The 115343-nt window shown below is 69.4% G+C and carries 102 protein-coding genes (1 of these 102 only partly in view); 53 read left to right on the top strand and 49 right to left on the bottom strand.

Translation table 11 applies throughout. The annotated features are described in order from the left end of the window. The 5 genes from ACZ1DY_RS32860 to eccCa form a co-directional block, all read right to left on the bottom strand. On the bottom strand, window positions 1–830 hold the 5' portion of the coding sequence (locus ACZ1DY_RS32860) for a hypothetical protein (protein WP_465481964.1). The gene continues 385 nt to the left of window position 1, outside the view; the window shows 830 of its 1215 coding nt (coding positions 1–830); the start codon lies at window positions 828–830; its stop codon lies off the left edge, out of view. A gap of 10 nt (window positions 831–840) precedes the next feature. Continuing rightward, a complete protein-coding gene (locus ACZ1DY_RS32855; RefSeq protein ID WP_465481963.1) occupies window positions 841–1257 on the bottom strand; it encodes a hypothetical protein in 417 nt (138 codons plus the stop codon). Window positions 1258–1269: 12 nt separating this feature from the next. Further along, a complete protein-coding gene (locus ACZ1DY_RS32850; protein WP_465481962.1) occupies window positions 1270–2715 on the bottom strand; it encodes a hypothetical protein in 1446 nt (481 codons plus the stop codon). Window positions 2716–2725: 10 nt separating this feature from the next. Beyond that, the gene (locus ACZ1DY_RS32845) at window positions 2726–3103 is read right to left on the bottom strand and encodes a hypothetical protein (RefSeq protein WP_465481961.1); all 378 of its coding nucleotides are present in this window, start codon (window positions 3101–3103) and stop codon (window positions 2726–2728) included. Between the two features lie 84 nt (window positions 3104–3187). After that, window positions 3188–7162, bottom strand: a complete 3975-nt coding sequence (gene eccCa, locus ACZ1DY_RS32840; RefSeq protein ID WP_465481960.1) for a type VII secretion protein EccCa — start codon at window positions 7160–7162, stop codon at window positions 3188–3190. A 124-nt stretch (window positions 7163–7286) separates the two neighbouring features. Between eccCa and ACZ1DY_RS32835 the strand changes: the two genes are divergently transcribed. Together ACZ1DY_RS32835 and ACZ1DY_RS32830 are read left to right on the top strand one after the other, a co-directional pair. Continuing rightward, a complete protein-coding gene (locus tag ACZ1DY_RS32835) occupies window positions 7287–7616 on the top strand; it encodes a hypothetical protein (protein ID WP_465481959.1) in 330 nt (109 codons plus the stop codon). 19 nt (window positions 7617–7635) lie between these two features. Beyond that, entirely contained in the window at window positions 7636–7953 is a 318-nt protein-coding gene (locus ACZ1DY_RS32830) for a hypothetical protein (RefSeq protein ID WP_465481958.1), read from the top strand. Between the two features lie 153 nt (window positions 7954–8106). Here the strand turns inward: ACZ1DY_RS32830 and mycP are convergent, their stop codons facing one another. Then, on the bottom strand, window positions 8107–9372 hold the full coding sequence (mycP, locus tag ACZ1DY_RS32825) for a type VII secretion-associated serine protease mycosin (RefSeq protein ID WP_465485739.1): 1266 nt from the start codon (window positions 9370–9372) through the stop codon (window positions 8107–8109). Window positions 9373–9499: 127 nt separating this feature from the next. On the opposite strand from mycP, the gene ACZ1DY_RS32820 reads away from it, so the two are divergent. The 4 genes from ACZ1DY_RS32820 to ACZ1DY_RS32805 are packed head-to-tail and all read left to right on the top strand — an operon-like array spanning window position 9500 to window position 25433. Then, entirely contained in the window at window positions 9500–9859 is a 360-nt protein-coding gene (locus ACZ1DY_RS32820) for a YbaB/EbfC family nucleoid-associated protein (protein ID WP_465481957.1), read from the top strand. Continuing rightward, window positions 9856–10212 (top strand): hypothetical protein, encoded by a 357-nt coding sequence (locus tag ACZ1DY_RS32815; protein WP_465481956.1) that lies wholly within the window; start codon window positions 9856–9858, stop codon window positions 10210–10212. The genes ACZ1DY_RS32820 and ACZ1DY_RS32815 overlap by 4 nt, the downstream gene beginning before the upstream one ends. 15 nt (window positions 10213–10227) lie before the next feature. Beyond that, the gene (locus tag ACZ1DY_RS32810; protein ID WP_465481955.1) at window positions 10228–23238 is read left to right on the top strand and encodes a toxin glutamine deamidase domain-containing protein; all 13011 of its coding nucleotides are present in this window, start codon (window positions 10228–10230) and stop codon (window positions 23236–23238) included. Continuing rightward, window positions 23235–25433: a YrhB domain-containing protein gene (locus tag ACZ1DY_RS32805; RefSeq protein ID WP_465481954.1), complete on the top strand. Its 2199-nt coding sequence runs from the start codon at window positions 23235–23237 to the stop codon at window positions 25431–25433. Before ACZ1DY_RS32810 ends, ACZ1DY_RS32805 begins: the two co-directional genes overlap by 4 nt. Window positions 25434–25594: 161 nt before the next feature. On the opposite strand, the gene ACZ1DY_RS32800 is transcribed toward ACZ1DY_RS32805, so the two are convergent. From ACZ1DY_RS32800 to ACZ1DY_RS32785, 4 genes are read right to left on the bottom strand one after another with little or no spacing between them, the layout of a single operon-like run. Beyond that, window positions 25595–26515, bottom strand: coding sequence for a DUF6177 family protein (locus ACZ1DY_RS32800; RefSeq protein WP_465481953.1), 921 nt, complete (start codon window positions 26513–26515; stop codon window positions 25595–25597). Then, window positions 26500–26856, bottom strand: coding sequence for a hypothetical protein (locus ACZ1DY_RS32795; RefSeq protein WP_465481952.1), 357 nt, complete (start codon window positions 26854–26856; stop codon window positions 26500–26502). The genes ACZ1DY_RS32800 and ACZ1DY_RS32795 overlap by 16 nt, the downstream gene beginning before the upstream one ends. Window positions 26857–26864: 8 nt before the next feature. After that, window positions 26865–28121, bottom strand: coding sequence for a sensor histidine kinase (locus ACZ1DY_RS32790; RefSeq protein ID WP_465481951.1), 1257 nt, complete (start codon window positions 28119–28121; stop codon window positions 26865–26867). Then, window positions 28118–28783, bottom strand: a complete 666-nt coding sequence (locus ACZ1DY_RS32785; RefSeq protein WP_185927194.1) for a response regulator transcription factor — start codon at window positions 28781–28783, stop codon at window positions 28118–28120. The genes ACZ1DY_RS32790 and ACZ1DY_RS32785 overlap by 4 nt, the downstream gene beginning before the upstream one ends. A gap of 159 nt (window positions 28784–28942) precedes the next feature. Here ACZ1DY_RS32785 and ACZ1DY_RS32780 point away from each other — a divergent pair, with 159 nt between their 5' ends. From ACZ1DY_RS32780 to ACZ1DY_RS32765, 4 genes are all read left to right on the top strand, one after another. Beyond that, window positions 28943–29596 carry a helix-turn-helix transcriptional regulator gene (locus ACZ1DY_RS32780; RefSeq protein ID WP_192742814.1) on the top strand — a complete coding sequence of 218 codons (654 nt, stop codon included), beginning with the start codon at window positions 28943–28945 and terminating at the stop codon, window positions 29594–29596. Then, window positions 29596–31245, top strand: coding sequence for a right-handed parallel beta-helix repeat-containing protein (locus tag ACZ1DY_RS32775; RefSeq protein WP_257485034.1), 1650 nt, complete (start codon window positions 29596–29598; stop codon window positions 31243–31245). The genes ACZ1DY_RS32780 and ACZ1DY_RS32775 overlap by 1 nt, the downstream gene beginning before the upstream one ends. A 9-nt stretch (window positions 31246–31254) precedes the next feature. Further along, window positions 31255–31917: a winged helix-turn-helix domain-containing protein gene (locus tag ACZ1DY_RS32770; protein WP_457951975.1), complete on the top strand. Its 663-nt coding sequence runs from the start codon at window positions 31255–31257 to the stop codon at window positions 31915–31917. Between the two features lie 101 nt (window positions 31918–32018). After that, complete coding sequence (locus ACZ1DY_RS32765; RefSeq protein WP_126733602.1) at window positions 32019–32411, top strand: hypothetical protein; 393 nt, start codon at window positions 32019–32021, stop codon at window positions 32409–32411. A gap of 73 nt (window positions 32412–32484) precedes the next feature. Here ACZ1DY_RS32765 and ACZ1DY_RS32760 read toward each other — a convergent pair whose 3' ends face one another. After that, on the bottom strand, window positions 32485–33186 hold the full coding sequence (locus ACZ1DY_RS32760; RefSeq protein WP_007031477.1) for an IclR family transcriptional regulator: 702 nt from the start codon (window positions 33184–33186) through the stop codon (window positions 32485–32487). Between the two features lie 79 nt (window positions 33187–33265). Here ACZ1DY_RS32760 and leuC point away from each other — a divergent pair, with 79 nt between their 5' ends. The 3 genes from leuC (at window position 33266) to ACZ1DY_RS32745 (ending at window position 36246) form a co-directional block, all read left to right on the top strand. Beyond that, the gene (gene leuC, locus ACZ1DY_RS32755; RefSeq protein ID WP_465481950.1) at window positions 33266–34684 is read left to right on the top strand and encodes a 3-isopropylmalate dehydratase large subunit; all 1419 of its coding nucleotides are present in this window, start codon (window positions 33266–33268) and stop codon (window positions 34682–34684) included. A 40-nt stretch (window positions 34685–34724) separates the two neighbouring features. Further along, window positions 34725–35327 carry a 3-isopropylmalate dehydratase small subunit gene (gene leuD, locus ACZ1DY_RS32750; RefSeq protein ID WP_126733600.1) on the top strand — a complete coding sequence of 201 codons (603 nt, stop codon included), beginning with the start codon at window positions 34725–34727 and terminating at the stop codon, window positions 35325–35327. A gap of 253 nt (window positions 35328–35580) precedes the next feature. Next, complete coding sequence (locus ACZ1DY_RS32745; RefSeq protein ID WP_126733599.1) at window positions 35581–36246, top strand: HU family DNA-binding protein; 666 nt, start codon at window positions 35581–35583, stop codon at window positions 36244–36246. Window positions 36247–37195: 949 nt separating this feature from the next. On the opposite strand, the gene ACZ1DY_RS32740 is transcribed toward ACZ1DY_RS32745, so the two are convergent. The 3 genes from ACZ1DY_RS32740 to cofC all read right to left on the bottom strand — a co-directional run bounded on the left by ACZ1DY_RS32740 (window position 37196) and on the right by cofC (window position 41118). Next, window positions 37196–38131: an NUDIX hydrolase gene (locus tag ACZ1DY_RS32740; protein ID WP_465481949.1), complete on the bottom strand. Its 936-nt coding sequence runs from the start codon at window positions 38129–38131 to the stop codon at window positions 37196–37198. After that, complete coding sequence (locus ACZ1DY_RS32735; protein ID WP_126733597.1) at window positions 38128–40422, bottom strand: RNA degradosome polyphosphate kinase; 2295 nt, start codon at window positions 40420–40422, stop codon at window positions 38128–38130. Before ACZ1DY_RS32735 ends, ACZ1DY_RS32740 begins: the two co-directional genes overlap by 4 nt. Before the next feature lie 66 nt (window positions 40423–40488). Further along, complete coding sequence (gene cofC / locus ACZ1DY_RS32730; RefSeq protein ID WP_465481948.1) at window positions 40489–41118, bottom strand: 2-phospho-L-lactate guanylyltransferase; 630 nt, start codon at window positions 41116–41118, stop codon at window positions 40489–40491. Window positions 41119–41175: 57 nt separating this feature from the next. Between cofC and ACZ1DY_RS32725 the strand changes: the two genes are divergently transcribed. The 3 genes from ACZ1DY_RS32725 (at window position 41176) to ACZ1DY_RS32715 (ending at window position 43673) form a co-directional block, all read left to right on the top strand. Then, window positions 41176–41919: a lysophospholipid acyltransferase family protein gene (locus ACZ1DY_RS32725; protein WP_257485039.1), complete on the top strand. Its 744-nt coding sequence runs from the start codon at window positions 41176–41178 to the stop codon at window positions 41917–41919. Further along, the gene (locus ACZ1DY_RS32720) at window positions 41919–42932 is read left to right on the top strand and encodes an NAD(P)H-dependent glycerol-3-phosphate dehydrogenase (RefSeq protein WP_465481947.1); all 1014 of its coding nucleotides are present in this window, start codon (window positions 41919–41921) and stop codon (window positions 42930–42932) included. Before ACZ1DY_RS32725 ends, ACZ1DY_RS32720 begins: the two co-directional genes overlap by 1 nt. Before the next feature lie 261 nt (window positions 42933–43193). Next, window positions 43194–43673 carry a cysteine dioxygenase gene (locus tag ACZ1DY_RS32715; RefSeq protein ID WP_465481946.1) on the top strand — a complete coding sequence of 160 codons (480 nt, stop codon included), beginning with the start codon at window positions 43194–43196 and terminating at the stop codon, window positions 43671–43673. Window positions 43674–43704: 31 nt separating this feature from the next. On the opposite strand, the gene ACZ1DY_RS32710 is transcribed toward ACZ1DY_RS32715, so the two are convergent. The 6 genes from ACZ1DY_RS32710 to ACZ1DY_RS32685 all read right to left on the bottom strand — a co-directional run bounded on the left by ACZ1DY_RS32710 (window position 43705) and on the right by ACZ1DY_RS32685 (window position 48709). Then, complete coding sequence (locus tag ACZ1DY_RS32710) at window positions 43705–44718, bottom strand: asparaginase (protein ID WP_465481945.1); 1014 nt, start codon at window positions 44716–44718, stop codon at window positions 43705–43707. A gap of 229 nt (window positions 44719–44947) precedes the next feature. Beyond that, window positions 44948–45772 carry a class I SAM-dependent methyltransferase gene (locus ACZ1DY_RS32705; protein WP_465481944.1) on the bottom strand — a complete coding sequence of 275 codons (825 nt, stop codon included), beginning with the start codon at window positions 45770–45772 and terminating at the stop codon, window positions 44948–44950. Then, a complete protein-coding gene (locus ACZ1DY_RS32700) occupies window positions 45769–46149 on the bottom strand; it encodes a VOC family protein (RefSeq protein WP_126733590.1) in 381 nt (126 codons plus the stop codon). The genes ACZ1DY_RS32705 and ACZ1DY_RS32700 overlap by 4 nt, the downstream gene beginning before the upstream one ends. 42 nt (window positions 46150–46191) lie before the next feature. Next, window positions 46192–46929 (bottom strand): FAD:protein FMN transferase, encoded by a 738-nt coding sequence (locus tag ACZ1DY_RS32695; RefSeq protein WP_465481943.1) that lies wholly within the window; start codon window positions 46927–46929, stop codon window positions 46192–46194. After that, on the bottom strand, window positions 46926–47345 hold the full coding sequence (locus tag ACZ1DY_RS32690; protein ID WP_465481942.1) for an FMN-binding protein: 420 nt from the start codon (window positions 47343–47345) through the stop codon (window positions 46926–46928). Before ACZ1DY_RS32690 ends, ACZ1DY_RS32695 begins: the two co-directional genes overlap by 4 nt. A 17-nt stretch (window positions 47346–47362) precedes the next feature. Continuing rightward, complete coding sequence (locus ACZ1DY_RS32685; protein WP_465481941.1) at window positions 47363–48709, bottom strand: ferredoxin reductase family protein; 1347 nt, start codon at window positions 48707–48709, stop codon at window positions 47363–47365. A 136-nt stretch (window positions 48710–48845) separates the two neighbouring features. Between ACZ1DY_RS32685 and ACZ1DY_RS32680 the strand changes: the two genes are divergently transcribed. Beyond that, entirely contained in the window at window positions 48846–49541 is a 696-nt protein-coding gene (locus tag ACZ1DY_RS32680) for a response regulator transcription factor (RefSeq protein ID WP_465481940.1), read from the top strand. Beyond that, complete coding sequence (locus ACZ1DY_RS32675) at window positions 49538–50971, top strand: sensor histidine kinase (RefSeq protein WP_465481939.1); 1434 nt, start codon at window positions 49538–49540, stop codon at window positions 50969–50971. Before ACZ1DY_RS32680 ends, ACZ1DY_RS32675 begins: the two co-directional genes overlap by 4 nt. 149 nt (window positions 50972–51120) lie before the next feature. On the opposite strand, the gene ACZ1DY_RS32670 is transcribed toward ACZ1DY_RS32675, so the two are convergent. After that, window positions 51121–51774, bottom strand: coding sequence for a pyridoxamine 5'-phosphate oxidase family protein (locus ACZ1DY_RS32670; protein WP_465481938.1), 654 nt, complete (start codon window positions 51772–51774; stop codon window positions 51121–51123). Window positions 51775–51865: 91 nt separating this feature from the next. On the opposite strand from ACZ1DY_RS32670, the gene pdxR reads away from it, so the two are divergent. Then, window positions 51866–53224 (top strand): MocR-like pyridoxine biosynthesis transcription factor PdxR, encoded by a 1359-nt coding sequence (gene pdxR, locus ACZ1DY_RS32665; protein ID WP_257485047.1) that lies wholly within the window; start codon window positions 51866–51868, stop codon window positions 53222–53224. 33 nt (window positions 53225–53257) lie between these two features. Continuing rightward, window positions 53258–54226, top strand: a complete 969-nt coding sequence (locus tag ACZ1DY_RS32660; RefSeq protein ID WP_465481937.1) for a zinc-binding dehydrogenase — start codon at window positions 53258–53260, stop codon at window positions 54224–54226. Here the strand turns inward: ACZ1DY_RS32660 and ACZ1DY_RS32655 are convergent, their stop codons facing one another. Next, entirely contained in the window at window positions 54227–54769 is a 543-nt protein-coding gene (locus tag ACZ1DY_RS32655) for a DUF3515 domain-containing protein (protein WP_465481936.1), read from the bottom strand. A 19-nt stretch (window positions 54770–54788) separates the two neighbouring features. Further along, window positions 54789–55022 carry an Lrp/AsnC family transcriptional regulator gene (locus ACZ1DY_RS32650; RefSeq protein ID WP_007031456.1) on the bottom strand — a complete coding sequence of 78 codons (234 nt, stop codon included), beginning with the start codon at window positions 55020–55022 and terminating at the stop codon, window positions 54789–54791. Window positions 55023–55155: 133 nt separating this feature from the next. On the opposite strand from ACZ1DY_RS32650, the gene ACZ1DY_RS32645 reads away from it, so the two are divergent. Next, the gene (locus ACZ1DY_RS32645; protein ID WP_126733582.1) at window positions 55156–56112 is read left to right on the top strand and encodes a thiamine-phosphate kinase; all 957 of its coding nucleotides are present in this window, start codon (window positions 55156–55158) and stop codon (window positions 56110–56112) included. On the opposite strand, the gene ACZ1DY_RS32640 is transcribed toward ACZ1DY_RS32645, so the two are convergent. After that, window positions 56109–56852, bottom strand: coding sequence for a GNAT family N-acetyltransferase (locus tag ACZ1DY_RS32640; protein ID WP_465481935.1), 744 nt, complete (start codon window positions 56850–56852; stop codon window positions 56109–56111). The genes ACZ1DY_RS32645 and ACZ1DY_RS32640 overlap by 4 nt on opposite strands. Window positions 56853–56904: 52 nt before the next feature. Here ACZ1DY_RS32640 and ACZ1DY_RS32635 point away from each other — a divergent pair, with 52 nt between their 5' ends. The 3 genes from ACZ1DY_RS32635 to ACZ1DY_RS32625 are packed head-to-tail and all read left to right on the top strand — an operon-like array spanning window position 56905 to window position 58603. Then, window positions 56905–57375, top strand: a complete 471-nt coding sequence (locus tag ACZ1DY_RS32635; RefSeq protein ID WP_192742791.1) for a GNAT family N-acetyltransferase — start codon at window positions 56905–56907, stop codon at window positions 57373–57375. Window positions 57376–57383: 8 nt separating this feature from the next. Continuing rightward, window positions 57384–57914: a gamma carbonic anhydrase family protein gene (locus ACZ1DY_RS32630; protein WP_257485051.1), complete on the top strand. Its 531-nt coding sequence runs from the start codon at window positions 57384–57386 to the stop codon at window positions 57912–57914. An 11-nt stretch (window positions 57915–57925) separates the two neighbouring features. After that, a complete protein-coding gene (locus ACZ1DY_RS32625; protein WP_192742789.1) occupies window positions 57926–58603 on the top strand; it encodes a uracil-DNA glycosylase in 678 nt (225 codons plus the stop codon). A gap of 491 nt (window positions 58604–59094) precedes the next feature. Here ACZ1DY_RS32625 and rpmB read toward each other — a convergent pair whose 3' ends face one another. Next, entirely contained in the window at window positions 59095–59286 is a 192-nt protein-coding gene (gene rpmB, locus ACZ1DY_RS32620; RefSeq protein ID WP_007031450.1) for a 50S ribosomal protein L28, read from the bottom strand. Window positions 59287–59419: 133 nt separating this feature from the next. Between rpmB and ACZ1DY_RS32615 the strand changes: the two genes are divergently transcribed. From ACZ1DY_RS32615 to ACZ1DY_RS32595, 5 genes are all read left to right on the top strand, one after another. Next, complete coding sequence (locus ACZ1DY_RS32615; protein ID WP_465481934.1) at window positions 59420–61003, top strand: DAK2 domain-containing protein; 1584 nt, start codon at window positions 59420–59422, stop codon at window positions 61001–61003. A gap of 4 nt (window positions 61004–61007) precedes the next feature. Further along, on the top strand, window positions 61008–63161 hold the full coding sequence (gene recG / locus ACZ1DY_RS32610; protein WP_257485053.1) for an ATP-dependent DNA helicase RecG: 2154 nt from the start codon (window positions 61008–61010) through the stop codon (window positions 63159–63161). Window positions 63162–63245: 84 nt separating this feature from the next. Beyond that, window positions 63246–63626 (top strand): hypothetical protein, encoded by a 381-nt coding sequence (locus tag ACZ1DY_RS32605; protein ID WP_465481933.1) that lies wholly within the window; start codon window positions 63246–63248, stop codon window positions 63624–63626. Then, a complete protein-coding gene (locus tag ACZ1DY_RS32600) occupies window positions 63623–65638 on the top strand; it encodes a caspase family protein (RefSeq protein ID WP_465481932.1) in 2016 nt (671 codons plus the stop codon). The genes ACZ1DY_RS32605 and ACZ1DY_RS32600 overlap by 4 nt, the downstream gene beginning before the upstream one ends. After that, the gene (locus ACZ1DY_RS32595) at window positions 65635–66132 is read left to right on the top strand and encodes a GNAT family N-acetyltransferase (protein WP_465481931.1); all 498 of its coding nucleotides are present in this window, start codon (window positions 65635–65637) and stop codon (window positions 66130–66132) included. The genes ACZ1DY_RS32600 and ACZ1DY_RS32595 overlap by 4 nt, the downstream gene beginning before the upstream one ends. Here ACZ1DY_RS32595 and ACZ1DY_RS32590 read toward each other — a convergent pair. After that, window positions 66122–66529, bottom strand: a complete 408-nt coding sequence (locus tag ACZ1DY_RS32590; protein WP_257485057.1) for a hypothetical protein — start codon at window positions 66527–66529, stop codon at window positions 66122–66124. The genes ACZ1DY_RS32595 and ACZ1DY_RS32590 overlap by 11 nt on opposite strands. A 208-nt stretch (window positions 66530–66737) precedes the next feature. On the opposite strand from ACZ1DY_RS32590, the gene ACZ1DY_RS32585 reads away from it, so the two are divergent. After that, a complete protein-coding gene (locus tag ACZ1DY_RS32585) occupies window positions 66738–67991 on the top strand; it encodes an HNH endonuclease signature motif containing protein (protein WP_465481930.1) in 1254 nt (417 codons plus the stop codon). A gap of 594 nt (window positions 67992–68585) precedes the next feature. Here ACZ1DY_RS32585 and ACZ1DY_RS32580 read toward each other — a convergent pair. Beyond that, the gene (locus tag ACZ1DY_RS32580; protein WP_465481929.1) at window positions 68586–69194 is read right to left on the bottom strand and encodes a TetR/AcrR family transcriptional regulator; all 609 of its coding nucleotides are present in this window, start codon (window positions 69192–69194) and stop codon (window positions 68586–68588) included. Window positions 69195–69225: 31 nt separating this feature from the next. Between ACZ1DY_RS32580 and ACZ1DY_RS32575 the strand changes: the two genes are divergently transcribed. From ACZ1DY_RS32575 to ACZ1DY_RS32555, 5 genes are all read left to right on the top strand, one after another. Then, window positions 69226–70383, top strand: coding sequence for an erythromycin esterase family protein (locus ACZ1DY_RS32575; RefSeq protein ID WP_465481928.1), 1158 nt, complete (start codon window positions 69226–69228; stop codon window positions 70381–70383). Between the two features lie 165 nt (window positions 70384–70548). Further along, window positions 70549–71448 carry a S8 family peptidase gene (locus ACZ1DY_RS32570; RefSeq protein ID WP_465485738.1) on the top strand — a complete coding sequence of 300 codons (900 nt, stop codon included), beginning with the start codon at window positions 70549–70551 and terminating at the stop codon, window positions 71446–71448. A gap of 88 nt (window positions 71449–71536) precedes the next feature. Next, the gene (locus ACZ1DY_RS32565) at window positions 71537–74914 is read left to right on the top strand and encodes a pyruvate carboxylase (protein WP_126733569.1); all 3378 of its coding nucleotides are present in this window, start codon (window positions 71537–71539) and stop codon (window positions 74912–74914) included. Between the two features lie 83 nt (window positions 74915–74997). Then, window positions 74998–75792 carry an arginase family protein gene (locus tag ACZ1DY_RS32560; protein ID WP_257485062.1) on the top strand — a complete coding sequence of 265 codons (795 nt, stop codon included), beginning with the start codon at window positions 74998–75000 and terminating at the stop codon, window positions 75790–75792. 220 nt (window positions 75793–76012) lie between these two features. Continuing rightward, window positions 76013–77284 (top strand): PucR family transcriptional regulator, encoded by a 1272-nt coding sequence (locus ACZ1DY_RS32555; RefSeq protein WP_465481927.1) that lies wholly within the window; start codon window positions 76013–76015, stop codon window positions 77282–77284. Window positions 77285–77307: 23 nt separating this feature from the next. Here ACZ1DY_RS32555 and ACZ1DY_RS32550 read toward each other — a convergent pair whose 3' ends face one another. The 4 genes from ACZ1DY_RS32550 to ACZ1DY_RS32535 all read right to left on the bottom strand — a co-directional run bounded on the left by ACZ1DY_RS32550 (window position 77308) and on the right by ACZ1DY_RS32535 (window position 80593). Next, window positions 77308–77820, bottom strand: a complete 513-nt coding sequence (locus tag ACZ1DY_RS32550) for a hypothetical protein (protein WP_465481926.1) — start codon at window positions 77818–77820, stop codon at window positions 77308–77310. A gap of 68 nt (window positions 77821–77888) precedes the next feature. After that, window positions 77889–79265 (bottom strand): DUF6801 domain-containing protein, encoded by a 1377-nt coding sequence (locus ACZ1DY_RS32545; RefSeq protein ID WP_465481925.1) that lies wholly within the window; start codon window positions 79263–79265, stop codon window positions 77889–77891. 31 nt (window positions 79266–79296) lie between these two features. Continuing rightward, complete coding sequence (locus ACZ1DY_RS32540) at window positions 79297–79917, bottom strand: DUF6801 domain-containing protein (RefSeq protein ID WP_465481924.1); 621 nt, start codon at window positions 79915–79917, stop codon at window positions 79297–79299. A gap of 70 nt (window positions 79918–79987) precedes the next feature. Continuing rightward, entirely contained in the window at window positions 79988–80593 is a 606-nt protein-coding gene (locus tag ACZ1DY_RS32535; protein ID WP_255632400.1) for a DUF6801 domain-containing protein, read from the bottom strand. A gap of 366 nt (window positions 80594–80959) precedes the next feature. Between ACZ1DY_RS32535 and ACZ1DY_RS32530 the strand changes: the two genes are divergently transcribed. Further along, window positions 80960–81874 (top strand): RCC1 domain-containing protein, encoded by a 915-nt coding sequence (locus tag ACZ1DY_RS32530; RefSeq protein ID WP_126733563.1) that lies wholly within the window; start codon window positions 80960–80962, stop codon window positions 81872–81874. Between the two features lie 53 nt (window positions 81875–81927). Here ACZ1DY_RS32530 and ACZ1DY_RS32525 read toward each other — a convergent pair whose 3' ends face one another. The 12 genes from ACZ1DY_RS32525 to ACZ1DY_RS32470 form a co-directional block, all read right to left on the bottom strand. Beyond that, a complete protein-coding gene (locus ACZ1DY_RS32525) occupies window positions 81928–82587 on the bottom strand; it encodes a hypothetical protein (RefSeq protein WP_126733562.1) in 660 nt (219 codons plus the stop codon). Between the two features lie 50 nt (window positions 82588–82637). Continuing rightward, window positions 82638–83204: a hypothetical protein gene (locus tag ACZ1DY_RS32520; protein WP_465481923.1), complete on the bottom strand. Its 567-nt coding sequence runs from the start codon at window positions 83202–83204 to the stop codon at window positions 82638–82640. Continuing rightward, the gene (locus ACZ1DY_RS32515; RefSeq protein WP_126733560.1) at window positions 83201–83704 is read right to left on the bottom strand and encodes a hypothetical protein; all 504 of its coding nucleotides are present in this window, start codon (window positions 83702–83704) and stop codon (window positions 83201–83203) included. Before ACZ1DY_RS32515 ends, ACZ1DY_RS32520 begins: the two co-directional genes overlap by 4 nt. Beyond that, entirely contained in the window at window positions 83689–84882 is a 1194-nt protein-coding gene (locus tag ACZ1DY_RS32510) for an MCE family protein (RefSeq protein ID WP_465481922.1), read from the bottom strand. Before ACZ1DY_RS32510 ends, ACZ1DY_RS32515 begins: the two co-directional genes overlap by 16 nt. Continuing rightward, window positions 84882–85937, bottom strand: coding sequence for an MCE family protein (locus tag ACZ1DY_RS32505; protein ID WP_126733558.1), 1056 nt, complete (start codon window positions 85935–85937; stop codon window positions 84882–84884). The genes ACZ1DY_RS32510 and ACZ1DY_RS32505 overlap by 1 nt, the downstream gene beginning before the upstream one ends. Next, entirely contained in the window at window positions 85937–86929 is a 993-nt protein-coding gene (locus tag ACZ1DY_RS32500) for an MCE family protein (protein WP_126733557.1), read from the bottom strand. Before ACZ1DY_RS32500 ends, ACZ1DY_RS32505 begins: the two co-directional genes overlap by 1 nt. Beyond that, window positions 86926–87915: an MCE family protein gene (locus ACZ1DY_RS32495; RefSeq protein ID WP_126733556.1), complete on the bottom strand. Its 990-nt coding sequence runs from the start codon at window positions 87913–87915 to the stop codon at window positions 86926–86928. Before ACZ1DY_RS32495 ends, ACZ1DY_RS32500 begins: the two co-directional genes overlap by 4 nt. Beyond that, window positions 87912–88919 carry an MCE family protein gene (locus tag ACZ1DY_RS32490; protein WP_465481921.1) on the bottom strand — a complete coding sequence of 336 codons (1008 nt, stop codon included), beginning with the start codon at window positions 88917–88919 and terminating at the stop codon, window positions 87912–87914. The genes ACZ1DY_RS32495 and ACZ1DY_RS32490 overlap by 4 nt, the downstream gene beginning before the upstream one ends. Beyond that, entirely contained in the window at window positions 88916–90181 is a 1266-nt protein-coding gene (locus tag ACZ1DY_RS32485) for an MCE family protein (protein WP_465481920.1), read from the bottom strand. The genes ACZ1DY_RS32490 and ACZ1DY_RS32485 overlap by 4 nt, the downstream gene beginning before the upstream one ends. Continuing rightward, window positions 90178–91029, bottom strand: coding sequence for an MlaE family ABC transporter permease (locus ACZ1DY_RS32480; protein WP_126733553.1), 852 nt, complete (start codon window positions 91027–91029; stop codon window positions 90178–90180). The genes ACZ1DY_RS32485 and ACZ1DY_RS32480 overlap by 4 nt, the downstream gene beginning before the upstream one ends. After that, complete coding sequence (locus ACZ1DY_RS32475) at window positions 91029–91823, bottom strand: MlaE family ABC transporter permease (RefSeq protein WP_126733552.1); 795 nt, start codon at window positions 91821–91823, stop codon at window positions 91029–91031. The genes ACZ1DY_RS32480 and ACZ1DY_RS32475 overlap by 1 nt, the downstream gene beginning before the upstream one ends. A 436-nt stretch (window positions 91824–92259) precedes the next feature. After that, window positions 92260–93255, bottom strand: coding sequence for an LLM class flavin-dependent oxidoreductase (locus tag ACZ1DY_RS32470; protein ID WP_257485072.1), 996 nt, complete (start codon window positions 93253–93255; stop codon window positions 92260–92262). A gap of 164 nt (window positions 93256–93419) precedes the next feature. Between ACZ1DY_RS32470 and ACZ1DY_RS32465 the strand changes: the two genes are divergently transcribed. Continuing rightward, complete coding sequence (locus ACZ1DY_RS32465; protein WP_465481919.1) at window positions 93420–97235, top strand: nSTAND1 domain-containing NTPase; 3816 nt, start codon at window positions 93420–93422, stop codon at window positions 97233–97235. A gap of 564 nt (window positions 97236–97799) precedes the next feature. On the opposite strand, the gene ACZ1DY_RS32460 is transcribed toward ACZ1DY_RS32465, so the two are convergent. After that, a complete protein-coding gene (locus tag ACZ1DY_RS32460) occupies window positions 97800–99914 on the bottom strand; it encodes a HelD family protein (protein ID WP_465481918.1) in 2115 nt (704 codons plus the stop codon). A 122-nt stretch (window positions 99915–100036) separates the two neighbouring features. Between ACZ1DY_RS32460 and rsmD the strand changes: the two genes are divergently transcribed. The 14 genes from rsmD (at window position 100037) to ACZ1DY_RS32390 (ending at window position 110506) form a co-directional block, all read left to right on the top strand. Continuing rightward, window positions 100037–100591 (top strand): 16S rRNA (guanine(966)-N(2))-methyltransferase RsmD, encoded by a 555-nt coding sequence (gene rsmD / locus ACZ1DY_RS32455; protein WP_257485074.1) that lies wholly within the window; start codon window positions 100037–100039, stop codon window positions 100589–100591. Window positions 100592–100653: 62 nt separating this feature from the next. Beyond that, window positions 100654–101136 carry a pantetheine-phosphate adenylyltransferase gene (gene coaD / locus ACZ1DY_RS32450; protein WP_126733550.1) on the top strand — a complete coding sequence of 161 codons (483 nt, stop codon included), beginning with the start codon at window positions 100654–100656 and terminating at the stop codon, window positions 101134–101136. Between the two features lie 99 nt (window positions 101137–101235). Next, complete coding sequence (locus tag ACZ1DY_RS32445; RefSeq protein WP_257485075.1) at window positions 101236–101928, top strand: ribonuclease domain-containing protein; 693 nt, start codon at window positions 101236–101238, stop codon at window positions 101926–101928. Between the two features lie 67 nt (window positions 101929–101995). Next, entirely contained in the window at window positions 101996–102511 is a 516-nt protein-coding gene (locus ACZ1DY_RS32440; RefSeq protein WP_465481917.1) for an RNA polymerase sigma factor, read from the top strand. Continuing rightward, on the top strand, window positions 102511–103293 hold the full coding sequence (locus ACZ1DY_RS32435; RefSeq protein ID WP_465481916.1) for a hypothetical protein: 783 nt from the start codon (window positions 102511–102513) through the stop codon (window positions 103291–103293). The genes ACZ1DY_RS32440 and ACZ1DY_RS32435 overlap by 1 nt, the downstream gene beginning before the upstream one ends. A 117-nt stretch (window positions 103294–103410) precedes the next feature. Next, window positions 103411–104136, top strand: coding sequence for a DivIVA domain-containing protein (locus tag ACZ1DY_RS32430; protein ID WP_034323487.1), 726 nt, complete (start codon window positions 103411–103413; stop codon window positions 104134–104136). Window positions 104137–104261: 125 nt separating this feature from the next. Beyond that, entirely contained in the window at window positions 104262–104879 is a 618-nt protein-coding gene (locus ACZ1DY_RS32425) for a YceD family protein (RefSeq protein ID WP_126733546.1), read from the top strand. 72 nt (window positions 104880–104951) lie between these two features. Then, a complete protein-coding gene (gene rpmF, locus ACZ1DY_RS32420; protein ID WP_005160412.1) occupies window positions 104952–105134 on the top strand; it encodes a 50S ribosomal protein L32 in 183 nt (60 codons plus the stop codon). 15 nt (window positions 105135–105149) lie between these two features. Further along, a complete protein-coding gene (gene rnc, locus ACZ1DY_RS32415) occupies window positions 105150–105896 on the top strand; it encodes a ribonuclease III (RefSeq protein WP_185927140.1) in 747 nt (248 codons plus the stop codon). 111 nt (window positions 105897–106007) lie between these two features. Then, complete coding sequence (locus ACZ1DY_RS32410) at window positions 106008–107363, top strand: polysaccharide lyase 6 family protein (RefSeq protein WP_465481915.1); 1356 nt, start codon at window positions 106008–106010, stop codon at window positions 107361–107363. Between the two features lie 35 nt (window positions 107364–107398). Further along, window positions 107399–108259: a bifunctional DNA-formamidopyrimidine glycosylase/DNA-(apurinic or apyrimidinic site) lyase gene (mutM, locus tag ACZ1DY_RS32405; RefSeq protein WP_465481914.1), complete on the top strand. Its 861-nt coding sequence runs from the start codon at window positions 107399–107401 to the stop codon at window positions 108257–108259. A 67-nt stretch (window positions 108260–108326) separates the two neighbouring features. Further along, window positions 108327–108767: a helix-turn-helix domain-containing protein gene (locus tag ACZ1DY_RS32400; RefSeq protein WP_257485079.1), complete on the top strand. Its 441-nt coding sequence runs from the start codon at window positions 108327–108329 to the stop codon at window positions 108765–108767. Then, entirely contained in the window at window positions 108768–109325 is a 558-nt protein-coding gene (locus ACZ1DY_RS32395) for a hypothetical protein (RefSeq protein ID WP_465481913.1), read from the top strand. Further along, window positions 109322–110506 carry an MAB_1171c family putative transporter gene (locus ACZ1DY_RS32390; protein ID WP_465481912.1) on the top strand — a complete coding sequence of 395 codons (1185 nt, stop codon included), beginning with the start codon at window positions 109322–109324 and terminating at the stop codon, window positions 110504–110506. Before ACZ1DY_RS32395 ends, ACZ1DY_RS32390 begins: the two co-directional genes overlap by 4 nt. On the opposite strand, the gene ACZ1DY_RS32385 is transcribed toward ACZ1DY_RS32390, so the two are convergent. From ACZ1DY_RS32385 to ACZ1DY_RS32370, 4 genes are read right to left on the bottom strand one after another with little or no spacing between them, the layout of a single operon-like run. Continuing rightward, window positions 110503–110856 (bottom strand): DoxX family protein, encoded by a 354-nt coding sequence (locus tag ACZ1DY_RS32385; RefSeq protein WP_465481911.1) that lies wholly within the window; start codon window positions 110854–110856, stop codon window positions 110503–110505. The genes ACZ1DY_RS32390 and ACZ1DY_RS32385 overlap by 4 nt on opposite strands. A 26-nt stretch (window positions 110857–110882) precedes the next feature. Next, entirely contained in the window at window positions 110883–111572 is a 690-nt protein-coding gene (locus ACZ1DY_RS32380; protein WP_126733539.1) for an ABC transporter permease, read from the bottom strand. Continuing rightward, the gene (locus ACZ1DY_RS32375) at window positions 111569–112456 is read right to left on the bottom strand and encodes an ABC transporter ATP-binding protein (protein WP_257485083.1); all 888 of its coding nucleotides are present in this window, start codon (window positions 112454–112456) and stop codon (window positions 111569–111571) included. The genes ACZ1DY_RS32380 and ACZ1DY_RS32375 overlap by 4 nt, the downstream gene beginning before the upstream one ends. Continuing rightward, window positions 112453–112830, bottom strand: coding sequence for a GntR family transcriptional regulator (locus ACZ1DY_RS32370; protein WP_126733537.1), 378 nt, complete (start codon window positions 112828–112830; stop codon window positions 112453–112455). The genes ACZ1DY_RS32375 and ACZ1DY_RS32370 overlap by 4 nt, the downstream gene beginning before the upstream one ends. A 162-nt stretch (window positions 112831–112992) precedes the next feature. Between ACZ1DY_RS32370 and ACZ1DY_RS32365 the strand changes: the two genes are divergently transcribed. Together ACZ1DY_RS32365 and ACZ1DY_RS32360 are read left to right on the top strand one after the other, a co-directional pair. Next, window positions 112993–113316, top strand: coding sequence for a PadR family transcriptional regulator (locus ACZ1DY_RS32365; RefSeq protein ID WP_034323457.1), 324 nt, complete (start codon window positions 112993–112995; stop codon window positions 113314–113316). Then, on the top strand, window positions 113313–114557 hold the full coding sequence (locus ACZ1DY_RS32360) for a DUF1700 domain-containing protein (protein WP_465481910.1): 1245 nt from the start codon (window positions 113313–113315) through the stop codon (window positions 114555–114557). The genes ACZ1DY_RS32365 and ACZ1DY_RS32360 overlap by 4 nt, the downstream gene beginning before the upstream one ends. A 153-nt stretch (window positions 114558–114710) precedes the next feature. Here the strand turns inward: ACZ1DY_RS32360 and ACZ1DY_RS32355 are convergent, their stop codons facing one another. After that, entirely contained in the window at window positions 114711–115235 is a 525-nt protein-coding gene (locus tag ACZ1DY_RS32355) for a YflT domain-containing protein (RefSeq protein ID WP_126733535.1), read from the bottom strand. Between the last annotated feature and the right edge of the window lie 108 nt (window positions 115236–115343).

Raw genomic sequence — 115343 nt, 5'->3', positions numbered from 1 at the left:
CCGCCGAGCGCGCCGGCCGCGCCGATCCCGCCGAGCAGCCCCGATGGCATCGGAGGGACACCGGAACCGCCGGGGAGACCGCCGAGCGACGGGAGCGAGCTCGCCGTGGGCGGCAGGGGCGCGAGCCCCGCCAGGGAGATCCCGGACGAGCCGTTCTGCGAGCCCAGCCCGCTCAGGCCTTCGGTTGCCGGAAGCCCGGATCCTGCCCCGCCGCCGAACGATCCCGCAGTCTCCGCGAGGCTCTGCAGTTCGGTGAGCGCGTTCATCCCGGCCTCGGCGGCGGCGAGGAAGTCGGTCGGTGAGTTCCCCTCCGCCGACACGGCTTGCTGCTCGGGCAACAGATCTGCCGGGGACTCGATACCCGCGGCCGCGCAGACACTGAGCATCGAGGCGTCGAAATGCCCCCCGAGCTCGGTCATCTTCATGCCCGATGCCTGCTGAAGTGCGAAAGCCGCGGGCGCGGCGAGCGGGTTGAAAGCGATGAGCCGGTACTCCGCGTAGAGAGCCGCCACCGCCGCCGCGGTCGCCGTGACGTCGGAAGCGAGCGTCGTCAGCGTCTCGGCGGGTTTGGCCAGATCGATCCGGTCGCCCCAGAACTTGAGTTCGGCCAGCGTGCGCTGAGCCTGCTCTTCGTGCAGCCGCCCGGCGTCGTCCGTCCATTCCGGAGAGAGCTCGCCGACCCGGGTGCTGATCTCCGCCGCGGTGGTGTCGATCCAGGCGCGCACTTCGGTCCACATGTTCGCCGCATCGAGCAGGGCCTGGGCCTTGCCGGCTTCGGCACGGGCCATCTCGTCGTGCATTTCGATGGGGAGCAGCTGGTAGGGAATCATCGGTGGCTCCTCAGACACTCGCCTGCGTGCCGTCGGCCGCAGATGCCTCGGTGGATTCGTTCTGGGACTTCGGGGCCTGGCTGATCGAACTCGACGCCTGTTTCAACAGGCTCAAGCCCTTCTCCGCGACTTTGAAGGACGACGCGGCCAGAGTCAGCGCGCTCGCCGCGTCCGCGGCCGAGTAGCCGGCGGCGATGGTCTTGACCTTCGTCGAATCCGTGACGAGTTCCTCGGTGATCTTCGTCAGGAACGCCGTCATTTCGGCGGTCGCGGCCTTGTCCAGCAAGGACATCGCGATGCCCTCGAACAACCCGGACGCGTTCAGGCCGTTTCCCAGCCTGCTCAGTGAACCCGGCAGGTCCGGCGCTTTGAGCTGCCCCGAGTAGGCGGCCATCGCTTCAGGGTCACCATCGACGAAATCGGGCATGAGCCCCCTCCTTTACTGTCCGGTGCGGTATTTCGGTTCGTCGTGCCCGGTCGGGCCGACCTGCCACAGTTCCTCGTCGAGCAATTCGACGGTGTTCTCGCCGTCCCACCGTCGTTCGGCGGCGGGCGGTGGAGTGATGGCGCCGGCCCGGCCGGTCCGGCCCCGCAGCGACACACCCGGTGTGCTGCCGGGCTTCCTCGACCGGACGGCGTTGACCTGTTCGGCGGCTCCGGGACGGACCCCGTTCGATGAGTTCCCACCACCGGCGTACGGCGAGTGCATCGCGGGCATCATGCCCGGGCTCGCCATCCCGCCACTCGCCGAGCGCGACGCTCCCGCGGCCCCCGCCGTCGTTCCGGCATTGGGGAGCGGGGCTGCCGGCATCGACGCTCCGAGACCCGCCGTGCCGGCAGAAGGTACCGAGCCCGCCCCCGGCGACGCGCCACCTCCTCCTCCGCCGACTCCCGCGGAGCCGGCGTCAAGACCTGCCAGGCTGGGCGAGCCGGACGTGCCGCCGAAGGGGTCGATTCCGGGCGGCGGGCTCCAGGGCGCCAGTTCGCCGGGTTCGAGGGGAGTCAGGTCGCCGGTCGGGTCCGTGCCGCCACCACCGAATTGCCCCAGCAGCCCACTGGCCGCGTCCAACGCCTGGGAGCCACTGTCCAGTAGTGACGAAGCGGCGGCCATGATCTCTTGTGGGGAATCCGGATCTCCGGTGTCTTCCGGGGAAGCCGGGGTGGCCGGTTCCGACGGCGCGGCCGGTTCGACGGGCGTCCCGTCCGTCCCGGCGCCATTCGTTCCGTTGCCCGCCCCGCCGGTGTCCCAGTCGGTCGCGGACGCGGTGGGTGAGGAATTCCGAGGTGGTGCCGCCCTGGGCCCGCTCCACGGTGCGCCGAGTGCGTTCATCATCACGTACTTCGCGCTGAAGTAGTTGGTTCCGAGCGCGGTGAGCTGATCGATGATCTTCCGCTGATAGTCCGGCTCGTGCCGTGCTTTCGCATCGGCGTCGGTGTCGTATTTGAGGTGGAAATCGTCGTGCAGGAGTTTCACGTTGTTGTACGTGGTCTGGATGTCACCGGCCAGCTTTCGCAGCGCGTCGGCCACACCGGACCTGGTTATGCCCGCCGTGGAGCTGAGAGAGATACCCACCGGCCCGAGGTTGGTGCTGTTGTTGTACACAGGGATCGGATAGCCGGGAACCTCGGCCGTGGCCTGGGTCCACGAGCGCAACGACTCAAGGTCCTTTTCCGCCTGTGCGGCGAAGAGCTCGCCCGCGGTATCCGTCCACCCGCCTTCGCTTCTGAGGGTTTGCAGTTCGCCGCGGAAACGAGCGAGCTTGTCGTCGATCCATTCCCGTGCCGCGTCCCACATCTTCGCCGCGTCGTCGAGTCTGGTGATATGCGGGAGTTCCGCCTCGATCCGGCGCAGCAGCTGGTCGACCGAGAGCCCTTCGTACGCCATCGGAATCCTCCTACTTCGGCTGGACCGCTGGGACCGGGAACTCCGGCGCGACGGTCGGCAGTCCGGTGTCCTGCCGGGCGTGCAGACCTTGGAGAAGAGCCTTCTTGGCATCGTCGGCGGCCGCGAGGTACTTCACGCCTTCGTCCCGTACGAACAGGGCGTAGGCACTGAACCCGTAGATGACGTCCGTGACGAACTTCTGCAGCTGCTTGGTGACTTCGGCGTCCATGCCGACCAGGTCGCCACACTGCTCCAGACCGTTGGCGCACGCCGGATCCACGACACGGCGGAGTGCTCCGCCGGGAACTTCGGCGACGAGCGCCGAAACCCGTTGGGAGAACACCTCCATGGCCACGGTGTCCCCATCGATCTCATCGCCAAGCCCCATTTTCCACCCCTGAATTCGAGTCTTCACCGAAAGGCAATCACTTCGCCCGCCCCGGCAGGCCGCCGCGACAGGAACCGGCCAGAGCTAGTCCTCCGGCGGCAGCCAGGCCAACTGGACCAGACCCTTGCTCCCGCGCCGGTCGATCAGCCAGCCCCGGCCCGGCGGCAGCACCTGCGCCCGCATCCCGCCGAGCAACGGGCCTTCGTCCCGGTCACCCGACATCATCAGGCCGGGGGCGCCGACCTCCCTGACCCGGCCGAACAGCGGTTCGAAGATCCCTCGTCCCGCGCCACCAGTCCGGCGGGCGAGCACGAGGTGCAGACCTACGTCCGCCCCGTGCGCGACCAGGTTCAGCAGCGGCAGCAACGGATGTTCCTTGTGGGTGGCCACCATGTCGTAGTCGTCGACCAGGACGAAGATCTCCGGGCCCTGCCACCAATTGCGCGCCCGCAGCTCTTCGGGGGTGATGTCCGGGCCCGGTAGCCGTTTCTCGCAGATCCCGGCCAATTCGGTCAGCAGGCCACGGCTGTGCGTGTCGCCGGTGCCATAGGCGAGCAGGTGATCGTCCCCGACCTCGCCGAGCAGGCCGCGGCGGTGGTCGACGAGCACGATCTTGGCCTGTTCGGGGGTATAGGCGCGGGTGATCCGGCGTGCCAGCAGCCGCAGGAACGAGGTCTTGCCCGATTCGGTGTCGGCGAGGAGAAGGAAGTGCGGATCGGCGGTGAAGTCGAGCCGGAATGGGGAGAGATCCTTCTCGTGGATCCCGACGGCGAGGCCCGCCTCGGGACCGCTGATCTCGTCGGACTCGGGAAGTTCCTCATAACGCAGGACACCGGGCAGGAGACGGACCGACGGCGCGGGTTCACCAGGCCATCCTGTACGGACGGTCTCGACCAGTGCGGCGAGTCCGACGGCGAGATCATCCGCTTCCGCGTGGCCGTCGATACGCGGCAGGGCGATCAACATCTGGTGTCCCTGCATGGCGAGCCCCCGGCCCGGTGCACCGGACGGGACGCTCATCGCGGCACGGCGGTCGATGGCCGAGTCGATCGGGTCACCGATCTTGAGTTCGAGCCTGCTGGCGAACAGATCCCGCACGTTCATCCGCAGATCGAAAGAGCGGGTGCACGAAGCCACCACGTGCACGCCGAAGGACAGGCCACGGGCGATGATGTCGTTGACGGTCTCTTCCAGTTCGGGGAAGTCGTTCCGCAGCGTCAGCCAGCCGTCGACCACCAGGAACACGTCGCCGTGCGGGTCTTCGGAGAATCCGCCGCCTGCCCTGAGCCGCCGGTAGGTGGCGATCCCGTCGATCCGGTGCTCGGCGAACATCCGTTCCCGCTGGGCGAGCAGGGCGGCCACCTCGGCGATCGTGCGGCGGACCGCGCCGGTGTCGAGCCGCCCGGACACGCCGGAGACATGGGGCAGGCCACTGATCGAGGCGAGTGTGCCGCCGCCGAAGTCCAGGCAGTAGAACTGCACTTCACGCGGTGTGTGGGTGAGAGCGAGGCTCGTGATCAGCGTGCGCACGGCGGTGCTCTTGCCGGTCTGCGGCGCGCCGAGCACCATCAGATGGCCCGCGGCACCGGACAGATCGAGCGTCAGCAGGTCGCGGCGCTGCTCGAACGGCCGGTCGACGATCCCGAGCACCGGCCGCAATGCTCCGGCGAGCTCGGGTGGTCCGGCGGTCGCGCCCCGTCCCGGGTGGACGGTCAGGCCGGGCAGGAGCGCGTCGAGAGTGGGCGATTCGTCCAGCGGCGGCAGCCATACCTGGTGCGCCGGTGTGCCTCGACCCTCCAGCCGGTCGACGAGGATGTCGAGGAGCGTCTCGCCGACGGCCGTGTCCTGGTCCTCCGCCGGAGTGGCTTCCTCCGCCTCGTCGGAACCGACCTCCGGCGCGACATAGGCCGTCGTGTACTCGTGCAGTTCGAGCTGTTCACGTCCGGCCGACGGCACCGGGATCCCGCTGTCGCGCTGGTAGACGCCGGAGACGTAGGCGGCGCGGAACCGGTCCATCGGCTCGGTGCCGACCTTGAGGAAACCGTGCCCGGGAGCGCGGGGCAGGTGGAACGCGTCGGCCACCCCGAGCACCGCACGACTGTCCATTTCGGAAAAGGTCCGCAGTCCGACACGATAGGACAGATGGGCCTCCAGCCCGCGAAGCCGGCCTTCGTCGAGCCGCTGTGAGGCAAGGAGCAGGTGAACCCCCAGCGAGCGGCCGACTCGGCCGATCTGGACGAACATGTCGATGAAGTCGGGTTTGGCGGACAGCAATTCCGAGAACTCGTCGCAGATCACCAGCAGCGTAGGTACTTCGGGCAGTGGGGCACCCGCTGCCCGTGCCTTCTCGTAATCCCGCAGTGAGGAGAAGTTCCCCGCCGCACGCAACAGTTCCTGGCGGCGGATGAGCTCGCCGTTGATCGCGTCGGTCATCCGGTCCACCAGATGCAGCTCGTCGGCGAGGTTGGTGATCACGGCACTGGTGTGCGGAAGCGCGTCCAACCTGGCGAAAGTGGCGCCACCCTTGAAGTCGACGAGTGCGAAGTTCAACGAGTTCGGCGGGTGGGTGACGGCCAAGGCCAGAACGAGGGTGCGGAGCAGTTCGGACTTGCCGGAACCGGTCGCGCCGATCAGCAGGCCATGTGGGCCCATTCCCTCTTGGGCCGACTCCTTGAGGTCGATCTCGATCGGGGCACCGTCTTCCTGGATCCCGAGTTGAACCCGCAGCCGGTCGCGGTTCGGCCGGGGCAACCAGGTGTCGGCCGGGTCGAATTCGTAGGGGTCACCGAGCTGCAACAGTTCGGCGAGCCCCAGTTCCGACGTCAGCGTCGCCTCGCCACGCAGTCCCGCCGTCAGCCGAAGCGGGGCAAGCTGCCGGGCCAGCCCCTCCGCCGCGGCCGGCCCGAGCGAGTCGGCCTGTCCGAGCGGGGCTTCCCCGTCGATGGTTTCGCTGACCAGTCCGCCCTCGGCATCCACCGCGAGCACCACCGAGGTCCGGTCCAGCGCGCGCGGGGGCATCGTGGAGAGGTCGACCACCGTCACCCCTTCGACACCACCACCGGTCATCAGATGGTCGGAGCCCGCGATCGAACCGCCGTCGAGGACGACCACCACATGCGGGCCGGGAACCCGGACGTCCACCTCGGGGTCGAAGCGCGGACGCTTGACCAATTCCTCTTCAAGCATCGACTCGATCGCCTGGATGCCCGGCGCCACGAGGCGCAGCGGGCCTAGTGCGTCGGTGCGTTCAGGGTGCAATGCGTGCGGCAGCCATTTGACCCAGTCCCAATCGGCGAGCCGATCCTGCCCGGCGCAGACCGCGATGCGGAAGTCGTCCGGAGAGTGCAGGGTGACCAGCTGGGCCAGCATCGCGCGCAGGACGCCGAGTGACTTGGTGCGGTCACCACGGAGGAAGATCCGGCTGAAACCGTTGACCGCGATCGCGATCGGCAGCCTGTGCACCGTGGTGTACGTAGTGATGAACCGGCGCAAGGCCAGCGCCGACAGCGGTTCCAGCTCTTCGAGCGGTTTCGTGTCCGGCGCTACCAGGCCGAGCGAAGGCGTCTGCGGACCTCGGCCGATCCGGGCGACGCCGAAGTCCTGGTCGTTCTTCCTCCGCTCCCATAAGCGGTAACTCGAAGCCAGCGACCACAACGTGGCGGGATCCGGATGCAGGTACTCCATCGCCTCGCGCTGCCGCCGCACCGACCGGCGCAGCCGCAACCGGTGCTGGGACAGGTGGCGCAGGTACTTCCGCCGGGCGTAAGCCATCTCCCGCTTACTCGGCCCGCCACCCTGCAGGAAACCGGTGACGACCATGCCGAGCATGCCGACGCCCATCAGGCCGTAGATGACGAACCGGATCTGCCCGGTCATGCTGCCGGAGTACATCAACAGCATCGCCGCCATCATCGCCACCATCGGCAGCACCATGAAGATCTGCGTCCACTGCCGCGCGGGCGGCGGCGGGATCTCCGGCGGCGGCTGCAGGATCAGCTCGCCGGCAGGCATTTCCGGAGCGGGCCGACGGCTCGGCCGTTTCACCATGATTGTCGCCACGGTCCCGATCGTCCGCGAAAACGTGCTGCATCAGACGGCGTTGGCAGGAACTTGCCGCGGGCCGGGATACGGCGGCCAGGCGGCCTAGATTCCGGAGGACAAGGTACGGAAAGGAGAACCGGGCATGTCATATTGGGATTTGATCGACGACGACGTCACCGCGCTGCGTGCGCAAGCGGTGCGTCACCAAGACTTCGGCCAGGGCATGGCGGATGGTTCGACGCAGGTCGCGAAAGCGGTCGAGAACGGAGCCTCCGCGTGCAGCGGTGTTTTCGTTCCCGCCATGTGTGACGTGGACTCGTCGCGTCACGGGACGACCACTTTCAACGTCGGGGTGGCGACCGACACTTCGGACGCCATGTCGAAGGGTGGCGACGTCATCCTCGACCACGACTCGAGCGCGGCCGGGACGGTACAGAAATCAGTGGACTACAACCTCGCCGGCAGGTTGTGACTCGGAAGGGAGACAGGCAATGGGGATGAGTTCCGAGCGGGTCACCGCACACCGGGAAACCGGCGACATGATGGTGAACGCCATCAACTCCGACGCGACCGCCCAGATCGACAATGTCGCTCAGCAACGACAGGAGGTCGGCTTCCTGTACGACTCGGATGTCAAGTCCGGGTTCGGTCACGACCTGAACGAGCTGGTGCAGAGCAACATGGCGAAGGCGAACGAGACCTTCCAGACCCAGATCGGGCAGGCTCATGGCGTCCGCGGTGCGTTCGAGACCGTGCTGGACGCGCCCCGCGCGGCCGCCCAGTATCTCAGGGGGATCGGAGGGCTTTGACCACTGAGGACGAGAGGCCCCGGCGAGCTCTGCTCGGCGGGGCCTCTCGTCTCGTGGGTGGCAAGTGTCCTTACCTCCACCTGTACCGAACGGCCGGCTTCGCGTGACTGGATGGACGACTTGCGTGCCGCCCATCCAGTCGAACGAAATGGCTCACCGCTTGGTGAGCAGGAACATCTGCTCCGGTGGCTCGACAGTTGCGGGCTCGGCGGGCAGTGGCGCGGCCCGGCCGGGCCGCCAGCGACGTCGCCGGCCGCGCATCACGACGGCCACGCCGGCAGCGGACGCTACGATCGCGGCGATCGCGGCGGCGGTCAGCCATTTCGCGGCCGACCCGGTCTCCCTCAGCCGTTCGGCCCGGTCGAGGGCCGCCTGGTCGACCGGGCCCGGAGCATAGGCAGGCAGAGCCGCGGGTTTCTCCGGGGCGAGCCCGTCGGTCACCGCGCGGTAGGGGTCGGCGAGCCCCGCACCGTATGCGGGGCTCGCCCGGCCGCCCCGTGCCGGGTTCGCGGTCGCCTTCAGCCGCTGGATCACTTGCGCGGCGGACAATTCCGGCCACGCGGACCGCACCAGCGCTGCTGTCGCGGAGACGAACGGCGCGGCGAAACTGGTTCCGTCGACGTAGGCGTGGCCCGCCACGCGGGTTGTCGCGAGCACCTTCGCGCCCGGCGCCATGATCCCGACGTAGGGGCCGATCTGCGAAGCGGGCATCCGGGCACCGTCGATGTCCACCGCGCCCACTCCGAGCACGCCGGGGTAGCCGGCCGGATAGGACGGCAGCGCGGCGTTGGTGTCCCGCTGTGAGTTGCCCGCGGCGGCGACGACCACCGCGTCCTTCCAGACGGCGTACGCGACCGCGTCACGGATGACGGGGAAGTCGCTCAGCCCGGCCAGGGAAAGGTTGATCACCTTCGCGTTCTGGTCCGCCGCATACCGGATCCCGTTCGCCACCACCTGCGGGTCGACCCGCAGTGAGTCGCCTTGGTCGCTCAGGTCGCGGTCGGTGATCCGGACCGGGAGGATCTCCGCGTCCGGGGCGATGCCGTGGAAACCGATGCCCGGAACCGGATCGGCGGCGATGACACCGGCCACCCCGGTGCCGTGCGAGACACAGTCGAACGAACCCGGCAGTCCGCCCGGCAGGTAGAAATCCCTGCCCTGTCGTACCTTCCCCGGCCTGTTGAGCTGAGGGTGGTCGGCGTCGACCCCGGAGTCCACCACCGCCACCAGTACCCCGGCGCCGCGACTGCGCGGCCAGACCCGTTCCGGGGAGAGCAAATGCTGTGCCCAGGGTTCCGCCTGAACCTCCGCGTGCGCCGGCTCCGGATCACGGCAAGCGCCCGCGGGCGGTGCCGCATACGCCGGTGCCGCGACCATGCCGCAGTGAAGCGCGACCAACGCCGTCGCGGCGGCGAGCATCCGATGTCTTTTCACCCTGGCAATAGTCGGACGACGACCAGGGGGTCGGCGTCCGTTGGCCGCAACCTGCCACCCGCCCACGACAGTCGCGTGACGGCCACAGACTGAGCCGGAGACAGGAGGCATCGTGGAGAGGTACGACGACTACCGGCGAATGGCCGGGGAACTCCGTGCGGCCCAGGAGCGGATCGCGGCGCTGCGGGCCACCGCCGAATCCGATGACGGGCTGATCAGCGCGACGGCCGGTGGCTACGGCGAACTGGTCGAGCTGCGCTTGGATCCGCGTATCTACCGCGTTCCCGATTCCGCGGAGCTGGCCCGGGCCATCAAGGACACGATCCACCGCGCCGCCGAACGCGCCCAGGAGCAGTGCGCGGCGGTCGTCGCCGGACACCTGCCGGACAACCCCGAGGCCGGACCGGCCGATCTGCGGTTCGGGCCAGCTTTGCACGTCCTCGACCGGGAGATCGCGGGGGAGCGCCGATGACCTGGCTCAGCCTGAACGGTGGCGACGACGTCGCCGACATGGACCCGGACGCGACCGGTTCCTTCATGGGAAATCTGCGCGGCGCGTCCGCCGATCTCCGCGATGGCTGGACGCGCGACAACAACCGGATGGTCGCCGCCAACCAGGTCGGCCGCGGCCCGCTGGGTGAGGCGTTCACCAGCCTGCTCAAGAACAAAGAGGGGGAATTCGCGCCGGACAAGGCAAGGGCGGCCGCGGCGTCGGTCCCCGGCTTCTACGTCAAGGTCGCGGAACTCGGTGAACTGCTGGTGCCGGTCTATGTGGCCCATGACGCCGAGGCCGCCAGTGCCATCTGGTCGTCGGTCCGCGGCTGATCGGCGCTCGCGGTCATGGAGGACAAAGGCCCGCCGTCGGGTGATTTCTGGAACTTGATCCTTTCCGAAGGCGGCGAGTCCGCGGACTTCTACTACCCGCCGGACAGCGCGGTCCACGCGCACGAGAAGGCTGAGGCGTTCAAATCGGGCGCGAACCACGTGCGGCAGGCCGTGACGGCCACGAACGACATCGTGACCCGGCTGCACGGCACCGCGTGGCGCGACAGGGGCGGCGCGAGCATGCGCGACCTCGTCCAGAACAACAACAACGGCGAGAACGGCATCATTCAGATCGCCACCGGCCTGGATTCGATCGGCGGTGCGTACGAGTCCTACGCGAACCTTCTCGTCGACATCAAGAACAAGATCCACGACACCTACGACCGCAACCACCTGATCTACATCGCGCTGGGCTGCAATCTGCCGGGAGTGAGGGGTTACTATCGGCGGAAGCTGGCGGAGGGGGTGGCCAAGGACCTCGCCGACATGATCCGCGAGACCGCGCACAACATGCTGAATCCGCCGGGCGAGGTGGACACGACACCGCACGACGGGTTCTTCGGCGGCCTCTGGGACTCGGCGGTGGTCCAACTCGAAGCGCTCGCCGGGCTGGCCGGTTTCGGCGAAGACGGCTTTTCCCTCTACACCGCCCAGCAGGCATGGGGAAACCTCGGCATGCTGGTCGGCGGCGCGGTGCTGTACGGCCTCGACCCGAAGCTGGGCGAGTTCGTCGACGACAAGCTGTTCAAGGGCGTGCTCGGTGACACGCTCACGGAATTCGGCAAGAACTTCATCGCCTATGACGAGTGGAAAACCGACTGGAAGCACGCCCTGGGGTACACCACCGGCAACGTCGTCGGTCTGCTCGGAACCCGTGGCGTCGGCGCCGGGATCACTCGTGGCGCACGCGCACTGGGGAAAGGGGCGAGGGCGGCCGATCTCACCGGCTTCCCCAAGGGGCTCCACAAGGTCGGTGACGTGGTCCGCGAGGCCAACCTCACCGGGGTGGCGAAATACGGTCTGGGCAAGGCGGCCGATGTCGTCGACGGTTACCGGAATTCCCGCCGGGGAGACGATGGCGCGCCCGTTGCCCCGCGCGTCAAGGAATCCTCGCCCGCACCGCGGCCGGAGGATCCGGGACCGACCGGGACGCGCCCGGCGGGTGATCCGGGCGGGAACCCGCCGCCCGGTCCCAGACAACCCGCTGATCCGCCGGGCGGAACCCGTGTGGAACCACACGGGCGAGGACCGGACGGCCCTGGGAACCAGCATCCCGGTGGCGAGCGGACTCCGACCGTTCCGGACCGGGAAGGCACTCCTGTGCACCGGCCGGAACAACCGGTCCAGCATCCTTCCGAGCCGGCGACCCGGAAACCGCCCGAGGTGGACACGCCACAGAGGGAAGTGCAGGGAAGCCGGTCCGCGCCTCACGTGCCGGAGGAGTTCCAGCGCTCGCCGGGCGGCACCGTTCCCGAACACGGTCCGGAGCGCGGGGCGCCGGCTGCGGACGTGGCGAAGAACGAAGGTCTGTCCCCCAGCTCGCGAGGTGCGGAGAACACGGCGCCGTCCATGAACGGCCGGGGCGAGGGCGCTCCGGCCCCGATGTCACGCGAGGTGTTCAGCCACACCGATGTCATGAACGCGACGCGAGGATCGGAACCGGTGATGCACCGGGTGGTGGAGCGGGATCTGCTGGATTCCGCCCGTCCCGGCGCACAGCGGGCCGTCGATTCCTGGTTCGGCAAGGAGGGCGGAGCGGGCGGGGCCCCGCATCGTGGGGACACACCTCCGCCGGGACCGCCGCCCGGAGCGGACAAACCGGCCAGGGCCGAACCGTGGGCCGAAGCGGCGAAGCAACGGCAGGACCTGCGGAACATCCGGGAACAGATCGACGCGGCGGGCCGTGAGGAACGGGCAGCCGAGGCGTCGCGTGCCGGTGAGGCCGAGAAGCCGGGCGGCCGGACGACCGAACCGGCGCCCACGCGCGAGATCAGCGCCGTCGAACGGGCTCGCTGGGAGCAGACCTGGGCCCACTTGGACGAGGTGCGCCCTCGGCTCGACGAGTTGCGTGAGCGGCACGGAGGTCTGCCGGGCGAGGCTTCGGAGTCCCTCAAGTTGATGGACAAGCTGCTGATGGGCGGGCTCACCGAGGCCGCGAACAAGGCCGGCTGGGACGCTCTCGGGGCGCGGATGCGAGAAGGAACCGGTCCGGCCGCGGCGGTGCACGGCGCCGAGTCGTTGGGCCGCCGCTTCGACGGGATGTGGCGCGACCTGGAGGGGCTCAAGAAAGAGCTGGACGGGTTGCTGGAGAAGGCGCCCGCACCGGGCGCACGACCCGAGGTACCCATCGGGCCAAGAGAAAGCGTTGCGCCGGAACGTGGACCGTCATCCAGGACTTCCGAGCCGCCGAGCCGAACCGCCGCCGAGCCTGCCGGGCAACCTCGTGGTGGCGGGCCGCCGGTGTTGTCCCCGCCACGGGAGCCTGCCGGGTTGGCGGATGCCCCGGCCAAGGCGGGCGCGCTGGATCTGGCCAGGGCAGAGCGGCTGATGAAGGCGGACATCGAAGCCGCCTTGAAGCATCCGGGTGAGCCGGTGCCCTCACGTCCGGTCAACGCGGCGGAACGTGCCCGGTGGGAGAAAGTGTCGGCCCAGTTCGACGAGGTGCGTCCTCGCCTGGACGAGTTGCGGGACAGGCACGGTGGGCTGCCGAAGGAGGCTTCGGAGTCCGTTCGGCTGCTGGACGACATGATGTTCGGCGGCCCGGGCAAAGAGGCCGAAGCACTCGCGGGCTGGCGGTCACTGGGCGAGTGGGTCAAAGGGGAAACGCGGTCCGCGCACGGCGTCGAATCCTCGGGCAAGCGGTTCGACGAGGTGTGGTCCGACCTGAAGGGGGTCAAAGCCGAACTCGACGGATTACTGGAGAAGGCACCTCCTCCGGGGACACGGGCGGAGGGACCGATCGCTCCGAGGGAAAGCGCCGTAGCGGAACGGAGCCCGGCGCACAGATCCGTCGACGCGCCGGCTCCGGAACCGGCCGGACGGCCTCGTGACGACGGGCCGCCGGTGCTGTCTCCGGCCCGAGAGGTCCGGGATCCGTTCGGAATCGTGGATGCCGTCAACAAGGCCACCGCGCTCGAGCGAGCGGCCGCTGAACGGATCATCAAGGAACAGATAGCCGCCGCCGAGGCTCCGCGTGCCGTCGAGGCGAAGCCTGAAGAGGCTGTTCCTCATCGCCCGCTCAGTGAGGGCGAACGCGTTCGATGGGAGTCCGCGCGGACGACGTTGGACGAGATGAAACCCCGCTTCGGCGAGCTGCGGGAAAAATGGGGCGAGCTGCCGAAAGCGGCGTCGGATTCCCTGCGTTTGCTGGACGAGTGGTCGGGTGGCGGGCTGACGGAGGCTGCGCGCGAGACCGGCCGGCATTCCCTCGTGGACTGGGTTCGAAACGAGGGGAAGCCCGCGGAAGCCGGGTCGCTGCGGAAGCGGTTCGACGAGCTGTGGCCCAACCTGGACGGCCTGAAGGCCGAACTGAACGGCTTGCTGGAAAAGGGTCCCGCGCCGGTCAACGGCCCGCGAGCCGAGGGCGTGTCCCGGCTGAGTGTCGTCGGTCCCGAACACGGTTTGCCGCGCGCCGTCGGCGACGGCGTCGTCCCGCCCGTGGCGCGGGGCCTCCAGGATTCGCCAGGGCTGAGGGGAGAGACCAAACCGGACCGGCCCCTGGTCGGCTTGCCCTCGAACACGGGCGAAGTGAAGGTCAGCCCAGCGGAGAAACTCGATCTCTTGGGATCGATGGTGCACGACTTCCGGGCAGGGCGGATCGACCCGTCGTCGGGCCCTTTCCTCCGGGCCTTGACGGATCAGCTCGGTGCGTGGCTGGACCAGCGGGCCGTGGGACAGCTCGACGTCGGGCCGCCGACCAGAGCCGTGCACGACGAGATCGTGCAGTCACGGAACCGGCTGGTCGCGATGGCGGCCGAACTGCGCGGCGCGCCGCACGTGGAGCCCATACCCGCGAGCCACGGCGGCCGGCCCGGGACGCTGTCCTCCCACCTTCGCGAGGCGCGGGCCGCGCTGGAGGAGCTGAAGACGGGCACGCTGAAGTTCTTGCACGACAACCGTGCCCGGTTCGACACGGACCTGCCCGCGCCTTGGTCGGCGGAGGCGCTGGCTCACCTCATCGACGAGGAGCGCGGACGCTCCTCCGTAACCGAGCCGCGAACGGCGCACCCGTTGCCGGACAAGGCGATCATCACGAAACCCGACGGCACCATCGAGCCGGTACGGGAAAGTCCGGTGCCTCTTTCGCCGCCGGAGCGAGGAGCGCGGCCGGTGCCCGGCTGGACCGAGGTGCCGGCGGTCGGCCGTCCCGTGCCTCCCGACGTCGGCAGGCCGGTGGGGCCGTCACCAGGCGACCCCGAGATATGGGTGCCCGGCGAGCCCGCGCCCCCAGGGCCCGGCTTTCCGGAACCGCCGTCCACGAACCCGGTCCGGCCGGAACCTGAAACCAGCCCGCTGCCAGGCGCTCCGAAAGAACCGGTTCGGCCACCCGAGCGGTCCCCGGAGATGGCCCCGCCCGAAACCGAGACCCCCGTCCGGCCGCTCACTCCGTTCGGTCCCGCGCGCCCGGATCCGGAAGACCCGGCGCGGCCGTTGGAGATCCAGCCGTTGCCCGGTTTCGTCGGCGACCGGCCGGGGGAACCCAGCGACCGGCCACCGGCCCCGGTCCGGCCGCTGACGCCGGGTGGACGCGAACGCCCTGGCCCGGAGATCCGCACCGACGTCCCGATCGAGCTCCGCGATCCCGAAGTCCCGCCGGAATTGTCCGCACCGGACCCGGACGTGAGCGGCCGTCCGCCGTCCGCCGCGCCCGACCCCCGGTGGCCATTCCCGGCGCCGTCACGCGCGGCGTCCGACCCGGACCCCCCGGTCGAGCCCGTCGACGAAGCACGGGAGGCCCATCTCGACAAGGTGGCGCTCGGGCTGGAGCCCGGCCGGGATCTCACCTCCGACGAGGTCGCGAAGCTGGCGGCGCGGGACGTCCAGTCTCCGGAGCTGCCGGTTCTTCGCCGCGCGCTCGGCGACTTCCTGGACAGGCTCCGGAATTCGTTCCCCGACGACTATGCCGCGATCTTCGCGGATCTCGCGAACGACAAGTACCCGATGGAGGAAAGGATCCTCCTCGCGGGCAGGTTCCTGGATCTCGTGGCGCCGAAAAGGCCCGGTTCGCATCCGCCGGACGAGCTTCCGAGACAGGTCGAAGAGGCCGCACCGAAGGCCCTCGCCCGATTGGACCGAGAGGTCGCCGATGGCCTGCTTTCAGGCGAGGAAGCCCAGCGACGGGCGGAATCGTGGGCGGGTTTCGTCACGCGGGCCGCCGAGCTGCGGAAGGCGATCGCCGCTGCGGAAAGCACGGGGGAGGTACGGCCCCTGCTGGACGAGCTCCGTGCCTTCAGCGAGTCTTTACGTGCGTATGCCAGGGAACACGCGGATTCCGCGGTCCCCGCGTGGGTGGAGGTCATCGGCTTCGATCTCCTGGATCCGCACCGCATGCGGTTCCTGCAGCCGTCGGTGACGGCGAGCGGCCGATTCGACGCCGTGACACGTGCGATCGTCCTGCACTGGCTCGAAACGATCTTCGGCAGGCCGGGAGCCGATTTCGTGCAGCGCATGCTGGACAACGTGGTGCCGTGGGACGAGGAGTTCATCGAAAATCACCCTAGGCGACCGGAGATCCTGGACGCGCTCGCGGAGGCGGGTGAACTGCCCCGCCACGGGGTCGCCCTCCCAGAGTTGGGGCTGGGCCTTGTCCTGCCGCGGATCGGCATGGGTGAGTTCCTCACCACCCTGCTGCACGAGTTCGCCGTCCACCTGCTGCAAGAGCCGAAACCCGCCGCGTCGCCCGGAAACGCCGCCGCGGCGTGGCGCGATGCCCTGCTCCATGCCTCCCACGAGTTCCAGGGCCGAAGCGGCGAATTGCTGGCCGTCGAGGCGTTGCGAGCCGCCGCGGAAACCTCTGTCGTTCCTCGGCAGCTTCGTGGCGAGGTCGTTCCCATCGGCCTGAGGATTCCGCCGGGCGACTGGGATTCCCACTGGATGAAGCGTGTCGTCGATCTCGAGTTCGGTGACCTCCCCGAAGCCCGCCGGGCGACCCTGCTGGAGCAGCTGCGATCCATCGGATTCGATCACGAAAGCGACATCGCCCAGATCCGCCAAGCCGTCACCGACGACGGGCATCCGCCGATCCTGACCCCGGCGATCCAGGCGTTCAAAGCCGATCCCGCGGCGTTCACGGCCAAGTATCCGCCGCCGCCGGTCGGAGGGTACGGCGGCCCGGTGCACGTGCCGTGGTCGGACCCCATGATCGACGGACCCGGTCGTGGGCACGGCCTTCCCTTCGAGCAGGACCCTCGGCGGCCGCGACACCCGCAACGGCAGGCACCGCATCCTCCGCGGCGCGGAGCACCTGTCGCGGAACCGTCGACCCCGGCCGGCCTGCCGGCCGAGCTGAAGCCACTGTGGACGGTGCTGGGAGCCGAAGAACAACGGGCTCTGGCGGATCTCACCGCCGAAGTGGGCCCCAAGGCCGGGCTTCCCGTGCTGAAGAACTTCACCACGTTGCTGGCAAGGAAGAACGGCTTTCCGGAGGAAGCCGGCGCGGCCCTCGCCCATTGGCTGGCGCGGGTCGCACCGCCGACCGGCCTGCCCGCCGAATGGGTCCTGGTATGGCACGCGCTTCCGGGTGCCGCACAGGAGGCGTTCTCCACGTTGATCGCGGCCGTCGGGGCCGCCGCGGCGACCGCCGAGCTGGCCGACCGGATCGCGGGCCTGACCACGAGCGAAGGGGGGATCCTCGAACAGATCTTGGACCTGCAGGGACATCCGGAGCGGTTCGCCCTGCTCGGCAGGCAACTGACCGACTCGGTCGTCCCCTTGTCGGCGGGCGTGCCGACGGCGGTTTGGTCGGTGCTGACCGATGTCGAGCGGAGCGCGCTCACCGATATCGGTCGCGTGGACGGTTTGAACGCTGTCGGGACACTGGCCGCTTTGACCGCGGCCGTGGCACGGCACGACAAACCTCCGGCCGTCGGCGAACTGCCCGCGATGCTGACGTCGTTCCCGCCGCGGACGCGCCGGGAACTCACGGGCCTGTTGACCGGCTTCCTCGCCCCTGGCGCGGCGGAACCTCGGCCGGTCGCGCCGGCTCCACCGCCCGCGATCTCCGCTCCGGTACCCATCGAGGCGGGCAAGCCGGTCACCGGGAAGACGATCCCCGCGGCGGCCGAACAAGCGTTGTGGCGTGTGCTCCCCGAAGCGGTGAAGGCCGCCGGAATGACCATCGTCGGCCAGTACCCCAGGTCGGTCCTGCTCGCGGATCCGGACGGCCGCAGGTTCAGCGTCGTCCTCGACGGTGCCGCCGACCTCGGTGACGCGACCGGCCAGTGGTCGATTCCCCTGCGCTACTCGGGGAACGACCCGATGGGCACCATCAGGATCACGGCGTCGAGCCGGATGCCGCCCGACCTCGCGCTCCGCGTGGTGGTGCACGGTCTCGTCGCCGGGTACGAGAGCTTGAGGGGCGACCGCGCCGCCGACCCCGGTGCGCGGTTCCTGAGCCCGGACGGGAATCTGGACGCGTCACCGGAACCGACCCCCGCGGACCGGGGTTATCTGGCCCAGCTCGCCGTTCTGGACCGCGCGCTCGATGGCGCCAGGTGGAATCCGCCGAAGCGTCTCCGCCTGCGCAACGAAATCCGTGAAGTGCTGGCGAAGCTCGGACTCGAGCCGAAGCAGGCGAACAGCGGGTACCGCCAGGCGGCGCTGGAGAACGATCCGGTCAGGTCGGTGGTCACGCGCCATCTCCCCTCGACGGTGAGGAGCGACTATCCGCTGACCGGGACCCATGTCGCCACTGGTCTCGTCACCGGATTCCTGCCCTCCGGCAGCGCGGCGGCGGTGTTCGCGGCGTCGGGCTCGCCGGCCAGCGGTATCGCCTGGGGCGTCTTCGGCCTGGTCAACGCCGTCTACAACGGGTTCCTCGCCCGTGAGTGGGAGATCAAGAAGGACGAGCAGATCGCCGAGGCGCGCAAATACGACGCCAAGGCGCGCGAGATCGACGCCGCCGCGGCACCCGCCGAACGGGTGCGTTCGTTGCTGGAGATCCTGGGCTGGGCACCCGAAGACGGTCCCGGCCCGGCGCCGGGCAAGCCGATGAACGAGCAGACGATGGGGCCGAGGCCCGATCTCGCCCAGTCTCTCGGCAAGCACGGTGCCCGGTTCAGCGTCCCGCCGTTGGCGTCACTCGCGGCCGGGACCGCGGCCGCCGCTCCGTTCGAACTCTGGGGTAGCGGGATCGGGCTGGCGTCCTGGCTCAGTCTCCTCGTGTACGCGGCGGGTGCCGCGGTCTGGCTGCCCTTCGCCGAACGCATGCGCACGCGGGCCCAGAAGGGAGAGGAACTCAAGGAGATCGACAAGCGGGCCAGGGGACTGGACAAGGTCGAGGCGGCCGTCTACGCCGCCATGGGGCAACGACTCGGTCTGCAGCGGCCGCCCGAACCGGGCGAACTGCCCGACCCGCGCGAGCGTCAGCTGTCCGTGCCCGAGTTGAGCGTCGTGGCCAATCTGCCGGACTTCGTCCCGTACTTGAGTGAGATCCTGCGACGAGGACTACGGCCGACCGCGGCGGGCACGTTCGTCAACTCCGCACCGTCGCCACAGGTGCCGGCATCGGCCCTGCCGTCGACGTCGGTACAGGCGTCGACGCTGTTTCAGGTACTGGCCACCTACGGGGACGGGAAGAGCCTGCACCGGATCTCCGTGCCGCCTGCCCCGGCGGTGGCGCAGGCCCAGGAGCTGACCCTGTTCCAGGCGTTGGCCGCCCACTGGGACGGGGAGAGTCTGTACCGGAATTCCGCGCAGGCCTACGACTTGACGCTGTTCCAGGCGCTGGCCGCCTACGGGATCGGGAAGAGCCTGCTCATGTTGCCGATCGCGATCTGGCAGTTGAATCAGCTGGATCAGCGCGAGCTCGGGTACACAGTGGACAGAAGGTTCTTCGACGAGCGGGACATCCGCCGGCTGATGAGGCCGGACGTGCTCGCGGAGCGAATGGAGTTGCTCGACCGCGTCGAGAAGCGGGTCAACCCGCCGAAAACTGGCCTGCTGCGACGGCTGCGTGAGGCGATTCCCTTCCTCGGACGACCCCGGCCGGAGCCGGTGCGCCCCGCTGTCCCCGTCGATCCCGCCACCGAGACACGGCCCGGATTCGCCCCACTCGCCGAGTTCATGAAGGTCTACACGAGGATTTCGGTCGGCGGCGCCGGGGTGACCGTCGGGTTCGTGGAGTTGTTCGGTGTCAGCCATTCGCTGGCGGTGGCGGCGCTGGTGTCGGGCCTGTCCGGCCCGCTGATCGGCTGGCGCAAGTGGTGGCATCGGAAGCACGAGCTGGAACTCGGCGACAAGAACATCGCCGAGACCAATCAGGGAAAGGCGGCCGAGCGTGCCGCGGTGGAGAAGGCCGCGTCGGCGTTCTCCGACTCCCAGGTGATCATGTCCGCCGCGACGGTGGCGGCCGAGCTGGAGCGGCCCGGCCGGCAGGGCGCGCGCCAAGCCGTGCCGGCGAGGGCGGCTGTTCCGGAGTTCACCTCGACCAGGATCAAGGCGCGCGAGTATCCCTACGGTGACTGGGCGAGCGCCTATCAAGACGCTCTGCGGGAGCTGAGGCCTTCGCTCGACGCGGAGGCGGCCAGGCTGGATCCGGATCACCCCAGCCGTGACTGGGGTGATCACCGGACGCTCGGCGAGCGACGGGTGGCGATCGGGAAACTCGTCGCTCTCGCCGACCGGGCGGCCCGGTACCTCGGCGACTATTACCGTACGGGGAAGGGGCTGCCGGTCTGGGAGGCGAACGCCGATCTGGCCAACGCCATCGACCAGTACAACTGGCTGAATTCGCCGGAGTGGCCGAAGGCCCTGGACCCGGCGCCGGACGCCCCCCGCCGTCCCGGTGACGACCCCGAGCTGAAACAGGCCGAGGAAGCCGCCGTCAGGCATCTCCAGTACCGCGATCCACCGATCCGGAGGAACTCGATCGACCACTGGGGAGGGTGGCAGGGCTCGCCCGAACAAGGGCGAGGACGTCCGGGCGACGGCGGCCGGGCCTACGGCGCCGGGGACGGTCGCTATATCGACCCGTTGATAGGCAGCACCGAACTGCACACCCTGCCGGCGATCCACGCCGGTGTCCCGAGCGCGGGAAAATACGGCATCGCGCGGTACATCCGGGAACACCACCCAGAACTGCCTCGCACGAACCCGAACTACCACGCTCCCGGTGCGTACCTGGACGGCTACTGGACCAACTGCACCCGCGACGTCGTCTATTACGTGCGGAGGCTGCGCGGCGAGGACGTGACGGCTCCGCCTCTCAGCCCCGAGGACTCTGTGGTCCTGGGCACTCTGGAGTACATCTCGGAGCGGCTCGGGGGGATCTGGGAGCACGATCACGGTACGAGTTACGACAGTGTCATCGGCGCGATGATGGACCGGCCGCCCGGCGCGATGGCCGTGCTGGCCATGGAGTACCGCGGAAAGAAGAACGAGATCAAGCGGCATGTGGCGCTGGTGGCCAACGACGAGGGCCGGATCGTGTTCCTCGACCCGCAGGACGGCTGGTTGCTGAGCCTGCCGGAGAACCTGATCAAGCTCGACCTGCTGCCCTTCACCGATGCGGATCTGCCTCCCGTGGGTGTGCCGAAGGGCGCCCAGCCGCCGAGAGGAGATCTTCACCTGCCGGAGCCGCGACTCTCCCCGGAGCCGGAACCCCTGCCCGAGCCTCGGGTCGTCGTGGTTTCGCCGGAGGGAACCGCCCAGTTCCGCTCACTTCTCGATTTGGGGAGGGAACAGGGATACAACGGCAAGGACGACGTGTCGCTCGGCTCGGCCGAGGTCGAAGCGGTCCACGCGCGGGAAGCGGGCCACGCCGCCTACCGGGAGGTCGGGAACCCGACGGCACCCGTGCCGCACCAGGACTCCGCGTTGTTCCGGACGACAGCCCGGAACGCGCTGCCCGCGATGCACGCGAAGACCGTGATCGGCCGTTGGGCGGCGGCCGCGTCCTACCTGCGTGCGCGGCATCCCCAGCTTCCCGCGACCAATCCTCACTACTACGCACCCGACGCCCTCGACGACGGATACCTGACCAACTGCACCCGTGCCGTCGTCTGCTACGTGCGGCGTTTGCGTGGCGAGGACGTGACGGCGCCGCCGGTGCCGTTGGACCGGCTGCTGGAGATGTCCAGCCTGGAGTACATTTCCGAGCGGCTCGGCGGGACCTGGGACCACGGTCACGGCACCAGTTTCGACAGCGTCGTCGCCGCGATGACGGACCGGCCCGTCGGAGCGCTGGCCGTCATCCACGTGACCTCCACCGAACGCGGCGGATCGGTCCGCGACCATGTGGCGCTGGTGAGCCGGGACGCGAACGGTGTCGTTTTCCTGGATCCGCACAACGGCTGGCTGATGCGCTTGCCGAAGCGAGTGACCGGAATCGGCCTGCTGACCTTCACCGACGCCGAACTGCCGCCGCGCGGCCGCGCCGCCATCCTCACGGAGGCGGTCGCCGAAGTCGCGCGGCGTGGGGCCGAGGACATCTTGAGCGAGAGCGTGCTGGCACCCCGTCCCGGTCCGATCGACCTGACCGACGCGCAGTGGACCTCGGTCCGGACGGTGCGTGGAGGCATCGTGTCGTTCCCGGACAGTCCGCCCGTGCAGTCAGTCCCCGCGTCACCCGAAGACCACGACCGGCTCGGCGACTTCGCCGATTGGCTGGCGACGGCCGCCGGTGGCGCCGCCGGCCGTCGCGACGACGCGTCGGAGCCCCCCGACACCGCGACCGCGTTCGTGGCCTTTGACAAGGTTTCCTGGGCTTATCAGGCCTTGGACGTCGTCCGGGAGCGGCTGGGTACCGAACCGATGGAGATCGTGAGCCTCGACGACCGGTTCGTCCGGCCGCGCCACGACGGCTACCGCGATCTCCGGTTGGTTCTGCGGATGCCGAGCGGCCACCTGGCCGAACTCCAGTTGCGGCTGAAGGCCATCGAGGAGGTGTTGGAGACCGCGCGGGTGCTCGACGAAACCGTCGGCACGCTGATCGGCCGGGACGAAGACCGGACGCGGCCGCTGTCCCGCGACCAGGAGGCCCTGGAGGTGACGATCCTGCGGCGGCAGGCCGAATTGTTCGACGAGGCGACGAAGCGAGGCCTTCCCTCACCTCCGCCGCCGGAGCCGGAAACCTTCGGGGACGCGGCCGAGGCCGCCATGATGGCGGCCGAACCGCTGGACTGCGTCGAGTTCGGCGACGGCCGCCAGAGTGCCAACGCCACCTATCACCTGACCTACGCCGACCATCCGCGAACGATCTACAAACCGGCCTCGGGCGAGACCCGCGCGCTGGGAGGGCATCTTCCCTTGGAAGGGCAGGGATATCGTGAGGTCGCCCTGTACCGGTTGGCGCGAGCCGTCGGCTCGGACGCCGTCCCGCCGACCGCGTACATCGACGGGCCGCTGGGACCCGGCTCCGCCCAGGTGTGGCGGGAAGACACCGGCCCCGCGCTGGAGGTGGCGGCCTATCCGCGCGAACAGCAACAGTTGATCGCGTTCCTGGACTACGTCGCGGCCAGCTTGGACAGAAGCGCGAGTGACTGCTTGACCGGCCCCGGCGGGGAAGCGATCGTGATCGACAACGGCCAGTCCTTCCCGGACTACGCCGACCCGCTGATCGGGATCAGGTCCGGCTTCGTTGCCGCCTGGTTCGACGTACCGTTCGACGCGGAAGTGCTCGCGGCGGTCCGGATGATCGACCCGGCCTGGCTGGTTCGGATGCTCCTCGCGACCGGCATCGGTGAAGAGGGAGCCGAAGCCGCACGCGAACGGCTGGAAGAGATCCAGCGGCTGGGCAGGATCGCGGGGCAGACGTGGCCCGCCCGCATCTGGGACCACGAGTGGAAACTGGTGAGGGAGTTCAAGTGACGAAGACGGCGGGAGGACTGATCATGCGGGCTTCCGAGGCGATCGCCAGGGTCGAACAGTGGCTGAGGGTGGGGAATCCGGTCGATTTGACCCGCGGGAAGCACGCGGTGCGGGTCGACCATGAAAACCTGGTGCGGATCCCGGAGGGCTGGTTCGTGCCCTACGACGCGGTTCGAGCGCTGGATGGCGGCGAGCGGCTCGCCGCCCTCGTGCCCAAACCCGCGTTGATCGTGCGCGAGGACGGGAGCCTGCGCCATCCGGATCCCGGCCCCGACGGCACCGGACCGAGTATCGCGGTCACCGTCGCCGGTCAGGAGGACTGGCAGGAGATCGTGGAACCCGAGTTCGCGCGAAGCGGGGTGGCCCATCTGGGCGTCCCGGCCGGCGCTGTCATGGCGTGGCGCAACCGCGGCCCCCAGGGTGGTGAGATCCGGGTCAACCCGCATTACCGGCTCGGTCCCGAACGACTCGGTCACCCGGCCATGGACACCACCGCGGAGCACCTGCTCGGCTGCCTGGAGACGGGCCGGTTCGACCGGCCCCGCTACCTGGCCGGCCTGCTGACCGCGGAGCTCTACTGCCCTGTCGACCACCGGACCGAGCGGCCTCTTGCCTCGCTGTGGCAAGAGAATCCGCGAACGATGACAGTGTTCAGTTCCCGCAGGCGGCTGCCGCCGGGCACCTCGAAATGGGTGCGGGCGGACGTGCTGTCGTTCGCCGCGGAGTTTCCCGGGACCGGGTTGTCGATCAATCCGGGCTCGTTCCCGTCCGACGTGGTCACCGAACGCGAACTCACGCGAACCCGTGAGGAGTGGCCGAATTTCCGGGCGGTCGTCCGGGTCGTGGAGGTTTCCCCCGAGTATTCCAGGGAAGTCGCGGAGACGGCGGAAGAGATCCAGGCGGAACTCGGGCTCACCGAACCCGTCTCCGGGCTTCCGGAAGCGGCGGCCAAGGCCAGGGCCGCGGGGTTCGAATTGTCCACTGAGGACTGCAAGAGGTTCGTCCGTGGCCGGGCATGGGAACAGCGCAACCGGGTGGCGCCCGCCGGCGTGGACTCACCGGACGACGATGTCTCCGGTCAGCGGTGGCCGTCCGACCTGCGGGCCAACGGCCTGGTCGCGGGATACGACGCGGCCGGGCGGATTCGGCCGCACGCGGCGACGTCCGGCAAGTTCTTCCGCCAGGACGCCGACAGCGCGGGATACGCCTGGCATCGTGTCGCGGGCGCGTTCGCCGGATTCGCGCTTGGGGAGTCGCTGGGTTCGGCGGTGGACACTCTGAGCCTGCCGGAGATCCGCGCGCGATTCGGCGAGGACGGCGTCCTCGAACCGACCGGGGCCATCGGCCCGCTGACCCGGCGACTGCTGTTCCACACCGAGGGTTTGATGCGGGGGCTGCCCGCCCGGTTCGGCGGCGCGGCCCCCGGCGGGCTGATGGCGCTGGGCGCGCTGTCCGAGCAGCGACGGCTAGACGCCCAGCGGGGAGAGCGCGACGGCTGGCTCTCCTGTGTCCCCGAGCTGTGCGTGCCGGGAGAAGACGCGCCGTCGACCGGGGACGACGTCGCCTTTCTCGTGCCGGGAATGGTCGCGGCCCTCTGCGGTGGCGGGCCCGAATCCGACGCGGACACCGCGGTGCGAGTGGGCCGCCTGCTGGCGGCGGGTGGAGGCGCCGACGGCCCCACCGCAGAAGCCGCTGGGGCGGTCGCCGCGTTGTTCGGCCGGTTGTTCCGGCACGGGGAGCCGGCGCCGCCGCACACTGTGCTCCGGGAGATCGTCGAGAGGGGCTCCGTCCGCGGCCCGGTGACGGACGCGCTGGCCAACGCGGTGCGCGCGCGGACGGAACTGGTCCGCACCGATCCCGAAGAGCTCGACGCCGCGGGCAGGGGAGACACCGCCATCGGCGCGCTTGGCCGGGCCATGATCGCGGTGACGCGCCGGTTCTTCGACCCCCAGTGGACGATGCAGGCCGCTGTCGACCATTCCGGGCGTAGCTCGATCACCGGGGCGATCGCCGGCGCGGTGATCGGCGCGAGGGTCGGGATCCCCGGCCTGCCGTCCGGCTGGCTCGACCGGCTCGACCTGGCCGACCTGGTGGAAACCGTCGCCGAGGACGCGTTTTGGCACTTCTCGGCGCAGCCGCCATCGGAGGACCGGCGCTATGCCGCGGAATGGGCCCGGCGATACCCGCGTAATTAGACCGCTGGCGTGCAAGTCAGGTTCGGTCTCCGCGCCCAGGTGATCCCTGACGGCACGGGCGGGCTCGGCCGAGTACGAGAACCGGTACGAGGCCGACCCGCCCGCACCGCCAGGAACCACCTGGATCACGAAGCCCAACGAACAGACTTACAGGACACCGTCTAGGCCGTGTCACGAGCCGCGGCACCGAAGTGCCGAAGGATTCGGTCGAGTTCCTCGAAGGAGGAACGACGACCGGAGGCGAGCCGGAACCAGGCTGCCTCCCGGCCCTCGACGCCGTACATCTTCACTTCGGCGTCCGGAAGAGCTGCCTCCTGGACGCCGATTTCGTGTCCGATGAGGATGCCGTAGGGCACGGACGGCAGGGCCGGCGAGCTGGAGCGCAGGCCGTCCTTCCTGCCGGGGTGGACGGCGACCAGCATCTGCCGGACGAGCGGGGCGAGCGCCGCGGCCAGCGTCTCGACGGCCTCCTGCCGCACCGTACCGGCCGCCGGTCCACCGAGTTCGATCTCCTCGAGCACACCGCCATCCACTGTGGACACGCGCAGCCGTCCGGTGATACCGGGGCCGACGACGACCAGGCCACTCGGTTCGGGGGAGCGGTTCCGGCAGAACGCGGTGAGATCGGCCGACGACCAGGGTTCGGTCGCCGGCTCGGCGACACCCCAGCCGGTCGGCTCGGCGCCGGCGAGCACCGCCATGGCGGCCTCGACGATCTTGCCGAGCCGGAGCGGCTCACCGGCCGGGTGGAGGGCGGTGATCTGGACTTCCAGCTCTCCCGAACCTCCAGCGGTGCCGGCCGGGAAAGGCGATCCGTCCTCATCGCGCTCGAACCGGCCGCCGTTCCAGGTGAGCGCGACTCTGCGATGCCTCCCCTGATCGTCGCGCACCACCCACTCGCCCCCGATCTCCGAGAGCAGCTTTTCGAGCGGATAGGTGATTCCACTGTCTTCGGAGGTGACCACCTGGAGCGTCCGCCCGGACTCGACGGCCGCCCAGGCGGCGTCGATCAGCCTTGGGGAGGCCGGGACCACGGTGCGGAACTGCTCGAAGACCAGCACTTCCCTCAGCGGTTCGACCATGACAGCCCTCCGGTCCCGTCGACCAGTGCCGTGATGAACGTTCTGGCGACGGTCTCCGCTTTGGGATCGCCCTCTGGGGCATGGACTTCCACCCACCACACCGGATGCGGCACCTCGAGGTCGGTCCCGATTCCCAGCAGCCGCCGCGCTTCGCCGTCGACCCGGACCAGGTGGACGTCCTCGACAATGGCCATGACCCTGCCGTCTGGGTGGAGCAGCCGGATGAGCGGCGGCTCGTCCCGGAAGTCGGCCCGCAGTTCCTCGCCCGCCGCCGCCAAAGCCGGGAGGACGGTGGCCGGGCCGGGTTCGTCCCGGCACAGGCCGATGATGTCGAAGGTCATGTCCCTCCTCAGTTCGGGCTGACCGGGAACCGCAGTTCGAAGATCGCGCCGCCCTCGTCCGCGTTGTACACCGCGAGCGTGCCGCCGTGCGCCTGCGCGACCCATCGCACGATCGACAGCCCGAGCCCGGAAGACCCGCCGGTGCTGGCGAACCGGTCGAACGCCTCGCCCGCCAGCGCGGTGTCGATACCGGGGCCGTGGTCCGCGACGGTCACGGTGCCGCCGGCGACGGTCAGGTGCACGAACGCCTTCGAGCCCGGGTGGCGGCCGTAGCGCATGGCGTTGTCGAGGAGGTTGCCGATCGCCCGTTGCAGCAGCGCGGGATCGGCGTTGACCTTGGTGGGCGCGGCGGTGACGGTGACTTCGGCGTTTTCGGTCGCGGTGTCCTCGACGATGCCCACCACCAGCTGGTCGAGCCAGATCGGCTGGATGCTCAGCTGTTCCACCCCGGCGGCCAGCCGGGCGCGGACGAGGAGGTCGTCGATGATCCCGCCCATTCTCGCGGCGAGGCGGACGGTGCGTGGCAGGAGTTCCGCCGACTGCGCGGGGTTGGCCATCGCGGTTTCGGCGAGCGCGCGCAGGGCGGCGACCGGGGTGCGGAGGTCGTGCGCGGTTTCGGCGAGCAGGACCTCTTGCTGCTGCAAGGCCGCGGCCGCGGGGCGGATCGAGCGCCCGGACAACAGGTGGCCCGCGAAGCCCAGGATCGCGACCAGCAGCACGGTGCCGCCGATCACCAGCAGCGTGAACGTGGTGTGCGCGGAATCCTCGGCCTCGGTGGACTGCACCGCGACGACGGCCGCGAAGGTCTTGCCGTCACCGTCGCGCAGCGGTTCGGCGCGGACCTTGACCATGTCGCCGTTCGACGCCTTTTGATGCCCCTGCACCAGCTTGCCGGTCTTCACCGCCTCGGTGGCGAGCCCGTTCAGCAGTTGCACGTTCATCGGGACGCAGTTCGCCCGCGAAAAATGCGGCTGGAACGCGGGCGCCCCGCCGGGCAGGATCGTGAACTGGGGGCAGCGGTCGTTCAGCACGTCGGTGTTGACCAGGCCGAACCCGACGGTGCCGTCGTCGTAGGCGACCTGCCTGCTGACCGACGAGGTGACCTGGGTCAGTGCGGCGTCGATCCGTTCCTCGCCCTGGTCACCGTCCTCGGCGATGAGCAGCCAAGCGAAGACGACCAGCCCGAGGGTGTTCATCACGGTGAACAACGCGGTCAGCGTCCAGCGCAGCCTGCGCAGCCGATCGGCCGAGGAGTGGGTGTTCACCGCGAGCCCAGCCGGTAGCCGAGGCCTCGGACGGCGTGGATCAGTTCGGGTTCCTTCAGCTTGCGGCGCAACCGCTTCACCACCACATCGACCACATTGGACATCGGATCGGCCTGCGCGTCCCAGCAGTGCTCGATCAGGTCGGCCCGCTGCACCGGCAGGCCCGCCCTGGTGAGCAGGTATTCGAGCACCGCGTACTCCTTGTTGGTCAAGGTGAGCAGCACGCCCGCCCGGCGCACCTCGCGCCGCGCGCAGTCCATCACCAGGTCTTCGTGGTGCAGCACCGAGGGCCGGTCGAAGGCCGAGCGGTGGCACAGGTTGGCCACCCGCTCCGTCAGCTCGGCCATCACGAACGGCTTCACGAGGTAGTCGTCGCCGCCGTGCTCGAAGCCGGCCACGCGGTCGGCGAGCGCGTCGCGGGCGGTGAGGAACAGCACCGGCGCGCGCCAGCCCAGCTGACGTCGCATGTGGACGTACTCGATGGCGTCGCCGTCGGGCAGCATCCGGTCCAGCACCACGCAGTCGTGGTGGGTTCCGCGCAGCAGCCGGTCCGCGGTCGCGATGTCACCGGCCTCGTCGACGGCGTAGCCGGCCGCGCGGAGCTGCGTGACCAGCGCGAGCCGCAGATTCTCGTCGTCTTCGACGACCATCACCCGTGTCATCAAAACCTCATGTTCGGACAGCGAAAGTAGACGCATGCAGTTCCCGGTGCCCCTGAACGCTAACGCGTCGGGTGCCCGCGGCCGCCCCGGTGGCGGGGAACTGGCATGAACAGGACGTCGTCGGCGGCACCGCGCCGGGGGAAGAGGGAGGTACCTGCGATGACCGTGCAGACCGGCCAGCTCAGCCTGGTCACGGGAACGGGCCCGGGCAGCGACCGGGCGGGGCTCGGCGAGCTGCTCGCGGAAGCGACCGGCGAGGTGCTCGTCATGAGCACGGGAACGGACACCGCGTTCCAGCGGATCGCGCTCGGAGGCGTGCGGCCCGGCGTGCGGCACAAGGTGCTCTTCCCCGATTCCGCGCGGATGTCCGGCGCGCTCAACCGCATGTCGCGGGCCGGCGCCGAGGTGCGGACCGACGCCGAGGTCCCGATGGACGCGCTGGTGATCGACCGAACCTCGGTCGTGCTCCCGGCGGAGGGCAGGCAGGCCGGTTCCGCGGTGTTCCGGCTGCCCGGCGTGGTCACCGCGACGGTCGGGCTGTTCGAGCGGATCTGGCAGGCCGCCGCCCCGCTCGTCCCGCTGGACCTCCCGGACGACGGGAACGCCTCGATCCTGACCTGCCGCGAGCAGGAGCTGCTGACGCTGCTCTTCTCCGGCACCACCGACGAATCCGCCGCCGCCCGCCTCGGTGTCTCGGTGCGCACGGTGCGCCGGATGGTCGCCGACATCATGAACCGGCTCGGCGCCCGCAGCCGGTTCCAGGCCGGCGCCAAGGCCGTCGACCGCGGCTGGCTGATGGCGAAGGCGGGCTGATGACGACCTCGACTCCCGGCCGTGTCCTGCTGGTGGCCCGGCGGCCGGGCGCGTACCCGACCATCGGCGACGCTTTGACGGAGGCGTCCGACGGCGCCGTCATCACCATCGCGGGCGGTGAATACGCGGAAACCGTCGAGCTCTCCGGCCTCCGGGTGACCTTGGCCGCGGCGGACGGCGCCACCGTCGTCGTCGACGGCCGGGGCGCGGAACGGCCCGTTTTCCGCGTCACCGGCGGAGCGCTCGTCCTCGAAGGGATCGAAGTCCTGGCGGGCGACGCGTCCGCGATCCAGGCCGACGACACGGAACTCACGGTCCGGGACTGCACCGTCTCCGGCGGACGCGGCCCGGCGATCGCGATCCGCGGCACGACGGCGTTCACCGTGAGCGGTTGCGTGATCTCGGGTGCGGAGCAGGGGATCCTCGTCGACGGCTCGCCAGGGCGGATCGAGGACACCACCGTCGAAGACGTGACGGGCGACGGCATCACCCTCGGGCAGGGCGCCGATCCGGTCGTGCTCCGCTGCACGGTCACCGGTTGCGGGCTGAGGGGGATCTACGTCTACCAGTACGCCCGGCCGGTCGTCGAAGGCTGCACCGTCTCGCACACCGGTCACGAAGGCATCGCCGTCGCGCACCACGGTGTGCCGGTTCTCAAGCGCTGCACGGTCACCGACACCCGGGGCCCGGGGATCGCCTTCGCGTCCGGTTGCGGTGGCGAGATCTCCGGTTGCCGGGTCTCGAACACCGCGGAGCCCGGTATCGCGATCGCCGAAGGGGCGACGCCGACGATCGGGGACACCGCGGACCCCGGCGCCGTGGGGGACGACGCGCTGGACGAGATGCTCGCCGAACTCGACGGGATGATCGGCCTTCCCGGCGTCAAGGAAGAGGTCCGTTCGCTGGTCGACGAGTTGCAGGTCAACGAATGGCGCCGCCGGGCCGGGCTGCCGGTCGGCGCCGCCGGGCACCATCTGATCTTCGCCGGCGCGCCCGGCACCGGGAAGACGACGGTCGCGCGGATCTACGGGAAACTCCTGAAGGCGCTGGGAGTCCTGCCGGTCGGCCAGTTCCGGGAGGTCTCCCGCAGGGATCTCGTCGGGCAGTACATCGGGCACACCGCGGAGAAGACCGCGACGGTGTTCGAGGAGGCCAAGGGCGGCGTCCTGTTCATCGACGAGGCGTACACGCTGACGCGGCTCGCCGGCTCCGGCGGCGACTTCGGCCAGGAGGCCATCGACACCCTGGTGCCGTTGATGGAGGAACATCGCGACGAGGTGGCGGTGATCGTGGCCGGGTACACCGGCGAGATGGTCGACTTCCTCGCCGCCAACCCCGGTCTCGCGTCCCGCTTCGGCAAGACGATCGAGTTCGAGAACTACAGCCCGGACGAACTGCTCGCCATCTTCGGGCGGATGGCGTCCGCCGGGGACTACGAACTCGATCCCGCCGCCGGCCCGGTGCTGACCGGCCACTTCCGGCGTGTTTCCGGCGACGTCAACTTCGGCAACGCGCGGGACGCGCGCCTGCTGTTCGAGAAGGCGCGCACGGCTCAGTCACAACGCTTGCGGCTGCTGGGCCGGATGCCCGCGATCGAAGAACTGCGCGGGTTGCACGTGGCCGACGTGGAGGCGGCCATCGCGCGATAACGTGGTGATGTGCGGGTGCTGGTGACCGAGGACGACGAAAACTTGCGGGTGGCGCTGGAATTCGCGCTGCGCGGGGACGGGTTCGCGGTGGACACCGCCGCCGACCTGCCCGGCGCGGACGAGGCGCTGATGGTGAACGCCTACGACTGCGCGGTGTTCGACCGGATGCTGCCTTCGGGTGACGCGCTGGCCTACGTGCGCAACCGGCGCAGCGCCGGATGGCCGCTGCCCGTGCTCTTCCTGACCGCGCGCGACAGCGTCGCCGACCGGATCGACGGACTGCGCGTCGGCGGCGGCGACTACCTGGTCAAACCCTTCGCGATGCCGGAACTGATCGCGCGGGTGCGCAGCCTGTGCCGCCGCGACATGGCCGGGCAGGCGGTGGTCCTGCGGTGCGCCGACGTCGAACTCGACACCGGCAGGCACCAGATCTCGCGGGCGGGCGTGCTGCTCACCGTGACGCGCAAGGAGTATCTCGTCATGGAGCGGCTGATGGCCGCGACCGGGCGGCCGGTCTCGCGGCGGGAACTGATCCGGTACGCGTGGGACGAGATGGCGGATCCGGCGTCCAACGTGCTGGACGTCGTGATCGCGCGGCTGCGGCGGAAACTCAAGGACCCGCCGCTGATCCACACCGTCCGGGGGTCGGGTTACCGGATGGCGCCGCTCTGACCCGGCTCGAACCGGCCCGAACGAGACCATCGCCACTCCGGCCGCCCCGGATGTGCCATGCTCGACAGCGCACGAAGCGGCGAAACCGAGAGGTGACGAGGGTGTCCATCTGGGCAGGCGTGATCAATTTCGTCCGGGCGCGGTACGAGGTGCTCGAAGAGCGGGGCGACTGGCTCCGGTTCCGGGTCGACACCGGCGACGGCCGCGGCCAGCAGGTGACCTTGCACCACCTGCCCGACCACGACGGCGCGGAGTGGGTGGAGATCTCGTCTCCGGTCGGCTGGGCGGACAAGATCGATCTGCGGCGCCTGCTCGAACTGGCGGGCGGCGACTCGGTCGGCGGCGCGGCCGTGGTGGACGGTGTCGCGCTGCTCAAGCACACGATCCCGCTGGTCGACCTGAACCTGGTCGACGAGTTCGAGCACCCGCTGAAGGCGCTCGTCACGCGCGCCGACACCTTCGAACACGAGCTCACCAAGGCCGACGAGTTCTGAGCCCGCCGGTCCATTCAGGACGGAAACGGTGAAGGCCCCCTGCCGCCGCAGGGGGCCTTCACTCGTCTTGGGCTCAGAGACGCTCCTGGAGCGCGTCCGCGGCGGCGAGGAGGTCCGCGGCCCAGCGCGCCCCCGGTTTACGCCCTATACGTTCGATGGGCCCGGAAACCGACACCGCGGCGACGACGGTGCCCGTCGAATCCCGCACCGGCGCCGAGACACTCGCCACACCGGGCTCCCGCTCGGCCACGCTCTGGGCCCAGCCGCGGCGGCGGACTTCGAGCAGGGTGCGCTCCCCGTACACCGCCTCGGTGAGGATCGTGCGCTGTGTGTGCGGATCCGACCACGCGGCGAGGACCTTCGCGCCGGAGCCCGCGGTCATCGGCAGCCGTGAACCGATCGGCACCGTGTCCCGGAGCCCGCTCGGCGGCTCTGCGGTCGACACGCAGACGCGCTGGACGCCGTCGCGGCGGTACAGCTGAACGCTTTCGCCGGTGATGTCGCGCAATTTCGGCAGCACCGAACTCGCCGCGTCGAGCAGCGGGTCGGTCGAACCGCCCGCCAGTTCCGCGAGCGCGGTACCCGGACGCCAGCGCCCGTCGGGGCCGCGGCGCAACAGGCGATGCACTTCGAGGCCGACCGCGAGCCGATGCGCCGTCGCGCGCGGCAAACCGGTCCGCGTGCACAGTTCCGCCAGGCCACAAGGATCTTCGGCCACGGCCTGAAGCACGGCCACGGCCTTGTCGAGTACTCCGATACCGCTATGCTGTCCCACAAGCCGATACTATCTTCCCGAAGTTTGAGATGTCCAGATGGTGGGAAGTACCGATTTCACCGCATGTGAGGAGCCGGAAATGCCCCGGACACTGGCCGAGAAAGTGTGGGAGTCGCACCTGGTGCGGCGCGGCGAGGGGGCCGAGCCCGACCTGCTCTACATCGATCTCCACCTGCTGCACGAGGTCACCAGCCCGCAGGCGTTCGACGGACTCCGCCTGGCGGGCCGGAAACTGCGCCGTCCCGACCTCACCATCGCGACCGAGGACCACAACGTCCCGACGATCGACATCGAGCTGCCGATCGCGGATCCCGTGTCCCGCACCCAGGTCGACACCCTTCGCGTCAACTGCAAGGAGTTCGGCGTCCGGCTGCACCCGATGGGCGACGCCGAGCAGGGCATCGTGCACGTCATCGGCCCGCAGCTGGGCCTGACCCAGCCGGGGATGACCGTGGTGTGCGGCGACAGTCACACCTCGACGCACGGTGCCTTCGGTGCCATGGCGTTCGGCATCGGCACCTCCGAGGTCGAACACGTGATGGCCACGCAGACCCTGCCGCTCCGTCCATTCAAGACGATGGCGATCACGGTCGATGGCGAACTGCGCCCCGGCGTCACGGCGAAGGACGTCATCCTCGCGGTGATCGCGAAGATCGGCACCGGCGGCGGTCAGGGCTACGTCCTCGAGTACCGCGGCGAGGCCATCGAAAAGCTGTCGATGGAAGCCCGGATGACGGTGTGCAACATGTCCATCGAAGCCGGCGCGCGCGCCGGGCTCATCGCGCCGGACGAGACGACGTTCGAGTATCTGAAGGGCCGCCCGCACGCCCCGCAGGGCGCCGATTGGGACGCCGCCGTCGAGAACTGGCGCGAACTCCGCACCGACGACGACGCCGTCTTCGACGCCGAGGTGCGCCTGAACGCCGACGAGCTCACGCCTTTCGTGACCTGGGGCACGAACCCGGGCCAGGGGCTCCCGCTGGGCGCCGAGGTGCCCGACCCGGAGCGCATCGGCGACGAGAACGAGCGCATCGCCGCTGAGAAGGCCCTGTCCTATATGGATCTGAAGCCGGGCACGCCGCTGCGCGAGATCGCGGTGGACACCGTCTTCCTCGGCTCGTGCACGAACGGCCGGATCGAGGATCTGAGGGCCGCCGCGGACGTCCTGCGCGGGCACAAGGTCGCCGACTCGGTCCGGATGCTCGTCGTCCCCGGCTCGATGCGCGTCCGCCAGGCGGCGGAAGCCGAAGGGCTGGACCGGGTCTTCACCGAAGCGGGCGCGGAATGGCGTCAGGCGGGCTGCTCGATGTGCCTCGGCATGAACCCGGATCAGCTCAAGCCGGGCGAGCGCAGCGCGTCGACCTCGAACCGCAACTTCGAAGGCAGGCAGGGCAAGGGCGGCCGGACGCATCTGGTCTCGCCGCTCGTGGCGGCCGCCACGGCCGTGCGGGGCACGCTGTCCAGCCCCGAAGACCTGCAGCCCGCCGTCGCTCGCTGACGGCACTGACATCGCTGACATCCGCGAAGGAGTTCCCAACATGGACGCGTTCACCCACCACACCGGCGTCGGGGTCCCGCTGCGCAGGTCCAACGTGGACACTGACCAGATCATCCCGGCGGTCTACCTCAAGCGCGTGAGCCGCACCGGCTTCGAGGACGGGCTCTTCGCCGCTTGGCGGTCCGACGAGTCGTTCATCCTCAACCAAGAGCCCTTCAAGAACGGGTCGGTCCTGGTCGCGGGCCCGGACTTCGGCACCGGCTCGTCCCGTGAGCACGCGGTGTGGGCCTTGATGGACTACGGATTCCGGGTCGTCATCTCCTCCCGGTTCGCGGACATCTTCCGCGGCAACTCGGGCAAGCAGGGGCTCGTCGCCGCTCAGGTCGAGCAGGCGGACGTCGAACTGCTGTGGAAGCTGCTCGAAAACGAGCCCGGGACGGAGGTCACGGTGGACCTCGAGTCGAAGACGGTACGAGCCAAGGACTTCACCGCGCCCTTCCAGATCGACGACTACACCCGCTGGCGGCTCCTCGAAGGGCTCGACGACATCGCCCTGACGCTCCGCCACGCGGAGGAGATCGACACTTTCGAGACCCAGCGCCCCTCCTGGAAGCCGGTGACCCTCCCGGCGGCCTCCTCCTAGGGCCGGTCGAAGGGGGCGGATTCCCTTGCTGAGCAGGGAATCCGCACCCCGGCCGGGGTCCTCCACGACAGCCCCGAAACCACACCGAACGGCACCTCGAGAGGCCCTGAAGGGGTCCCTCGGGAGGCGGAACAGCCCCCGAGACAAGGGAAATTTCCGCGCGTCGTTTGGAATTTGTGCTGCATTGGTAATACCGTGTGCGCTAAGTCGGCCGACGGGGCCGTGTACAAGTAGTTCTTCTTGGAGGACTGGAATGGCCAACAAGGCCCAGCTGATCGAGGCGCTGTCGGAGCGCCTGGGCGACAAGAAGGTCGCGTCGGAGGCCGTCGATGGCCTTGTCGACATCATCATCCGGACGGTCAACAAGGGCGAGAAGGTGAACATCACCGGCTTCGGTGTGTTCGAGAAGCGCGCCCGCGCCGCCCGCACCGCGCGGAACCCGCGCACCGGTGAGACCGTTCGCGTCAAGAAGACCAACGTGCCCGCGTTCCGCGCCGGCACGACCTTCAAGGACGTCATCAGTGGTTCGAAGAAGCTGCCGAAGGCCACCGCTGTGAAGCGCGCGACCGCCGGCACCTCCACCCGCGCCACCACCACCCGCGCGACGACGACCCGGACGGCCGCCAGCCGCCCGGCCGCGACGCGTTCCACGACCACGCGGACCCGCGCCGCCGCCACGACGACGCGTGCCGCCGCGAAGCCGGCCGCCAAGGCGACCGCGACCAAGGCGGCGGCCAAGACGACCGCCACCAAGGCCGCGCCGAAGACCGCCGCCAAGGCCACGACTCGCGCCACCACGGCCAAGAAGGCGACCGCCACCAAGGCCGCCGCGAAGCCGGCCGCCAAGGCGACCGCCGCCAAGGCTCCCGCGAAGAAGGCTCCGGCCAAGCGGACTTCGGCTGCCGCGAAGAAGAAGTAAGCTCCCTCCTCAGGAGAGAGCCAACGGCAGGGCCCCGCGCACGGCGCGGGGCCCTGCCGCATTTCCAGGACATCCTAGGAAGCCCCGTCTCGCCCTGACGCGCTCGCGTGCGGACTCCGGGGATCTTGGGGCCGCTACGGATCCTCGGCCGCCCAGTGGCGTATGTGACGCGATTCTCGTGCCGGTGGGCGGAGTTTCGGAAAAGAATCCGCTTCGACCGGAGTTCCCCCGTCACCCCGATGGACGCGCGTTGCCGGTGGGTGGCTCCACAGTGGAGCGATGAGTGCGGGTCCGCATCGACACAGCCGGAGTAGGCGCGTCACCCACGTGGGGGAGCGGCGCTTCGGATTTCCTTGAGGGGCCAAGGCTGATGCGGGGGTTGCGAAAGCCACTTTCGCAACATGGGGGCGGTGGGGTCGGCTGAGGCTGGGCGCGTGGCCGTGGCATGTCGCGAAAGCCCCTTTCGCACCGTGAGGGGTGCCTTGGCGTGGTTGCGAAAGCCACTTTCGCAACCTTCAACGTTGTGAAAGCCACTTTCGCAACGTGGGGTGGGGTGGCGGGGCGCGGCCAGCGTTGGGGGCGCGGTGGCGTGTTGTGAAAGCCACTTTCGCAACCCTCAACGTCGCGAAAGCCACTTTCGCAACGTGGGGTGGGGTGGCGGGGCGCGGCCAGCGTTGGGGGCGCGGTGGCGTGTTGTGAAAGCCACTTTCGCAACCCTCAACGTCGCGAAAGCCACTTTCGCAACATGGCGGACGCAACCAACCCGGCGCTCACCCGGTCGCACGTCGCGAAAGCAACTTTCGCGACACCAGACGTCCCGAAAGTGGCTTTCGCGACACCCCCACGGCGCGCAGATACCCCCAGCCAGTCCTCAAATGCCCCTGTAGCGCGTGAAGGCCCCCTTCCCTCGGCTCAGCCGAGGGAAGGGGCCTTCACGCGTGACAAAGCCTCAGGGATGCGCGGGAGCAGGCGTGGGCAAAGGCGACGCGAAATAGTCCGCGGCCACCAGCACCGGCCCGTCCTGTTCGCTCGCGGGCCGGAACGACAGCACCCAGAACGAACCCTTCTTCGACGGCACCACACCGCCGCGCGCCGCGGTCAGATCGACGCCGTCGCGGTCGGCCAGTGCGCTGACGACGTCCGGGATCACCCCGCCCTGACTGGAGATCACCGGCGTCCCGCCGTCACCGGCGATGGCCAGCAGCCGCGCGACACCGAGCACCGGGTCCGGCCAGTAGCCCTCTTCCGACAGCAGCGGCTCGTGCCGGATCTCGACGCCGAGGTCTTCGGCGAGCCCGTTCACCGTCTGGACACAACGAAGCCGCGGCGCCGAGAGCACCCTGCCGGGCGCGTAGAGCCGCAGCAGCGAACGCAGCGCTTCGGCCTGGCGCTGGCCCGCGTCCGACAGCGGACGCAGGTCGTCGTCGCCGGTCCACTCGTCGCGTTTACCCGCTTTGGCGTGCCGCACCAGGATCACCGTGGCGAGTTCGGGCGGCAGCGCGGAGAACTCGCGCAGCACCCGGACGTCCTCGGCCCGCGTCAGCAGTTTCTCCGCCGCCTCCGCGTCGAGCCAGCGCAGCTCGTCGACTTCCTCGTTCGGTGCGAACGCACCCGAGACGGCGTGCGCGGAGAAGTAATCGACGGTCTTCGGCGCTCCCGCGACGGTGTATTCGGTCCGGACCAGATAGCGGCCGAGGACCGCCTCGAAGCCGGTCTCCTCTTCGATCTCGCGGACCGCCGCGCCCGCGATGGTCTCGCCCGGATCCAGCTTTCCCTTCGGCAGCGACCAATCGTCGTAGCGTGGCCGATGGACCAGCGCGACCTCGATCCGGTCCCCGTCGCGGCGCCAGAGGACGGCTCCCGCCGCCCGGATGACCCCGCTCATCCCGCCGCCCCGTGCCGCTTCGCCAGCTCGACCTGGTGGTCGCGGACGTCGTCGCCCGACGCGGGGAACGGGGTCCACTCGCCGGTCGAGTTCAGCACCCAGCACCGGGTCGAGGGGTGCAGCGCGGATTCGAAGATGTAGTCCAGCTGCGCGGTCAGCTTCGGATCCTTGACCCGCACCAGCGCCTCGATCCGGCGGTCGAGGTTGCGGTGCATCATGTCCGCGCTGCCGATCCACCGCGTGCCGCCCGCGAGGAAGGTGAAGACGCGCGAGTGTTCCAGGAAGCGGCCGAGGATGGACCGCACGTGGATGTTCTCGCTCAGTCCCTCCACACCCGGCTTCAGGGAGCAGATCCCGCGAACCACGATGTCGACCGGAACCCCGGCCTGGGAAGCGTGGTACAGCGCGTCGATCACCTGCTCGTCGACGAGCGAGTTGCACTTGATCCGGATCCCGGCGGTCTGGCCGGCGCGGGCGAGTTCGATCTCCTCGCCGATCGCGCGCACGATGCCGCGGCGGATCCCGTGCGGCGACGTGAGGATGTTGCGGTAGGTGTCCTGGCGGGAGTACCCGGTCAGCACGTTGAACAGATCCGTCAGGTCCGCGCCGATCGTCGGGTCGGCGGTCAGGATGCCGAGGTCCTCGTACAGGCGCGCGGTCTTCGGGTTGTAGTTGCCGGTGCCGATGTGGCAGTAGCGGCGGATGGTCGAACCCTCCTGGCGCACCACCATCGACACCTTGCAGTGCGTCTTCAGCCCGACGAGCCCGTAGACCACGTGCACGCCCGCGCGTTCCAGCGTGCGGGCCCAGGTGATGTTGGCCTGTTCGTCGAACCGCGCCTTGATCTCGACCAGCGCGACGACCTGCTTGCCCGCCTCGGCGGCGTCGATCAGCGCGTCGACGATCGGGGAGTCGCCGGAGGTGCGGTACAGCGTCTGCTTGATCGCCAGCACCTTGTCGTCCGCGGCGGCCTGTTCGATGAACCGCTGGACGCTGGTGGAGAACGAGTCGTACGGGTGGTGCACGAGGACGTCGCCCTCGCGCAGCGTCGCGAACACCGACTTCGGCGTCTCGCGCTCACCGAACGCCGGATGCGTGGCGGGAACGAAAGGGCGGTCCTTGAGTTCCTTGCGGTCGACACCCGACAACTGGTGCAGACAGGTGAGATCCAGCAGACCGGGGACCTCGACGACGTCGCGCGGGTCGACCTCCAGTTCGCGCAGCAGCAGCTCGAGCATGTGCTCGCTCATGTCCTGCGCCACTTCGAGCCGCACCGGCGGGCCGAACCGGCGCTGGGCCAGTTCGCGTTCCAGCGCCTGGAGAAGATCCTCGTCCCGGTCCTCTTCGACCTCGAAGTCCGCGTTGCGGGTGACCCGGAACGCGTGGTGCTCGGTGACCTCCATACCGGTGAACAGCTCGCCGAGGTGGGCGGCGATCAGTTCCTCCAGCGGAAGGAACGTCGCGGTGCGGCTCTCCCGCGGCTGCTGCTCGATCCGCATCAGGCGCGGCACGTTGCTCGGCACCTTGACCCGCGCGAACCGCTCCGTGCCTGCTTCGGGGTCCCGGACGGTGATGGCCAGGTTGAGCGAAAGGCCGGAGATGTAGGGGAACGGGTGCGCGGGATCCACGGCCAGCGGTGTGAGCACCGGGAAGATCTGCTCGCTGAAGTAGTTGGACAGCCGGAGCTGGTCGGCGCCGGTCAGGTCGTTCCAGCCGACGATGAGGATGTCCTCTTCCGCCAGCTGCGGCCGCAGGTGCAGTTCGAAGGCGTTCGTGTGCCGCTCGACCAGGTCCTGGTTGCGTTTGGCGATGTAGGCCAGCTGCTCGCGCGGGGTGAGCCCGTCCGCGCTGCGGACCGGGAGCCCGGTCTCGTCGCGGCGCTTCAGCCCGGCGACCCGCACCATGTAGAACTCGTCCAAATTGGACGCGAAGATCGCCAGGAACTTGGCGCGTTCGAGCAGCGGCTGCGACTCGTCCTCGGCCAGCGCGAGCACGCGCGCGTTGAAATCCTGCCAGGACAGCTCGCGGTTGAAGTACCGGTCGTCGGGCAGGGATTCGACGGCGGTGGGCGCCGACGTCACCGCGGGCGGCGCGGCGGGCAGCGCGCGGAACTCCTGGGCCGGACGGCTCGCCGAACCGCCGCGCGTCGCGCGGACGGCCGTGCGCGGGGCCGGGCTGCTGTTCTTTCTCGTCCTGGCGGGTTTCGCCGTGCCGCTGTCCGGTTCCGGTTTCGCGGCGGAGGTCTTCCGCTTCCTTGCCGAGTTCGGGGTGCCGCCGTCATTTGTGCTCACGGCTTCATTGTTCACCACTCGGGGCGATTATGTGCGCCGCGCGCGGGTCGCCAGGGTGAACTCTCGTCACATCGCCACGCAGGGTGTGCCCAACAGCGTTGAAGTGCGCTTTCCGGTACCGAGCGTGCGAACGTGAGCGAGATCATCCGCGGTGTCCACGTCGGCCCGGAGCGATTCCGCGACGATCGTGAGCGGGGTCGCACCGGAAGCGGTGTGCGCCCGCGCGGAACCTTCGCCGAACCGGGGCGCCAGCGCGTTGCCCGCCCCCGCGAGCAACAGGGTCGTGCCCGTTCCCTGCCGGTCCGCGACGAACGCCCGGTGCCCGCCTGCCTCGGCGAGGGCGGCGGTGAGGTCTTCGGTCCGCAGCGCGGGCAGGTCGGCCTGCAACGCGCCGACGAGACCGGACGGCCTGTCCCGGCGCAGCAGTTCCTCGCCGTGGCGCAGGGCCGCGTTCAATCCGCCGCGCGACGGTTCGGTGACGATCTCGACGCCCAGCTCGGTGAGATCCGCCACCGACGCCGGGTCGGCGGCGACCACCAGCACCCGGCGGACCCCGTCGGCGGAGGTCGCCGCGGACAACGTGTCGTAGGCCAGCGCCAGCACCAGTTCGGCGTGCCGCTCGGGCACGACCGCGCCGCGAAGCCGGGACTTGCCCTCGGCGGGGCGTTTCATCGGCACTATCAGGTCCACGTCCACATCTCACTTCTTACCCGACCCTCCCTGGACCGCGCTCGTACGCGCGCGGCAGGATCAGTGGCCTGGGACGACACGTGTGACTTCGAGGAGGACGAATTGGCCCGGCGTGAGAAGGGCGGCATCTGGGTGGGCATCGCCGCCGCACTGTTCTACCCGGCGACGGCCATCGGCAAGCGGGTCTACCGCAACGCCGAGCGGATCCCCCGCGAAGGTGGCGCGCTGCTCCTGCTCAACCACGTGTCCCACATGGACCCGGCGGTGGACGCGGTGTTCGTGCACCGCCAGAAGCGGGTGCCGCGGTTCCTCGGCAAGGAGAGCCTGACCAGGGCGCCGCTCTTCGGCAAGATCTTCGTCGGCGCCGGCCAGATCCCGGTCTCGCGTGGTTCGGCCGCCGCCGGTGACAGCCTCAAGGCCGCCCACCAGGCGTTGCGTGACGGCAAGGTCGTCGTGATCTATCCGGAGGGGACGATCAGCAAGGACCCGGACGGCTGGCCGAAGAAGCCGTTCACCGGTGCCGCGCGGCTCGCGCTGGAGACCGACGTGCCGGTGATCCCGATCGCCCGCTGGGGCACGAACCACATCTTCAACGGCTACACGAAGAAGTTCACCCCGTTCCCGCGCAAGACGATCACGCATCTGGTCGGCGAGCCGATGGATCTTTCCGCCTACAAGGACGGTTCGACCCGCAGCGCTTCCAAACTGCGCGAGGTCACCGACCTGATGATGACCGAGATCACCGCGCTGCTCGCGGAGATCCGCCAGGAGGAACCGCCCGCGAAGAAGCCGGAGGACGACGCCTGATGGCCGAGGTCCAGCGGGTGACCGTGCTCGGCGCCGGATCGTGGGGGACGGCGTTCGCGAAGGTGCTCGGCGACGCCGGACGCGACGTGACCATCTGGGCCCGCCGGTCCGAGGTCGCGGCCGACATCCGGGAACGGCATCGCAATTCGTCCTATTTACCCGATATCGAATTGCCGGAGCGGATCACCGCGACGGCGGACCCGGCCGAAGCCCTCGACGGCGCGCAGGCCGTGGTGCTCGCGGTGCCGAGCCAGACGTTGCGGACCAATCTGTCGGAGTGGTCCGGTCTGCTGCCCGCCGACGCGATCCTGGTGAGTCTCGCCAAGGGGGTCGAACTGGGCACGCTCAAGCGGATGAGCGAGGTCATCGCCGAGATCGCCCGCGTCGACGCCGGGCAGATCGTGGTCGTGTCCGGGCCGAACCTGGCGAAGGAGATCGCGCTGGGGCAGCCGGCGGCGGCGGTGCTGGCCTGCACCGACCACGACAACGCCAAGGCGATCCAGCGGGCGAGCTTCAACCAGTACTTCCGGCCGTACACCAACACCGACGTCGTCGGCTGCGAGCTGGGCGGGGCGTGCAAGAACGTCATCGCGCTCAGCTGCGGGATGGCGGCCGGGCTCGGGCTGGGCGCGAACACCGTGGCCACCCTGATCACCCGCGGGCTGGCCGAGATGGCCAGGCTCGGCGCAAAACTGGGCGCCGACCCGCTGACCTTCGCCGGGCTCGCCGGTGTCGGCGACCTGGTGGCGACCTGCTCGTCGCCGTTGTCGCGCAACCGGACCTTCGGCGAACGGCTCGGCCGGGGCGAGACGCTGGAGCAGGCGCTCGCGGCCACCGGCGGTCAGGTCGCGGAAGGTGTCAAATCGTGCACGTCGATCCGGGAGCTCGCGATGGGGCTCGGTGTCGACATGCCGATCACCGACGCGATGCACCGCGTGTGCCACGAAGGGGTCGACCCGCGGCGCGCGGGAGCCGAGCTGCTCGGGCGGTCGCAGAAGCACGAGTGGTCCTGAGTAAGACCGCAATATCGCGACAGACCGGGGCGGATCCGTGTTGCGAGCATGGACGCCAGGTGCAGAACTCACGGTCCACGGTATGAGATCTGTTGACCGACGGGCTCCGCACTGGTTCGCTGAGCGCATGTTCGCACGTGGGATGACTGTGTCGCGGGGCCTCTCGGGTCTTGGCGCCGTCTCGTGTGCGTCGTGTCGCTGTTGTCGGTGAACTCAGCCCCGGCCAGCTCGACACCCACTTCCTTCTGCGAGGACCCCTTCATGTTCGCCGTCCCGGACAACACGCTCGTCATTCCCGAAAACCCCGCCTTGCGCCACCCGGTGCGCGTCGCGCTCGAATTCGCCGCGGACCGTGACCGCTGGCGGCATCTGCTGCGGTACGACCCCGACCAGCGGTTCTCCGCCCTCGTCGACTCGGACGAGCTGCAGGAGATCTGGCTCATGAGCTGGCTGCCCGGTCAGCGCACCGACCTGCACGACCACGAGTTCGCCGCGGGCGCGTTCACCGTCGTCAGCGGGAAGCTGAGCGAGACCGTCGCCCGGCGCGCCGTCGACGGGCGGGCCGTGACCGAGCTGCATTCGCTGTCGGAGGGCCAGTCCCGCGTCTTCGGCCCCGGCTACGTCCACGAAGTGCGCAACGAGAGCCCGGATCCCGCCGTCAGCGTGCACGTCTACCGGCACCGGCCCCGCGCCATGCGGCCGTACCACCTGGACCCCGTCTCGGGTCCCGTCCGGGACTGACACCTCCCGCATTCAGAGGACGAAACGCGGCCTAGGCGAGGTCGCCCCGGAGCCGGAATTCGGCCTCGACGCGGTCTCGCGAGGCGCCGGTGGCCAGCAGGGTGTGCAGCAGGAGCCGGGATTTGCGCGGGTCCAGCCAGCCCGCCATGGTCGCGCCCATCGCGATCAGATCCGATTCGGAACCGCGGAAGCCGTAGGTGCCGCGGAACGTCGGCCCGGCGCCGGTGCGGCCGGCGACCACGATCGGCACCTCCGGCAGGACCCGCTCGATCACTTCGGCGGACCCAGCCGAAACGTGCCCGGCGCCGTTCGCGGCGAGCACCACCCCCTTCACCCCGGCCTTGACCAGCGTTTCCAGGAGCTCGCCGGTGTCCTCGACACCGCTCTCGACGATCGGCACCAGCCCGGAGAAGTCCGCGTTCGCCAACGACAACGCCGGCGGGCGGGCGGCGACCGGATGGAAGTAGTGCACCAAGCCCTCGCTGAGCAGCGCGAGCGGTCCGGCGGGATTCGAGGAGAACGCCTCGACGTGGCTCGAATGCGTTTTGCGGACCCAGCGCGCGGCGTGGACGTCGTCGTTGAACGCGACCAGCGAGCCGCGGCCCCGGCTGCGGGGATCGGCGGCGACGGTCAGCGCGGCGAGGATGTTCCCCGCGCCGTCGGCGCTGGGCAGGCTGGGATTGCGCATCGCGCCGGTGATCACGATCGGCGCCTCGGAGGCCCACGTCAGCTCGAAGAAGTACGCGGTCTCTTCGAGCGTGTCCGTGCCCTGGACCACGACGACGCCGTCAGCGCCCTCGTCGACCGCCTTGGCCGCCCAGTCCCGTGTCCTGATCAAGGTCGCGAAATCCATCGAGGCGCTCGAAATCCCCGCGAGCGTCTCGGCGCGGACGTCCATCTCGAGGTTCTCGCCGAGGTCGCCGAGCAGGTCGGCGGCGGTGAGCCGGGGGACGGCGTGGTCCTCACCGTCGCCGGGGACCATCGAGATGGTGCCGCCCAGGGCGGCGACGGCGACAAGGGGCCGGTTTTCAGGGGAGACGCTCATGAGGACATTCTTCCAAAAACTCCTGAGTGGTAAGGACGGTTCTAACCGTCCTTGTGGCTCGCCTGCAGTACATGAAGGCCCCCTTCCTTGCGCCAGGCGCAACGAAGGGGGCCTTCATGTACTGCAGGGGTTCTGTCGAGTGCTGGGCTCGGCCGGGGTCGCGAAAGCCACTTTCGAGACATCAGACGTCCCGAAAGTGGCTTTCGCGACACCACTCCAGAACCACGGCTCAACGCGCCTTCACAGCCTCCAGGGTGAAACTCGCCGCCAGCCGCCGCGGGTCCTCCGTCAGCCGCCATTCCTCGGTCGCCTCGTTCAGGGTCATGAACCCGGGCAGCGCGTTCCACGGCACGCTGTCGTGCTCCACCAGCCGCGTCAGCGTGAGCCCGGCGTCGAGCAGCGAGGTGACGATCTCGCCGAGCCCGTGGTTCCACTCGTGCGTCCGGTTGTGCCGGAACGAAACGTCGGTGTCCACATAGGTCCCCGGTTCGTCGAACACCAGCGGTTCGGCCTGCTCGAAGTACGGGTAGCGCGGCGTGATGAGCGGCTGCGTCTCGTCGAGGGTGCCCAGCATCGGGTGCATGTCGCGGATGAACAGCCGTCCGCCCGGCCGCAGCAACGCGCCGACGACCTGTCCCCAGCGGGCGATGTCCGGCAGCCAGCAGAGCGCGCCGGTCCCCGTGTAGACGAGGTCGAATTCCCCGGTGCCCAGCACGTCGGCGGCACTGTACACATCGGACTCGTGGTAGTCGATCTCCGCGCCGGTCTCGGCGGCCAGCCCCCGCGCGATCTCCAGCGCGGGCGCGGAAAAGTCGAGGCCGGTCATCCGTGCGCCGAGGCGGGACAGCGAAAGCGTGTCCGTGCCGATATGGCACTGCAGGTGCACTCCGCGGGCGCCGGAGACGTCGCCGAGCAGCGGCCGGTCGAAGGTGACCACGCCGCTGAGGTGCGCCGGGTCCGCGACGAACTTCTTGTAGCCGTAGTCCGCCGAAGCGGCGTGCGCCGGAGCGCGTTCGTCCCAGTTCGCCCGGTTGACGGTCAGATAGTCCGTCACGAGGTGGCGGCCTTCTCGGCGGCGCTGCGCAGCACGCAGAATTCGTTGCCCTCGGGGTCGGCGAGGACCGCCCAGCCGGTGCCGTCCGGGTTGCGCCGGTCGTGCAGGAGGGTCGCGCCGAGTTTCAGCAGGCGCTCCACCTCCTCGTCGCGCGGGATGTCCGGCGTGAGACAGAGATGGATCCGGTTCTTCACCGTCTTCGGTTCGGGGACCTGTCCGAAGAACAGCGTGACTCCGTTGTCCATCTCGATGATCGCTTCGGGATCACCCGGCACGTCGTCGTCGGCCATCGGCTTGCCGACGACGCCGCTCCAGAACCGGCCCAGTTCGTAGGCGTCGGCGCAGTCGAAGAAGAAGTTCTGTACGACAGAGGTCATGACGCCGCAGTCTGCCTGAGCTCGCGAAGCCCGGCCAACGGTTTAAGCGAGCCGCAGCCCAGGCGACCGGTGCACCTGCCGTTCCGCGTCGATGACCAGCACCTGGCAACCCGGTTGCGAGGCGACCCAGGCGATCCCCTCGGTGCCCATCGCGAAAGCGGCCGTGGCGAGGGAATCCGCGGTGACGAGGTCGCCGGCGGCCACCGTGACGCTCAGCAGCCCGGTGGGCGGGCGCCCGGTCCGTCCGTCCAGGATGTGCGCGCCGCGTTCGTATTCCGCCGAGGTCGCGACCGCGCCACCGGAGGATTCGACCACGGCGCAGATCGCGTCGGGCCGCTCGGGATGCCGGATGCCGACCCGCCAGGCGCGGCCGGGTTCCGGTTCGCCGGAGGTGATCACGTCCCCGCCCGCGTTGACACAGAAGACGTCCAGACCCTCGGCCAGCAACAACGCCGCCGCCCGCTGCACCGCCCAGCCCTTCACCACCGCGTTCGGATCGAGCCGCCGCCCGGGGAGCCGGGCGGTGAAGGCCCCGCCGGACAACCGTTCGTAGTGATCGCACAACGACAGGATCTCCAGGAGATCGTCGCTCAGCTCCGACGGCGTGAGCTCGCCGCGGTCGTAGCGGCAGACCTCGCTGTCCGCCTTGAACGGGCTGAACCGCGCGTCGACCTCCCGCAGCCAGCCGAAAACGCCGTCGATCGCGTGCTCGGCGAGTTCGCCGCCCGCCCGGACGTCGACCGAGACCGGCAGCCCCATCACCTGTTCGACGCGGTTCATCTGGCGTCCAGCGCCGCCTGCAGGGATTTGACGTAAGACTCGCTCGTCGACGTGGCCCCGGAGACGGTGTCGATGTCGGCGCTCTGCGCGGTCAGCGTCTCCGCCTGCAGGACCGGGATCGCGGCGACCCCGCGGCCGCTCGTCGGCCGTTGCAGCAGGCGGACTTCGGAGATCCTGTCCTCGGCCGAGATCACCAGCCGCACCTGGACGGTGCCGTACCGGTTGCTCTCCACCGAACCGTCGACGGTGCGTTCGGACCCTTCCGAGGCGCCACCGTCCGAAGAGGACACGGTGGACGGGGCGGGCGCGGCGACGGCCACGGTCTCCGAGCCGAGCGGTCCCGGTTCGTACAGCCAGACACCGAGGAAACCGGCGGTCGAAAGGGCGACCGTGGCGGCGACGATGGTCTTCTTCATGATCGGGGCTCCCTGACTCAGGCGGCGAGGCTGAAGCGTTCGGCGTGGATCTGCTGGGACGGCACCCGCAGCTCCCGAAGGCTGCGCAACGTCGCCGAGGTCATCCCCGGCGGGCCGCAGACGAAGACGTCCCGGTCGGCGATGTCCGGCACCATCCGCCGCAGGTTGGGCGCGCCGAGGACCGGACCGGCCTGATCGGACGGTCCACTGAGGACCCGGACGACCGCGCCGCGTGCCCGCGCCAGCCCGATCAGCTCGGGCAGGAGGACGGCGTCGCGCTGGTCGCGGACGCGGTAGAGCACCACGACGTGTCCGGAGATCTCCTCCAGCAGCGCTCGGATCGGCGTGATCCCGACACCGCCCGCGACGAGCAACGCGTCCGTTTTCCGTTGGTGCATCGTGGTGAACGCGCCGTACGGGCCTTCGGCGAACACCCGGGTGCCGACCTTCAGCGACCGCAGGGACGCGCTGCCGTCACCGGCGGCCTTCGCGGTCAGGCGCAGGGTGCGGCCGTCCGGCGCGGCCGACAGCGAGAACGGGTTCGCCTGCCACCAGCGATCCCGGGTCATGAAGCGCCACAGGAAGAACTGGCCTGCCCGCGCGGGCATCTTGTCGAGATGCTTCCCGGAGATGTACACCGAGACGACGTCATGGGATTCGGGGACGACGGCGACGACCTTCAACCGGTGACGCAGGTTACGCGCCAGCGGCAGCACCACCCGGCCGGCGACGACGGAGCCGAGCGCGACACCCCACACCGCCCACCAATAGACCTGCGCCCCCGGCGACGACGCGAACGATCCGCCCAGCGCGATCTGATGGCTGAACGCCAGCACGACCGCGGCATAGGTGTAGAGGTGGAGGAAATGCCAGGTCTCGTACGCCAGACGGCGCCGGGCGAACCGGGCGGAGACGGCGCCGACGAGCAGGATCAGCGCGAAAGCGACGACCGCGCGCAGGATCCCCTCCAGTTTGGTCACCATCGTGACGAACTCCTCGGCCACGCCGTTGTCCTCGACCTGCGCGTAGCCGAAGACGATGAACACGAAGTGGGCGAGCAGCGTCCACAGCAGGGCGAACCCGGTCCAGCGGTGCCAGCCGGTGAGCCGGTCCATGCCGAGGCGTCGGTCGAACCACGGCAGCCTGGCGACCAGCAGCAGCTGGAACGCCATCGCCAGCGCCCCGTACAGCCCGGCGAGCCTGCCGATGCTGATGAGCACGTTGTCCGAGGGCCCGGCGGCGAAGAAGAGCATGGTCACGGCGGCCACGTTGGCGCCGAGGAAGAGGAAGAGCCCGGCGCGCGCGGCGATCCTGGGACGGATCGCCGGGCGCGGTCTCGCGGCGGTCTGCGTCATGGTGGTCACACGTGGCCCCTTCCGGTCCGGTTCAAGTACGGAGCCTGCTGTGCCAACCTGTGACCTTTCTTGGCGGAAGCTGTCGGCTTCCTGTCGTGTGCGCTCCCGCCTCGCCCTCGCGCGCGCGTTCACGGAGGATGGCGTGGTGAACACCGAGAACCCCGTCCGCCTGCTGGTGGTGGACGACGAGCCGCATATCGCCGACCTGGTGGCCACCGTCGCCCGCTACGAGGGCTGGCAGGCCGTCACCGCCGGATCGGGGGAGGCCGCGCTGGCCAAGGCCGCCGAATTCGGGCCCGACATCGTCGTGCTCGACCTGATGCTGCCCGGGATCGACGGGTTCACCGTGCTGGACAAGCTCCGCGAGTCCGGGACGGCGGTGCCCGTGGTCTTCCTGACCGCGAAGGACGCGACCGCGGACCGGGTCGCCGGGCTCACCCGCGGCGGTGACGACTACCTCGTGAAGCCGTTCTCCGTCGAGGAACTGATGGCCCGGCTGCGCGCCGTCCTGCGGCGGAGCACCAACCAGGCCAAGGCGGCGGTGCTGCGGGTCGGTGACCTGACCTTGAACGAGGACACTCGCGAGGTCGCGCGCGCCGGCGTGCCCGCCGAGCTGACCCCGACCGAGTACGAACTGCTGCGCTACCTCATGCGGCGTTCGCCTTCGGTGCTGACCAAGGCGCAGATCCTCGACCACGTCTGGGAATACGACTTCGGCGGCCGGTCCAATGTGGTCGAACTCGTCATCTCGCATCTGCGCCGCAAACTCGACACGGGCGGCGAACCGCTGATCCACACCGTGCGCGGTGTCGGCTACGTCGTCCGGCAGACGGCGAGATGAAGATGTTGCGCCGGTGGTTCGACGCCTGGCGCCGGTCGAGGCTGGGCACCCGGCTGGCGCTCGGGCTCGGCGCGCTGGCGCTGGTCGTGTTCGCCGTCGTCGGGACCGTGATGGTCGGCATCATGAAGGGCTACCTGAACGACCGGCTCGACGAGCAGCTCGCCAAGACCCAGATCAGCCAGGTGCCGTCGCTACGCACCACGCACGGCGGGAAGCCGCAGCAGGCGTACGGCTGGTTCTCGGCGGTTTTCGCGGTGCGGGACGGCGACGCGCAGCCGCAGGCGGGCGGTTCCCTGCCGCCGGACACGAAGGCACTGGCGAAGGTCGCCGAGGACGCGACGCGGACCGAGGTCCTGCGCACCGTCTACATCGAGGACAAGGGCACCTACCGGGTCCGGGCCTGCCCGATCGAACCGGCGCAGAACATCGTGCTGGTCAGCGCCGCGCCGCAGGCCGATCTGGACCGGACGGTCAGCCAGCTGATCATGGTCGAGGTCGTCGCGTTCCTGCTGGCGTTGGCGGTGCTGGTGATAGTGGGGCGGCTGGTGCTGCGGCGCGGGCTGCGCCCGCTGAGCGACATGGCCGGGACCGCGCACGACATCGCTTCGCACGACCTCACCACGAACGCCGATCTCCCGGTGCGCGCGCAGGCGAGCGGCGGCGGTGCCGAAGTCGAGGAGCTGCGGACGGCGTTCAACGTGATGCTGGCGCACCTCGATTCCTCGCTGGTCGCGCGCCGGGAGGCCAACGAACGGCTGCGGCGGTTCATCGCCGACGCCTCCCACGAACTGCGCACGCCGCTGACGTCGATCCGGGGCTACGCCGAGCTTTTCCGCTACGCCGCGGCGAACGAACCCGCCGAACGCGAGGCGCACCTGTCGAAGATCCGGGAAGAGACGCAGCGGATGAGCGTGCTCGTCGACGACCTCCTGCTCCTCGCGCGTCTCGACGCGCCGGAGACCGAGGCGCCGCTGCGGCTGGTCGACGTCGACGTCGCCGAGCTGATCACCGACGCGGGAGAGGCCTTCGCCGCCGGCCGTCCGGAGCATCCGCTGAGCATCGGCGCGCTTCCGGAAGGTGTTGTCCTGCAAGCGGATCCGGTGCGGCTGCGGCAGGTGCTGGACAATCTGCTCGCCAACGCCGCGGTGCACACCCCGCCGGGGACTCCGGTCACGTTGTCGGCCACGGCTTCGGACTCGGAGGTCGTCCTGCGGGTGAGCGACGCCGGGCCCGGGATCCCGCCGGAGGCGCGGGAGCGGATCTTCGACCGGTTCTACCGGGTCGACACCGCCCGCACCCGCGGCAACGGCGGGACCGGCCTCGGGCTTTCGGTGGTGCTGTCGCTGGTTTCGGCGCACGGCGGGACGATCGAGGTCGAGAGCGTGCCGGGGGCGACGACGTTCACCGTGCGGCTGCCGCGCCACCGCTGAGTTCATCCCAGGTGCCGTGGCCAAGGGTGCGGTCGTGTCGTCCGGTCAATCACGCGAGATCGCCGGTGCTGGACCTCGTGACGTCGCGAAAGCCACTTTCGCGACCCAGCAGGCAAGGAACCGCACCGCGCGCGGACTCGCGAGGCCCGCTACCCGACCCGCCGCTTCACGTGGTCCGGCACCGTCCACTCACTGACGAGATCCGCCGACGGCTCCGGCTCCCCGAACACGGTCCGCACCGGCAGCACCCCCGCCCACGAGAGATCGGCCGCGACCTCGTCCTCGGGATCGTCGGGACCCTCGGCGCGCATCTTCACCGACGCCTCGGTGAGGTCCAGCTCCAGCACCGAAACGGACGCGAACTCCTTCGCGTTGACGTCCCTCGCGTGCTCCCACGAACCGGGCGCGAGGTGGTCGGTCAGCACGTGAAGGCCGTGCATCTTGCGTTCGGGATCGGTGACGGCGACCGCCCTGCCCAGGATCACCGCGCTGCGGTAGTTCATCGAGTGGTTGTTGACCGAGCGCGCGTAGACGATGCCGTCGAGCAGGGTCACCGTGACGCAGACCTCGACGCCGTCGGAGTCGCGCATACTCCTCGCGCCGGTCGATCCGTGCAGATAGAGCGTGTCGCCGTCGCGTCCGTAGCCGGTCGGGATGACCAGCGGGACGCCGTCGCGCACGACACCGAGGTGGCAGACCAGGCCTTCGTCGAGCACCGAGTACAGCGCCGAGCGGTCGGTGAGGGCGCGGTTCTTCTTGCGGCCGAGGGTGGTCCGGTCGGTGGGAGAGAGCGGGGTCGACATGCGAGCAGTCTCACCCACGAGAGTGGCCTGTAATAATGTCCAATTCTCCTATACTTGAGAAGGCCACTTCCCGTAAAGCGCGGAGAACACCATGTCCGACACCGCTCTGCCGGTCAGTCTCGACCGCGATTCGCTCGTCCCGCTCGCGGTCCAGCTGGCCGACGCGTTGCGCGCGGCCGCGGGCGACGGACATCTGCGCGGCGGCGACAGGTTGCCCTCGACCAGGGCGCTCGCGAGCCGTCTCGGCGTCAGCCGCACGGTGACGTCGGCGGCGTACGAACAGCTTCACGCGGAGGGCTGGATCGCCGGCCGCCACGGCTCCGGCACGTATGTCACCACCACGCCGCCCGCGGACCGGCCCTCGAAAGGGCCCGCGCCCGGCATCCCCGCCGAGCCGCCCACGCTGGTCGACCTCACGCCGGGCGTCCCTTGGGCCGACGGTATCGAGAAGGCCGCCTGGCGCCGCGCGTGGCGGGCCGCCGCCGACCCGCGCCCGACCTACCGCGAGGACAGGGCCGGTCTGCCCGCGTACCGGGACGCCGTGTCCGAGCATCTGCTGCGCCACCGCGGCCTCGCCGCCGGAACGGTGCTCGCGACCGGCGGGACGACGGCCGCGGTGATCGAACTCGCGGGCGCGATGCTCTCGCGCGGTGACCGGGTCGCGATCGAGGAGCCGGGTTACCAGCGTGCGGTGCAGGCGTTCCGGCGAGCGGGGATGGAGGTCGTGCCCGTCCCGGTCGACGAGGAGGGCCTGCGCCCGGACGCCGTCCCCGAGGACGTCCGCGCCGTGTACTGCTCGCCCGCGCACCAGTATCCGCTCGGCAGCCGGATGAGCGCGTCCCGCCGCGTCGACCTGGTCGAGCTCGCGCGCGCCAACGGCATGCTGGTGATCGAGGACGACTACGACGGTGAGCTGCGGTTCGACGTCGCGCCGCTGCCGTTGCTGGCCGCGCTCGCGCCCGACGTCGTCGCGCATCTGGGGACCACGAGCAAGATCCTCACGCCGGCGCTGGGCGCGGGCTGGATGGTCGCGCCGTCGCAGGTCGCGGCCGCGGTCCTGGAGTACCGCGAAGCGACCGGGACCCGCCCCTCGCCCGCCGGGCAGCGCGTGCTCGCCGAACTGGCGCGGCACGGCGATCTGGGCCGTCACCTGCGGAAACTCCGGCGGGAACTGTCGGAGCGCCGGTCACTGGTTTCGGCCGCGCTGACGTCGGCGGGGATCCCGGTGCTCGGCGACGACGCGGGCGCGCATCTGGTCGTCCCGTGCGGCTCGGCGGCCGACGAGGCGGCGCGGATGGCGGCGGCGGAACGCGCCGGGATCCGGCTCGACGGGCTGGCCCGGCATTTCGCCGGGACGCCGACGGTGTTCGGGAACCTCATCGGCTACGCGGGCTGCTCGCGCGAGGCGCTGCATTCCGCGCTCAAACCGCTGATCCCCGTGCTCGCTTGACCTCCAGCGAACTGGAGGTCATAGCTTGCGATCATGCGTGAGATCAGAGTGTCCCGGTTCGGCGATCCCGGCGTCCTGGAGCAGGTCGAAGTGCCCACCCCCGAACCGGCGGAGGGTGAACTCCGCGTCGCGGTGACTGCGTCCGGGGTCGGCTGGCTCGACGCCCTCATCCGGCGGGGTGACGGTCCCGACGTGTTCGCGGTCGAGCCGCCGTACGTGCCGGGCGGGTCGGTGGCGGGCACCGTCGACGCGGTGGGTGCCGGTGTCGACGCGGCCTGGCTGGGCAAGCAGGTCCTCACCCACGCGCCCGGTGGGTACGGCGGGGGATACGCGGACACGGTCGTCGCGCTGCCGGACGACACGTTCGTGATTCCCGACGGGCTGGATCCCCTGCACGCCGTGGCCCTGTTCGACGACGGCAGTACCGCGCTGGCGCTGCTGGAGAAGACCCCGGTCTCCCCGGGGGAGCGGATCCTGGTGGCGCCCGGCGTCGGCGGGCTCGGCAGCGTGCTGGTGCAGCTCGCCCGCGCGGCGGGCGCGACCGTCTTCGCGGCGGTCCGCGGCGACGAAAAGGCGGCGATCGCGCGGAAACTGGGGGCCGAGCCGGTCGACTATTCGGCGGCGGACTGGACGGGCGAGGTCCTCGCCCTCACCGGCGGCCACCGGCTGGACGTGGTCTTCGACGGCGTCGGCGGCGAACTCGGCGCGGCCTCGCTCGCGTTGCTGAGGAACGGCGGCCGCTTCTCCGGCTACGGCATGTCCAGCGGCGCGGAGACCGTGATCGGCGACGCCGACCGCGCCCGGCTGTCCGTCGTGGACATGGCGCAGCTGGTCGGGTTCTGGCCCGACAACCCGCGCCGGGTGCGGGAAGTGCTGCGGCAGGCGGCCGACGGGAAGCTGACGCCGGTCATCGGCCGGACGTACGCGCTGGCGGAGGCGGCCGCCGCGCACTCGGACATCGAGGCGCGGCGGTACACCGGCAAGAGTCTTCTGCTGCCTTGATCAGAACCGCAGCGGCACCGCGGGGAGATTGGCGGCGATGACCTCGGAAACGGTCTGGAGCGGCCCGGTCCCCGCGGTGTTCGGCACGGTGAGCGCCGTGTAGACGGGACGGTCCACCACGAACCACGTCGCGGTGCCCTCACCCTCGACCTGCAACCACTGGACGCCGTTGATCGTCCGCAGCTGCGAAGTCCGGGTGAGCTCCGGCGGCTTGCCGAGACCGCAGCGCAGGACCACCGGGTCGCCGGTGCCCCAGCCGATCGTCGCCTCGGGGGCGGGATCGGCCAGCTTCCGCCGGACCAGCGTGTTCCCGGACGACGTGAGCTCGTGCGGGAGCGCGCCGATGAGTTTCGCGCATTCGGGTGACCCCGACTGAGGCGCCGGGACCGGGACGAGCGGGAGCGGACCGTCGGCGGCCGGGGCGTCGGATTCCGCGCCGCGGGTCAGCCCGAAGACGGCCACGCCCGCGACGAGCAGGATCGCCAGGCAGGCGGCCGCGATCAGCAGGGGTTTCGGCGGTGCGCCGGTGTCCGTGTCAGCCACCGCACAACTACACCACTCGTCACAGGTGGACGACCGGGCAGGTCAGCGTCCGCGTGATGCCCTCCACGTTCTGCACCTTGGCGACCACGAGCTGGCCCAGCTGGTCGACGGTGTCGGCCGCGGCCTTGACGATGACGTCGTACGGTCCGGTGACATCCTCCGAACTGGTGACACCGGGGATGGTGGAGATCTCCGCGGCGACCGCGGCCGCTTTGCCGACCTCGGTCTGGATGAGGATGTATGCGTGGACCACGGCGCGCCCCTTCGTAAAAGTCGGCTCAAGGTAGGAACGTTGTAGCAACGTATCGCCAGCCCCGGGAAAAACCTAGGGCTTCCGACTATCGGTGATCGATATTTGTCCGGACAAGGGAAAGTGGAGGTGACGGGTGTCACCGAACGACGGCACGGTCGCCGGGACCGGTGAATTCCGGTTGATCGAGGCGGTGACCGCCGGCCGGAAACAGCCGGAGACGACACTGCTCGGACCGGGGGACGACGCGGCCGTCGTGGCCACCCCGGACGGCCGGACGGTGGCCACCACCGACGTCCTCGTGCAGGGCGTCCATTTCCGGCTCGACTGGTCCAGCGCCGAGCAGGTGGGGCGCAAGGCGGTCGCGGTGAACCTCACCGACATCGCCGCCATGGGCGCGCGCCCGACGTCCGTCCTCATGGGATTCGCGTGCCCGTCGGACACGCCGACGTCACTCGTCACCGAACTCACCCAGGGCATGTGGCTCGAAGCCGACCGCGCCGGGATCGGGATCGTCGGCGGCGACATGGTGCGCGCCGACCAGATCGTGATCAGTGTCACCGCCCTCGGCGACCTCGGCGGCAGGGAACCGGTGACCCGGTCCGGCGCGCGTCCCGGCGACGTCGTCGCGGTCTGCGGGCGGCTCGGCTGGGCTGCCGCCGGGCTCGCCGTGCTCGGGCGCGGGTTCCGGTCACCGGTCAGCGTGGTCAACGCGCAGCGCTGCCCCGAGCCGGACTACGAGGCGGGTATCCGCGCGGCCGACGGCGGCGCGACGTCGATGATCGACGTGTCCGACGGGCTCCTGTCCGACCTCGGCCATATCGCCGAGGCCTCCGGCGTCGGGATCGACGTGCGGACGGCGGATCTCGACGTGTCGAGCAGGCTGACCGAGGTCGGCACCGCGCTCGGCGCCGACCCGCTGAAATGGGTGCTCACCGGCGGCGAGGACCACGCGTTCGCGGCCACCTTCCCCGCCTTCGCCGACCTGCCGGAGGGCTGGACCGAGATCGGCGTCGTCACCATGCCGGATTCGGGGGTGACGGTGGACGGGAAGCGGTACGGGCACGACAGCGGCTGGCAGCACTGGCGCTAGGAGCGTGAGGCCCACCAGGTCGATTCCGCGGCGGCGGTGAAGCCGAGCGATTCGTACAGCGGCCTGCCCAGCCGGGACGCGGTGAGGGTGACCGGCAGCCCCGCCAGCGGGGCGAGGGAGCCGAGCATCACCGCTCGTCCCACGCCGCGCGAGCGGAAGGCGTCCGGCGTGCCGACCCAGTAGTGGCTGCCGAAGCCGTTGTCGACGACGGTGACGCACGCCCCGGCGACCTCGCCGTCGAGCCGCGCGATGTACACCTCGACGCCCGGCTGGTCGAGGATGGTCGTGGGGAACATCTCACCCGGCCGGAAACGCGCTAGTTCGAAGGCTTCGATCACCACGCGTTCGGCCGCCAGGAGGTCGGTCTCCTCGCGTACCCGGACCACTTCCGTCGTGGGTCCGGCGACCGGGGAGGGCGGGCGCAGCATGACCGGCATCCGCCAGCTCCGCATGTCCCCGAGATGGTTCAGATCGGTGACACTGAAGGGATCCTCGGCCTCCACGGGCCCCGTCGCCCGTGCGGCGAGCTCGGTGATTTCCGCCAGTTCACCCGCGGTGAGGCCGGGCTCCTGGATCAGGACACGCAGCCCCGCGCGTCCGCCGTCGACGGCGAGAAAGCCGCGGCGGCGGATCACCTCGTGGCCGCGGGAACGGCCGGTCGCCGCCCAGAACGCGGCGGAATTGCGTGCCTGGCGCAGGGGAGCCTCGGCGAGGCCGGTGACGGACGTTTCGATCGGCATGAGCGCGAATCTACTTTGGGGGATGGCGAGTCTTCTCGCTAATCTCGCGCTCATGGACCTTCGTGTGCTGGCCTACGACCACCCCGACGCGGTGAAACTGCTGGCCGAAGCGCAGCTCGAACTGGCCGCCCGGTACGGCAGCGAAGACGAAACACCGATGGACGCGGCGCAGTTCGCCCCGCCGAGGGGGCTGTTCATCGCCGCCTACCTCGACGACGTCCCGGTCGCTTGCGGTGCCTGGCGGGCGCACGACGGGCCGGAACCCCTGTTGCCGGGCGACGCCGAGATGAAACGGGTGTTCGTGATGGCTTCGGCGCGAGGCCGCGGCTTGGCGAGGGCGATCCTCGCCGATCTGGAGCGGACGGCCGCCGAGGCCGGACGGCTGCGCATGGTGCTGGAGACCGGCGACAAGCAGCCGGAGGCCATCGCGCTATACGAATCGTCCGGATACCGGGAGATCCCGGGTTTCGGATACTACAAGGACGAGCCGGAAAGCATCTGCTACGGCAAGCCGCTGGTCTAGGAGAACGCATGCCGATCTACGCACTGGGCGACCTCGAACCGTCGATCCACCCGGACGCCTATGTCCACCCCGACGCGACGGTGATCGGCGACGTCCGGATCGCGGCGTTCGCGTCGGTGTGGCCGCAGACCGTGCTGCGCGGCGACCACGGGTACATCGAGATCGGCGAGCGGTCCAACGTCCAGGACGGCTGCGTCCTGCACTGCACCCGCAAGGAGCCGACGATCATCGGGAAATCCTCCGCCGTCGGGCATTCGGTGCACATCGAAGGCGCGCGCATCGGCGAGGGCTGCCTGATCGCGTCGGGATCGGTGGTGCTGAACGGAACCGTCGTCGAGGACGGCGGGATGGTCGGCGCCGGCGCGGTTCTCTCCTACGGGTCCTATGTGGACAGTGGGCATATCGCGCTCGGCGTCCCGGCGAAGACGCGGCCGAACACGTCGTTCGGGCCGGACAAGATCAAGCTGGTCGTCGACGGTTATGTCGAGCGCGCGGCTCGGTTCCGGGTCGAACTCCGGCGGCTCGACGGACGTGAGTAAGCTCGCACGCCGTGACCGCACGACCGCTGCAGGACATCGTCGAAGCAGGCTGGGCGAAGGCCCTCGAACCGGTGGCGCCGCAGGTCGCCGCGATGGGGGAGTTCCTCCGCGCGGAGATCGCCGCGGGCCGGACCTATCTCCCGGCGGGTGAACACGTGCTGCGGGCGTTCCAGCAGCCGTTCCACGACGTGCGGGTGCTGATCGTCGGCCAGGACCCGTACCCGACGCCCGGGCACGCCGTCGGGCTGAGCTTCTCGGTGGCGCCGGACGTCCGGCCGATCCCGAAGAGCCTGATCAACATCTACAAGGAGTACTGCGAGGACCTCGGGCACCCGCTGCCGTCGAACGGGGACCTGACGCCGTGGGCCGACCAAGGGGTCCTGCTGCTCAACAGGTCGCTGACGGTGCAGCCGGGGAAGTCGAACTCGCACCAGGGCAAGGGCTGGGAAGCGGTCACCGAGCAGGCCATCAAGGCCCTCGCCGCCCGGGACGAGCCGATGGTGGCGATCCTGTGGGGCCGCAACGCGCGGAACCTTAAGCCGATGCTGGGGAAGGTGCCGTGCATCGAGTCGGCGCACCCGAGCCCGCTCTCGGCGCACGCCGGCTTCTTCGGGTCGCGGCCCTTCAGCCGGGCGAACCAGCTGCTGGAGCAGCAGGGCGCCGGTCCCGTGGACTGGAAGCTCCCCTGATCCTCTTGTGTTGCGCGTGAAGGCCCCCTTCCCTCGGCTGAGCCGAGGGAAGGGGGCCTTCACGCGCTTCGGTGGCAGCAGTGAGAGCAGTGACCGGTGTGACTCCTGAGGTTTCGCCGAAGTCCGTGAAGGCCTCCTTCACTACCTTGAGGGTAGGAAAGGAGGCCTTCGCTACGCCTGGGTGCACGGGGTGTCGAGCCAGGCGTTGAGCGGCAGTCCGAACGGGATCAGTCCTGGGCTGGGGTGGGCGCTTCGGAGTACGTGAAGGACCCCTTCCTGTACCTAGGCGCAAGGATGGGGTCCTTCATGTACTCGGGAAGGTGTGAAGGCCGAGTTTCCTCGGCTCAGCCGAGGGAAGGGGGCCTTCACGCGCCGCCGTTGTGACTGGTGGTGCTACTGAGTCGCGTGGGGAATGCCTTCACGGACTTGGCACAAGCACAAAAAAATGGCGGGTGCTCCGGAGAGCACCCGCCATTCCCCAAAAACCCGGCTCAGCCGCGAACGACCTTGCCCGCCTTGATGCACGAGGTGCAGGCGTTCAGGCGCTTGCGCTGGGACAGACCGATCTTGGCGTGAACGGTCTGGATGTTCGGGTTCCACCGGCGGTTGGTACGCCGGTGGGAGTGCGAGACCGACTTGCCAAAGCCCGGTCCCTTGCCACAGACGTCGCACACGGCAGCCACGTCGAACTCCTCTGGATCTGGGACAAAGAATGACGCGCCCAGCATGCTGGGCAACTCGACCATAGTAACCAGTGGCTCAGAGCCCTCCGGCACCGGGTCGATACCCTCGCTGGAACAGCTAGGAGGTTACGGGGTGCGGGTGCTCGACGTGGCGGCGGTGTCGGCCTGGTCGGCGGCCTGTGTGCACAGCTTGGCGGTGCTCCGGCCGGCGATCGACGGCATCAACGTCTACCCGGTCGCCGACTCCGACACCGGCTCCAACCTGCTGTTCACCATGACCGCGGCCCGTGACGCGCTGGCGGAGGCCGACCCGGCGACGACCGCCGAGGCGCTGTCGGCGTTCGCCAAGGGCGCGGTCGCGGCGGCCAAGGGCAATTCGGGTGTGATCATGTCGCAGGTCGTGCGCGGGATCGCCGAGTCGGCGGCCGCGAGGGAGCTGGACGGGCCGGGGCTCGCGGAGGCGCTGGGCTGCGCGGACAGGGCCGCCACCGGCGCGGTGAGCCGCCCGGTGGCCGGGACCATCCTGACCGTCCTCCACACCGTCGCCGCGGCCGTCCGTGACGCGACAGGCTCACTCGAAGAGGTGGCCGCCGAGGCGTCGCGCGTCGCCGCCGAAGCCCTCGAAGAGACCCCGAAGCAGCTGCCCGTCCTGGCGGTGGCCGGCGTGGTCGACGCGGGCGCCCGCGGCCTCGTCGCGGTCCTCGACGCCCTGCACGGCGTGATTTCCGGCGGCCTCACCGAGCCGGAGCACCCGCTCGAGGCGCATCACCATCACACGATCGAGGCGCCGACGGCGTGGGAGGTCATGTACCTGCTCGACGGCGTCGACGAGACCAGCCTTCCCGGGCTTCGCAAGACCCTCAGCGGCCTCGGCGACAGTGTCACGGTCGCCGGGGACGGCGCCGGCGCGTACGCCGTCCACGTCCACTGCGCGGACATCGGCGCGGCGCTGGAGGCCGGCATCGAGCTCGGCCGCCCCCGCCGGGTCCGGGTCGAGCCGCTGATCACGCCCACCCCGGTCGAGGTCGGCGGCGGGATCGACCGTTCGGTGGTCGCCGTGGTCCACGGCGGGCCGCTGGCCGAACTCCTCCGCGCGGAGGGGGTGGCGGTGCTTTCGGTCCCGCAGGGGGCCGAGCCGACGGTCGAGGAGATGCTGGGCCTGATCAACGAGGCCGCCGGGCATCACGTCACCGTCCTTCCCGGCGGTCAGGAGCTGACCGCGGCGGCCGACGCGGCCGCGGGGCACGCGATGGCCGCGGATCGCGACGTCGTCGTCATCCCGTGCGTTTCACCCGTCCAGGTGCTCGCCGCGCTGGCCGTCCACGACCAGGACCGCCGCACCAACGACGACGTGGTCGCGATGGCCGAGGCGGCCGCCGCCACCAGGCGTGGCGAATTGAGGATCGCGCAGGAGGAGTCGCTAACCTGGGTGGGCCGGGCGCAGGCCGGTGACGTCGTCGGCCTCGTCGACGGCGAGGTCGTGCTGATCGAGCCCGCGCCCGCCTCGGAGACGAGCCTGGTCGCGGCGGCGGTCGGCGTGCTGAACCGGATGCTGGCCCTCGGCGGCGAGCTGGTCACCGTGCTGACCGGGCTGGACGCGCCCGTCCGGCTCCCCGGTGAGCTGGCGGATCAGCTGCGCCTGGAGCATCCCGAGGTCGAAGTGACGAGTTACGCGGGCGGCCAGACCGACGCCGTGCTGCTGATGGGGGTGGAGTGACCGCATGACCAACCTGCGCGCGGACCTCAAGCTGGTCGTCGGCGCGGCGACGGCGAAGGCGCTCGCCAAGGGCCTCAAGATCGAGACGGTCAGCGACCTCCTGCGGCACTACCCGCGCCGGTACGCCGAACGCGGTCAGCTCACCGACATCGCCGGGCTCGAACTCGGCGAGCACGCCACCGTGATGGCGCGTATCGAGCGGGTCAACAAGCGCCGGATGAAGGCGCGCAACGGCACCCTGCTCGAAATGGTGATCACCGACGGCAAACGCCGCCTGCAGTGCACCTTCTTCAACCAGGCCTGGCGCGAAAAGGAACTCGTGCCCGGCAAGAACGGCCTCTTCGCGGGCAAGGTCACCGCCTTCCGCGACGTCCTGCAGCTGGCGAACCCCGAGTACGAACTGTTCGACGCCGAGCGCCAGGCCGAGGCGATGGACGACTTCCTCGCCGAGATCATCCCGGTGTACCCGGCGGCGCAGGGGATCCCGACCTGGGTGATCGCCAAGGCCGTGCGGCAGGTGCTGGACGTGCTGGAGGTCGACGAGGACCCGATGCCGATCGAGCTGCTCGCCCGGTACGGCCTGCCCAGCCTGGAAAGCGCGCTGCGCGGCATCCACCGCCCGTCGAGCTGGCAGGCGCTGAACTCCGCGCGGGACCGGCTCAAATGGGACGAAGCCATGGCCGTGCAGCTGATCTTCGCGCAGCGCAGGCATTCTTTGGTCTCGCGGCCCGCGAAAGCCTGTCCGCACACCGACGGCGGCATCCTCGACGCCTTCGACAAGCGGCTCCCGTTCGCGCTGACGGCGGGCCAGCAGGAGATCGGTGAGGAGATCGCCCGCGATCTGTCCACCGAGCATCCGATGAACCGGCTGCTGCAGGGCGAGGTCGGTTCCGGAAAGACCGTGGTCGCGTTGCGCGCCATGCTGCAGGTCGTCGATTCCGGGCGGCAGGCGGCGATGCTCGCGCCGACGGAGGTCCTCGCCGCGCAGCACGCCCGGTCGCTGCGCGAGATGCTCGGCGACCTCGGGCAGGCGGGTGAGCTCGGCGGCGCGGAGAACGCGACGCGCGTGACCCTGCTGACCGGGTCGATGGGCGCCAAGGAACGCAAGAAGGCGTTGCTGGAGACGGTCAGCGGCGAGGCCGGGATCATCGTCGGCACGCACGCGCTCATCCAGGACACCGTTTCCTTCGCCGATCTCGGCCTGGTCGTGGTCGACGAGCAGCACCGCTTCGGCGTGGAGCAGCGGGACGCGCTGCGCTCCCGCGGCGCCGACGAGACCAGCCCGCACGTGCTCGTCATGACGGCGACGCCCATCCCGCGCACGGTCGCGATGACGGTCTACGGCGATCTGGAGATCTCCGCGCTGCGCGAGATGCCGGTCGGCCGGTCGCCGATCAAGACGTCGGTGGTGCCGGTCGCGGAGCGTCCCGCCTGGCTGGACCGGGCGTGGCAGCGGGTCCGCGAGGAATGTGGCAAGGGCCACCAGGCGTACATCGTCTGCCCGCGGATCGGCGACGAACCGGCGTCGGACAAGGGCGACAAGCGGCCCGCGCTCGCGGTCCTCGACGTGGCGCCCGAGCTGGCCGAAGGACCGTTGAAGGGCCTGAAGATCGGGGTCCTGCACGGCAGGATGCCCGCGGACGACAAGGACGCCGTGATGCGGGCGTTCTCCAAGGGTGATCTGGACGTGCTCGTCGCCACCACCGTGATCGAGGTCGGCGTCAACGTGCCGAACGCGACCGCGATGGTGATCATGGACGCCGACCGGTTCGGCATCAGCCAGCTGCACCAGCTGCGCGGGCGGGTCGGCCGGGGCAGCGTGCCGGGGCTGTGCCTGCTGGTCACCGAAACCCTGGACGGGACCACCACCCGCGAGCGACTGGCCGCCGTCGAGTCCACGACGGACGGCTTCGAACTGTCCAGAATGGACCTGGAGCTGCGCCGCGAGGGCGACATCCTCGGCGCCGCGCAGTCGGGGAAGAAGTCGACCCTGAAACTGCTGTCGCTGCTGCGCGACGAGGACGTCATCGCCGAGGCGAGGGCCCGCGCGTTGGAAATCGTCGAAAAGGACCCTGCCTTGGGTAATTACTTGGGGCTGGCGCACATGATCGCGGACGTCGTCGACGAAGATCGCGTGGAGTACCTGGAAAAAAGCTGACGTGAACAGCTCTGCCCGATCGGACCTTGCCGCCGGACGGGCTCAGGGGCTTTCCTCGTTCCGTACGGGCGAGGGAGGCCGGGGATGACAGCAGCGATACGGGTCCAGCTCGGTGAGGACGGGGCCGACGCGGAACGGGTCGACCAGCTCACCGGATACCTTCGAGGGGAACTGGCCGAACGCGGGATCACCGACGTGAAGGCGCTGCCCGCCGGCCCGGCGCCGCCCGGCTCGCGGGGATTCGACGTCGCGACGGTGGGCGGGCTGCTGGTCACGCTGGGGCAGTCCGCGCAAGGTCTGCGTTCGGTCGTCGCGGCCGTGCGCGAGTGGCTTTCGCGCGGCGGGAGGGTGAAGCGCACGGTGCGGCTGGAGGTCGACGGCGACGTGCTGGAGCTGTCCGAAGCGACGCTCACCGACCAGGACAAGCTCGTCGATCTCTTCGTGAGCAGGCATTCGCCGTCATGACCGGCGCGCGGCGTGCCTTGATCATCGCCAACGGGGAGTACGACAACCCCGGGCTGAGCGCGCTGCGGTCCCCGGCTGCCGACGCGGAAGCGCTCGCCGAAGTCCTCGGCGACCGCGCCATCAGCGAATTCGACGTCCAGGTGGTGCGCGACGAGACTGCCCATGTGATCGCGGGCCGCGTCGAGGACCTGTTCGCCGACAGCGCGCCGGACGACGTCCTGCTGGTGCATTTCTCTTGCCACGGCTTGAAAAGCGAGTCGGGCGAGCTGTTCTTCGCCGCTCGCAACACGCGGCCGGAGCGGCTCGCGTCGACCGCCGTTCCCGCCGATTTCGTCCAGCGCTGCCTGCGGATGAGCCGGTCGCGGAGCATCGTCCTCCTGCTGGACTGCTGCTATGGCGGTGCGTTCAGCCAAGGGGTCGCCGTGCGCGCCACCGGCGAGGCCAACGTGCTGGACGCGTTCCCGGCCGGCGGTTTCGGCGGCCGCGGCCGTGCGGTGATCACCGCGTCGAACTCCATCGAGTACGCCTTCGAGGGCGACCAGCTCGCCGACGACCACGTCCGCCCGTCGGTGTTCACCTCGGCGCTCGTCGACGGCCTCCGCACCGGCGACGCGGACCGCGACGAGGACGGCTGGATCGCGCTCGGCGAACTGTACGACTACCTGTTCGACAGCGTCCGGGAGCGGAACCCGAACCAGACGCCCAGCCGCGACATCGAGATGCAGGGCGAGCTGTATCTGGCCAGGAGCAGGCGCCGCCGGATCAAACCGTCGCCGGTCCCGGCCGATCTGCGCGCGGCGAGCGAGGATGCCAACATGTTCACCCGCCTCGGCGCGGTGACGGAACTCCAGCGGCGGCTGACAAGCGAGAACCTGTCCGTCGCCATCGGCGCGCACGAGGTGCTCACCACGATGGCGCAGACCGACATCCGGCATATCGCCGAGGCCGCCGACCTCGCACGGCAGGAAGCGCGGGTGCGGACCGAATCCGAGGTGGTCCGGTTCGGAGAGGTCGTCCGTGGATCGCGGCCGGCGGCACGCGTCCGGCTGGCGGGACCGCCGATCGCGCGGGCGTGCCGGTTCGCGTCTTCCCATTCCTGGCTACGAGTGACCGAAGACGGCGACGAGGCCGAGATCGTGCTGGAACGGGAAGAACCCGGGGCGTTCGAGGCGCGGGTCACCGTGACCGGGCCGACCGGCGAGGCGGTGGTGCGGGTCGAGGGCCGGGTCGTCGCGGAACCGGCGCCGCGACCGGAACCCGAACCCGTGCCGCACGCGGCTGTGCCGCCCGCGGCCGTGGTGCCGAAGACCGACCCGTTCGCCGTCGCCGCGGGGCTGCTCGCGATCGCGGCCGCGGTGTACCTCGTGGCCATCGCGTTCTCGCTCGGCAGCAGTCTGGAGGATTTCTTCGAAGACGGCGGCTGGGCGATCCTGCCGCTCGCCGTCTTCGCGAGCGCGGCGGGGATCGCGATGCTCCTGCCGGGCACACGCCGGACGGCAGGCCCGGGAGCGCTGTGCGGGCTCACGCTGCTCGCGGCGATCCCGTACGGCCCGGCGCTTCTCGTCCTCACCGACGTTTTCCTGCTCGCGGGAACCGTCTGCGCGCTGATCGCGGTGCGGCGTGATCGGAGTTTCCGGCTCGGGCTGGGCAAACCGCGGGACGCGCTCAGCATCGCCGCCCTCGTGGCCGGGATCGGTTGCGCGGCAGGGCTGGTGACGGAGGCCATCGAGCTGTTCGGCTACTCGTCGAGCCGGGCCGACGAAGGAACGATCTGCCTCGTGGTCTCGGTGCTGCTCCTGGCCGGGACGGCGCTCGGGGTGCTGCTCAGGCCGGCGGCCTTCGGCGTTGCCTTCCTCGGCGGCGTGGCCGGAGGCGGCATCTTCATGGTGTGCGCGCTGTTCTACGCGATGCCGAGCAGTTCGAGCGTGACCGGCGCGGGCTGGGGGATCGCGCTGGCCATGGTGCTCGCGCTCGCCATCCTGACCGGTTTCGCGGCATGGAAAGCGCGATGATCCGCCCCGCGACCGTCGAGGACGCCTGGCCGATCGCCGAGGTGAACGTGCGGTCGTGGCAGTCGGCGTACCAGGGCCTGCTGCCCGAGCTCTACCTCCGCGATCTTTCCGTCGAAGGCCGGGCCGCCCGCTGGCAGCGGACTCTCGCCGACCCCGCCAACCAAGGCGACATCCTGGTCCTGGTCGAAGACGGAACGCTGCTCGGTTTCACCGCCGTCGACCGGATCCGCGGCGAACTGCGCGCGATCTATCTCGACCCGGAACACTGGGGCACCGGGCTGGGCAGGCTGCTGCTCGACACCGCCGTGGCCGCGCTGCGGGAATCGGGGCACCGCGAGGCGACGCTCTGGGTGCTCGACACCAACAAACGTGCCCAGCGTTTCTACGCGGCCGGAGGCTGGGTGCCGGACGGGGCGACCAAGACCGACACCATGCCCGGCGAGGACGTCCAGCTGTCCGAAGTGCGGTACCGGATCGATCTCGTCAGCGCTTGAACCAGGCGCTTTCCTCGGGTTTGTTGAGGACGACGATCACGCCGACGGCGATGCCCATCCCGATCAGCTGGGTGATCGCCCCGCCGTTGACCAGACTGACCAGCCCCATGACCACGACCAGTCCCTCCACGGCGACAATCGTCGGCCGCACCCACGGCGAACCGCGGGAAATCCTTATCGCGCAAGCGATCAGCACGACGGCGACCGCGAAACCGAGGATCGCCAGCGCCAGGACGAGGCCGGCCTCCTCGTTGCCGTGCTCGAGCTCGTTGATCGCCAGAGCTGTCACGAGCGCGCTCGCGAGGACGTTGAGGACCGCCTGCACCCAAAGGAATCCGCGGACGAGCTTGAGCCTGCCCGGCATTTCCACCGGCCGGTTCCGGACTTCCTCTGTCATGACTGTCCCCTCTCTCGGTGCGGAGGGACCAGTCTGGCCGGGAAAGTCGTTGGCGCTGGCGGTAAAACTGTCCTCATTCTCGGCATGCCGGGGGCTTCGGGGTGTAGCGGCGCTTTCGGAGTCGATCACCCTTCAGTGTTGTTTTACTCTTTTCCTGGTCGCTTAAAATTACGAACATCTGTTCGATGAATTGCGGTATTATGGAGGTGTGTCCGAGACTTTCCTCCCCGAGTTGCCGCAGGAACTGTGGCGTGCCGGCAAGCTGGAGCTTGCCCATGGTGTGCAGCAGTCTTTGCGGGTGATTCGGATGGCCACCGCGGGTTTGGGGCGGTTTCTGGCGGAGGTCGAGTCTCGGGGCGCCAAGGATTTGTTCGGGCATGGGACTACGGCGAGTTGGTTCGCGGAGATGGCGGGGTTGTCGCGGGCTGAGGCGGGTGCGGTGGTGAAGCGGGCGGTCGCTTTGAACCCGACGCGGAACCTGGATGGCACCGAAGCCCCGGCCGTGGCACCCGAGACGGCCGCGGTCGCCGCCGAGGGGTTGGTCGGGGATGAGCGGATCGATCAGATTCTGGAGATCTTGAAGAGGCTGCCTGCCGACACCTCGGTTGAGGATCGGGCGGTCGCGGAGAAGATCCTCGCCGAGTTGGCCCCGACCGCTAGTCCGCAGCAGCTCGCCAAGGCTGAGGCGAACCTCCTGGGCTGGCTGGACCCCGACGGCAACGAACCCCAAGACCCCGAACCCAAAGAACCACGCCGGGAAATCACCCTGGAACGCCGCAGGGACGGCTTCTGGAAACTCACCGGCCTCCTGGACGACGAGACCGGTGCCCGCACCGCCGCCGCGCTGGAGGCCTACGCCCAACCACGGCCGGTCGACGAGTTCGGCCAAGCCGACCTGCGGATGAAATGCGAACGCCTGGGAGACGCCTGGGCCGAACTCCTCGACCTGGCGATCGCGTGCCCGGACCAGCCCGGAACCAGCGGTTATCGCACCCTCGTGAACGTCACCATCGGACTCGAGGAACTGAAGTCCGGCCTCGGCACCGCGTGTCTCGACTTCGTCGGCACGATGACCGCCCGCGAAGCCCGACTCGCCGCCTGCGACTGCCTGATGCTGCCGGTCGTGATGAGCGCCGCCGGAGAACCCCTCGACGTGGGACGGCTCAGACGCTTCGTCACCCCAGGGCAGAGACGCGCGTTGAACATCCGGGACGGCGGCTGCGCCTTCCCCGGCTGTCACCGGAAACCCAAGAACTGTCACGCTCATCATATTGAGCACTGGGCAGACGGCGGACCGACAGATCTCCGGAATCTAGTGCTGCTGTGCGGATTCCATCACCGCCTGATCCACCACGGTGACTGGGAAGTCCGGATGGCCGCCGATGGGTTGCCGGAGTTCATCCCGCCGCAATACCGGGATCCGCTCCGACATCCCCGTCGTAACACCCTGCATCACGTCTGAACCCCGAGGAGCCCGCCCGCCACACCGGCGACGGGCCCTTCGGCATGCCCGTCGCACGAACACCGGGATCTCGTCCCTTTCATGACCGGGCATTCAGGACTTCACCGCAGAACGCTCTTGCTGGCCGTCCGATCACCCGCCGCCCTGTGGATTTCGAGGTCGCCCAAGGCGCGGAGTCTCCCGCATCGAGGAGACTAAATGCGAAACAGTCCAGTGCCCAGGCGTGTATCTCGTCACGGTGGCTGTTGGTACCGCTGAGGATCGGGGGTCCCGGTGACCAGGGTTTCACCGCAGAACGCTCTCGGTGACCGGTCCAATCGCGCGCGGCCGTGCGGATTCGGGTCGTCCAAGGCGGGAAGTCTCCGCGTCGAGAGGACTAGCTGCGAAATCGCCTGGCGTCTGTGCGCGAATCTCGCCACCGTGGTTGCTGGTATCACCGAGGATCACGGGTCCCGGTGTTCAGGACTTCACCGCGGAACGCTCCCGCTGGCCGATCCGATCACGCGCGGCCACGCGGGACTCGGGCAGCCAAGGCACTAAGCCTCCCGCATCGAGAGGACTAAATGCCAGCCCGCCCGAAACCCGCCACAGGCGCTAAGCACCCGGCCGCACGTAGGCTCCTTCCCGCGCCGCCACCGCCACCGCCCGCGCCGTGACCCGCGCCTCCGCCATCGTGACACTCTCCCGCGACAGGAAAAGCCGGTAGAAGATCGGCCCGCACACCGCTCGCACCAGCTCATCGCCGTCCGTCCCGGCGGGGACCTCACCCCGCGCGACGGCCCGCTCCGCGATCGGCGCCATGCGCACGTGCCGGTCGGCGTAGAAGTCGTGCAGGGCCTCGGCCGCCTGCGGCGACTGGAACGCCGCGAGCACCGAAGCCGTGGGCAACTCCTTCAGCGCGGGCTCGGTGAAGTACCGCACGACCTCCGCGGCCACTTCGTACAGATCGTCCTCGAACGAGCCGGTGTCGGGTGCCGTCCAGTCGTCCTCGGCGCCCATCTGCAGCGCGGCGGCGACGAGGCCGTCCGGCGACGACCAGCGCCGGTACACCGTGGTCTTGTGCACCCCGGACCGCTCGGCGACCGCGTCCACGGTCAGTTCGCCGAACCCGCGTTCGGCCAGCAGGTCGAGGGTGGCGTGCAGGACGGCCTGGCGGGTGCGTTCGGTCCGGCCGCCGGGCCGCTGGGTACCGGAGATTGCCAATTGCTACTCCTGTTGCGTTAGTGTGGGGAGTATGTCAGACCCAGCGGAGATCGCGGAACTCATCGGGGACGCGAAGATCGTCGCCATCGGTGAGAACAACCACCACATTCACGAGTTCGGCGACCTGCGCAATCGTTTGCTCCAGCACCTCGTCGAGCAGCACGGCTTCCGGGTCGTGGGCTTCGAGTCCGGCTTCGCCGAGGGCAAGCTCGTCCAAGACTGGCTGAACGGTGGCCAGGGCGACGTCGCCGAGATCGGCCGCGACGGCTTCACGTTCTCGCTCGGGGAGTCGCCCGAGGCGCACGAAATGCTGACGTGGCTCCGCGAACGCGGCGACGTCCGCTACTACGGCCTCGACGTGCCGAGTTCCGCGGGCTCGCCGATGCCGTCCCTCGACGCGGTCCGCGCCTATCTGTCCACTGTGGACGAAAACGCCGTAGCCCTCGTCGACGCGGCGATCGAGGCGACCAAAGGGTACGCGTCGGTCAGCAGCGCGGAGGCGCCAGCCAAGTACGCCGCCCTCGACACGGCCGCGAAGGACAAGGCGACCGCGGCGCTCACCCGCCTCAAGACGCACCTCACGTCGCTGCGCCCCGTCTACGGGGACACCGCCGTCGCGGAGCACCACGTCGAAGGCGCGCTGCGCGTCGACGCGTACCTCGCCGAGATCGCCGCGATGATGTCCGGCGACGCGCCCGCCCTGCAGAGCGGTTCGCGCGACGCGTACATGGCCGACACCGTCCGGCTGATCCGGCGGCTGCACGGCGACGACACGAAGATCGTCGTGATGCTCCACAACGGACACCTTCAGCGCGTCCCGTTCTCGCCGTTCCCCGGGCTCACCTCGCCGTCGGCGGGCACGCATCTGGCGGCCGAGTTCGGCGACGACTACTTCGCGCTGGCGCTCACCGCCGTCGAGGGCGAGACCACCGGGCTCAAGCCGGATCCGGCCGCGCGGCTCGGGTTCACCGTGTACCGCCAGGAACTCGAAGCACCCGCGGACGGCAGCGTCGAAGCCGAGGGCCCCGGGCTGGTGGACCTCCGCGCACGGCGGGGAACCGGGGGACCACAGAGCATCCGGCACGCGCATCTGTTCAACCCTGTCGACGTCGCCGCCGCCTTCGACGCGCTGGTCTGCTTCCCGAAGTCGACGGTGAGCGGCCACATCGGCCAAGACTGTGTCGCTTGAAGCGCGCCTCCACACCGGCCGGAAGAACGCGCGCGTGTCCCACCCGATCGGGTCACCCCAGTTCGGGAGCACCCTCATGACAAGCCGAACGGGTGACACTCCGGGGTTGCCGCCCCCGGGGTACAGGCGTAGAGCCAAGGCATGATCATTCGACTGGTACGGGTCATGGCCGCGCTGGCGCTCCTGGTGCTGGTGGCGCCGCCCGCCTCCGCGACGGAAGTCCAGCAGAACCCGCCGAACTGGGGGCTGGACCGGATCGACCAGCGAACGGGGCTCGACCAGCTCTACCACTACGAGACCGACGCGAAGGACGTCACGGTCTACGTGATCGACAGCGGGGTGGACGCGGCGCATCCGGACTTCGGCGGGCGCGTCAAGCCCGGTAAGGACTTCCTCAACGGCGGCACGGACACCACCGACACCAACGGTCACGGCACGTACCTGGCCGGTGTCGCCGCGTCGAGGACGTTCGGCGTCGCGAAGGGCGCGCAGATCGTCCCGGTCCGGGTGATCGACGCACAGGGCGGCGGCGCCACGGACAAGATCATCGCGGGTATCGACTGGGTGACGCAGAACGCACGGCAGCCCGCCGTCGCCGTCCTCGGTATCGGCGGCACGGCCAACGACCAGCTCGACGCCGCCGTCCGCGCGCTCGCGGCGGTCGTCCCGATCGCCCTGCCGGCGGGCGGCGAGGCCACCGACGCGGGCAAGTTCTCACCCGGCAGGGTCACTGAAGCGCTCACCGTCGGCTCGACCGACGCGAGCGACCAGGTCGGGGCGACGTCGAATTATGGCGAGGTCGTGGACCTGTTCGCGCCCGGCGTGGACGTGCCGGGACCCAACGCCGGGGGCAACGGCGGCAGGGTGCTCAGCGGCACGTCGTCGGCCGCCGCGCACGTCGCCGGGGTGGCCGCGCTGTACCGGGCCCTGCATCCCGCGGTCTCCGCGCCGGACGTCGCGAAGGCGCTCGTCGACCTCGCCGCCGTCGACGTGCTGACCGGCGTCCACGAGGGCACCGCGAACCGGGTGCTGCAGAGTCCCGGGGCGCAACTCGGCCAGGGATGATGTCCATCACCTGGGCAACAACTCCCGCCCTGCGGGACCGAACGGGTAACGTGCCTCACCTACCGATCCGATGATGGGAAGGACCGGCATGTTCCGCAAGGTACTGGTCGCCAACCGGGGCGAGATCGCCATCCGCGCGTTCCGCGCCGGATTCGAGCTCGGCGCGGGCACGGTGGCTGTGTTCCCGCACGAAGACCGCAATTCGCTCCACCGGCTGAAGGCCGACGAGGCCTATGAGATCGGCGAACCCGGTCACCCGGTGCGGGCCTATCTGTCGGTCGAGGAGATCGTGGCGGCCGCCAAGAAGGCGGGCGCAGACGCCGTCTACCCCGGCTACGGCTTCCTCTCCGAGAACCCGGACCTCGCGCGCGCGTGCGAGGACGAAGGCATCACCTTCGTCGGACCGAGCGCGGACATCCTCGAACTGACCGGCAACAAGGCCCGCGCGGTCAAGGCCGCGCGCGATGCGGGCGTACCGGTCCTGGGTTCCTCCGAACCGTCCTCCGACGTCGACGCGCTGATCGCCGCCGCCGAGGAGATCGGCTTCCCGGTCTTCGTGAAGGCCGTCGCCGGCGGTGGCGGGCGCGGTATGCGCCGCGTCCAGGACCCCGCGCAGCTGCGCGAGTCCATCGAGGCCGCCGCGCGCGAGGCCGAGTCGGCCTTCGGCGACCCGACGGTGTTCATCGAGAAGGCCGTCGTCGAGCCGCGCCACATCGAGGTCCAGATCCTCGCCGACGGCGAGGGCAACGTGATCCACCTCTACGAGCGCGACTGCTCGGTCCAGCGGCGCCACCAGAAGGTCATCGAGCTGGCCCCGGCACCGAACCTGCCGTCCGAACTGCGCGACCGGATCTGCTCCGACGCGGTGAAGTTCGCCCGCCAGATCGGTTACCGCAACGCCGGCACCGTCGAGTTCCTGCTCGACCGGGACGGCAACCACGTCTTCATCGAGATGAACCCGCGGATCCAGGTCGAGCACACGGTGACCGAGGAGGTCACCGACGTCGACCTCGTCCAGTCGCAGCTGCGCATCGCCTCCGGCGAGACGCTCGAAGACCTGGGGCTGTCGCAGGACAAGGTGTACCTGCGCGGCGCGGCCCTGCAGTGCCGCATCACCACCGAGGATCCCGCCAACGGTTTCCGCCCGGACACCGGGATGATCAGCGCGTACCGCTCGCCCGGTGGCTCCGGTATCCGCCTCGACGGCGGGACGGCGTTCGCCGGCACCGAGATCAGCGCGCACTTCGACTCGCTGCTGGTGAAGCTCAGCTGCCGCGGCCGCGACTTCAAGACCGCCGTCGGCCGCGCGAGGCGCGCCGTCGCCGAGTTCCGGATCCGCGGTGTGGCCACGAACATCCCGTTCCTGCAGGCCGTCCTCGACGACCCGGACTTCCGCGAAGGCCGCGTCACGACGTCGTTCATCGAGGAGCGCCCGCATCTGCTCACCGCGCGCCATTCGGCCGACCGCGGGACCAGGCTGCTGACCTACCTCGCCGACAAGACGGTCAACAAACCGCACGGCGAGCGTCCGCGCACCCTCGACCCGCAGGTCAAGCTGCCGAAGCTGCCCAAGGGGCTCGAGCCGGCGCCCGGCTCGAAGCAGAAGCTCACCGAGCTCGGCCCGGACGGTTTCGCCCGCTGGCTGCGGGAATCGCCGACCATCGGCGTCACCGACACCACCTTCCGTGACGCGCACCAGTCGCTGCTCGCCACGCGGGTGCGGACGAAGGACCTGCTCGCGGTCGCGCCCGTGGTCGCGCGGACCACGCCGCAGCTGCTCTCGCTGGAATGCTGGGGCGGCGCGACCTACGACGTCGCGCTGCGGTTCCTGGCGGAGGACCCGTGGGAGCGGCTGGCGAAACTGCGGGAAGCGGTGCCGAACATCTGCCTGCAGATGCTGCTGCGCGGCCGCAACACCGTCGGCTACACGCCGTACCCCACCGAGGTGACCAACGCCTTCGTCGAGGAGGCGACGGCGACCGGGATCGACATCTTCCGGATCTTCGACGCGCTCAACGACGTCGAGCAGATGCGCCCGGCGATCGAGGCCGTCCGCGAGACCGGATCCGCCGTCGCCGAGGTCGCGCTCTGCTACACCTCGGATCTGTCGGACCCGTCGGAGAAGCTGTACACGCTCGACTACTACCTCAAGCTGGCGGAGCAGATCGTCGGCGCGGGCGCGCACGTCCTGGCCATCAAGGACATGGCGGGCCTGCTGCGGGCACCGGCGGCGGCGCGGCTGGTTTCCGCGCTGCGCAAGGAGTTCGACCTCCCGGTGCACATCCACACGCACGACACCGCAGGTGGTCAGCTCGCGACGTACCTCGCCGCGATCCAGGCGGGCGCGGACGCCGTCGACGGTGCCGTCGCGTCCATGGCGGGCACGACGTCGCAGCCGTCGCTGTCGGCGCTCGTCGCCGCCACCGACCACTCGGACCGGCCGACCGGGCTGGACCTGCAGGCGATCGGTGACCTGGAGCCGTACTGGGAGAGCGTGCGCAAGATCTACGCGCCGTTCGAGGCGGGGCTCTCGTCGCCGACCGGGCGGGTGTACCACCACGAGATCCCGGGCGGTCAGCTGTCGAACCTGCGCACCCAGGCGATTTCGCTCGGCCTCGGGGAGCGGTTCGAAGACATCGAGGCGATGTACGCGGCCGCGGACAAGATCCTCGGGCACCTGGTCAAGGTCACGCCGTCGTCCAAAGTGGTCGGTGACCTCGCGCTGCACCTCGTCGGCGCGGGCGTCTCGCCGTCCGACTTCGAGGCGGAGCCGAACAAGTTCGACATCCCCGACTCGGTGATCGGCTTCCTGCGCGGCGAACTGGGCGACCCGCCCGGCGGCTGGCCGGAGCCGTTCCGCACCAAGGCCCTCGAAGGCCGGGCGAAACCGAAGCCGGTGCAGGAACTGTCCGAAGAGGACCGCAAGGGGCTGGCGGAGAACCGGCGCGCGACGCTGAACCGGCTGCTGTTCCCCGGGCCCACGAAGGACTTCGAGGCGCACCGCGAGCAGTACGGTGACACGTCCGTCCTGCCGTCCAAGGACTTCTTCTACGGCCTGCGGCCGGGCGAGGAGTACTCGGTCGACCTGGAACAGGGTGTCCGGCTGCTGATCGAGCTGGAGGCCATCGGCGAGGCGGACGAGCGCGGGCTGCGCACGGTGATGTCCACGCTCAACGGCCAGCTGCGCCCGATCCAGGTCCGCGACACCTCGATCGCGTCGGACATCCCGGCGACGGAGAAGGCCGACAAGAGCGACCCGAAGCAGATCGCCGCGCCGTTCGCGGGGGTGGTCACGCTGCAGGTGTCGGAGGGCGACGAGGTCGAGGCCGGTGCGACGGTCGCGACCATCGAGGCGATGAAGATGGAGGCGTCGATCACCGCGGCGGGCGGCGGCAAGGTGTCGCGGCGCGCGATCAACGCCGTCCAGCAGGTGGAAGGCGGGGACCTGCTGCTCGTCCTGGAGTGATCTGCGCGTGAAGGCCCCCTTCCCTCGGCTCAGCCGAGGGAAGGGGGCCTTCACGCGCTTCGGCCTTCACTAAGCTGTGCCGGGTGCTGATCAACGCCGTACCCCAGTTCCAGGGCGCTCTGACCGAGCGCGCGCCCGAGTTGCCCGAAGGCTGCGTCGCGCTCGCCGAGCTCGCGGGCCACGTGCTGGGCGTGCCGGTGCACCATATCCGACAGACGCGCGAGACGTCGCCCGTGGTCGACGGCATCGCCAACCGCGCGGTGCTCACCGGCGCGAACCGCGCGGCGCAGCTCGCCGCCCTCGAAGCGCCGGGCGGTCCGGTGCTCACCATCGGCGGGGACTGCGGCGTCGAGCTGATCCCGATCGGGGTCGCGCGCTACCGCTTCGGGCCGGGGCTCGGCGTCGCGTGGTTCGACGCGCATTCCGACCTCAACACCGCGGAGACGTCGCCGTCGGGCGCGTTCCACGGCATGGTGCTGCGGTCGCTGCTCGGCGAGGGCGACCCGGAGTTCGCCGCGAATCCGCCGGTCGAACCCGGACGCGTCGTCCTCGCGGGGACGAGGGCCTTCGACGACGCCGAGCGCGCGGCGGTCGACCGCGGGCTGGTCGTCGAGACGGCCGACGTCGCCGCCGGCCTGGCCGGTTCGGACAAGGTCTACGTCCATCTCGACCTCGACGTGCTCGACCCCGCGGAGTTCGACGGGCTGAACTATCCGGAGCCCGGTGGCTTGACGATCGAACGTCTGGTGGCGATGCTTCGCGGCCTGAGCGGTTTCGACGTCGTCGGCGCGGGGATCACCGAATGCGCCGGCACCGAGGTCCGCGTGCTGGAGCCCGTGCTCGAAGTACTCGGGGAATTGCTCACCGGAAAGCAGTGACGCTCCGTATTCATCGGCCGTTCGTACGTACCGCGCGAGGCGTTTGCCGGGCACTTGTCATCAAAATTCAGGGATGACTCGTGATTTTGTCACGATGGTGACAAGAAATCGGTTTCTTCTGCGACAGGTGACACATTTACGGGCGACTCCGCGATGTGTTCGTTGTCACCCCACGACGATCGTGGGGTGCCGGGACGCTGGGCGGAGCAAAGGAGCTGCGATGTCGGTGGAGCGCGGAATCGAACACGCTGCGCAGCCCCCTGCGGCACTTCCCCGCAAGCTCGCCGACATTTTGCGACCGGAACTGGGCAGTCTCGCCAACGAGATCGTCGACGAGATCCGGGCGACCATCCCCGCGTACGCGCGCCCGCTCGACGGGCCGTACGGCAAGTCGATCCGCGCGGGCGTCGAGTACGCGATCACGTTGTTCGTCGCCCAGATCGCGGATCCCACCGTCTCCAAGGAACAGTCGCACGAGGTCCACCACCGGCTCGGCCAGAACGAGATGCGGGAAGGCCGCAGCCTCGACACCCTTCAGTCGGCGTACCGGGTCGGCGCCAGGGTCTCGTGGCGGCGCATCATGCGGGTCGGCCGTCGCAGCGGTCTCTCGTCCGCGGTGATGTCGCAACTGGCCGACGCGATGCTCGCGTTCATGGACGAACTCGCGTCCGTCGCGCTGGACGGATACCTCGAAGCGAAGGCGCGCACCGCGGGGGCGCTGGACACCTGGCGCCGCAAACTGCTGCACCTGGTGCTGGAAACCCCGCCCGCGCCGTCGAAGGCGATCGCGGAACTCGCGCAGCTGACCGGCTGGACGGTGCCCGAGCGCGCGACGCCGGTGGTGCTGCAGCCGATCGACGAAACCGTCAGACCTCGGCGGCACAATGCCGTGGATTCGGACGTGCTCGCCGAACTCGACTGCGCCGAGCCGCGTGTGCTCGTCCCCGGCGAGATCTCCGTCGCCCGCCTCGCGACCTTGCAGGCGGCGCTGCCGGACTACCGGCTCTCGATCGGCCCGTGCCGCCCGCTGGACTCCGTCGCCGATTCCCTCCGCTGGGCGCGCGAGGCCCTGCACCTGTCCGAACGCGGCATCATCCAGGCCCGCCGGGTGATCCGCGCCGAAGAACACCTCGCCACCCTGCTCGTGAACGCCGACGCCGCGCTGACCTGCCAGCTGCGCGACCGCCTGTTCGCCCCGCTCGCCGAGATGACCGGGAAACAGCGGGAACGGCTGCTCGAAACGCTGCGAGCCTGGCTGGACAGCCAGGGCAATGTCGTCGACATCGCCGAACGCCTCCAGGTGCACCCGCAGACCGTGCGCTACCGCATGCGGCAGCTGCAGGCGACCTTCGGCGAGCACCTGCGCGACCCGGGGGCGCGATTCGAGATGGAACTCGCCCTGCGGGCCGGGGTCGCGCCCGCCGGTTACGCTTTGCCGGAGGTGCTGCCGGCGCCGCGCCAGAGTCCACAGTGGACACCGAGCGGGTCTTAGCGACGGCCTTCAGATCCGAGCTCTCACAGCGTTTTCCATTGCTCGTAGCACTCCTTTTCCGCGGACGGGGGAAGGAGATGGTCGATCCGCCGGAGGTGCCAGAGCAGGCTCAGCCGTCCGACGATCGCGCGGGCTTCAGGTCCCGGCGTTGGGCCCACCAGGAGTTCGCGTGCTGTTTCGACCGGCGGCGAGTCGTGCAGGAGCTCGTGGAGTAGTCGCATCGGGTCGAGGAGAGCGATGTCCGTCCTGGGGCCGATGGCGAGGATCAGTGTCGTGGACAGATGGAACCTGTTCGCTGTCGCGGACAGCCAGCTGTAACCGCCGTAGGGCATCAGCCAGGAAAAGAACGTCTCGGCGATCTCGGCGCAGTGCCTCAACCGATCGTCGGTGAGTTCCCGGCAGTGCTTGATGAACCCGCCCCGGAAGTCCTCGTCGATCAACGCCCAGGGCGCCTCCAGAAGATCGATCGGATTCGCCTTCGCCAGTCGCGTGGGATCGACGGCCGCCAACCTGTCGGTCAGGTCCTCGAAGGTCATCCACCTGACCTCCGAGAACGTGGGCATAACCGTCTGGTTTTCACCCATGAAAGAGTCCTCGCCGATCCTCATCGGCGCGCCACCGGCGGATCCACGTTGGGGCACTTGCGCTCCAGGTCCCAGGGCAACCCGACCTGGTTGACCCCGACGCAAGCCTGGTTCCCCGGCCCCGACGCCATCCCGGTCAACAGCGAGTCGAGATCTTCCTTCACCCCACAGCCCGAGAACGGGGGCAGGGTGAAGTCCTGGTAGGCGGGATCCGTCCACTTCGGATCGGTGCGCACGACGCCACCGGTGAACATCCCGTACTTCTCCCCGCGGAGATTGATCTTGATCGGCTCGGCGGTGAGGCAGTTGTCGCCGACGTCGAGGCCGACCCCGTTGATGGTGACCCCGCTCAGTTTCGCGTAGACCTTGAGCGGGGTGAGGACGGTCGAGCTGCCCTCCGGTTCCGGGATCGAAACGCCGTCGACGTCGATGATGTGATTGCCGGTCGCGTAGTCCTCCGGCAGCAGTTCCATGGTCGCGGTGATCGGGACGAAGCCGAAGCCGAGGAAGGTGACCGTGCTCGGCGGCATCATGACGGAGCCGGTGATCTTGCCGGGCCCTTCGGTGTTCTCCAGGTCGACGTGCCACACCGCGTTGACCATGAACGCGGGCTTCAACCGGGCGAAGGCGCCGAGTTTCGTGATCGTCGACGTGCCCTGCAGTTCGAACGGCTGCAACGCGATGGGGTAGAGAGCGCTGGCGTGGACATCGTCCGCGGAGCGCGCGCCGGCTCCGGGCTTCTTCGGTTCACCGGGCTTGCCTGGACCCGGTTCGGGCTTCCCGAGGGGCAGGAGCGTGACACTGCCGAGCAGCGTTTTCTGGTCCGGTGCCTGGGCGCAGGTGATCGGCTTGAGCGGCGTCTCGGCGGCGGTCAGCGCGAGCGACGGCGCGCCCGTGCTCAGCCGCAGCTCGGACGGCACGTTCAGCACGATGTCGGGGACGGTGCCCGTCGCGACCAGCTTCAGTTCGCCGGTGGCCGGCACCTTCGTCGCCGGGATCGTCAGTGATACGGGGACCGGGGTCTTCTTGTCCTCGTTCGCGGCCGTGAGTTCGACCGTCGCGCCACCCGCGACCTCGGCGACGGCGCCGAGTGCGCCTTCGCCGATCGTGAAGGTCAGCGAGAAATCCTTGACCTGTACAGGCTTTCCGGTCTGGACGACCTTCGGCAGTGTCGCCTGGACGTCCATCGTGACCGGTCGCTCCCCGGCCGGATCCGGGAAGACGCAGGTGTGCGCGAGACTCTGGTGCGCGGACGTGGCGCCTTGCAGCGGTGCCGGCGGCGGGGTGGCCGGATCGGTCGCGGCCGAAGAGGACAGTGCGCCGCTCACCCCCACGAGCAGGATGACGCCCGCCAGAACGGGAAACCTCCCGAGTGCCCGGCGAACCCGCTGTGTCATGGGTGTTCCTCTCCTGCCTCGCGCTGGTGTGTCACGTGATCGGGATCGCCGGGCTGAACGCGCGGTTCTGCGCCGGGTTGGTGTTCTTCACCGTGCAGTTGAAGATCCAGGGACTCCACGTCCCGTCCTTCTGGCGAAGGGCGCCGTCGATGCGGAACGTGGTCCCGAGTCCGATGGCCGCTTGGCCGGGTGTCCCCGCCCCGAAGGTGGGTACGACGGTGCTCGTGTCCTGTTCGAAAAGGACCGTGCGCGGCCCTTGGACGTACGGGGCGATCTGTTCGGGAATCCTCAGCCGCGTCACCTCCGCCGAAGCCGGAGTGGTGTTCGTCCCGGTCAGCGAGGTGGTGATCGTGCCGCGGATACCGTCCCGGTTGCTGGCGTAGAACGTCACGGCGTTGAGGGTGGCGTTGAACACGAGGCTGCCGGCGATCCCACCCGGGGTGATCGCGCCGCCGGCGGGCACCGAATCGGGGCCGGTGAAGGTCATCCTGACGTCGAGCGGCTGCTGGCCGATCGACGGGAAGCTGCACATGTAGGTGACCGTCCCCGTGGCGAAGGACGTGTCGGCCATGGCCGGTGCGGCCGTGAGCAGCGAGACCGCGCCGAACACGACGGCCGAGACCGCGCCCGCCCGGCGAACCTGCCGTCCCATGGGGATTCCCTTCGTGTCGTGAGGTGGAGACCGTGCGGGGCGGGCGTCCCCGCCCCGCACGGATGGTTCATCAGGTGACCGGGATCGCCGGGCTGAACGCCCGGTTCTGCGCCGGGTTGGTGTTCTTCACGGTGCAGTTGAAGTTCCACGCCGTCCAGGTGCCGTCCTTCTTGTGGAAGTCCAGCGGCGCGTTGATCGTGGTGCCGAGCGAGGCGGTCGCCGAACCCGCGGTGCCCGCCGTGAAGGTCGGGACGCCGGTGCCCGCGTCCTGGACGATGTTGAACGTCCGCGGTCCCGGCACGTACGGGTTGATCTGCGTCGGAACGTCCAGGTTGGTCACCGTTGCCGAAGCCGGGGAGGCGTTGGTGACCGTGACCGGCATGTTCGCCTTGCCGCGCACGCCGTCGTAGTTGGCGGCGTTGAGCAGCGCGTTGATGGTGGCGTTGATGGTGGCGCTGCCGCCGACGGACGCCGGGGTGAAGGTGCCGCCGGCGGCGACCGAATCCGGTCCGGTGAAGTTCGCCTTCACGTCCAGCTGCTGCTGGCCGATGCCGGGGAAGTTGCACATGTAGGCGACGGTGCCGGTGGCGTAGGTGGTCGCGGCGGCGGCCGTGCCGGCGGTGAGCACGGCGACGGCTCCGAGCACGATGCCGGTGGTGGCGACGCCGGCTGACAACTTGCCAAGTCTACGGGACATACCTGTCATCTCCTTTGATCCAGTTTACGTCTCGGGCGGCTTTCCCCATGCGCCTTTCGGCGGATTTTTCTGATCAAATATGCTCGACTCGAGCGGCTTTCTCGGTGGTGGGGTAAACCGAGGTTACCCGCGAGTTATGTACGTAACAAGGATTCATGTCGACATGTTTCGAAGTGGGTGAGGCGCCCGTTCTTTCTTGTCAGCCCGCGCTGAATACGATTATGAAGTTTGTCCGCGGATGACAAAGAGACGGCCGATCGGTGCAGCCGGGTTAACATTCGGCGCATGTCTTCCGAGAATCGACGATCGGCATCACGACGGGTAGCGGGCGTCGCGATTACCGTAATGATCGCAACGGTTTCCCTTTCCGGTACGGCGAGCGCCGCGCAGACCGGCGAAGCACGGCCATGGGGGAGCAACGACTACGGGCAGGGGACGATACCGGCCGCGGCGCTCGGCGCCAGTGCGGTCTCCGCGGGCGCGATCACCCATCTCGCGCTCAAGGACGGCGGGGTGATCGCCTGGGGGAACGACAGTTACGGCCAGCTGGCGGTTCCGGCGGCGGCCACTTCGGGGGTTTCGGCGATCGCCGCCGGCTGGGCGCACGAACTCGCGCTGAAGAACGGCGGGGTGATCGCCTGGGGCAACGGTTTCTACGGCCAGAACGTCGTGCCGCCGTCCGCGACGTCGGGGGTCACGGCGATCTCCACCAGCGCGTACTTCAATCTGGCGCTCAAAACGAACGGCAGCGTGGTGAGCTGGGGCTCGCGGACCACTGTCCCCGCGACCGTCTCCTCCGGGGTCACGGCGATCTCGGCCGGTGGGGACCACGGGCTCGCGCTGAAGAACGGCGGCGTGATCGGGTGGGGCAGCAACGGGAAGGGCCAGATCACGGTGCCCGCGGCGGCGACCTCCGGGGTCAGCGCGGTCTCGGCGGGGCTCCGGCACAGCATCGCGCTGAAGAACGGTGGCGTCATCGCCTGGGGCGACAACGGCTACGGACAGGCGACTGTCCCGCTCGAAGCGCAGTCCGATGTCGTCGCCATCGACGCGGGCTTCAACCACAACGTCGCGTTGAAGGCCGACGGGAGCGTCTTCGCCTGGGGGAGCAACGTGAAGTCCGAAAGCCGTGACACCAGCACGGAACCGCCCACGGACTTCTGGAAGTTCTCCGGCGTTTGCGCTCCGGTCTACGCTGTTTCCGCTGGTGACAGCACCGGCGTCGCGTTGGTCGACCCGACGGCGCCGTACTTCTGCTGATGGCCTCGTGAGTGGTAAGGGACGGTTGGAACCGTCCCTACCACTCACGAGTTTCAGGACAGGTTGGACTTCATGCTCAGGTTGATCGTGTTGTCCGGCCCCGAGATCAACGCCCCCAGCGCGAGGTCGTTGATGAAGCAGTCCTTGAACTCCGGGATGGTGAACGTCCCCGAAGACGGGATGGTCGGCGCGAACAGGTCGACGTTCTTCGACACCAGCGTCAGGTCGAGCGGTTTCACGGTCTTGCAGGCATTCGGCACCGTCGGCAGCGGGATGACCGGCCAGAACAGGCCGACCACGATGTTGTCGATCAGCATGTTCGCCTGCGAATGGGTGGTCAGGTCGCCGTTGGCGAGCGTGCCGGTGACCGGGCCGGTCGGCTCGATCCGCACGCGGGCCTTGATCTTGAAGACGCCCGAGACCAGCGAGATGTTCGCCGTCGAGGGCGGCAGGGCCAGGTCGCCGCGGATGCCGACGTTGTCACCGTCGATGACGAGGGCGCCATTGAGCTGGCCGGGGCCGAGAGCGAGGCTGCCGCCGGTCTTCTTCACCGTGGTCGTCCCGGTGACGGTGTAGGACACCGGGATCTCCACCGGGTCGTCCGCCAGCGCCGGGGTCGCGGCGAGGCTGCCGGCCATGGCGAGCGCGGAGGTGAGTGCGACGACCGTGCCGAGACGGCGACGGGCTGTTTTCGGGCGCGTTCGACCGAACATGGGTTTCTCCTCGTTTTCTCTCCTGGTTTACAAAGCGGACGAATGGGGGATCAGCGGGGAACGAGGTCGGTGATGACCCAGTTGTCGCCTTCGCGTTCCGCGGTGATCGAAAGCTGCGCCGCGGCCGTCGTCGATGAATTGTTGTCGGCCCGGGTGGCCGCTTGATCGAGGAATACCAGCAGCCTCGCTTTACCGTCGCCGAGTTCCTGGACGGCGGACGAGGAGACGCGGGTGGTGAGAACGAGTTTCTGCGCCGGGGCCTTTTCCCGGACTTGGGCGAACAACTGGTTGTACGATTCCAGCGCCTTGCCTCTGAGCACCGACGCGGCCGCCTTTTCGGTGGCGTCGGTCCGGTCGTAGGAATAGGAGAAGATCTTGTCGAGCGCCACGGTCACCGCGGAGTTCACCTCGGCGGTCGCGCCGACGTCGGTGAGCGCGGTGTTGGCCGCCGACGGCGCCGCCGAGATCGACTTCGCCTCCAGCGTGAACCACACCCCGGCCGCCACCAGCACGGCGGCCGCGACCAGCAGGATCACCGGCGGCTTCGGGCGGCGCGACGGCTTCTCGGCGACGACCTCGGCTTCGGGTTCGACGGAAGTGTCGGCCGTGGCGGTCATCGCGCACCCACCGGCAGCTGGTCGAGCGCGCTGAGCTTCCAGCCCTCGTCCGTCCTGGTCAGCCCGGCGGCGAACCGGTTGCGCTTCGTCGTCGGCGCCGCGCCCTCCTTCGCCATCGTGATCTCCACCGACGCCAGCATCTTGGCCGTTCCCGCGTGGTCGTCCAGTTCGCTGATCGCCGCGTCGAGCACCTTGCCCGTCGAGACGGTCGCGTCCTTGGTGAGCGTCCGTTTCGTCGCGTCGTCGGCCTTGCCCAGCTGATCGCGCAGCGGGCCCGTGGACGCGGCGAGCCAGTCGGCGATGCCCTGGTCGACGCGGTGGTGGTCGAGGCTCGTGAGCCGGGCGACGAGTTCACGCCCGGACTTCAGCGCTTCGTCGCGCGAGTTCCCGTAGGCGACGGCCTCGGAACCTGTCGCGGTGAACCAGGTGTACCCGGCCCAGCCCGCGAACGCGCAGGCCGCGGCGAACACGGCGATCGCGATCTTCAGTTGCGCAGCCACAACATCTCCTCGAGGCTGGTGGACGTCGGCTGGCCGTCGGCGCCGAAGCCGCCGGGGATCGCGGCGGGCGGGACGCCGCCCTTCGGCGCGTTCTGCGAGCCTCGGACCGAACTCGCGTTGCCCTTGTCGAGCGTGCACGCGGCACCGGTGTTGAACGGCAGCGGCGAGACTTCCGCGCTGCTGCGGACCGTCGTACCCCCGTAGCCCTTGGTACAGGGCATGGGATCGAAGAAGGTCAGGACCAGCTCGGTCCTCACGGAACCCCCGTCGACGGCGGCGTCGACCGCGGACACCGCCTTCGGTGTGTTGATCAGCAGCTGCCGGAGGCCGTCGGTGCGGGCGGAGAACACGTGCGACGTGGTGAGCAGGTTCGCCAGCAGGATCGGCAGACCGGGCTCGTTGTCCCGCAGCAGCCCGGAAAGCTGGGTCGCCGCGTCGGGCGCGGTCGCGATCAGCCGCCGCAGGTCACCGTCCGAACGGGACAGCTGCTCGGCGAACTGCTTGGCGTTGCCGCTGAACTGCCGCCACGCCTGCGACGAGTCGACCTGGGTCTTCAGCACGGTCGAGCCGTCGGTGATCAGCTTCTCCGTCTGCGGCAGGTGGTCCGCGGCCTGTTTCGTGAAGTCGGTGGTGGAGTCCAGCAGCACCTGGAGGTTCGCGCCGGAACCGCGAAGGGCGTTGTCGAGTTCGTCGACCACGGTCCGCAGGTCCTCGGTCGGCACGGACGCGGTCAGCGAGTCCAGGTCGGTCAGCAGATGCTGCACCGGCAGCGGAACGGCCGTCGCCTCGCGCGGGATGACCGAACCTTCGGCGAGGTACGGGCCGTCGCCGGTCCGCGGCTGGAGGTCGACGAACTGCTCGCCCACCGCGGACCGGTTCGCCACGACCGCCCGCGAGTTCGCGGGGATCGGTGGCGCGTCGTCGTCGATCAGCAGATCCGCTTCCATCCCGCCGTCGGTGAGCCGCAGTTCGCCGACCCGGCCGACGGCGACGCCCCGGTAGGTCACCTCGCCGTTGGTGAACAGGCCCCCGCCGTCGGCCAGGGAGAGCTTCACGGTGTATCCGCCCGCCCCGAAGAGCCTGCCGAGCCCCGCGTAGTTCGCTCCGACGAACGCCGTCGTCGCCAGCGCGAGGATGACGAACGCGATCACCTGGATCCGGACACGGGTGGTGAGCATCAGCTACCTCCGGAGGACGGCAGCGGCAAGGTCGGGAGTCCCGGCGGAACCCCTTCGCCAGGGGGCGGGAGTTCGACACCCGGCGCGGGGATGACCGAGGCGTAGACGTTCAGGTAGTCGCCCTTGATGCCGTCGCGGACGGCGTCGGTGAACGGGAACGTCGGCAGGATCTCCAGCGACTTGGGCAGGGCTTCCCCGGCGTCGGCCAGCCGCTTGAGGATCGGCGCGAGCGCGGTGAGGTCCGCGACGAGATCGGCCCGGCTCTTCTCGATCACGTCGACACCCACCCCGGAGAGCCGGTCCAGCGCCTGCAACATCGAGACGAGCTGGGTGCGCTGCTCGGCAAGGCTCTGGAGGCCGGGGGTGAGGTCGGTGAGGGCGCCCTCGACCTGCTTCTTCCGGTTCGCGAGTGTGGTCGAGAGCCGGTTGAGCCCGTCGAGGGCGGAGGTGATGTCGGAGCGGTGCGTGTCCAGGTTGGACACCAGTTGCTCCACTGTGGACAGGAACGAGCGGATCTCCTCCTCGTTGCCGTCCATCACCTTCGACAGCTCCCGGTTGATGGTCTGCAACTGGCCGATCCCGCCGCCGTTGAGCAGCAGGGACAGCGCGCCGAAGATCTCCTCGAACTCCGGGTTGCGGTTCGTGCTCGCGACCGGGATCACCCCGCCGTCGCCCAGCCTTCCCTCGGCCTTCGCCGCGCTCGGGGCCAGTTCGATGAACTTCTCGCCGAGCAGGCTGGACTGCCGCAGCCGCGCGATGGCGTTGGCGGGAAGGTGGACGTCGCCGTTGACCGCCAGGACGGTCTCGGCCGTCCAGCCGTCCTCACCGAGCCGGATCGTCTCGACCCGGCCGACCGGGACGTCGCCGACCTTCACCGCCGCCTGCGGCACCAGGTCCAGGACGTCGGCGAACTGCACGGTCACCCGGTACGGATGGTCGCCGATGTCCGCGCCGCCGGGGAGCGGCAGGTCGTAGACGCCCTTGAAATCCGACGAACAGGCGGTGAGCGCGACACAGCACGCGGCGAGCACGGCGATCTTCCGGTTCGCGGCCATCAGCGTCCCCCGGTGTAGGTGTCGCCGGCGACGGGCAGGGGGAGCGGGGCGTATTCGAGCATGTTGCCGCGGCTCTGCAGCTTGCCGGTCTTCGGATCGACGGCTTCGAGCACGTTCGTCACCGCCAGCGGGATCGTGTCGAGGGTTTCGGCCAGCGCGGCGCGTTTGTCGACCAGCGTCCCGGTTGTCACCGCGAGCTTGTCCACATTGGACTTGATCAGCGCGCGGTTGTCCTTGATGAACTGCTGGATCTCCGCCAGCGCGCCGCCGAGGCCGTTGAGTGCGCGGGCGAGCTCGTCCTTGTTCCGCGCGAGCGTCCCGGTCACCGAGGCGAGCTGCTTGTTGACCTCGCCGACGTTCCGGTCGTTGGTCGCCAGCATCGAGGTGAACCGCTGCAGTTCGTCGACGGTGGCGAACAGGTTCTGCGAGTTCCCGGACAGCGTCCTGGCGAGGTCGGCGAAGTTGCGCACCGACTCGTTGAACGGTTTGCCGTTGCCCTGGAGGTTCTTCGCGCCGGTGCGCAGCAGGTCCGAAAGCGCGCCGTCGGCGTTCGCGCCGTTGGGGCCGAGCGCCTTGGCGAGGGTGTCGAGGCTGGAGTAGAGCTGGTCGAGTTCCACCGGCGTGCCGGTGCGTTCGACCGGGATCACCGCGCCGTCGTTCAGCCGGTTCCCCGCGCGGGTGAGCTTGGTGAACTGGACGTAGCGGTCGGCCACCACGCTCGGCGCCACGACGAGGACGTTCGTGTCGGCGGCGATCGGGGTCGACCCGTCGACGGTCAGCACGACCTTGACCCGTTCCCCCTCCGGGGCCACCGATTCGACCTGGCCGACCCGGACGCCGAGCACCCGCACGTCCGATCCGCTGTAGACGCCGACGGCGCGCGAGAAGTACACGGTGACCCGGTCGAGCCCGCTGCCGGAGAAGATCCACCAGAGCCCGCCGACGACGGCCAGCGCGAGCACGAGCGCGAGGGTGACGAATCTGCTGATCACCGGCCACCTCCCGGAATCGGCGGGGTACAGGGATCCCGGTTCTCCGGGATGAGCCCGCACAGGTAGCCGTCCACCCAGCGCCCGTTGCCGAGCGAGTTGTTCACCACGCGGAAGTACGGCGCGGCGAGGTCGAGGCTCTTGGCGAGATTGTCGTTCTGCCGCTGCAGGATGTCGGTCACCTCGCCGAGCTGTCTGAGCGCGTTGCCGAGCTGGTCCTTGTTGTCCTTCACCAGCCCCGAAAGCTGGGTGGCGAGCTCCTGCGAGCCGGTCAGCAGGTCGTGGATCGCCTGCCGCCGCTTGTCCAGTTCGGTCAGCAGCAGGTTGCCGTCCGCGAGGAGTTTGGCGAAGTCGTCGTTCGAGTTCGCGAGCGTCGTGGTGAGGCCGTGCGCGTTGGACAGCAGGCTGGCGAGCTCGTTGTCCCTGGAGGACACGGTCTTCGACAGCGATGTCAGCCCTTCGAGCGCCTTCTTGATATGCGCGGGCGAGTTCTTGAACGTGTCGCTGAGCGTGGTGAAGCTCTCCGCGAGCTGATCGGTGTCGATCGCCCCCGCGGTGTCGGCCAGCCCGTTGAACGCCTCGGTGACGTCGTACGGCGTCACGGTCCTGGTGCGCGGGATGACCTGCTTCGGGTTCTGCACCGTCTCGCCGGTCGGGCGCAGTGCGAGGAATTTCCGGCCCAGCAGGGTCTTGATCTTGATCTCGGCGGCGGTCTTGTCGCCGATCCAGGCGTCCTTGACGCGGAAGCTGACCACCACGTGGTCTTCGGCGAGCCGGACGTCGCTCACCTCGCCGACCTTGATCCCGGCGATGCGGACTTCGTCGTCCTGCTGCAACCCGGCCGCTTCGGAGAATTCGGCCTGGTAGGTGGTCCCGGAGCCGATGATCGGCAGGTTCTCGTAGTTGAGCGTCGCGGTCAGCACCGCGGCCGCGACGGCACTGCCGACGAGACCGACGACGATGGGGTTCCGTTCCTTGAAGGGTTTCACGACGTGCACCTCTCCGCCGTCGCCGGTACCCCGCGCGGAGGTTCGGTCTGCAGGACGGACGAGCACAGGTAGAAGTTCATCCACGAGCCGTAGGAGCCGATCCGCCCCAGGTCGTTCAGCTTCCCCGGGAGCACCGTCAGGACGCGGTCGACTTCGGCCTTGCCCTCTTCGGTCGTCAGCTGACCGGCCAGCAGGCCGAGCCCCTCGATGCTGTCCTTGAGCGGTTTCCTGCCCTGTTCGAGCAGACCGGCCGTGGCGGTGGTGAGGTCCGCGAGCCCGGAGACGGCCTCCCCGATCTCGGTGCGGTCACCCGCGAGTCCTGCCACCAGTTCCTTCAGTGTGGAGACCAAAGTGGACAGTGCGTCGCCCTTGCCGTTGATGCTCTTGAGCACCGTGTCCAGGTTCGTGATCACGTCACCGATCACCTTGTCGCGGCCGGCGAGCGTGGTGGTCAGCGAACCGGTGTGCGCCAGCAGGCTTTCCACCGTGCCGCCCTCGCCCTGCAGCACCTGGACGATCTCGCCGGAGAGCTGGTTGACGTCCTTGGGCGACAACGCCTGGAACAGCGGTTTGAAGCCGTTGAACAGTTCCGTGAGATCCAGCGCGGGCGTCGTGCGCTCCAGCGGGATCTCCGCGCCGGGCTCCAGAAGCTCGGGGGTGCCCTTGCCGCGTTCGAGCGCGATGTAACGCTGGCCGACCATGTTGCGGTACTTGATCACCGCGGTCACGTCGGCGGGCAGCCTGCGCTGCGAGTCGAGGGAGAACCGGACGCGCGCCAGGCTGTGGTCGGCGATCTCGAGTTCCTCGATCTGGCCGACCCGCACCCCGGAGATCCGGACGTCGTCGCCGACGTTCAGCGACGTCGCGTCGAGGAACTTGGCGCTGTAGGTCCTCGTGTCACCGAGGCCGGTGTTCGTGATGGACACCGCCAGCAGCACCGTGGCCAGCGTCGTGACGACGACGAAGATCAGCCCCTTGATCAGCGGGCTCACGAAGTTCCTCATCGCAGGGTCACCTCCGTGCCCCGGTAGAGCGGCCCGACGAGCACGCTGCCCCAGGCGGGGACCTGCGCCGCCGGGACGCCGATGGACGGCGCGACCAGCGTGGAGATCAGCTCCCGTTCCTGCGGCGAGTTCGCCAGGCCGAGATCGCCCTGCGCGCCGGGGAGCGCCGCGGTCTGCTCGCCGGTCGCCACGATCCCTTGGCTCATCAGGCCGTTCGTCGGGTAACAGCGCGGTTCCCCGGTGGCGTCGTAGACCGGATCGTCCTTGCCGGGCACGTATTTGCCCCGGGGCCGGCTGATGGTGATCTCCGCGTGCAGGCCGGGTTCGTCGGTCCCGGCGCCCAGCACCTGGTCCATCTGCGGCTTCAACTTGGCGAGCGCGTCCAGCGTGCAGGCGAAACTGGGCGAGTACTTCGCGCCGATCTCCAGCGGCGCGCGGCTGTCGGCGGCGAGCGCGATGATGTTGGCGCGGTTGTTGGCGAGGAACGTCGTGACCTGCTGGGAGGACGACGTTACCTGCTGGTACACCGACGCCAGCTCGGCCCGCTTCTCCTTGACCGTGTCGAGCGTGACGGCCGAGGCGCTCAGCGCGTCGAGCAGATCCGGTGCGATGTCGCCGTACAGCTTCGAAACCGTGGCGAGGTCGCGGATGTTGTCGTTCAGCTTCGGCAGGTTCGGGTTGAAGTCCTCCAGATAGGCGGCCGCGGTGGCGAGCGTGTCGCCGATCTGGTCGCCGCGGCCCTCCAGCGCGGTGGCGACGGTGGTCAGCGTGGTGGCGAGTTTCTGCGGTTGCACGGCCTTGAGCAGGGGCAGCAGGTTGTCGAAGACGCGTTCCAGCTCGATCGCGTTGGCCGACCGGTCCTGGGTGATCACGTCGCCGGAGGCGAGCGGCGCCGCGGTCGAACCGTCCGGAATGGACAGTTGCACGTACCGCTCACCGAACAGCGTCTTCGGCACGAGCAGCGCGGACACGTTCTTGGGCAGTTTCGAGACCTTGCCGGGCTCCATGGCCAGGTCGATCTCCGCGCCGCCCGGTGTCGCGCGGACGTCACGGATCTCGCCGACCACCACGCCACGCGCCTTGACCTGCCCGCCCTGGCGCAACTGGTTGCCGACGCGGTCCGCCTGCAGCGTCACCGGCACGGAGTCGACGAAATCCTTCCGGTAGATCTTGATCGACAGCAGCACGAGGGCGGACATCACCACGAGGAACAGCACCCCGGCCGTCCTGACCCCGGCTTTGCGCAGCCCGCGCCGGCTCATCCGGCCACCTGCACCGTCGTGGTCGCGCCCCAGATCGCGAGGCTGAGGAAGAAGTCCAGCACGCTGACCGCCACGATCGCCGTCCGCACCCCGCGGCCGACGGCGACACCGACGCCCGCCGGTCCCCCGCTCGCGCGGAAGCCGTAGTAGCAGTGGGCGAGCACGATCACGACGCTGAACACCAGCACCTTGCCGAACGACCAGAGCACATCACCCGGTGGCAGGAACAGCAGGAAGTAGTGGTCGTAGGTGCCCGCGGACTGGCCGTAGAACCAGACGGTGATCTGGCGTGACGCGAGATACGAGGTCAGCAGGCCGATCGCGTACAACGGGATGACCGCGAGGAAACCCGCGATGATCCGCGTGGTCACCAGGTACGGGACGCTGGGAATGCCCATCACTTCCAGCGCGTCGATCTCCTCGGAGATCCGCATGGCGCCCAGCTGCGCGGTGAAACCGCAGCCGACGGTCGCCGACAAGGCGAGCCCGGCCACGAGCGGCGCGATCTCGCGGGTGTTGAAGTACGCGGAGACGAACCCGGCGAACGCCGACGTGCCGACCTGGTTGAGCGCCGAGTATCCCTGGAGCCCGACGACCGTGCCGGTGAACACGGTCATCCCGATCATCACGCCGATCGTGCCGCCGATGACCGCGAGCGCACCGCTGCCGAAGCTGACTTCGGCCAGCAGGCGGATGATCTCGCGGAGATAGCGTCGTATCGCGCGCGGCACCCAGGCGAGCGCCTTGAGGAAGAAGAGGATCTGGTCGCCGAGCGTGTCCAGGAACCCGAACCGGCGATCGACGGCTTCGCGGACCCGTGTCGTGCGAGTGGGTGTCGTCGTGACCATCAGCTGCCCTTCGCCGGGACGAGCTGCAGGTAAAGCGTCGTCAGCACGAGGTTCAACAGGAACAGGAGCAGGAACGTGATGACCACGGATTGGTTCACCGCGTCACCGACGCCTTTCGGGCCGCCTTTCGGATTGAGCCCGCGATAAGAGGCGACGATCGCCGCGACGAAACCGAAGATGACCGCCTTGATCTCGCTGATCCAGAGGTCCGGGAGCTGCGCGAGGGCGGAGAAACTGGCCAGATACGCACCCGGTGTCCCATTCTGCATGATGACGTTGAAGAAATAGCCGCCGAGGACGCCGACCACGCTGACCATTCCGTTGAGGAATGCGGCGACCCCCATCGCGGCGAGCACGCGAGGCACGATCAGGCGCTGGACGGGGGAGACCCCGAGCACCTCCATCGCGTCGATCTCCTCGCGGATCGTGCGGGACCCGAGGTCCGCGCACATCGCCGAGCCGCCGGCGCCCGCGATCAGCAACGCGGTCACGATCGGGCTGGCCTGCTGGATGATCGCCAGCACACTGGCCGCGCCGGTGAAGGACTGCGCGCCGATCTGCGCGGTCAGCGAACCGATGTGCAGCGCGATCACCGCGCCGAACGGGATCGCGACCAGCGCCGTCGGCAGGATCGACACACTCGCGATGAACCAGAACTGCTGGATCAGCTCGCGGGCCTGGAACGGCCGCCGGAAGGTCAGGCGGACGACGTCGAGGCCGAGTGAGTAGAGCCTGCCGGTCTCCCGGATCGCACCCGCGCCGGGGAATGAGGGTGCGTTAGTCCGGACGCCCACGCCGACCCTCCCGTTTTCCGGGCACGGCGAATACACCCCAGCTTGCGCAATTCCTTTGCTCCGAATGGCGGAACGGAATCGTTGAACAGTATCAACGGGGTGTTACCGTGCTGTTTGCTACTGGTCGGTACGCTAATCACGTGCCTGCCTGGTGACAAGAACTTCGGTGTGATCAAGACGTCACGTCCTGGTAACCGGAGAATTCTTGTTCTTTTGTGACAAAGGCGGGCGGGGGTCTTGTCCGTTCTTTCGTGTCCGGTGGCGCGCTGGTCCATTCGTGGCGTGGGGCGGCTCTCGAACGATCCTTGAGGCCGGCGCGGTGCCCGCATGTCGCGAAGCCACTTTCGGGACATCCCCAGCACCGTGGCCGAAAGCGCGTGAAGGCCCCCTTCCCTCGACTCAGCCGAGGGAAGGGGGCCTTCACGCGAGAAGCGCCTCAGCGCGCCAGTTCGGAGACCAGCTCGTAAGACCGCACCCGGTCCGCCTGGTCGTGCACCATGGTCGTGATCATCAGCTCGTTCGCGCCGGTGTCGGCCAGCAGGGTCTCGAGTCCCTTGTGGACCGTCTCGGGCGAGCCGATGATGCTGCTCGCGGCCCGGTCCTCGATGAACACGCGCTCGATGTCGGTGTACGGGTAGGCCGCGGCCTCTTCCGGCGTCGGCAGCGGGATCGGGCGGCCCTTGCGCAGGCTGAGGAACGTCAGGCCGCTCGGGGCGGCGAGGTACTGCGCGCGCTCGTCGGTCTCGGCGGCCACCACGGAGACGCCGAGCATCACGTACGGCTCGTCGAGGACGTCCGACGGTTTGAACGAGTCGCGGTAGAGCGCCACGGCGGGGAGCGTGTTCTCGGCGCTGAAGTGGTGCGCGAACGAGAACGGCAGGCCCAGTTCGCCCGCCATCCGCGCGCTGAAGCCGCTCGACCCGAGCAGCCACACCGGCGGCTTGTTGCCTTCGGCGGTCACGGCGTTGACGGCGCGCTGGTCGGAGTGCTCGAAGTAGGCCAGCAGTTCCGCGAACTGCTGCGGGAAGTTCTCCGCGGTGAGCCCGCCGGGGCCGCGCAGCGCCAATGCGGTCCGCTGGTCGGTGCCCGGGGCACGCCCGATGCCGAGGTCGATCCGGCCGGGGTGGAACGCCTCCAGGGTGCCGAACTGCTCGGCCACCACCAGCGGCGCGTGGTTCGGCAGCATGACCCCGCCGGAGCCGACCCGGATGCGTTCGGTGGCGGCCGCGACCTGGCCGATCATCACGGCGGTCGCCGAACTCGCGATACCCGGCATGTTGTGGTGCTCGGCGAGCCAGTACCGGTGGTAGCCGAGGGCTTCGGTCCGGCGCGCGAGGTCGAGGGTGTTGCGAAGCGAATCCGCGACACCGCCTCCGGCCACGACGGGCGAGAGGTCGAGCACGGACAGCGGGATGTCAGGCAAAGAGGTCACGCATCGGTACAACGCCGCGGGCCCCCGAACCCTTCCCGTGCCTGTCGATCGATCGAAATTAACCGACTCGATGTACCCGGCACTCGGCGGAGTTCCCCCCTTTCCACGGTACGGTTGCCCCCTAATGCGAACGTGGGAAAACCACTGAAAAGAAAGGATTGAAGGTGCCGCGTCCGGAACGACCGCTGGACCCCGGGGACGATCCGTTGCTGGGGTTCGCCGCCGATCTCCGGCGCCTGCGGGAGAAGGCCGGAAATCCGACGTACCGGGAGCTGGGCAGGCGTGCCCACTACTCCGCGGGCACCCTCTCCGAGGCCGCTGGTGGGAAGAAGATGCCCAGCTTGGCGGTCACGTTGGCCTACGTCCGGGCGTGCGACGGCCCCGAGGACGAGTGGGAGGCGCGATGGCACGACGTGACCGAGCGGACGCGCGCCGGAGTCGATGATTCACCGGTTGCCCCGTCGAATGGGGAATCGGTCCCTTATATCGGTCTGGCCGCATTCGGGCCGGATGACGCGAGCCGATTCTTCGGTCGCGAACGACTTGTCGGAAAACTCGTCACGAGGCTTTCGAACCAACGATTCTTGGCCGTTCTGGGTGCTTCGGGTTCCGGTAAGTCGTCCTTGCTCCGGGCCGGTCTCCTCCCGGCCGTCGCCGAGACGTCGGTCACGCTGCTGATGACCCCCGGATCGCGGCCGCTGCAGGAATGCGCCGTCCAGTTCGGCGCCGCGCTCGGGCTCGCGCCCGGCGGGCTGCTCGCGGAGTTCACCGGACATCCGCGCAACCTCGGCCTCGCCGCCCGTCAGCTGGTCGCCGACCGCGAGGGCGACGTCGTGCTGGTCGTCGACCAGTTCGAGGAGGTCTTCACGCTCTGCCAGGACGCCGACGAACGGACGGCCTTCCTGTCCGCGCTGGTCACCGCGACGACCGAAGCCGAGAGCCGGACCAGGGTCGTCCTCGGCATCCGCACCGACTTCTACACCCACTGCGCGCGGCATCCCGAGCTGGTCGAGGCCATGCAGGACGCGCAGATCCTCGTCGGCCCCATGAGCACCGAGGAGCTGCGGCAGGCCATCTCGCGGCCGGCGATCGACGCCGGGTACCGCGTCGAGAACGCGCTGGTCTCGCGGCTCGTCGCCGACGCGACCGGGCAGCCCGGCGTGCTCCCGCTGCTCTCGCACGCTCTGCTGGAGACCTGGCGCCGGCGTCACGGCAACACCCTCACCCTCACCGGTTACGAGTCCACCGGTGGGATCGAACGGTCGGTCGCGCAGACCTCCGAGCACACCTTCACCGCGCTGACCGAACACCAGCAGCGGCTGGCGAACCAGATCTTCCTGCGGATGACCGCGCTCGGCGAGGGCACCGAGGACACCAAACGGCGCATCACCCGCGACGAGGTGGACGCCGACGACCCGGACGTCGCGGTCGTGCTGGACAGGCTGGCGTCGTCGCGGCTGGTCACGCTCGACGACAACGGCATCGAGATCGCGCACGAGGCGCTGATCCGGGGCTGGCCGCGCCTGCGCGAATGGCTCGCCGAGGACCGTGAAGGCCTGCGCGTGCACCGCCAGCTCACCGAGGCGACCGACGCGTGGGAGTCCGTCGGCCGCGACGACGGCTGGCTCTATCGCGGAGCGCGCCTGGCGATCGCCAGGGAGTGGGCGGGGGAGCACGACAGCGCGCTTTCCCAGCGTGAACGCCGGTTTCTCGAGGCGAGCGTCGCGATCGAGAACCACGAGCAGGCCGTCGCCCGGCGCCGCACCCGGCGGCTGCGTCAGCTGGTCGCGCTCCTGGCCGTCCTGCTGGTGCTCGCGACGGCCGCGATGGCGTACGCCGTCCGCGCCGAGCAGACCGCGACCAGCCAGCGCAACAGCGCGCTCGCGCAGAAGGTCGCCGGGCAGGCCATCGAGATGCGGACGACGAATCCGGCGCTGGCCGCGCAGCTCGCGCTGGCGGCGTACCGCGTCGATCCGAGTGTGGACACCCGCGGCAGCGTGCTCGGGATGTTCGAGTCGCCGTACTCGACCCGCGTCCGCGGGCACGGCCACCGCGTCAACGCGACCGCGCTGCGCGGCGACGGCCAGGTGATGGTCACCGGCAGCTGGGACCAGACGGCCAAGCTGTGGGACGTCAAGGATCCCCATCGCCCGGCCGAGCTGGCCACGCTGACCGGGCACACCGGCAACGTCAACTCGGTGTCCTTCAGCGCCGACGGCGCCGTGGTCGCGACGGCGGGCTGGGACAAGACCGCGCGGCTGTGGAACGTCGCCGATCCGGCGAAACCCGGGCCGGGCGTACTGGTCGGCGAGCATCCGAGCCGGGTCAACGCGGTGGCGTTCAGCCCGAAGTCCGCCGTGCTCGCGACCGCCGACGGCGACGGCACGGTGCGGTTGTTCGACGTCCGTGATCCCGCGAAACCCGTGCTCGCGGCCACCCTCCCCGGGCACACCGGCAACGTCAACGGTCTCGCCTACGCCCCCGACGGGCGGACGCTCGTCTCGACCGGCGCCGACAAGACCGCGCGGTTGTGGGACGTCGCCGACCCCGTCAAGGCCAGGCCGCTCGGCGTGGTGAACGGGCACACCGCCGGGATCCACTCCGCGGCGTTCAGCCCGGACGGCCGGACGCTCGCCACCGCGAGCATCGACCAGACGGCGCGGCTGTGGAACGTCGCCGACCCGATGGCGCCGTCACCGCTGGGGACGACGGCCGCGCACAAGACCATCGTGCGGTCCGTGGCGTTCAGTCCGGACGGGACGACCCTGGCCACCACCGGTTTCGACCGCGCCGCACGGCTTTGGGACATCACCGATCCGGCGAAACCGCGCGAGAAACCGTCACTCGTCGGGCATACCGCGGCCGTGGTCTGGGCGGTGTTCTCCCCGGACGGCCGCACGCTCGTGACCGCGAGCGACGACCAGACGGTGCGGATGTGGGATCTGCCGGGGCCCGCGATCAGCGGCCCGGCGCGGTCTGCCTGCCGGGCGGTGTTCAGCTCCGACGGGAAGCTGCTGGCCACCGGCAGCCAGGACGGCGTGGTGCGCCTGGTCGACGTCTCCGACACCCGGAACCCGCGTGAGGTGGGCAAGGTCGCGGGCTTCGGCCAGGGCGTCTGCGGTCTGGCCTTCAGTCCGGACGGGCGGACGCTCGCCGCCGGCTCCTGGGACCACACGATGCGGCTGATCGACGTCAGCGATCCGCGCAAGCCGGTCGACACCGGCGTCTTCTATCGGCCGGCGGAAGAGATCGACCCCGTCGCGTTCAGCCCGGACGGCCGGACGCTCGCGACGGCCGGGTCCGGGCACACGGTGAAGCTGTGGGACGTCTCCGACATCCGGCGGCCCGTCGAACTCGCGACGCTGACCGGGCACGAGGACGACGTCCATTCGATCGCGTTCAGCCCGGACGGCCGCACCCTGCTCAGCGGCGGATGGGACCACACCGCCCGGCTGTGGGACGTCTCGATGGCGAAGGCGCCGAAGCCGCTTTCGGTGCTGAAGGGGCATTCGGACACTGTGTTCTCGGTCGCCTACAGTCCGGACGGCAAACTCGCCGCCACCGGCAGCGCGGATCGCACCGGCAGGCTCTGGGACGTGACGGATCCGGCGGCTCCGCGCGAGGCGGCGCTGCTGGCGGGGCACACCGACAACGTCATCTCGGTCGCTTTCAGCGGGGACGGGAAGACCTTCTCGACCGGCAGCTACGACCGGTCCGTGCGACTATGGGACGTCTCCGATCCCGGATCGGTCCGCGAATCGGCGAACCTGACCGACGACGTCGACCGGGTCAACGCCGTGGCGTTCGCCCCCGATGGGCACACCCTCGCGGGTTCGGTCGCGGACGGCAGCGTGCGGTTGTGGGAGACCAGCCCCGAACGGGCGGCTGAACGCATCTGCGCGACGGTGTACCCGCGGATCACGGCGGACGAGTGGGAACAACACCTGCCGGGGCTCGATTACGCGCCCCCGTGCCCGTGACCACGGCCGATACGTTGTTCGGCGTTGTTGTTCGGTGGGATCGCCGTGACACCGAACAACGAAGAGGCGCTAGAAATACCCCTGGACGTGCGATGCGTCCCCACATCGTTCACTCACCGGGGGTCTGAAGGGCTCCTTCAGGGCATTCACCAGTGTCCTGAAGGAGCCCTTCAGCTTTTCCGTCTCCGCCTCTTGTGTTCCGCCCCCAAGCACGCGAGTGACGCGCCCAATCACGCGAGTGACGCCTCCAATCACGTGAGTTACGCGCCCAATCACGCGAGTGACGTCCCAAACCACGCGAGTGACATCCCCAACCACGTGAGTCGCGCCCCGAATCACGTGTGTCGTCCGTCCAATCACGTGTGTCGTCCGTTCGATCACGTGTGTCGTCCATCCCGGACTGCCGAACTCGCGTGATCAGGGGCGTAACTCGCGTGCTTGGGGACGTAACTCGCGTGATTGAGGGCGTAACTCACGTGATCGGGGGCGTAACTCACGTGATGGGGCGGCGGACACGCGTGACTGGACGGACGACACGCGTGATCAGGTGGACGACACGCGTGATCAGGCGGCCGGGATCCAGTCCGGGTTCGAGGCCAGGACGGTGAGCTGCTGGGTCGCGCGGGTCAGCGCGACGTACAGCACCCGGCGTCCGGTGGTCGACTCCGTGATGAGGTCGTTGGGCTCCACCAGGACGACGGCGTCGTACTCGAGGCCCTTGGAGTCGAGGCTGCCGACGACCTTGAGCCGCTCGTCCGACAGCCCGTCGAGCCAGCCCTCGATCTCGGGCACCCGGTCCATGGCGGTGATCACGCCGACGGTGCCTTCGACGACCCCCAGCATCTCCTTCACCGCGGCCTGCGTCGCAGCCTCCAGGCCGGCGGCCTCGACGGGCCGGACCTCCGGCGTGACACCGGTCTGCCGCACCGCGCGCGGAAGCTCGTCGGCCTCCGCGTGCCCGGCGACGACCTTCGCGGCCAGGTCGAAGATCTCCGCCGAGTTCCGGTAGTTGGTGCGCAGGGTGAACCGGCGCCGCGTCGTCTTGAGCCCGAAGGCCTGGTCCCGCGCCATCGCGGCCTCGGCCGGATCCGGCCACGAACTCTGCACCGGGTCGCCGACCACGGTCCAGCTCGCGTACTTGCCGCGCCGCCCGACCATCCGCCACTGCATCGGCGAGAGGTCCTGCGATTCGTCGACGACCACGTGCGAGTACTCGTCGTAGTGCTCGGGCCGGGTCGGGGCGCCACCGCGCTCCGGGTTGACCTCGACGTTCTGACGGGCCCGGCGGCTCTTCGGCGGCGGGCCGATCAGGACGCGCAGCTCGTCGAGGAGCGCGACGTCCGCGATGGTCCAGCCACGCGAGCGATCGGCGAAATCGGCCGCGAGCATGCTGATCTCGCCGCGGTTGAGCAGGCCCTTCGCCGCGGAGGCGAGCCGCTTCTCGTCGCCGAGCCAGCGCAGGATCTGCGCCGGGTACAGGATCGGCCACCAGGTCACCAGGAACCGGTGGAACTCGATGCGCTCGCCGAGTTCGGTGATCAGCTCGGCCTTGTCGATCTGACGGCCGTCGTCCTTCGCGTGCTGCTCGGCCTTCGCGGCGAGCGCGTCGAGCAGCAGCTCGGCGGCGCGGATCCGCGACCGGTTCGGCGGCCCGCCCGCGGTGTGCACCTTGCGGCGCACCTTGTCGAGTTCGCGCGCGTTGAGCCGCAGCACCTCGCCGCGGTAGACGATCTTCATGTCCTCCGGCGCGTCTTCCGGCGTGTCCCGCAGCGCGCGCAGCAGGATCTTGCGCATCCGCAGCGATCCCTTGATCGCCGCCAGCGGCGCCGGGTCCTGACGGGTCGCTTCGAGGCCGTCGAGGACTTCGCCGAGCGCGCGCAGTTCGACGTTCGTCTCGCCCATCGACGGCAGCACCCGCGAGATGTAGCTGGTGAACACGCCGGACGGGCCGATCACCAGCACGCCCGCGCCGCCGAGCTGGCGCCGGTGGCGGTAGAGCAGGTACGCCGCGCGGTGCAGCGCGACCGCGGTCTTGCCGGTGCCGGGGCCGCCGGTGATCTCCGTGACCCCGCGCCACGGCGCCCGGATGACCTCGTCCTGCTCCTTCTGGATGGTGGCGACGATGTCCCGCATCTTCTCGCCACGCGACCGGCCGAGCGCCGCCATCAGCGCGCCTTCGCCGACGATCTGCATGCCGTCGGGGACCGCGTCGGCGATCAGGACGTCGTCGTCGACGTCGAGCACGTTCTGGCCGGAGCACCGGATCACCCGGCGCCGGACGACGTTCATCGGCTCCTCGGCCGTCGCCTGGTAGAACGCCGCGGCCGCGGGCGCGCGCCAGTCGGTGACGAGGTTGTCGAACTCGGCGTCGCGGATGCCGAGGCGGCCCACGTAGATGTGGTCGTTGTCGAGGTGGTCGAGCCTGCCGAAGACCAGCCCCTCGTACTCCGCGTCGAGGGTCTGCAGGGTCTGATTGGCGTGGAAGACCATCATGTCCCGTTCGAACAGCATGGACGCCTGCTCGAAGATGGCTTCCCGCCCGGCGCCATGGCCGATCTCGTAGCCCTTGGTACGCATGGCCTCAGCCTGGGCTCGCAATTCGGCGAGCCGGGTGTAGACGGTGTCCACATGGGCTTGCTCGATGGCGATCTCGGCCCGTCTGACCCGAGGTTCGGACACGCAACGCTCCTAAACGCTTCTATCGCCTCCGAGGGCGAAGGACGACTCTACGCGAGCTGGGCGGCGGCTTCACCAAGTCCCGGCCAACGTCACGATGGAAGGCGTTGAGGCACGATGCACCCATGACCAGGATCGTGGCGGGGACCGCGGGCGGCAGGCGGCTGAAGGTCCCGCCGAAGGGCACCAGGCCCACGTCGGAACGCGTGCGCGAAGCGCTGTTCAACGCGCTCGAGGTCGCCGGCGAGCTGCAAGGGGCCCAGGTCCTCGACCTTTACGCCGGTTCGGGCGCGCTCGGGCTGGAGGCGTTGTCCCGCGGCGCCTCCGGCGCGCTGTTCGTCGAACACGACAGGCGCGCGGTCGAAGTGCTCAAGGGGAACGTCGCCGCGCTGGGGCTCGGCGGCGCGGTCCGGGCCGGGACCGTCGAGTCCGTCGTGGCCGCTCCGGCGCCGGAAACGTTCGACATCGTCCTCGCCGATCCGCCCTACGCTGTCGATTCCACCCGCCTGGGGGAGGTCATGGCCGCGCTCGCGGCCGGCCGATGGGTCACGGACGGCGCGCTGGTGGTGATCGAGCGGGCCGCTCGGGACGGCGAGCCGGACTGGCCGCCGGGTTTCGAGCCGATGCGGACGAAGCGCTACGGCGACACCGCGCTCTACTGGGCCGAATATCAGGTGTGACGCGGCACCGAGAAAGTGCGCAGGACGCGCAGCGGGCCCTCGGCCTTGGTAGCGTCCGCGCCATGCGGCGTGCGGTCTGTCCCGGGTCCTACGATCCGGCCACCAATGGACATCTCGACATCATCGAGCGGGCGGCCAAGCTGTTCGACGAGGTCGTCGTCGCGGTGGGGGTGAACAAGAGCAAGAAGGGCCTGTTCACCACCGAGGAACGGATGGACATGCTCCGCGAGATCACCGCGAAGCTGCCGAACGTGCGCGTCGACTCGTGGCAGGGACTCCTGGTCGATTACTGCCGCGAGAACGACATCATCGCCGTCGCGAAGGGGCTGAGGTCGGTCAGCGATTTCGACTACGAGCTCCAGATGGCACAGATGAACCGCGAGCTGACCGGGCTCGAAACCCTGCTGATGGCCAACAACCCGGCGTACGGGTTCGTGTCGAGCTCGCTGGTCAAGGAGGTCACCGCGCTCGGTGGCGACATCGAGCACCTGGTGCCGCCGATAGTGTTCAAACGCCTCTCGGAGAAGTACTCCGACCGAGGTTGACCCGAACGGCCGAAGCCGTTGGTCTGGCGCCGGTGAGCGGCGATGAAGAGTTCATCTCGGCGCCTTCTGGTGAATACACGATCGGGTTACGGTCCGAAAATGACCAACAAACGATCGCGGATCGCCGCCGCGCTGCTCGTTCTGCTTGTCACCTTCTTCGGCGGGCTGAGTGCCGCGCAGGCCACGGCCGCCCCCGTCTCGATCCAGCAGAACCCGTGCGGGGATCTCACCGGGTTCAAGCACGTGTCGCTGTCGTCGCTGCCCGCCGAGGCGACGACGACCTACGACCTCATCCAGAAGGGTGGCCCGTTCCCGTACCCGGACAAGGACGGCACGGTCTTCTCCAACCGCGAGAACATCCTCCCGAAGTGCGCGTCGGGCTATTACCGCGAGTACACGGTGCCTACGCCGGGCTCGCCCGATCGCGGTGCGCGCCGCATCGTCACCGGTAACGCCGGCGAGCACTTCTACACCGCGGACCACTACAAGACCTTCTCCGTGATCGACGCCGACGGCACCCCGGCGCCGTCCTGCGGCGACACCTCGAAGCTGACGAAGATCGGCTACTCGACGCTGTCCTCCGCGGCGAAGTCCGTGGTGGACAAGGCCCGCGGTGGCGCGACCGGCACGGTCTACGAGAACCGCGAAGGTGTGCTGCCGAAGTGTGCCGCCGGCTACTACCAGCTGTTCCCGGTGGGCACGAGCGACCGCGTGATCTCCGGCAAGGGCGGCGAGATCGTCTACACGCCGGACCGTTACGCGACCTTCAAGCTGGTGAATCTCGCCGGCTGACCCGTCCGTGCAACATTTCGTACCTCCTCGTCCGTGAGATACACCGGAACACGGACGAGGAGGCACGATGCGGTCTGGGGACGACGCGAGCTTCAGGGAGTTCGCCAAGGACAAGGCGCTACCGCTCAGACGGACGGCGTACCTGCTCTGCGGCGACTGGCATCTCGCGGAGGATCTGGTCCAAGTCGCGCTCATCAAGCTCTACCGGGTCTGGCCGAAGGTCCGCCGGAAAGGGCCCGTCGACAACTACACGAGGCAGATCCTGATGCGCTGCTGGCTCGACGAGCGGCGACGTCCATGGCGGAGCAGAGAGAACCGCGACGGCGTCGTCCCCGAAGAGCCTGCGGCCCCGGCGACCGCCGGGATCTCGGATTCGCTGCTTCGCGCCCTCGCCGAAGTTCCCCCGAAACAGCGCGCCGCCGTCGTGCTGCGCTACTGCGCCGATCTCCCGGTCGCGGAGGTGGCCGTCGCGCTGCGCTGTTCGGAAGGGACGGTCAGGAGCCAGGCCGCGCGAGGACTCGAAGTCCTCCGCGCGGCCCTGCAGAGACAGCACGACGAGGCTGTCTCCGGGAGGAGCGCGTGATGGACGAACTGGAAAACAGGCTGCGCGGGATCACCCTGGCCGAGCCACCGCTCGGCTTCGACCCGGACGAAGTCGCCGGGAAGGCGGCGAAGAAGGCGCGGAACCGGCGGGCGATGGCGGCGACGGGGGCTACCACGCTGGCGGTGATCGCGGCGGCGGTCGTGTTCGTGGCGCCCAGGGGTGGACCCACGCCGGCCGTGCCGCCCGTCCCGGTCGCGCCGTCACCGAGTGGCGCGCCGTCGCCGGCTCCGGCGAACGGCGACCTGACCGCGCGGAAGGCGAGGATCTCCGGGCATTTGGCGACCGCCCTGCCCGGCGTGCTCACCGGGGCGAAGGACGTCCGGATCCGCTCCGTGCATCAGCTGGGTACCTGGGACGCCCTCGTCTTCATGATCGGCTACCGGGACGCCTCCGGCGCCGATCGTTCCCTCCTTCTCACTGTTCTCGGGGTCGAAGCGGCCAAACGCGGGTTCTCGCTCGAAGACAGCTGTGAGCCTGGCCGCCGGCCCCGCGGCGGTTTCGACGCCGACCTCGGCGGGGTGACGAGCGGGGAACCGGTGGACTGCGTGAAGCTGCTCCAACCGGACCGAAGCACCGTCGTCGTCACCGGGACCGTCCCGTCGTTGCCTCCCGGCGACGTCGAACCGGGTCGCGACGCGATCGCGTACCGGGCCGACGGCACGGTGGTCGCCGTGTCCACCGGCGCGGGCGACGGAGGCTCGCGTCCGCCGGACGACCAGTTGATCAAGCTGGTCTCGGATCCCGAACTCGATCTCCGGTAGGCGACGCGCGGTACCAGGCGGGACACGCCCGGTACCGCGCGCTTTCACCCCTTACGGCGGCGATGAGGGCAAACTGAGCTCAGGGAATGTGGGGATCGCTGTAGGTAGGGAGTGGCCGTGTACCGGGTTTTCGAGGCGCTCGACGAGCTCGTCACCATCGTGGAGGAAGCCCGCGGCGTGCCGATGACCTCCAGTTGTGTCGTCCCGCGGGGGGACACCCTGGAACTGCTCGACGACATCCGCGACGCGCTGCCGGGCGAGGTGGACGACGCCCAGGACGTCCTGGACAAACGTGATCAGCTGATCCAGACCGCCCGCACCGAGGCGGCGGAGACGATCACCACGGCGAACACCGAGGCCGACCGCACGGTCGCCGACGCGCAGGCCGAGGCCGAGCGCATCCTCGCCGACGCCCGCGCCCGCGCCGAGCAGATGATGAGCGACGCGCACGCCGAGGCCGAGCGCATGGTCGCCGCCGGGCAGGCCGAGTTCCAGAACCTCACCGACCGCTCCCGCGCCGAGTCGGAGCGGATGATCCAGGCGGGCCGCGACGCCTACGAGCGCGCCATCGAGGACGGCCGCGCCGAACAGGCCAGGCTCGTCGCCCAGACCGAGGTCGTCCAGGCCGCGCACGGCGAGGCGGCCCGCATCGTCGACGAGGCGCACGTCGAGGCCGACAAGCAGCGCGGCGACTGCGACGCCTACGTCGACGGGAAGCTGGCCGAGTTCTCCGAACTGCTGGCGACCACACTGCGGACGGTCGACTCCGGGCGCAACCACCTGCGGTCCCCGGTCAACCTGCCGGGCAACAGCCGGACGTCGCTGTACGACTACCAGAGCTGATCGCTCGAGTACATGAAGGCCCCCTTCCTGGCGCTAGACGCAAGGAAGGGGGCCTTCATGTACTTCACGGACTTCACCGACCGCGCCCGAAAGCCGGTGGCGGTACCTGCGTACCCTGGTGACCGATGTCTGAGAACAAGTCGCCGCAGGCCAGGCCTGCGCAACTGGACGACCGGAACCCGTGGGTGCTCGACACCCGCGAACTCGGCCGTCACGCCGGCCTGAGCAAGGCCGTCCAACGCTCGATCCCCGTCGAGACCGCGCTCGGTGTGCCCGACGTCATCACCATCGACGCCGGTTCCACCCTCGAACTCGACCTGATGCTCGAGTCCGTCGTCGAGGGCGTGCTCGTCAGCGGCACGGCGTCCGCCGTCGCGACGGGGCACTGCTCGCGGTGCCTCGACCCGATCACCGAGGACGTCGAGGTCGACCTGACCGAGCTCTTCGCCTACCCCGGCTCCGCGACCGAGGAGACCACCGACGAGGACGAGATTCCCCGCCTGGTGGACGACCGGATCGACCTCGAGCCGACGGTCCGCGACGCGGTGGTGCTGGCGCTGCCGCTGGCCCCGCTGTGCGCCGAGGACTGCCGGGGACTGTGCACCGAATGCGGTGTCAAGTGGGCCGATCTCGAGCCCGGTCACGGGCATGAGAAGATAGACCCTCGGTGGGCCGCGCTGGTCGATCGTTTCGATGACGAAACGGGCGATGACCAGGCCGATGGCCCCGGAAAGCAAGCCTGACGAGCACCAGCTCGTTCCGGAGAAGCAAGTTCGCTCGCGACCGCGGGCAGACCGTCTGAAGGAGATCTACTCGTGGCCGTCCCGAAGCGGAAGATGTCGCGATCCAACACCCGCGCGCGCCGCAGCCAGTGGAAGGCGGCTCCGGTTCAGCTGGTGCCCTGCTCCAACCGCGCCTGCAAGCAGCCGAAGCTCCAGCACATCGCGTGCCCGGCCTGCGGCCAGCACAACGGTCGCCAGGTCGTCGAGCCCGCCTGATCGGCAGCCGACGACATGGGGGGCAAATCTGCCGGTGGACCACCCGCGGACCCCGCACCACTGCTCGAAGCTCTCGGGATCACGATCGAACCCGAGCTGCTGACGCTGTCGTTGACCCACCGTTCTTATGCCTATGAGAACGGTGGGTTGCCGCCGAACGAGCGGTTGGAGTTCCTCGGGGACGCGGTGCTGGGCCTGGTCGTCACCGACCACCTCTACAACACCCATCCCGAACTTGCCGAGGGGCAGCTCGCGAAGCTCCGGGCCAGCGTGGTCAACATGCACGCACTGGCCAGGGTCGCGCGCGGTCTCGGTGAGGGCGGGCTGGGCAAGCACCTGTTGCTGGGCAAGGGCGAAGAGCTCACCGGCGGCCGGGACAAGGCGAGCATCCTCGCCGACGGGCTCGAAGCCGTCATCGGCGCCGCGTACCAGCAGCACGGCATCGATGTCGCGCGCAAGCTCGTGCACCACCTGTTCGACGACCTGCTCGCCGAGGCGCCGCTGCGCGGCGCCGGCCTGGACTGGAAGACCAGCCTCCAGGAGCTGACGGCGTCGGCCGGACTCGGCGTGCCCGAGTACAAGGTCGAGGACACCGGGCCCGATCACCGCAAGGAGTTCAGCGCCACCGTCCTCGTCGGCGGGCGCGAACTCGGCTACGGCTCGGGAACGACCAAGAAGGAAGCCGAGCAGAAGGCCGCCGAGACGGCCTGGCGCCAGCTTTCGGCCGAACTCGACATCGAACAGCCGCCGAAGACGACCTGAGTCCTCCTCAGCGGGACGGTTCGTTGACGCGCGAACCGGTGAATCAGTAACGTCAGCGCAGTCCGCCGCCACTGACGCGACCGTTCAGGTCGCCTGTCGAGAGGTCGGCGGATGCGTTGTTTCTGCCTGGTCACGGCGACGGTTTTCGCGCTGATGACAGGTCCTGCCACTGCTTCGGGTGCTCAGGTCGTCCGGGTGACGTCGCTGAGCGCGTTGCAGTCCGCGATCGACAAGGCCGCTCCCGGCGACGAGATCCGGCTGGCCGACGGCAGCTACTCGGCGGGCTCGGCCATCGCGATCAAACGGTCGGGTACGGCGAACGCGCCGATCACGATCACCGCGGAACACGTCGGCAGGGCCGAGATCAAGGGATCGACGGGATTCTCGTTCTCCTCGGGCGCTTCGCATGTCGTGCTGCGCGGGTTCAAGCTCCGGCACGGTGGCTCGCTGAGCGTGCCGGTGGGCAGCACGCACAACCGGCTGACCCGGCTCGACGTCCAGCTCACCGGCGGCGGCAACTGGGTCACCCTCAACGGTGACGACACCGAGTTCGACCACAACGTGCTGCAGAACCGCACCACCCAAGGGGTCTTCCTCCAGGTGCTCGGCCCGGCCAAGGACATGGCGAAGCGGGTGCATGTGCACCACAATTACTTCTCCAACCACGGGTTCACCGGTTCGAACGGTGGCGAGTCGATCCGGTTCGGGCTGAGCCACCACCAGAAGTACAAGGCCGGCGGGATCGTCGAGTACAACCTGTTCGAGAAGGCCGACGGGGATTCCGAGGCGATCTCCGTGAAGTCCTCGGACAACGTCGTCCGGTACAACACGATCCGCGACAGCCGCGGTTTCATCGTGCTGCGCCACGGCGACCGCAGTGTCGTCGAAGGGAACATCCTGCTCGGCCGGTCCGGGATCCGCTTCCACGGCAACGATCACAAGATCGTCAACAACTACGTGCACTCCTCGGCGAACCGGGGGATCGTCTTCGGCTCCGGCAGCGAGGCGGACAGCGGGCCGGACAGCAAACTCCACGACCGGCCCGACCGGGTCGTGGTCGCGTACAACACCGTCGTCGGGACCACGGACGTCGTCCACGGCGACGGCGGTGACTTCAAGCCCAAGGACTGCGTGCTCGCGAACAACGTCCTGCAGGGGACGGGAAAGCTCGTGAGCATGCCGGGCGGTTCGGTCGTGAAGTACGAGGGGAACATCGCCTGGGGCGGTCCCGCGGGGATGCCCTCCGGGTACAAGGCCGTCGATCCTAAGCTGGTGCAGGACGGGTTGTACCGCCTGTCGTCCGGGAGTCCCGCGATCGACGCCGGTGTCGGCTCCTACCCGTACGCGGGCACGGATTTCGATCTGCAGAAGCGATCCGGGAGGTACGACGTCGGCGCCGACGAACTGCTGCCGGGCGGGGCACGGAAAGCCCTGACCAGGGCGGACGTCGGGCCGGCCGCTCCCTGACGCCACTCGCGACGGCCGGTGGGAGAATCGACGGCATGCCCGAACTCCCCGAGGTCGAGGTGGTCCGTGCCGGGCTCGAGGCGCATGTCTCCGGCCGGACGATCACCGAGGTCGAAGTCCTCCACGCCCGCGCGATCCGCCGTCACGAACTCGGCGCCGAGGACTTCGGCGGCCGGCTTTCCGGAGTGAAGATCACCGCCGCCCGCCGCCGCGGCAAGTATCTGTGGCTGGAGCTCTCCGACGGCCAGGCCATGCTCGCGCACCTCGGTATGAGCGGTCAGATGCTCGTCCAGCCCGGCGACGCGCCGGACGAGAAGCACCTTCGTGTGCGGTTCCGCTTCGCCGACAACGGGCCGGAGTTGCGCTTCGTCGACCAGCGGACCTTCGGCGGGCTCGCGCTCGCGGAACTCACCGAGGTCGACGGGACGGCGTTGCCTGGCACCATCGCGCATATCGCCCGCGACCCGATGGATCTGCGGTTCGACCTCGACCAGGCCGTCCGCGCGCTGCGGTCGAGGCGGACCGAGCTCAAACGCGCCCTGCTCGACCAGACCCTCGTCTCCGGGATCGGCAACATCTACGCCGACGAGGCGCTCTGGCGCGCCAAGCTCCACTGGGCCCGCCCGACCGACAGGCTCACCGCCGCACAGGGCCGTGCCGTGCTCACCGCCGCCAGCGACGTGATGGCCGAGGCGCTGGTCGCCGGCGGGACGTCGTTCGACGCGTTGTACGTCAACATCAACGGCGAGTCCGGCTATTTCGACCGGTCACTCGACGCCTACGGCCAGGAAGGACTGCCCTGCGGCCGGTGCGGGACGGCCATCCGGCGCGACCCCTTCATGAACCGGTCGTCGTTCTCCTGCCCGCGGTGCCAGCCGAAGCCGCGCGCGAGGTGAAAACTGTCGTGTACGACACGGGCGCCGCGTCAACTAGCATGAACGGGCACGACACTTAGGGAGTGGGATGGTGGCCGCGACCGAGCCCGGCAAGACGACGCTCGCCGAGAAGATCGACAAGCTGTTCCAGATCGTGCTGAGACCCGATCGCGAGCCGTACAGCCACGAGGAGGTCGCCAAGGCCTGCCGCGAGGCGACCGGCGAGACCTTCTCGACGACGTACCTGTGGCAGTTGCGCACGGGGCGTCGCGACAATCCGACGAAACGCCATCTCGAGGCGCTCGCGCGGTTCTTCGGCGTCTCGCCCGCGTACTTCTTCGACGACGAGCAGAGCGCCAAGATCGCCGAGGAACTCGCGCTCCTCGGCGCCCTTCGCGACGCCGGTGTCCGCGACGTCGCGCTGCGGGCCGTAACGCTTTCCCCCGACGGACTCGACACCATCAGCGACATGATCGACGCGATCGCCCGCAGGGAATCCGGACGGGGCGGCCCGAAGAAGGAGTCGTGAGTGGACCGTCGCCGTAAGGAGTTGTGGCGCCGCTGCCGGAGTCTCGCCGACGGCGTCACCCTTCCCGAACCGTTCGACGCCGGGTCCTTCGTCGCGGAACTCGCGGCCGAGCGCGGCCGTCCCATCGAATTGATGCAGGTCAGCGTTCCTTCCAGCGGCCCGTGCGGGCTGCTGATGAGCACGGAACGCGCGGACTACATCCTCTATCCGGCCAACACCACCGCCCTGCACCGGCGGCACATCCTGCTGCACGAGGTCGGCCACCTGGTGTGCGGGCACGTCGGTTCGGACGCCGGGGCCGACGGGATCGTGCTCGACGCCGCCGCCGGCAAGACCCTCATGCCGAACCTGTCGCCCGAACTCGTCCGCCGTGTCCTGGGCCGCACGAGCTACAGCGCCGTCGAGGAACAGGAGGCGGAGCTGCTCGCCAGTCTCCTGGCGCGCCGTGTCGCGCGGACGGCGGTGCGCGGCGCCGCGCGTCCCGACGAGAGCGATCTCGCCGGCGGGATGGCGAGGGTCGACGATCTCTTCGGCAGCCGGAAACGGCGCCTGCCGTGACCGAGACCATCGCGTACTTCTGCTGCGTGGTGGCTTTCGCGGGCTTCGGCTACAAGCTGATCCAGGCCCGCCACACCCAGCCGGTGCGGCGGATGTGGTTCCTCAGCGGCTTCGGGATGTGCATCGCGGGCGGCATTATGCTGCTCACCCCGGCCATGGAGAACGCCGTCGGGGTCGAGGAACCCATGGGCAGCCTCCTGAACCTCGCGGCCGATCTGCTCAAGATCGGCGCGATGGCGTTCGCGGTCGCGTTCGCGCGGTCGCTGAAACTGGGGGAGGGCAAGCGGATCGGCTGGCACGCGGTGCTTTCCTGGACCGTGGTGGCCGCCGAAACCGCGCTCTTCTTCCTGTCCGACAGCTACCGGGTTGGCGACCACACCGCTGCCGGGCCGGGCAGGCTCGGGTGGTTCGTCGCGTACAACGTCCTTTTCCTCGTCTACGGTCTGATCAGCCTGCTGACCTTCTCGATCGTCTTCGCCCGCTTCGCGCGTCATGCCGCTCCCGGTCCGCTTCGCATCGGGCTGTGGCTGCTCGTCGGTGGCGGGGTTTCCGCGCTGGGCTGGACTTTCTGGGACGTCGACGACATCTACATCCTCGCCACCACCGGCGCGGTCGACGCCGGTGAGGAGACGTTCTCGGCGATCCTGGCGGCGTTGAGCGTCGGGCTCGCCGGGGCGGGCGCGACACTCAGCGTGTGGGGGCCCGCGCTGGCCACACCGTTCCGGCTGATCGGCGCGTACCGGACGTACCGCCGGATCGAGCCGTTGTGGGCCGCGCTGCGCGACGCGGTCCCCGGAATCGCGCTGGACCCCGGCCCCGGTATGCCGGGTGGCGTCGAATTCGCCTTGTACCGCAGGGTGATCGAGATCCGGGACGGCCATCTCGCGTTGCGGCCCTACTTCGATCCGGACGTTCCAGCGCTCGCGGAAGCCGAAGCACGTGAGGCGAAGATCCCCGAAGCCCGGATCGCCGCGACGATCGAGGCGGCGGCACTGGCCGCCGCGCTCGTCGCCTCCGAGGCGGGCCGCCGGTACGCCCCCGACGACGTTCCGGCGACCTACCTCGACGAGCCGGACATCGCCACCGAAGCGGCGTGGCTCGTGGAGGTCACGCGAGCCTGGCGGCGGTCCACCGTGGTCGGACGCATCCGGGACAGGGCCCGCGAAACGCTCGCGGTCTAAGCCGAAACGATCGCGGTGACGGCGGCCGCCGCCGAGACCAGCGCGAGCCAGACCGGCGGGGCGACGTCCTTGATCCCGTCGCCGGCCCGCACGTGGAAGACCGCCGCCCCGATCAGCAAGGCCACCAGGCCTGCCGCCGCGGCGATCCCGAGCGGCCGCCAGAAGAACCCGGCCACCAGGCCGGCCGCTCCCGCGAGTTCGAGCGCGCCGATCCCTTGGATCCCCCGGACCGAGAAACCGAGCCTCTCGGTCCGGGAGACCAACGCCTGCTGCCGCAGGATCTTCGCCACCCCCAGCGCGGCGAAGATCGCGGCCAGCAGTACCGACAACACCACATGAGTCACGGCCATGACGAACTCCTTGGTGTGGAAGGGTTTCAGACGGTGACGCGGCGCATCGTGGCGAATCCGCCGGCACCCGCGACGCAGACCAGCAGGGCGAGCACCCCGGTCACGCCGCCGACGGTCAGCGTGCTGAAGAACGTGCCGAGTTTCGGCCAGGAATCGGTCCAGCTGAGCAGCAGCACCCCGCCCAGCAGCACCAGCACCTGCGCGGCGCCGAACAGGACGACACCCGGCACGGCGGCGCGCCGGTAGATCAGGCCGTACCACATGCCGTAGACGAACACGAGCGTCAGGAACACGAAGGCCGTGAGCAGGGTCTGGTACCAGGGACCGTCGAGCAGCCAGGGGACGCGGAAGTAGTGGAGCCCGAGCCCCCAGCCGCCGGTCCCGTCCTCGATCGCCTGGAGCACGGCGATTCCCGCCGCGTACAGCGCGGAGAGCCCGGCGATCAGCAGTACCGTCCCGAGGTAGTAGGACCGCCTCGACACCCCGAGTGCCAGCCCGAACGGGAGCGACTTAGTCATGCTCAAGGCGCCGCAGACGAACATGAACACGAACAGCGTGAACAGGCCGCCGGAGTAGTTCTCGTCGGGTGTTTCGGGGAGCAGCGAGAAGATCGCGACGTTCACCCCGAAGGCGAAGAACGTGATGCCGACCGGGAGGACGACGTACTGGAGCCGGTCCACCAGGTGGTAGCGCGCGACGTTGACCAGGGTGTTCATGCGGACGCCTCCTCTGCGGTCTGTCCGTTGGAGGTGTGCACCATCAGTTGCTGCAAGGAAAGCGGCTCGAGTTTCAGGTGCAGGGCCTTCGCCTTCGCCGTCGCGGCGGGATCGAGCGCGTCGGCGACGGTGACCGAAGCCCGCGAGCCGATCTTGCGGCGGTGCAGCACCCGGCGGCCGCTGACGAAGTCGTCCACCGCGAGAGCGGGGCCGGTGACCGTGACGGCCGAGCCGCGCAGTTCGTCGGCCGCCGCGTCGAGGACGACGCGGCCCTTGTCGATCATCACCACGTGCTCCAGCAGATCGGCCACTTCGTCGATCAGGTGCGTGGAGAGCAGGATCGTGCGCGGATGGGCCGAGTAATCGTCGAGCAACCGGTCGTAGAACAGCTGGCGCGCGACGGCGTCGAGGCCCGCGTACGGCTCGTCGAGCAGCGTGAGTTCCGCTCGCGCCGCGAGCCCGATCGTGATCGACAGCGCCGAGCGCATGCCTCGCGAGAGCTTCTTGACCGGGCGCTTCGTCGGCAGGTCGAAATCGCGGAGCAGCGTGTCGGCGAGTTCGGAGTCCCAGTTCGGATAGAACCACGACGCCGCCGCAAGCGCGTGCCGCACCTTGAAATCCGGGAACTGCTGGTCTTCGCGGACGAGCACCAGGCGTTTCAGCACCCGCTCGTTCTCGACCGGGCTCTCGCCGAACACGCGGACCGAGCCCGCGCTGGCGAACTCCTGCGCGGTGACGATCCGCAGGAAGGTGCTCTTGCCGGCGCCGTTGCGGCCCAGCAGGCCGGTGATCTTGCCTTCTTCGATGTCGACCGAGACATCGCCGAGCGCGAGATGGTCGCCGTAGCGCCGGGTCAGGCCGGTGGTCGAAATGGTCGGCGTCATGCGGCGGGTCCTCCGTTCCGGTGTCCGTTCCCGCGGATGAGCGAGATCAGGGTTTCGTCGTCGATGCCGAGGCGCCTCGCTTCGCTGAGCATCGGGTCGAGGTACTGCTCGGCGAACCGCTGCCGCCGGTCGGTGAGCAGCTTCTGCCGCGCCCCGGCGGCGACGAACATGCCGATACCGCGCCGTTTTTCGAGCAGGCCGTCGTCGGCGAGCACGTTGATCCCCTTGGCCGCCGTCGCCGGATTGATCCGGTAGAAGGCGGCGAGTTCGTTGGTTGACGGCACGCGTTCCCCCTCGGCCAGGCTTCCCTCGGCGATGTCGTCGGCGATCTGTTCGGCGATCTGCGCGAACAGGGGTGTTCCTTCGTCGAGCACGACACCTCCGTCCCCAGTCTTCGAGCACCTCATGGGTGCAGTGGTTCATTACTGGACTAAGTAACCCATGAACCACCCGGTGAGCGCAAGTCGCCTCCGCCGTGCGCACTACTGTGCAATGCGTGGTACCTTCTGTTGCGTAAGACTGGGAGGGACGCGACTGTGGAGATCAGTCAGCTACTAAAAGGCGTGCTGGACCTCGCCGTTCTCGCGGTGCTTCGCGGAGAGGACGGCTACGGCTACGACGTCCTCCGAAGACTTCGTATCGCGGGGTTGCAGGAGGTGGGCGACGCGTCGGTGTACGGGACGCTCCGGCGCCTGTACAAGGCGGGCCTGCTGACGTCCTATGTGGTGCCGAGCGAGGAAGGCCCGCACCGCAAGTACTACAGCCTCAACGAGCCGGGTCGCCAGCGGCTCGAAGAGTCGGGGCAGACCTGGCGGACTTTCGCCACGACGATGAACAGCCTGTTGGGAGAGGCAGCATGAGCACGCAGAATCCGACCGCCGTGCGGGTGTATCTGGCGAGGGTCAGGAGCGCGCTCGCCGACCTGCCCGAGAGCGAAGTCGAGGAGATCCTCGAAGACGTCCGGCCGCATCTCGCCGAGATGGAGGCGGAACTCGGGGACAACCCCAAGGTCGACGCCCTGATCGAGCGGCTGGGCAGCCCTGAAAGCTACGCCGCCGAACTGCGGGCGTCCGGCGGTTACCCGCCGCGGCCGGCCGAGGCGGGCGGCAAGACCACCGTGCTGAAGGTGAAGACCGGGATCGGTGGAGCGCGGTTCGCGTTCTGGGGTCTGGTGTTCTCGGTCGGGGGCTTCGCGCTGTTCGGTTTCGCCGCCGCGGTGTGGGTCCGGGTGGAACCGTTGCTGGGCCTGCTTTTCGTCGCGCCCGTGCTCGCGATCAGCGTCGCCTACGTGGTCCGGAAGGGGGTCGCCCCGATCGCGGAACTGCCCGAGGTGGTGAAGCTCCGCGAGATCGCGGCCTCGTTCCAGAAGGACCGGAACGGCAAGGGGCTCAACTACTTCCGCACGCTCAAGCCGGCGTGGTGGGTGCTGTGCGCGGCGGTGCTGGTCATCTTCGGCCTGCTGCTCGTGCTCCGGGACACCGAAGCCGTACTGCTCCTGCCGCTGATGCTGCTGGCGGCCGTCGCGGTGGTCTGGGCGGGCCCGAAGCTGAAGGCCGACCGGCGGCTGCTGTGGCTGGCCGTGCCGATCTCGGCGTTCGTCATCGGCAGCATGCTCGGTGGTGCGGGCGCGGCGGTCGACCTGATCGCGAAGCGGTCCTACGGCGGTGGTTCCTACAACGGCCCCTATGGGCCGAGCTACAACGACAGTTACGGGAACCCGCAGCTGACGTACGGCAGCCAGGACGTGGAGAACATCTACGCGTTCGACGCCGACGGCAAACCGCTGACCGAGATCTACCTCTACGACGAGAACGGCCGCCCGCTCAGCACGACCCGGTACGCCTGCGAGCAGAGCACGGGCGAGAAGCGAAGGATCGGCGACGACAACCGCTATCCGCGGCCGCGGCTCGAGCGGGGAGTCCAGGACCACGACGGAAACCTCAACGGCTACAACGGTTACCGCAGCTACTGTCTGGAAAGGACGGACGTGCCGTTCAGCGCGGCGATCCCGAAGATCACCCCGGCGCCGCCTTCCACGACCGCCCAGGCTCCGCCTTCGTCCCAGGCTCCGCCGTCGAACTCCACCCAGCCGACGCGCTAGGTGGCTCCGGGTGGAGGCGGGCGTCGGGGGCCGCCTCCACCCGCGTTTCGTCCTCTGGATGCGGTAGCCGGCAACGCGAACTACCGCATCCAGAGGACGAAATGCCGCGAGCCGGCACCTCCCGAAGAGGTGCCGGCTCGCGTGGGGTGAGGCTCAGTGGTGGAACGCGCTCCTGGCGGCCAGGTCGGCCAGCAGGGCGCGGCCCTTCTCGGCGTTGCGCGGCTGGGCCAGGACGTCGTAACGCCGGGCGACCAGCTGGCTCTGCGAAATGAACCCGCGCTTGTTCTTCGAGGCCGCGTACCCCAGCGCGCCGAACAGCAGGTTGAACCCGATACCGCCGACGAGGCCGACGATGATCGGCACCAGCCCGGCGCCCGGGTTCAGCAGGCTCAGCACGAGCCCGAGGAACACACCGAACATCGCGCCGGACAGCGCCGAGCTGGTCAGCACCTTGCTCCAGCCCATCCGTCCGGCGATCCGCTCGACCAGGACCGGCTCGACACCGACGATGGTCACGTCCGTGATCGGGAAGTCCGTTCCCGCGAGGTGGTCGACGGCACGCTGCGCTTCGGAGTACGACTCGTACGAGCCGATCGGCCACCCACTGGGCATCGTCGGGAGCTGAGCCCGCCCCTGGGGCTCGGTGAACGTGGTCTGCTGCGTGAATGCCTGTGTCATTCCTTCTCACCTCTCTTGATCCGTACAACGTCCCGGATGCGCGGATCTCCTCCCGGTGCGGCGGGATTCACAGCATCTTCTCAGCCGGGCATCGCAGACAATCCGCCC

Source organism: Amycolatopsis sp. PSD-21, assembly GCF_055561455.1.
This window is presented reverse-complemented; position numbering and strand designations above follow the sequence as displayed.

Coding starts and splice junctions, on each gene's coding strand:
- ACZ1DY_RS32640 (WP_465481935.1), bottom strand. CDS start 56,852: ATGCCGATCGAAACGTCCGTCACCGGCCTCGCCGAGGCTCCCCTGCGC.
- ACZ1DY_RS32845 (WP_465481961.1), bottom strand. CDS start 3,103: ATGGGGCTTGGCGATGAGATCGATGGGGACACCGTGGCCATGGAGGTG.
- ACZ1DY_RS32695 (WP_465481943.1), bottom strand. CDS start 46,929: ATGAACCGCGTCGAACAGGTGATGGGGCTGCCGGTCTCGGTCGACGTC.
- ACZ1DY_RS32445 (WP_257485075.1), top strand. CDS start 101,236: ATGACCAACAAACGATCGCGGATCGCCGCCGCGCTGCTCGTTCTGCTT.
- ACZ1DY_RS32795 (WP_465481952.1), bottom strand. CDS start 26,856: ATGACCTTCGACATCATCGGCCTGTGCCGGGACGAACCCGGCCCGGCC.
- ACZ1DY_RS32545 (WP_465481925.1), bottom strand. CDS start 79,265: ATGACACAGCGGGTTCGCCGGGCACTCGGGAGGTTTCCCGTTCTGGCG.
- rsmD (WP_257485074.1), top strand. CDS start 100,037: ATGACCAGGATCGTGGCGGGGACCGCGGGCGGCAGGCGGCTGAAGGTC.
- ACZ1DY_RS32375 (WP_257485083.1), bottom strand. CDS start 112,456: ATGACGCCGACCATTTCGACCACCGGCCTGACCCGGCGCTACGGCGAC.
- ACZ1DY_RS32780 (WP_192742814.1), top strand. CDS start 28,943: ATGACCGTGCAGACCGGCCAGCTCAGCCTGGTCACGGGAACGGGCCCG.
- ACZ1DY_RS32775 (WP_257485034.1), top strand. CDS start 29,596: ATGACGACCTCGACTCCCGGCCGTGTCCTGCTGGTGGCCCGGCGGCCG.
- ACZ1DY_RS32540 (WP_465481924.1), bottom strand. CDS start 79,917: ATGGGACGGCAGGTTCGCCGGGCGGGCGCGGTCTCGGCCGTCGTGTTC.
- pdxR (WP_257485047.1), top strand. CDS start 51,866: ATGTCCGACACCGCTCTGCCGGTCAGTCTCGACCGCGATTCGCTCGTC.
- ACZ1DY_RS32700 (WP_126733590.1), bottom strand. CDS start 46,149: ATGACCTCTGTCGTACAGAACTTCTTCTTCGACTGCGCCGACGCCTAC.
- ACZ1DY_RS32850 (WP_465481962.1), bottom strand. CDS start 2,715: ATGGCGTACGAAGGGCTCTCGGTCGACCAGCTGCTGCGCCGGATCGAG.
- ACZ1DY_RS32490 (WP_465481921.1), bottom strand. CDS start 88,919: ATGAGGAACTTCGTGAGCCCGCTGATCAAGGGGCTGATCTTCGTCGTC.
- ACZ1DY_RS32525 (WP_126733562.1), bottom strand. CDS start 82,587: ATGTTCGGTCGAACGCGCCCGAAAACAGCCCGTCGCCGTCTCGGCACG.
- ACZ1DY_RS32595 (WP_465481931.1), top strand. CDS start 65,635: ATGATCCGCCCCGCGACCGTCGAGGACGCCTGGCCGATCGCCGAGGTG.
- ACZ1DY_RS32715 (WP_465481946.1), top strand. CDS start 43,194: ATGTTCGCCGTCCCGGACAACACGCTCGTCATTCCCGAAAACCCCGCC.
- ACZ1DY_RS32570 (WP_465485738.1), top strand. CDS start 70,549: ATGGCCGCGCTGGCGCTCCTGGTGCTGGTGGCGCCGCCCGCCTCCGCG.
- ACZ1DY_RS32810 (WP_465481955.1), top strand. CDS start 10,228: ATGGAGGACAAAGGCCCGCCGTCGGGTGATTTCTGGAACTTGATCCTT.
- ACZ1DY_RS32435 (WP_465481916.1), top strand. CDS start 102,511: ATGGACGAACTGGAAAACAGGCTGCGCGGGATCACCCTGGCCGAGCCA.
- ACZ1DY_RS32605 (WP_465481933.1), top strand. CDS start 63,246: ATGACAGCAGCGATACGGGTCCAGCTCGGTGAGGACGGGGCCGACGCG.
- ACZ1DY_RS32555 (WP_465481927.1), top strand. CDS start 76,013: ATGTCGGTGGAGCGCGGAATCGAACACGCTGCGCAGCCCCCTGCGGCA.
- recG (WP_257485053.1), top strand. CDS start 61,008: ATGACCAACCTGCGCGCGGACCTCAAGCTGGTCGTCGGCGCGGCGACG.
- ACZ1DY_RS32480 (WP_126733553.1), bottom strand. CDS start 91,029: ATGGTCACGACGACACCCACTCGCACGACACGGGTCCGCGAAGCCGTC.
- ACZ1DY_RS32815 (WP_465481956.1), top strand. CDS start 9,856: ATGACCTGGCTCAGCCTGAACGGTGGCGACGACGTCGCCGACATGGAC.
- ACZ1DY_RS32575 (WP_465481928.1), top strand. CDS start 69,226: ATGTCAGACCCAGCGGAGATCGCGGAACTCATCGGGGACGCGAAGATC.
- ACZ1DY_RS32635 (WP_192742791.1), top strand. CDS start 56,905: ATGGACCTTCGTGTGCTGGCCTACGACCACCCCGACGCGGTGAAACTG.
- ACZ1DY_RS32360 (WP_465481910.1), top strand. CDS start 113,313: ATGAGCACGCAGAATCCGACCGCCGTGCGGGTGTATCTGGCGAGGGTC.
- ACZ1DY_RS32380 (WP_126733539.1), bottom strand. CDS start 111,572: ATGAACACCCTGGTCAACGTCGCGCGCTACCACCTGGTGGACCGGCTC.
- ACZ1DY_RS32520 (WP_465481923.1), bottom strand. CDS start 83,204: ATGACCGCCACGGCCGACACTTCCGTCGAACCCGAAGCCGAGGTCGTC.
- ACZ1DY_RS32600 (WP_465481932.1), top strand. CDS start 63,623: ATGACCGGCGCGCGGCGTGCCTTGATCATCGCCAACGGGGAGTACGAC.
- ACZ1DY_RS32440 (WP_465481917.1), top strand. CDS start 101,996: ATGCGGTCTGGGGACGACGCGAGCTTCAGGGAGTTCGCCAAGGACAAG.
- rnc (WP_185927140.1), top strand. CDS start 105,150: ATGGGGGGCAAATCTGCCGGTGGACCACCCGCGGACCCCGCACCACTG.
- ACZ1DY_RS32590 (WP_257485057.1), bottom strand. CDS start 66,529: ATGACAGAGGAAGTCCGGAACCGGCCGGTGGAAATGCCGGGCAGGCTC.
- ACZ1DY_RS32740 (WP_465481949.1), bottom strand. CDS start 38,131: ATGAGCGGGGTCATCCGGGCGGCGGGAGCCGTCCTCTGGCGCCGCGAC.
- ACZ1DY_RS32530 (WP_126733563.1), top strand. CDS start 80,960: ATGATCGCAACGGTTTCCCTTTCCGGTACGGCGAGCGCCGCGCAGACC.
- ACZ1DY_RS32710 (WP_465481945.1), bottom strand. CDS start 44,718: ATGAGCGTCTCCCCTGAAAACCGGCCCCTTGTCGCCGTCGCCGCCCTG.
- ACZ1DY_RS32745 (WP_126733599.1), top strand. CDS start 35,581: ATGGCCAACAAGGCCCAGCTGATCGAGGCGCTGTCGGAGCGCCTGGGC.
- ACZ1DY_RS32785 (WP_185927194.1), bottom strand. CDS start 28,783: ATGACACGGGTGATGGTCGTCGAAGACGACGAGAATCTGCGGCTCGCG.
- ACZ1DY_RS32630 (WP_257485051.1), top strand. CDS start 57,384: ATGCCGATCTACGCACTGGGCGACCTCGAACCGTCGATCCACCCGGAC.
- mycP (WP_465485739.1), bottom strand. CDS start 9,372: ATGCTCGCCGCCGCGACGGCGTTGGTCGCGCTTCACTGCGGCATGGTC.
- ACZ1DY_RS32660 (WP_465481937.1), top strand. CDS start 53,258: ATGCGTGAGATCAGAGTGTCCCGGTTCGGCGATCCCGGCGTCCTGGAG.
- ACZ1DY_RS32675 (WP_465481939.1), top strand. CDS start 49,538: ATGAAGATGTTGCGCCGGTGGTTCGACGCCTGGCGCCGGTCGAGGCTG.
- ACZ1DY_RS32550 (WP_465481926.1), bottom strand. CDS start 77,820: ATGACCTTCGAGGACCTGACCGACAGGTTGGCGGCCGTCGATCCCACG.
- leuC (WP_465481950.1), top strand. CDS start 33,266: ATGCCCCGGACACTGGCCGAGAAAGTGTGGGAGTCGCACCTGGTGCGG.
- ACZ1DY_RS32720 (WP_465481947.1), top strand. CDS start 41,919: ATGGCCGAGGTCCAGCGGGTGACCGTGCTCGGCGCCGGATCGTGGGGG.
- ACZ1DY_RS32690 (WP_465481942.1), bottom strand. CDS start 47,345: ATGAAGAAGACCATCGTCGCCGCCACGGTCGCCCTTTCGACCGCCGGT.
- leuD (WP_126733600.1), top strand. CDS start 34,725: ATGGACGCGTTCACCCACCACACCGGCGTCGGGGTCCCGCTGCGCAGG.
- mutM (WP_465481914.1), top strand. CDS start 107,399: ATGCCCGAACTCCCCGAGGTCGAGGTGGTCCGTGCCGGGCTCGAGGCG.
- ACZ1DY_RS32355 (WP_126733535.1), bottom strand. CDS start 115,235: ATGACACAGGCATTCACGCAGCAGACCACGTTCACCGAGCCCCAGGGG.
- ACZ1DY_RS32670 (WP_465481938.1), bottom strand. CDS start 51,774: ATGTCGACCCCGCTCTCTCCCACCGACCGGACCACCCTCGGCCGCAAG.
- ACZ1DY_RS32510 (WP_465481922.1), bottom strand. CDS start 84,882: ATGCTCACCACCCGTGTCCGGATCCAGGTGATCGCGTTCGTCATCCTC.
- ACZ1DY_RS32385 (WP_465481911.1), bottom strand. CDS start 110,856: ATGGCCGTGACTCATGTGGTGTTGTCGGTACTGCTGGCCGCGATCTTC.
- ACZ1DY_RS32855 (WP_465481963.1), bottom strand. CDS start 1,257: ATGCCCGATTTCGTCGATGGTGACCCTGAAGCGATGGCCGCCTACTCG.
- ACZ1DY_RS32505 (WP_126733558.1), bottom strand. CDS start 85,937: ATGGCCGCGAACCGGAAGATCGCCGTGCTCGCCGCGTGCTGTGTCGCG.
- ACZ1DY_RS32800 (WP_465481953.1), bottom strand. CDS start 26,515: ATGGTCGAACCGCTGAGGGAAGTGCTGGTCTTCGAGCAGTTCCGCACC.
- ACZ1DY_RS32425 (WP_126733546.1), top strand. CDS start 104,262: ATGTCTGAGAACAAGTCGCCGCAGGCCAGGCCTGCGCAACTGGACGAC.
- ACZ1DY_RS32835 (WP_465481959.1), top strand. CDS start 7,287: ATGTCATATTGGGATTTGATCGACGACGACGTCACCGCGCTGCGTGCG.
- ACZ1DY_RS32830 (WP_465481958.1), top strand. CDS start 7,636: ATGGGGATGAGTTCCGAGCGGGTCACCGCACACCGGGAAACCGGCGAC.
- ACZ1DY_RS32565 (WP_126733569.1), top strand. CDS start 71,537: ATGTTCCGCAAGGTACTGGTCGCCAACCGGGGCGAGATCGCCATCCGC.
- ACZ1DY_RS32410 (WP_465481915.1), top strand. CDS start 106,008: ATGCGTTGTTTCTGCCTGGTCACGGCGACGGTTTTCGCGCTGATGACA.
- ACZ1DY_RS32400 (WP_257485079.1), top strand. CDS start 108,327: ATGGTGGCCGCGACCGAGCCCGGCAAGACGACGCTCGCCGAGAAGATC.
- ACZ1DY_RS32485 (WP_465481920.1), bottom strand. CDS start 90,181: ATGAGCCGGCGCGGGCTGCGCAAAGCCGGGGTCAGGACGGCCGGGGTG.
- coaD (WP_126733550.1), top strand. CDS start 100,654: ATGCGGCGTGCGGTCTGTCCCGGGTCCTACGATCCGGCCACCAATGGA.